This window comes from Bradyrhizobium sp. 186, assembly GCF_023101685.1.
GTDB lineage: Bacteria > Pseudomonadota > Alphaproteobacteria > Rhizobiales > Xanthobacteraceae > Bradyrhizobium.
Genome location: NZ_CP082164.1, coordinates 5243003 through 5356305, shown reverse-complemented (window position 1 = coordinate 5356305; position 113303 = coordinate 5243003). Strand labels below are relative to the sequence as shown.

Sequence of the window (113303 nt, the reverse complement as noted above, 5' to 3'; positions counted from 1 at the left end):
GTGCTCGAAACAGGAGGCACGTTCGGTCGCAAGCAGGGCTGCAAGCGGCACGCCGCCGCCGATGCCCTTGCCGAGCGTCATGATGTCGGGCGCGATGCCGGCGTGCTCGTAGTGGAACAGCTTTCCGGTCCGGCCCATGCCGGTCTGGATCTCGTCGAAGATCAGCAACAGGCCATGCGCATCGGTAAGCGCGCGCAGCTCCGTCAGGAACTGATCGGTCGCGGGCCACACGCCGGACTCGCCCTGGATCGGCTCCAGCATCACAGCGACGGTGTTGCCGTTGATCAGCTTCTCCACGGAGGCGATGTCGTTGAGCTTCGCCTTCTTGAAGCCGGCAATTTTCGGCTCGAACAGCGGCTCGAACGCCTTCTTGCCCGAGGCCGACATCGTCGCCAGCGTGCGGCCGTGAAAGCCGCCTTCGAAGGTGATGATCTCGAACGCGCCGTTCTTGTGCAGGTTGCCATATTTGCGCGCAAGCTTGATCGCGCCCTCGTTGGCCTCCGCGCCGGAATTGGCGAAGAACACCTGGTCGAAGGCGCTGTTGTCGACGAGCGCTTGCGCGAGCTTCAGGCTCGGCTCGTTGTAGAAGGCCGGGCTCGGCGTCAACAGCCGCTTGGCCTGCGTGGCGAGGGCGTCGGCGACCGCCGGCGGCGAATGGCCGAGACAGTTGACCGCCCAGCCCTGCACGAAATCGAGATAACGCTTGCGGCTGTCGTCCCAGAGGTAGGAGCCCGCGCCGCGGACGAACACGGCCTTGGGCCGTGCAGTGATGTCCATCAGCGCGTCATACGGATGGGTGGCGTTGGTCATGTCGAACTCCTCTGGGGGCGGGTGGAAAAGGGCGCGCGAAAAGCAGAAAGGCCGCACTTTGCGGGTGCGGCCTTCTCGAAAACTCTGCTGATGTCAGTGCTTCAGCGGTGTCGTCGGACATGGCGCAACCCATCATCGTCGCGGGAGCGACAACGCATGGCTTGGCGCAGGTGGGTCCGGGAGCTGATCATGGGGCGCGGCAATACAGGCGAATGGCAGGGCTTGTCAAGCGGGCGTTTTACAAACACCCGCCCAGCGTGCATGGGGCAGGTCAGATGTATGGCTTCCTCGGCGTATTCCGATTGTGACGTCGCGGGTGACGAAGAGGTGCAGCGGTTGTGCGCGGCGCGATGCGCCGGATGTCACTCGCACGGTTGAATTTCATCGATCGTCCGCCTAGAAACCATCAAGCCTCTGGCGCGTTTGTGAACGACGAGCGGAAATTGGTTCGAACCGGTCGTGTGACCGGTCAGACCAAGAGGGGCGGGACCAACCAGACAGTTTTCAGCCTTGTCCGACACGCCTTACCCAATCGACCTCGACAGCATTCGCGGCGCGTTTCCGCCGGGCATCGAGGCGCCATCCCTCCTGGTCGATTTCGCCGATTGGCTGAAGGGGCGTCCCTGGGGCAGTGTCGGCTGCTTCTCTCTTCAAGGCCAGTTCTCTGATCACGCGCCGATTATCGATGGCAGCCCGCTCCGCGACAGGTTTTCGCTGTTCATGCGGCTGCCGGACGGTTCAGCCGTCGGCGGCTGGTATGGCGCCGGTCTTGACCGGGACAACCCGCCGATCGTCGGGCTGGGGTCGGAAGGCGCCTACGAATTGCTGGCGCCGAGCCTCGACGGGTTGCTTGCAAAGCTGACGTCGCAGCAGTTCGACAAGGCCTGGAGTGATCTCCTGCCGCATGACGAGGTTGAATGTCAGACGGTCGAGCTTGCGCAGTGGCTCGCCGGCCGGCCGCCTGGCGAGCCGAATGCACCGCCCGAGGAGGCCGCGTCGGAGTTGCCCGACTTCCGCGGTTTCGTGGAAAAATGGAGCCGGGATCGCGAGGAGTTTTGGGCCAATCACCGGCTGATGGCCGAGCTTGGCTGGCGGCTCGCCGCTCATCTGCCCAAGGGCAAGAACGCCTGGGACAAGACGTGCTTCGAGGTTGCGATTGTCGGCAAGCAATACCAGGCGCGCGTTCTGACGCGCGGGCCGCAGCCGTTCGCGGAAGCCTCCTCGATCGAATCCCTGCTGCGCGATTTGCGCGATGAGATGCGGCGCGCCCAGCCCGAGCTCGGATTGTGGTACGCGATGAGTTTTGGACTCCATGCCGACGGCCGCGTCATGCCGAGCTTCGAATACGATGTGCGGCCGACCATCGATGGCGAGCCGGCAAAACTGCCCGAAGCGAAGGCCGATCTTGCCCGCGCACCGCGCCCCGAACGCTGGGTGCCGAAATGGCTAGCGTGAACTGACGCATTCGGCAGCCCCAGCGATGGTCTGCTCCCTCTCCCGCTTGCGGGGGAGGGCTGGGGTGGGGGTGCTTCCGCGATCGAGATACTCCCCGTATGGAGAGAGCCCCCCACCCGGCGCTTCGCGCCGACCTCCCCCGCAAGCGGGAGAGGTTGCAACGAGTTCGCGGCTAGACCAGTCGTGATAGCGGAGCGTTGAAGCCTCAGAACCCCGCGACGCTGCCGTGCAGGTCGTATTGGTCGGCGCGCTCGATCTTCGCGGTGACGATCTCGCCGACGCGCAAGGGGCGGCGGCTCGTGAGGTAGACGGCGCCGTCGATCTCGGGCGCATCGGCCTTGGAGCGGCCCTTTGCGACGGTCGGGCCGACCTCGTCGATGATGATCTGCTGGCGGGTGCCGACCTTGCGCTTCAGCCGTCGCGCTGAAATCTTCTGCTGGCGGGCCATCAGCGCGTTGTAGCGCTCCTGCTTCACCTCGGCCGGGACAGCGCCTGCGATCGCGTTCGACGTCGCGCCGGCGACCGGCTCGTATTTGAAGCAGCCGAGACGATCGATCTCGGCTTCATCGAGCCAGTCGAGCAGATAGGCGAAATCAGCATCGGTCTCGCCGGGGAAGCCGACGATGAAGGTCGAGCGCAAGGCGAGATCAGGGCATTGCTCACGCCAGCGCTTGATCCGCGCCAGCGTCTTGTCCTGCGCAGCCGGGCGCTTCATCGCTTTCAGCACCTCGGGGCTCGCGTGCTGGAATGGAATGTCGAGATAGGGCAGCACCTTGCCCTCGTTCATCAGTGCGATGACCTCGTCGACATGCGGATAGGGGTAGACATATTGCAGCCGGACCCAGGCGCCGAGTTCGCCGAGCTCGCGCGCGAGGTCGAGGAATTTGGCGCGGACCTGGCGATCCTTCCACGGGCTCTCGGCGTATTTGAGATCGACGCCGTAGGCCGAGGTGTCCTGCGAGATCACCAGCAACTCCTTGACGCCGGCATCGACGAGCCGCTCGGCCTCGCGCAGCACGTCGTTGGCCGGACGCGAGACGAGATCGCCGCGCAGTTTCGGGATGATGCAGAAGGTGCAGCGGTTGTTGCAGCCTTCCGAGATCTTCAAATAGGCGTAATGGCGCGGCGTCAGCTTGATGCCTTGCGGCGGCACCAGGTCGAGATGCGGATTGTGCGCGGGCGGCAGCGCGCGGTGCACGGCGTCCAGCACGCTCTCATATTGCTGCGGACCGGTGATCGAGAGCACGCCGGGATAGGCCTGCTCGATCTGCTCGGGTTCCGCGCCCATGCAGCCGGTCACGATCACCTTGCCGTTCTCGGCCATGGCCTCGCCGATCGCCGAGAGCGATTCCTGCTTGGCGCTGTCGAGGAAGCCACAGGTGTTAACAATGACGATGTCGGCCCCGTCATGCTTGCGGGCGAGCTCGTAGCCTTCGGCGCGCAAGCGCGTGATGATGCGCTCGGAATCCACCAATGCCTTGGGACACCCGAGCGACACGAAGCTGACCTTGGGCGCAGCCGTCTGTTGCATATATCTTGAATCTGCCTGATTGATCGGCTGGAGCTAGTCCTAATTGCGGTCAATTACAACCCTTTGCAGGGCGTTCCGGCGTGCTATGGATGAAACGCCGGTGGTGAGTGAGCTATGAGCGCCGAACAGTCCCCCAAAATCGTGATCGTCGACGAAAGCCCGATCCGGGCCGCGATCCTCGAGGAAGGGTTGCGGGAGGCCGGATTCACGCAGGTCGTCCATATCCGAGAGATGCAGAGCCTGTTGGCGCGCATTTACGCGGTCGATCCCGACATCATCCTGATCGATCTGGAAAACCCCAGCCGCGACGTGCTCGAAGCGATGTTCCAGGTCAGCCGCGCCGTCCGCCGGCCGATTGCGATGTTCGTCGACCAGAGCGACTCGGCGTCGATCCAGGCTTCGGTCGAGGCCGGAGTTTCCGCCTACATCGTCGACGGGTTGAGGAAGGAGCGCATCAAGCCGATCCTCGACCTCTGCGTGTCGCGCTTCAATGCCTTCGCCAAGCTCCAGGAGGAACTGGAGCGCACCAAGTCGCAGCTCGAGGACCGCAAGATCATCGAGCGGGCCAAGGGTATCTTGATGAAGGTGAAAGGCCTCACCGAGGACGAGGCCTATGTGCTGCTGCGCTCGACCGCGATGCGCGAGAAGAAGAAAATCGGCGAGATCGCCCAGTCGATCATCACCGCGTCGGAGATGTTGAAATGACCGCTACCCTCCGCATAGGGTTCATCCCGCTGGTCGATGCCGCAGCCCTGATCGTCGCCGTTGACAAAGGATTTGCCGCCGCCGAAGGGCTCGAGGTCGAGCTGGTGCGCGAGGTCTCGTGGTCCAACGTGCGCGACAAGCTCAATATCGGCCTGTTCGACGCCGCGCATCTGCTTGCGCCGGTTGCAATCGCGTCCTCGCTCGGGCTCGGCCATGTCAAGGTTCCGATCGCGGCGCCTTTCAACCTCGGCATCAACGGCAATGCAATCACGGTCTCGCCCGCTCTTCATGCCGCGCTGATGGAAGAGATCGACGGCGACCGCTTCGATCCGTTGGCGACGGCGAAAGCGCTGGCGCGGGTCGTCGCCAAGCGGCGCAAAGCGGGCGCCGAGCCCCTGACCTTCGGCATGACCTTCCCGTTCTCGACCCACAATTACCAGCTGCGGTTCTGGATGGCGGCGGCCGGCGTCGATCCGGACGAGGATGTGCGGCTGGTGGTGCTGCCGCCGCCTTACATGGTCGACAGCCTCGCCAACGGCCATGTCGATGCATTTTGCGTTGGCGCGCCCTGGAATTCTATCGCGGTCGACCTCGGCATCGGCCACATCCTGCATTTCGTTTCCGACATCCTCGACCGTGCGGCGGAGAAGGTTTTGGCGGTGCGCCAGGCCTGGGCCGATAAGAATCCGGATGTGGTCGCGGCCCTCGTGCGTGCAGCGGTGAAGGCCGCCGAGTTCATCGAGCAACCCTCGAACCTGGCCGAGGCAGCGCGGATCCTGGCGCAGCCCGAACGGATCGGCGTCGATGCCGAAGTGATCCAGCGCACGCTTGATGGGCGCCTGAAGATCTCGCCCGATGGCACGTTCCGCGAAAGCGCGCGCTACCTTCTGGTCGGGCGTGAAGGGGCAGGGCGGCCGGATCCGGTCCAGGCGGCCTGGCTCTACACGCAGATGGTGCGCTGGGGGCAGACCGCGCTGACGCCGGACGGCGTCAAGACAGCCATGGCCGTGTTCAGGCCCGATCTTTACGATGGGGCCCTCGGTCGCCGGTCGCCCACCGAAGCCCCCGCGGCCTTCGGTGCATTCGCCGGTCCCGTCTTCGATCCCGACAACATTCGAGGGCATCTCGAAGCCTTCGAGGTTGGCCGCTGGAAGGCCTGATTCGGACCTGCATCGTTTTTGGGCGCTCGACGTCATCGTCTAAATTTTGAGCTGACTGCTCGAATTTTGTGAGAGTTCCAGAACCGGGATCTCTCGGGACTCCTCCTAGCTGCCTGAAATTGCGGGAATTTTCATTTCCTCAAAGCTGGCACGCAACTTGAATGTTGCACTGCGGCCAGCCTGTCACAGATGCCTGCTGAGCCAGTCCCGCAGCAACGAAGCTGACCGGACCGTTGGGTGCAGAGCCGGCTTTCGAGCCAGGCCGAGTTCCTCGCGGGTCGTGCCCTTTTCCGTCGATGCCACCCCAGGTGCCGCAGGAGCTTCGTTACCGACCATGAAAATCGACACGCTCTCAGTCGACTTTACCGACGAGCAGAAACGCTATCTCGAAGGCTTCACGACCGGTCTGCAGATCAGCCGGGTCGGTCGCGGTTTCGGCGGCGCCGCCAAGGCGAACGCCGAGCCTACTGGTCCCGATGCCGTGCACATCAAGGCACAGGACAAGGTCATCGCCTCGGGCAAGAAGCTCGCCGACCAGGAGAAATTCAAGCGCGACGAGCATCCCTTCGATGCCTATCCGCGCTTGCGCCAGCAGGCGCTCGACAATGCGCCGCCGAGCCCTGCGGACAATTTCCGCTGGCGCTATTTCGGCATCTTCTATGTCGCGCCGACGCAGGACTCCTACATGAGCCGCCTGCGCATTCCGAACGGCATCATGAAGCATTGGCAGCTGTCCGGCCTTGCTGATCTCGCCGAAGAAACGAGCGGGCCTTACAGCCACGTCACGACGCGCGCCAATCTCCAGCTTCGCGAGATCCCGCCAAAGAACGCCGTGAATCTGATCGAGGGCATCCAGGACCTTGGCCTGTGCTCACGCGGTTCCGGCGCCGACAACATCCGCAACGTGACGGGAACTCCGACGGCCGGGATCGATCCTCAGGAACTGATCGATACGCGGCCTTATGCGCGCGAGTGGCACTATCACATCCTGAATGATCGCTCGCTCTACGGATTGCCGCGCAAGTTCAACGTCGCCTTCGACGGAGCCGGCAAGATCGCCGTGCTCGAGGAGACCAACGACATCGCATTCACGGCGGTGGAAGTGAAGGACGGTTTCGGCGTCGAGCCCGGGGTCTGGTTTCGCCTTGGCCTTGGCGGCATCACCGGACACAAGGATTTCGCAAAATATTCCGGCATCATCGTCAAGCCGGAAGAGGCCACCGCCGTCGCCGACGCCATCGTGCGCGTGTTCATCGAGCACGGCGATCGCACCAACCGCAACAAGGCGCGGTTGAAATATGTGCTCGACGCCATGGGCCATGACGGATTCCTCAAGCTCGTCGAAGAGCAGATCAAGAAGCCGTTCGTGCGCGTGCCGGAAGAGGCGTTTCAGCCGCGGCCTGCGTCGGACCGCATGGCGCATGTCGGCGTGCACAGGCAGAAGCAGGACGGCTTGAACTGGATCGGCGTGTCGCTGCCGCTCGGCAAGATCACCTGCGATCAGATGCGCGGCCTCGCCAAGGTCGCGCACGACCTCGGCGACGGCGATATTCGCCTGACTGTCTGGCAGAACCTGCTGATCCCCGGCGTGCGCGACGAGAACGTCGAGCTTGCAATTGCAGCGATCAAGCAGATCGGGCTTGCGGTCGAGGCTTCGCACATCCGCGCCGGCCTGATCGCCTGCACCGGCAATGCCGGCTGCCGCTTCGCCGCCTCGAATACCAAGCGCCACGCCGCCGAGATCGGCGACTGGTGCGAGCCGCGCGTCGAGATGGATAAGCCGGTCAACATTCACGTCACCGGCTGTCACCATTCCTGCGCGCAGCATTACATCAGCGATATCGGGCTGATCGGTGCGCGTGTGCCGGTCGGCGAAGAGGACACGGTCGAGGGCTATCACCTCTTCACCGGCGGCGGGTTCGGACCCGATGCCGATGTCGGGCAGGAGGTCTATCACGACCTCAAGGCCGAGGATGCGCCGAAGACGGTCGAAGGACTGCTCAAGGCCTACATCGCCCATCGCTCGTCTCCCGAAGAAACCTTCCTCTCCTTTGCGCGCCGCCACGACAGCGAGACGCTGCGCAAGCTTGCCGATGCAGAGGTGTCCTCATGAACCAGATCAGCCCTCCGCCCAGACTCGATATCATTCCCGGGAGCGCACCGTTCTCGGACGCCCAGCGCTCCTGGCTGAACGGCTTCTTTGCCGGCCTGCTGTCGCCTGATGCAGCGTCGCCTCTGTCGGCAGACCAAGGCGCCGCCGTCATGCAAGGCGCCGCCGGTGATGGCGACGACGGCGAAGCGCCATGGCACGACCAGACCATGCCGATTGCCGACCGGATGAAGCTCGCCGAAGGCCGCCCCGTGCGCCGCCGGATGATGGCGGCGATGGCGCAGCAGGATTGCGGCCAGTGCGGCTATAATTGCCAAGACTATTCGGAAGCGATCGCGGGCCGCAGCGAAGCGCGGCTCAACCTTTGCGTTCCCGGCGGCAAGGAAACCGCGCGGATGCTGAAGGCGCTGCACGAAGAGCTGGACAAGGCGCCGGCGGCCAAAGCTCCTGACAAGCAGGGCGCAGTGACAGCGCCAGCCGTGACGGTGACGATCGCCGAGCCCGGCCGCTCGCGCGACAATCCGGTTGCTGCAACCTTCCTGTCGCGTCGGCTTCTCAACAAGCGCGCCTCGGAGAAGGAAACCTATCACGTCGAGTTCGATCTCGCCGAGAGCAAGCTCGACTACGTCGTCGGCGACTCCTTCGGCGTGTTCGCGCGCAACGAGCTCGGGCTCGTCGACCAGATCATCGCGCTGCTCGGTGCCTCCCACACCACCAAGGTCAACGGCAAGACGCTACGCGAGGTGCTGATCGACGACGTCTCGCTGTCGCCGGCACCCGACACGCTGTTCGAATTGATCTCCTTCATCACCGGCGGCGCGCAGCGCGAGAAGGCGCGAGCGCTGGCGCAGGGCGAGGATCCCGATGGCGATGCCGCCACCCTCGATGTCATGGCGGCGCTCCAGAAATTTTCCGGCACGCGGCCACATCCCGAGGCCTTTGTCGAGGCGCTCGAGCCACTCCAGCCGCGGCTTTATTCGATCTCGTCGTCGCACAATGCGACACCCGGAAAGCTGTCGCTGACGATCGACTCGGTGCGCTACGTCGTCGGCAAGCGCAAGCGTCTCGGCGTCGCCTCGACCTTCCTTGGCGAACGCATCACCGAGGGCGAGAAGCTCAAGGTCTATGTGCAGAAGGCGCACGCGTTCGGCCTGCCGGAGGATCCGAAGACGCCGGTCATCATGATCGGCCCCGGCACCGGCATCGCGCCGTTCCGCGCCTTCCTGTTCGACCGCAAGGCGACCGGCGCGCCCGGCAAGAACTGGCTGTTCTTCGGCCACCAGCGCAGCGATTGCGACTTCTTCTACCAGGACGAGCTCAACGCGATGAAGACCTCGGGTCTTCTTACGCGGCTGTCGCTGGCCTGGTCGCGCGATGGCGAGAAGAAGTTTTATGTGCAGGACCGCATGCGTGAGGTCGGCCGCGAAGTGTGGACCTGGCTTGCCGAGGGCGCGCATCTCTACATCTGTGGCGATGCCAAGCGCATGGCAAAGGACGTCGAGCGTGCGCTGGTCGACATCGTCGCCCAGTTCGGCGCCCGCTCGACCGACGAAGCCGTGAGTTTTGTCGCCGAGCTCAAGAAGACGGGACGCTTCCAGGCTGACGTGTACTAAGGCGCGGTACGATCAGGACAAATCGTCCTCGCGCCGCAACTGCGAGGGGTCACACCGGCAGCCGTCGGCTACTTTGCATGGGGTTGTTTTCGCGTTTTTTATCCTGAGGTCGCAAGAGTTTCAGCCGAGCCCCAATCCCGTCAGGACCCGGGTCGGTTCCACTTGGCTCGGACTTTAACGAATAAGATTCTCGGAACCCCCGCGACTGGAGAGAATTTGCACCTGCGATGGGGGCTCCGAAGAGAACTCTTATCGCTATTTCCGCCGCCGTCTTGCCCGCGACCACGGTTGACCCTTCATATTCCCGCAAATGGGGCGTTGGAGATCGACCATGCGCGAACTGTCGGCGGAAGCCAGGCTGCACTTCTACGCGCGCTCGCTCTCGCGGCGGACCGGAGCGAGCGTTCATCACATTGGGCTTTACAGCGCCTTCGCGGTCATCGCCGCCATCGTGTTCGGCACGCTCTCGGTGCACCCGTTCTAAGTTGTCGTTCCGGGGCGGCGAAGCCGAACCCGGAACCTCGAGATTCCGGGTCTGATGCTTCGCATCATCCCGGAATGACCACAAACCTCACGCGCCCCGCTTGAACGGCGCCACTTCGATCCCGGCTGCCTTCAGCGCTTGACGCAAGCCGCGCGCGATCTCGACTGCGCCCGGCGTATCGCCGTGGATGCAGACCGTGTCCGTGCGCATCTTGATGATCTTGCCGGTGACCGAGACCACCGCACCGTCCTGCACCATGCGCACCACGCGGTCGGCGATCGCCTTGGCGTCGTGCAGCACCGCACCGGGCTTCTTGCGCGAGACCAGATTGCCGTCGTCCTCATAGGCGCGGTCGGCGAACACCTCGTGCACCATCGGCAGGTTGGCCGCTTCGCCGGCCTTCACCAGCTTTGAATTGGCGAGCACGACGAAGATCAGGCTGGGATCGACCGCCTTGATGCCGGCGGCGATGGCCTTTGCCGTCATGTCGTCCTCGCAGGCGACGTTGGAGAGCGCGCCATGCGCCTTCACGTGGGTCACCTTGTGGCCGGCCGCGGTTGCGATCGCCTGTAGCGCGCCGATCTGGTAGGCGACGAGGTTCTCGATCTGGGAGGCCTTCAGGCCCGCGATCGGATGCCGGCCAAAACCGTGCAGGTCGCGATAGCCAGGATGCGCGCCGACCGAGACGCCGCGCGCTTTCGCCAGCTCGACCGTCCGGCGCATGATGTCGGGATCGCCGGCATGGAAGCCGCAGGCGACGTTGACCGAGCTCGCAAGCTCGATCATCGCGGCGTCGTTGCCCATCTCCCACGCGCCAAACCCTTCGCCGAGATCGCAATTGAGATCGATCGTCTTCATGGTGCTCTCCGCCTCTGGTGTTCTCGCCGTTTACGGCTCCGCCGTGACCTGCCAGGTTCCGGCATCGACGGCGCTCACCGCATAGCCCGCAACGTTAGCATCGCTGAGCGCCTCGATGTTGAGCGCGACGGTATCGGAGGAGCGCAGGCGATCGGGGAGGGTGCGGATGAGTTGCGCGAATTTCTTCGCCTCGTCCTGCGCCTCGGCCACGCTGACGGCCTTGAAGCGGAACGCCGTGCCCGCCGAGGTCTGCGCGAGGCGGCCGACATCGGCCGTGATCACGGTTGCGATCTTCGGATAGCCGCCGGAGGTGCCGCGGTCCATCATCAGCGCGATCGGCGCGCCGTTGCCGGGCACCTGGATGCTGCCGTTGACGGTGCCGTCGGAGACGATGTTGTGGCCGTGCAGATGCTTGATCGCGGGGCCCTCGAGCCGGTAGCCCATGCGGTCGGAGGTCGCCGAGATCTTCCACTCGCTGTCGAGAAATAGCGCCCTGTTGGCGTCGTCGAACTCATCGTCCTGCGGTCCCAGCACGACGCGGATCGGACCGCTCGACGGCTTCGGCAGTTCGATCCGCAGTTCCGGCGCGCCGCTTGCGGCATCGACGCTGAACTCGTCGCCGGCCTGGAGCGGGCGCGGGTAGGGGCTGCCGAGGCCCGCGCGCGCGTTCACCGCGAGGCTGCCGAACACCGGCTCGCCTTTGATGCCGCCTTCGATCGCGAGATAGGTGAAGGCACCGCCGCGGGCGAAGCCCAGCGTCAGCGTCTCGCCGTCATTGAGCGTCACGGACGTATCCATGGCGGCCGGCCGCCCGGCAATGTCGGCGTTGCGCGGCGCGCCGGCAATCGCCACGCGCACGGCGCCGTCACGGGCGGTGAAGGTGGCACCGAACGGACCGATCTCGACAGCGGCCGCGAACGGCTCGTTGCCGACAAGGCAATTGGCAGCGGCCAGCGCGAGCCGGTCCATCGCGCCGCTCGGCGTCAGGCCATAGCGCTGCGAGCCCGGGCGGCCGCTATCCTGGACGGAGCTTGCGGGCCCGATACTGGCAACGACGAGCCGGCTCATGCAACCACCTGCTCGGCGATGATCTCGCCGGCTTCCGCGGCGCGGTCCTGCTCGGCGAAGGCCTTGTGGTCGATGGCGAAAAACGTCACGCGATCACCGGGTTCGGTGAGAAAGGTTGGATTCCGGTGCAGCTGATAGGTCCGCACCGGCGTGCGGCCGAGCAGGTGCCAGCCGCTCGGGGCAGCCAAGCATTGGATTCCGGCCTGGATGCCGCCGATCGAGATCGTGCCCGCGGGTGTCAGCAGCCGCGGATTCTGCCGCCGCGACATGTGTAGGGATTTGTCCAAGCCGCTGAGATAAGACCAGCCCGGCGTGAAGCCGATCATGGCGACGCGATAGTCGCCGGCGACGTGGCGGGCGATGATGTCATCGGGCGTGGTGTTCAGCGCTTTTGCGACATCCTCGAGATCGATGCCGTGCTCGCCGCCATAGGCGACGGGAATGCGCCAGCGGCGCGCCTTGGCGCTCGGCGGCATCGGCTGGCTGGCAAGTGCGAGCAGCTTTTCGCCAAGCGCGTCGAAGCCGATCTTGCCGGGATCGTAATGGACCAGCAGCGAGCGATAGGTGGGCACAGATTCGGTGATGCCATCGATGCCTGACGCCGCGAGCGCCTTGTCGAGCGCCAGCACGCGCTGGTTGGCGTCGTCGTCGATGGTGCGGCTGAACTCGACCGTGACGGCGCTGTCGCCACTGGGCAGAAGGCGGGGCGGGGGAAGCGTCGCGGCCATGGGCTGTCGAAATCGGGCTTCTGGAGAAACGCGGGCTCATCCTTGAGTTCCGCGCTGTCCTGCTTCGCGTAAATGCGCCCGCAAGTCCAATAAATTAATGCAAGGGCAGGCGATAAGGCCTTGTTATCGCGTCGCATAACAGCCCTGCGGACCGCGCTCATGGCCCTTGACGTGCGCCTTGCGCCTCGCAAGATGCGCGGCGTCCTTTCCCGCCCATCCGGAGCTCGTTGCCGTCCATGTCGCTGTCCCCCGAAGCCCGCAAGACCCTTGCCGGCATCACCACTGCCACCATCACCACGGTCCTGCTGAAAAAGGGCCTGCGCAATGTGTGGATGCGCGGCGCGCGGCCGCTGCGTCCGGGCCTGCCGCGGTTGGTTGGACCGGCCTTCACGCTGCGCTTCGTGCCGGCGCGCGAGGATCTGGCGACGCCGGAATCCTGGTCGTCGCCGATCTCGACCCGCACCGCGATCGAGGCGATGCCGGACGGTTGCATCGCCGTGGTCGACGCCATGGGCATTACCGATGCCGGCATCTTCGGCGACATCCTCTGCGCCCGCATGGTCAAACGCGGCGTCACCGCGCTGGTGACCGATGGCGTCGTGCGTGACCTCGAGGGCGTGCTCGGCACCAATCTGCCGGTGTGGTGCGACGGCTATGCCGCGCCGCCCTCCGTTGCGGGCCTCACTTTCGTCGGTTGGGGCGAGCCGATCGGGTGCGGCGGCGTCGCAGTGTTCCCGAACGACATCGTCGTTGCCGACCAGGACGGCTGCGTGCTGATCCCGCAGGCAATGCTCGATCACGTGCTTGCCGAGGGCGTCGAGCAGGAGCGGATGGAAGCCTGGATCGTCAACGAGGTGAACAACGGCGCCGCGCTGCCGGGCCTCTATCCCATGAACGCCGAGACCAAGGCGCGCTACGCCGCCAGCAAGAAGTAACTGACAACAAGCGAGGTTACCCCATGGAGATCACTGTCGCAGGCACGCGGCCGACCCGCCGCGCGCCCAAGGAAAACTTCACCGGCACCGTGTTGCAGGACCCCGTCATCATGGCGCCGGCGCCGGCACGGCTGAACTGCTCGCGCGTGTCGTTCGAACCGGGCGCGCGCACCAACTGGCATCATCATCCGCTCGGGCAGACGCTCTACGTGATTTCGGGCGTCGGCCGGGTTCAGGCCAAGGGTGGTCCTATCAGGGAAATCCGACCCGGTGACACCGTCTGGATTCCGCCGGGCGAGCTGCACTGGCACGGCGCCACGCCGAACAACAGCATGACCCACATTGCGATGCAGGAAGCGCTCGACGGCGTCTATTCGACGTGGCTGGAGCCGGTGACCAACGCGGAGTACGGCGCGGCACTAGGCTAGCTTTCATGCCCCGGACAAGACGCATCGCCGAAGGGCGATGCGTCGCCGATCCCGGACACGAGACCTTACATCCGCTCCGCCGTCCAGGTGCCGTTGCACAAGGGGCCGCGCCACGTGCCGGAGCCTGACGTTCCGCTGAGCCGGCCGAAGCCGACGGCGCGCTTGATGCCGGTGCTCAAGGTGACGTTGATGCTGCCGGCATCCGCCACGCGGCCGGACGCGGTCACCGCGGCGCTGCTCGAGGCGATCTGACCGTTGTTGATGCCGATCGCGACGGTCGCGCCGTTGCCGCAGGTCTCGCTCGAGGATGAGATACGGACATTCCATGCGCCGTCGAACGTGCTGGCGCTCGCCTGCGTGGCCGGCAACGCGATGGCGACGATCGTGGCGAAAAGACACTTGCGAAAACCGTTCATGACACGCCCCTGTGGGTTGACCATGCGGGGATCGTGGCATGGGCGCGGAACCGGCGATGTGAGAGGTATCACGCCCGGAGGGGCCTCTGTGAGGTGGCGCACCTCGCGATGACACGGCTCTCAACGCGAAAAGCAAAAGGGGCCCGGATCACGGGCCCCTTGCTTCCGTCACAACGTCGAACGCGAGCTCAGTTCACACGCGTCCAGGTCTGGCCGCCGCAGAACATGCCGCCGAAGGCACAGCCCTGTACGCGCAGGCGGTCCGTGCCCTTCAGCGCGATCGTGGAATCGTAGGTCGAGCCGGTGTTGGGATCGAGGATGCGGCCGGACCATTTCTGCTCCTTGCCGGGCTTCATGTTGATCAAGACCTGCTCGCCATTCTGGTTCGACTTGGTATCGACCGAATAGCCGCAGAGATTGTTGCCGCATTGCTCGATGCGGACTTTCCCTTCCTTCTCCTCGGTGAGCCAGATGCCGAGCGGTGAATTGAGATCGCGCGTGGGCGCGGCTGCGGGAGCAGGGGTGACCGCCGCAGACTGAACGGGGGCGGGAGGCGCCGCTGGGGGCACTGGCGGGGCCGCAGCTACTGTCGGGGCAGCTGGCGGAGGCGGTGCGGGCGGTACCGCGGCCACCGTCGGGGCAGCAGTTGGCGCCGGTTGAGGCGGCGGCACTAGCGCGTCGTCGGCTGGAGCACTGGTTGCCGTGGTGGCCGGAGGCGCCGGCGAGGCAGGAGGCGCCACGGCCACGGGAGCTTGTACGGGGACCTGCTCGGCCGCCTGAGGCGCGGCGGCAGGTGCGGGTGCCGGCGCGGGATTGGCCGGCTGCTGCGGATCAGCCTTGGCTTGTTGCGGTGCCTGCGGGTCCGCTTTCGGAGCCCCCTTGGCATCGTTCTTGGCCTTCTTCGCCTTGCCCTGGCCGGTGTTGTCATAGACACCGGGGATCGACACCGTGCCGCGGTCAGGATCGATGCGGATGGTGCGCCCGCCATAATCGAAAGTGTACTGCGCTTGAGCAGCAGTGCTCGCCAAAAGGAATGCAGCCGTGGCCAACAGCTTCCTCATTTCCGTCTCCTGAGCAGGTGGTTCCCGCACCGACGCTTACGGCCCGGTTCGATCGCAAAAAGTGATCTAGATCACTGTCCTCGGTATGAGTCGTCGTCCCAGCGGTCCGGGTTCAATAGACCCGGAGCCAGTCCAAAGTTTGGCCGGCCGTTGGACGATTCGGATGCGATGTCGGGCCTAATCGAACCAGGCGGCGTAGATCTTCTTGTAGCTGCCGTCCTCCATCGAGATATGCAGCCACTGGTCGACGAACGCCTTCAGCGCCATGTCGCGCTGGAGCCAATAGGCCTTCTCGGAGAAGTCGAACGGCTGGTCCGGATGCACCGCGCAGAGCACGCCAGTGTGCTGCTTCTGCTGGTAACGGGTCTCAGAGGCGTCCGTCATCATCAGATCGGCATTGCCCTTGGCGATCTCGTCGAAGATCACGGTATTGTCCGGAAAGACGTTGATCTCCGCGTCCTTGACGTTGGCGCGCGCGAAACGTTCATTGGTGCCGCCGGGATTGACGATCACGCGGGTACCCTTCTTGTCGATGTCGGCGAGAGTCTGGTATTTTCCGACGTCGGCGCAACGCGCGATCGGCGTCTTGCCTTCGCGCATGATCGGCGTGGTGAAGAAGCCCTTCCGCTGCCGGTCGAGCGTGACCGAGACGCCGCCCATGGCGATGTCGAACTGGTCGGCCTCAAAGTCCTTCATCAGCTTCGGCCAGGCCGTCGGCACGAATTCGATCTTGACGCCGAGGGCCTTGCCCAGCGCCTCCGCCATGTCGACGTCGAAGCCGCTGAACTGCTGCGTGGTCTTATCGAGATAGGTGAAAGGCTTGTAGTCGCCGGTCATGCCGACGCGCAAAGTGCCGCGCTTGACGATCTCGTCGAGGCGCGAGGGCGCTGCTTGCTGCGCAAGCGCCGAGAAGTTCGCCAGCAACGCCACGGCCAATGCCGCCAGGATTCGAACGAGCATATCTTTTCCACCTCCGCGCGAGCTGTCATTGTGTCTCTTGAGGTGGATTTAGACCAGATGCCAGTCGGTGGCGAGACGGAATTGAAAGGAATTTTGGGGTGACGATTTCGATGTACGAGGCCTCGGTCGGCCTCTTCGTGCCGTACCTGCGCAATTTGTCCGGCCTGCTCGACAAGGGCGTCGCGCATGCCGAGGCCCGCAGGTTCGATTCCGCCGTCCTGCTCGGCATGCGGCTGTCGCCGAACATGTACGATCTGGCGCAGCAGGTCGGCGAGGCCTGCCGCCATGCCGTGGTCGCTCCGGCCTTGCTGGCGCAGTGCGAGCCGGTGGCGCTGCCGGCGCTGGAGCACGACATGGCCGGGCTCCAGGCGCGCATCGCGACCTCGATCGAGTTCATCGAGCGCCTGCCGCGTGCCGCGATCGATGCCGCGGCGGAGCAGAATGTCTTCTTCAGGCTGAAGAACGGGACCGAGCTGCCCTTCACCGGGCGGACGCTGCTCTTGTCCTTCAGTGTTCCGCAATTCTTCTTTCACGTCACGACGGCCTACGACCTGCTGCGGCACGCAGGCGTCGAGCTCGTGAAGAAGGATTATCTCGGGCGGAAGTAGAGCATGATCCGGAAAAGTGTGAAGCGGTTTTCCCTCGCGACAAACGCGGAACGCGTTTGCGCGGAGATCATGCTCAAACAAAAATCTGGAGCGCGATGATCACGCTCTAAGCCTCGCCCTTGCGCTCGAACTCCGCGAGCGAGCTGCGGCCGGCGATCTCGCTGCGCAGCTCCTCGAAGCGCCGATGCGCTTCGTCCTCGTGCTCGTCGACGAAATGCACTGCGGCTTCGCTTGTCATCGGACCGCTGATCACGGGCGTGGACTGTTCGCCGATGGTCTCATGCACGTAGTACTGGCCGTCATCGCCGCGCTGAACCGTCCACTTGAGACGGATCGCCACCATCGGCCCGGGACCGACTTTGCTGTAGCCCTCGGCATCGGCCGGCTCCGGCGCCAGCGGCTGTTCGTCGACCACGGGATGCTCGTCGGCGACCGCGTGCTCTTCGACGACGGCCGTCTCGATCTCGGTTTCCCGGACGACGAGAACGGGTTCGGGGTGCTCCAGAATGCTGGCGATGGCCGCTAGCGTCTGGTCGGTCGGGTCGATTTCTGACAAGGCTCCATCCTCCAGCTCGACGCGGCCGGCAAATCTGTCCCACTGCCGGCGCGGCTGGGTTTATTACGCGGGTTTGATTAAGGCTGAGTTGGGGCTCGATCTGCACCAAAATGGGACGCATTCTGGCCTTCCGAAGGCGGGCTGATTGTTTGCCCGCCCGCTCGCCACGCTCAGCCGAGCACGTCCTGATTGATAATGTTCTGCCGGATCGGGTCGCCGTCCAGCACACTCAGGATGTTGCGTGCGGTCTGCTCGCTCATGCGGCTCACCGCCTCGACGGTGACGCCAGCCACGTGCGGGGCCATGATGACGTTCGGCAGCGCGAACAGCGCGTGGCTGACCGGCGGCGGCTCCTGCTCGAACACGTCGATGCCGGCGCCGGCGAGCCTGCCCGAGGTAAGCGCTTCGTACAGCGCCTTCTCGTTGACGATGCCGCCGCGCGCGGTGTTGACGAGATAGGATTTCGGCTTCATCAGACCGATCCGCGCCGCATTGAACAGGCCGACCGTTTCCGGCGTCTTCGGGCAGTGGACGGTGACGAAGTCGGCTTGAGGCAGCGCCGCGTCAAGATCGGCGACGGGCTCGCAGCCGGCGGCCTTGATCTCGGCGGCGGGCTTGTAGGGATCGTAGACCTGCACGTTCATTTCCATCGCCAGGCAGCGCTTGGCGGTGCGGGTGCCGATGCGGCCGAAGCCGATGATCAGCACGGTCTTGCCGTAGAGGTCGAACGGCAGCATGCCCAGCCGGTCGGCCCATTTGCCGTCCTTGACGCAGGCGTGCATCTCCTGCGCGCGCTTGGCCAGCGTCAGCATCATGAACAGCGCCTGTTCGGCAACCGAGGGCGAGTTCGCGCTGCCCGCCACCATCAGCGGCACCTTGCGGCGGGAGAGCGCGGGCACGTCGACAGCGTCATAGCCCACGCCGATTCGTGTCACCACCTTCATGTCGCGGGAAGCCTCGAGCTCGGTCTCGCCGAAGGCGGTGGCGCCGAGCGCGACGCCATGGACCGGCGCGTGGCTCTCCAGCAAGGCTTCGAAGTCCTTGGCAGAAATCAGGTTCGGAAACTCGACGAGCTCGATATCGTCCCGCCGGGTGAGAAGGGCCCGTGCTGCTTGCGACAAAGTTTGCGTGACAAAGATTTTCTTCTTGTTGGTCGCCATCGTCCCCTGCCTGCGCGAGTTTCTTGCCCGGCCGTCACAACACGGCGCCGGTCGCCTCGTTTAGCAGGTGCATGTTGTTGAGGTCCATTGCCAAACGCATGGGTGCCCCGTCCTTGGCGCCGGCATTGGGATCGACACGGCCGCAGATCGGCGTGCCTTCGAGCCCGAAATAGACCAGCGTCTCCATTCCCATCGGCTCGGTGACGTCGAGCACGGTATCGAAGCTCTCGACGCCGGGCTCGAGATGCGCATGGGACTCGGTGAGGTGCTCCGGCCGGAGGCCGAGCAGCAGGTTTTCGGTTCGGGGCAGCGCGTTGTAGCTGATAGCGCGAGCCTGCGGCAGCGGGAACGAGATGCGGTCGGTCAGGCGGATATTGAGCTTGCCGTCGACGTCCTCCAGCCGGCACGGAATAAAATTCATCGCCGGCGAGCCGATGAAACCCGCGACGAAGCGCGTCGCCGGCTTGTGGTAGAGCTCGTTCGGCGTGCCGATCTGCTCGATGCGCCCCTTGTTCATCACCACCACGCGATCGGCCAGCGTCATCGCCTCGACCTGGTCGTGGGTGACGTAGACCGTCGTGGTGCGCACCTTCTGATGCACCTTCTTGATCTCGATCCGCATCTGCACGCGCAGCTTGGCGTCGAGATTGGACAGCGGCTCGTCGAACAGGAAGACCTTTGGGTTGCGCACGATGGCGCGTCCCATGGCGACGCGCTGGCGCTGGCCGCCGGAGAGCTGCTTCGGTTTGCGGTCGATCAGGTCGGTGATGTCCAGAAGCCGGGCCGCCTCGGTCACGCGCGCCTTGATCTCGGCCTTCGGATAGTGCTTCAGGCGCAGCCCGAACGACATGTTCTCCGCGACCGTCATGTGCGGATAGAGCGCATAGTTCTGGAACACCATCGCGATGTCGCGGTCCTTCGGCGGAACGTCGTTGACGACGTCGCCGCCGATCATGATATCGCCGTCGCTGATGTCCTCGAGCCCTGCGATCATGCGCAGCGTCGTCGACTTGCCGCAGCCCGAAGGCCCCACCAGCACGATGAACTCATGGTCGGCGATATCGAGATCGATGCCGCGCACCGCCTCGACGTCATCGTAACGCTTGACCACCTTCCGCAATGCAACGTCAGCCATAAGACATCAACCCTTCGTCGAGCCGGCGGTCAGGCCGGCAATGTAGTAGTCCATCAAGAAGGCGTAGATGACCAGCGGTGGGGCTGCGCCGAGCAGCGCGCCGGTCATGATCTGACCCCAGTTGAAGACGTCGCCCTTGATCAGCGTGGTGGTGATGCCGACCGGCAGCACCAGCTGGTCCACAGAGGTCGTGAACACCAGGGGATAAAGGAACTGAGCCCAGGACACCGTGAAGGCGAAGATGGTTGCCGCGATCAGCCCGGGCAGCGCCACGGGGATGAAGATCCGCGTCAGGGTCTGGAGCCAGGAGGCGCCGTCGATGATCGCGGCCTCATCGAGCTCCTTCGGGATCGAGGCGAAATAGCCGATCATGATCCAGGTGCAGAACGGCACCGTCAGCGTCGGGTAGACGAACAGCAGCACGTACCACCGGTTCAGCAGCGTGATGCCGGTGATGTCCTGGACCGCAGCAAGCATCTTGAACAGCGGAATGAACAACAGGCTGTCCGGAACCAGGTAGGTGAGAAAAACGCCGGTGGCGAGTGTCGTCGAGCCCCAGAACTTCATTCGCGCCAGCGCGAATGCCGACGGGATGCTGATCAGCATGGTGATGAACACGACCACGATCGAAACCATCGCCGAATTCCAGAAGAAACGCAGGAACTGGTTCGAGGTCAAAAGCTCGACGTAGTTGGACAGCGTGGGGTGGAACACCCACCACGGATTGGTCGCGGCCGATATTTCCGCGCTGCTCTTGAGCGACGTGATCAGCATGTAGAGCGGCGGCGTCAGCGAGAAGATCGCGAACAACGCGAGGAAGAAGTAGGACCAGCGCAGTGCCCAAGTGCGGTCGCGGCTCATGCTGCCAAGCTTGACCTTGCGCGTCGGTCCTGCCTTGTCGATTGCGAGCGTGCTCATCAGGCTTCGTTCCCGCGTTTGGAGACATCGCGAAGGATGAAGATCGCCGCGACAGCGAGGATCGGCACCATGAACAGCGAGACGCTGGCGCCGAGCGGAATGTCGCTGCCCTCGATGCCGACCTTGAAGGCCCAGGTCGCAAAGATGTGGGTTCGATCCAGCGGGCCGCCCGACGTCAGGATCCGGACGATATCGAAATTGGCGAAGGTGACGATCAGCGAGAACAACGTGGTGATGGCGATGATATTGCGCATCATCGGCAGGGTGATGAACCAGATCTTCTGCCACCAATTGGCGCCGTCGATCGCGGCGGCCTCATAGAGCTGGTCCGGCACGGATTTCAGCGCCGCCAGATACATGATCATGAAGAACGGCGCGCCGTACCAGACGTTGACGAGAATGACGGAAAAGCGCGCCCACGAAGTGTCGCCGAGCCAGTTGATGGGGCCGATGCCGAAGAAAGAGAGCGTGTAGTTGAAGGCGCTGTAGGAGGGGTCGAACAGCCACAGCCAGGCCAGCGTGCTCATCGCGGGCGGGATGACCCAGGGCACCAGCAACATGCCGCGCCATTTGCGCTGGCCCTTGGCCGGAATGTTGTGCACGAAATGCGCGACGATGAAGCCCATCAGCGCCTTGAAGAACACCGCAGTGACCGCGAAGATGCAGGACTGCTGCACCACCATCCAGAACGTGTCACGCTTGAACAGGAAGGTGAAGTTACCGATCCCGACGAATTTTTGCATCGACTTGTTCAGCGTCGCGAGATGGACGGAATAGACGGCAGGATAGAGCACGAGCAGCGCAATCAGCAGGATCAGCGGCAGCGTCAGGAAGAACGCCACCGTCGATTTTCGTCCCATGGCATTGCGGAGGCTGTTGCGTTTGCTCGCCGTGCGGACTGCACGACCCTGCTCAACGACGATTTCGGCCATGAGTTAGGCTTTCATAAGAGGTGTCGAATGGCGAAGCCGGCCCGATCGGTCGGCTCCTGGCGGCGCGCGAAGGGAAGGCCGGAGCGCCTTGGCGGCTCACGCTTGACGGCGTGAACCGCCCGGCACACCCCCGGCTAGCTTCGCATGAAGCCTTCGCACTCGCCCTCGGCCCAGGCGAGCGTGGTCTCCAACTTTTCGCCTTGCGCGAACCGCAGCGCCATCTTGGTCAGCGTCGCCTGGAAGTAGATCTGCTGCGCGATCTTGGGCGGCGCCGGAGACGCCGCAATCGACAGCGTCTGATGATTATAAGGATTCGGATAGTGGTAGAGCGAACCCTTTGGTGGCCCTTCCTCCGCCCAGGTCTTCAGCGTCGTCATGTTGGCATAGGCGGGCAGATCGTAACCGCCGCTCGCCGCGACGAATTTTTCGATCGATGACGGCTGTGACAGATAGGTGAGCAAGCTCTTGGCCGCTTCCTTGTTCTTGCTGAAGTTCCAGAGGCCCCAGAAGTAGGGAAGGTACGGCGCAAAGCGGCCCTTTGGCCCCGCGGGGAAGCCGTGGGTCCAGCATTGCTCGGCGACCTGAGGTGCGTCGCGCTTGGCGACAGCCCAGGCGCTCGGCGGGTTCAGGATCATCGCGCCGCGGCCCGAGATCAGCCATTTGTTGTTCGAGGCGTCATCCCAGGACGGCGCGTCGGGCGGCAGGAAGGCGATCAGCTTCTTGTAGTATTCGAGGGCCTGGCGAACCGCGTCGGTCTTCACCGTGACTTCGCCCTTGGCGTTGACGAGCTCCGCCCCGAACGACTGGAAGATTGCACCCGCGGTGTCGACGCTGTCGGTGGTTTCGCCGAGCCCGATACCGAAGGGGAAGCCGCCCTTCTGGCAGGCCTCGGCCGCCTTCAGGAACGTGTCCAGGGTCCAGTTGTCGGCTTTTGGCGGCCCGCCTGCCGGATACATTTCCTGGACATCGATGCCGGCGAGCTTCTTCATCAGATCGATGCGGGAGCAGGGCCCCTTGATCTGGCTGCCCGGAGTCGCGGGGATGCCGAGCCATTTGCCGCCGGCCTGGCCGAGATATTTGACGGTGCCGTTGACGTCGCCATTCTGCTTGATGAGCGGTTCCATGACGTCGTTGAGCGGCTCGAGATTTTCGGAATAGGCATGCGGCCACCAGGTCGGCATCTGCAAGATGTCGTGGCCGGATTTGGCCTGGGCTTCCGCCGCAACGGTGAGCTGGATCTTGTTGTTGTTACTGGTGATGTAGTCGATCGAGACTTCGACCTTCTCCTTCGCCGCCCACTCGTTGACGAGGGCGGTGGAGGCATTGTTCGCGCCGGGTACCCAGTGGTCCCAGAAGCCGATCGAGACTTTACCGGCGGCGTAGGCCCCGCGGACATAGGGCGCCGTGATCAGCGCCGCGGAGGACATTGCAGTGGCAGCCACAAATTGACGTCGCGTCAGTGTCTTGCGTGACATCTCGTTTCCTCGCTTGGTGTTTTATTGTTTTGGCGCTTCCTCTGAACTTTCCGAATTTTGCTTTTCTTGTTGGAAGTTTCTTATTTGATGCCGTCGCCGCGGTGGCAAAACACGCGCGGCGCGGCAAATTGGTAGCGCGATCAGATCATGATTGGTCGCGTCTGTCGAGGAAGCCGAACTACTCGTCGTCTAGAACTAACGTCGGCCCGGACGTGTCAGCGCTGCTCAATGGCGCGCGTTCGATGTGAACCATCGCCGCGTATTTTGCGACGCACACTTTGCGTAATGCCGCTTCGGAGGTTGCGTGCGCAATTACGCCGCAGTTTCGAACAAACCTGCATAACCGCTTCGCGCGAAAGACTTTTCGGGCGTGGATAGCAATTGTCGGCGCCTAGACCTCGAAGCTGCGAAAACGATAGAGTTACAACCGGCGGGTGGCTCTCACCCCAACAGGCCAATCAGATCGACGATGGAGATGAGAATGATCAACCCGGCGCCGCCAGCGCGGCTTCACCTGCGACGATGGTTCGCGCTGGGGGCCGTGGTCTCGTTGCTGCTCGGCGCAGCCGCGGTCGCGAACGCGCAAGGCCTGGTCAAAGGCGTTCAGGAGGGGGCTGCGGCCGGCAACAAGGCGGCCGGTCCGGTCGGCGGCGTGCTGGGCGGTGCAATCGGCGGCGTGGTCGGCGTTTTCACCGGCGTGCTCGGGGTCGGTAACAACAATAACAACAACCAGGCGCCGGCCGCCAAGGATGGCACCAAGGACGGAACCAAGGACGCCAAGCAGCAAGGCGCCGGCAAGGACAAGGATGCCAAGAGCGCCAAGTTGGGCAAGGGCGCCAAGGGGACCAAGGAAGCCAAGAACGCGCCCCAGGACAAGGATGTTACGGTTTTGACCCAGAGCGGCACGCCGCAGCTCACAGCCGACCAGATCGTCACCAACAGCGATTCCTACATCGAGCGGATCAAGACCGAACTGAACCTCACGCCCGATCAGGAGAAGCATTGGTATGGCTTCTCGAGCGCCATGCACTACCTTGGGCATAATGGCGCAGAGCGACTCAATCTGCGGGTAGCGCGCGCCAAGCGGGATCCGCCGGACGACATCGTCGAACAGATGCGTAACGAGGCGCAGTTCCTGATCGATCGCGCAGCTGACCAGCGCAATGTCGCCGACGCTGCCGAGCCGCTCTATTCGAGTCTCGACGACAAACAGAAGCAGGTCTTCATCCAGGAGATGGTGCGCCTGAGCCACGAGCGCGGGTTGGATTGATCAACTTGAATCGGATCGAGCGCGTCTGGATTAACACCGCCTGCCACGAATTCGTGAATGCTCTCGCAGCCTCGGTTATGATTAGCTTCCTATAATGGCCGCGGGGTTGATATGGCAGGCGGACTCTCCGTTTTCCTGGTTGAAGACGAGGCGCTGATCCGGATGATGATGGCCGACATGGTGGAGGAGCTTGGCCACCGCGTCGTCGCCGAAGCGGATAATGTTCAGGACGCCAGCGCCTTTGCGATGACCGCGCAGTATGATCTCGCCATCCTCGACATCAATCTCATGGGTGTCTATGTCGATCCTGTCGCCGACCTGATCGAACGCCGAGGAAAGCCGTTCCTGTTCGCAACGGGCTACGGGCCGGAACTACTGCCGTCCTTGCTCCGGCGCAGACCGATCCTGCGCAAGCCGATCTCCCTCGACCAGCTCAAGGCGATGATCGATTCGATGTTTCCGGAGACGTCCGGCTCCGTTCCAAGCTGATCGGGCCAAAACGAAAATGGCCGCCTCGGAGGCGGCCATTTGACGAAAAAGATTGCCGCCGTCTCACATCAGGCCGGTGCTGAGGTCGATGCCACGCGCCATCAGGCTGAAAGAGGCGGCCAGGCCGGCGCAGCAGACCAGCAAGATGGTCTTGAACGAAGAATCGCCAAGACGCGTTTCGACAGCGGCCGGCATCGCGGTAAGTGAAATCATGCTCATGTTCATTCCCCCCTTTGTTGACCTGATTGCATCAGGTGAGGGAACACTTAGCCCGACTTCGCGGATTCGCGCTCGAAATCGCGGATTTTGAGATTTTTTGCTCGGCTAAGTGATTGATTTGCAAGGAGCGAGGTCGTCGGATTCGGCCGAAAATGGCTGTAGTGAAGACCTACCCGATTCCCAAGGGCGGGATGATGCGGATAGATTCTGCGCGTCATGTTCCTGCGACGCACCGAGCGAAAGAAGAACGGCAAGGCGCACCATTACTGGAACGTCGTCGAGAGCAAGCGGCTCGACGACGGACGCGTGGTACAGCGGCATGTGCTGTATCTCGGCGAGATCAACTCTTCGCAGGCGGCGGCCTGGCGCAAGGCGATCGAGGTGTTCGACGAGGATGCCGGCCGCCCGCGGACACTGGCGCTATTCCCGGAGGATCGATGCGATGCGGTCGCAGGCGATGCGTCTGTCGTTCAGCTTCGCCTGTCCGAGATGCAGCTTCGTCGCCCACGCCAATGGGGCGCGTGCTGGCTGGCCGGGCAGTTGTGGCAGGAACTTCAGCTTGATCGGTTCTGGGCCGATCGGTTGCCCCCGAGCCGCAAGAAGACGAGGTGGGATCAAATCCTGCAAGTGCTCGCGACCTATCGGCTGATCGCGCCGGGCAGCGAATGGCGGCTACATCGGCAATGGTTCGGCAACAGCGCGATGGCCGATCTCTTGGGGACTGACTTCGGCCTGGCTGAAGAGCACAAGCTCTATGCCTGCCATGACCTGTTGCTCGAGCATAAGGAGGCGCTGTTCTCGCATCTGGTCGGGCGTTGGCGCGATCTGTTCAACGCCGACTTCGACGTGCTGCTGTACGATCTGACCAGCACCTACTTCGAGGTCAACGCCTCGGACTTGCCGCAAGGCAGCAAGCGCCGCCACGGCTACAGCCGCGACAAGCGGCCGGACTGCCCGCAAGTCGTGATCGCGCTGGTGGTGACGCCGGACGGCTTGCCGCTGGCTTACGAGGTGCTGCCCGGCAACACCGCCGACAGCAAGACGCTGCGGATGTTCCTGGGCAAGATCGAACTGCAATATGGCAAGGCGCGGCGGGTCTGGGTGATGGATCGCGGCGTGCCGACCGAGGCGGTGCTGGCCGAGATGCGCAACAGCGATCCGCCGGTGCAGTATCTGGTGGGAACGCCGAAGGGACGCCTGAACCGGCTGGAGAAGCACCTGCTGCAAAAGCCATGGCAGGAGGCGCGGGAGGGCGTGAAGGTGAAGCTGTTGGCCGAGGACGGCGAGCTTTATGTCTTCGCGCAAAGCGCCGATCGGGTCACCAAGGAACGCGCGATGCGGCGGCGGCAGTTGAAGTGGCTGTGGAGGCGGCTCCGGCAAATCGACGCGATGGAGGTCACGCGCGAAGAGCTGCTGATGAAACTCGGCGGCGCGCGTTCGAAGGCGCCGGCCGCCTGGCGTCTGGTTGATATCGAGATCGACAAGGAGCGCCCGAGCTTCACCTTCGCGCTCAATCGCAAGAAGCTGCGAACGACACGGCGGCGCGAAGGCCGCTACCTGCTGCGCACCAATCTCAGCGACAACGATCCCGCCCAACTATGGCAATACTACACCCAGCTCGTCGCCGTCGAAGAGGCCTTCCGCAATCTCAAAGGCGACCTGGCGATCCGTCCGGTCTTCCATCAGGACGAGAAGCGGATCGAAGCCCACATCTTCATCGCCTTCCTGGCCTACTGCATGCAGATCACGCTGACCCGTCGCCTTCATGCGCTGGCGCCCGGGCTGACCGCGCGCAGCGCGCTCGAAAAGTTCGCCGCCGTCCAGATGATCGACGTCCATCTGCCGACCACCGACGGGCGCGAGATCCTGCTCACTCGCTATACCCACCCAGAACCCGAACTGCAGCTCTTGATCGACCGGCTGAAACTCCGCCTGCCACCGCAGCCGCCGCCCAGGATCACCACAGCCGCCGTCACCCAAGCCAACCGCCGTAGTGAAGACCTTTTGACATAAGCCTTTGATTTACAACGACCGGGTATCTTCAAAACCCGCCAATCCGCGAAGACGGGTTAGAGCAAAAAGTTTGACGCAGGATTGCGAGGGATCGTTAACCGAATCGCAATCGCTCGCGTGTTCGCGCGAGTAGCAAGCGGTCCCGCAAGTCTCAGTTGCGGCCGGCTTTCAGCACAGTGGCGATCGTATGGGCCGTCATGGCGGCGCGATCCGAAGCGCGTTGCGCGGCGAGCTGGTCCCTGGCCTTTTCCTCGATCAACAGTTCGATCAGGGCCAGCCGCTTGTCCTCGTCGTCCGCCTCGGTCAGCAGGCGGTGATAGCGGTGATAGTCGAACCCAAGATCCTGCTTACGCATGTCACGCCCCCGTACACATACGCCATATACGGGGCGGATTATTTCTCATCAGAAACGAACCGGCAAGCGCCATTCTGCTTGGAACCGCGCGTGCGCTGCAATCACCTGTGAATTACCGGAACCGGAGCACAAGAAGAGCGATCACGCATCAATCCGGGTTGTGCTTCGCAAACATCTTTAGCCCGACAAAGCTCGCATCCGGCTTCGTGACCAGCCTGGTCGGGATGTTGCGGAGATAGTCCTGGAAGCGTCCCTTGGCCTCGAAGCGCGCCCGGAACACGGAGCCTGCAAGGAATTCCGGGAAGCGCGGCACGATCCCGCCGGCGATATAGACGCCGCCCCGCGCGCCAAAGGTCACCGCGAGATTGCCTGCTACGGAGCCGAGGATGGCGCAGAACATCTCCAGCGTCGCGCGGCTGAGCTGGCAGCTGCCATCAAGGGCCGCCTTGGTGATGGCGGCAGCGTCGCGCTGCGGCGCCTGGATGCCGTCGACCTCGGCCAGCGCCTCATAGAGGCTTTGCAGGCCCGAACCGGACAGCGCGCCGCGCTCGATCGAGACATGGCCGAGGCGCCGGCGCAAGGAGGCGATCACGCGCTCCTCGCGCTCGTTCTCCGCCGGCAGTGTGGCATGGCCGGCCTCGGTCACGACCGCCAGCCGGGCGCCATGCCGCTCGACCAGGCAGGAGACGCCAAAACCGGTCCCGGGTCCGACCACCAGCAACGGCTCTCCGGCCAGGCCGTCTTGTCCACCGAGCGAGATCAGATCGGCAGGCTGCAAGGCGGGCAGGGACCATGCCACCACCTCGAAATCGTTGAGCACGTGTACGCTGTCGAATCCGAGGGCGGGCTGGAGCTCGTTACCGTCGATGACCCACGGACTGTTGGTCATGACGCAGCGGTTGTTGGTCACGGGGCCTGCGACGGCCAGCACGGCCCTTTTGGGCTGCTCGCCCGACCGTCGGAGCACATCGGTGATGGCTTCTCGGACTGTGGGGAAGTCGGCGACCTTGACATAGTCGATCGGCCCGATTTCGTCGCCGTTGCTCAGCTCGCCGTGACTCAGCGCAAAGCGCGCATTGGTACCGCCGATATCGGCGAGAAGAATTTTTGCTGTGTTGCCGACACTCATGACCATGTGGCTGCCGCGCCTTGCCGGCTGCGGGAACCCACTCCTCCCCTCCTTGAGTCCGATCCGCATCTCGCGGCCGGATTGAGAATCCGCTCTTGGGCGAGCCTAGTCAACACCGACGACGCCAAACCGTTGCATCCCGGGGACGGATCAACGGCAAGTCGCCGCACGCGGTCGGTGGTTGCGAAGCCGCGCGGGAAGATCGACACTGGCGAGAGCCTTCGGCGCCGGTCGCGCCGGCGTATCGAATGGGATCTGCGATGAAGATTTCCGACCGCGACGTGCTGCTGGTGATCGACGTGCAGAACGACTTCTGCACAGGCGGAGCGCTGGCCGTTCCCGGCGGCGAGAAAGTCGTTCCCGCCGTCAACCGCATCGCCCAAAAATTCACCAATGTGGTGCTGACCCAGGACTGGCATCCGCATGACCACGTCTCCTTTGCGTCGAACCATGCGGGCAGGCAGCCGTTTCAGACGATCGAGCTCGACTACGGCACCCAGGTGCTCTGGCCAGCGCACTGCGTACAAGGCACGAGCGGCGCCGAATTCCACCGGGAGCTGGATGTCACCCGGGCAAGCCTTGTGGTGCGCAAGGGATTCCGTCGCGGCATCGATTCCTATTCGGCGCTGTTCGAGAACGACCAGAGGACGCCGACCGGCCTGCTCGGATATTTGCGCGAACGCGAGCTGCAGACTGTCTTCGTCGCCGGTCTCGCGCTCGACTTCTGTGTCCGCTTTTCGGCGGAGGATGCCCGCAAGGCGGGATTCGAGGTCGCCGTTGTCGAGGACGCGTGCCGCGGCATCGACCTCGACGGCTCCGTAGCCGCGACGCACCAGAGTTTTCGGGAGCGGGGCATTTCGGTCGTCGGCCTCGAGGCATTCCTGTGAGGATCGTGAGATAGAAGTGGTGGAGAAAACCGGCAAGCAGCCAAGCGGACCGGGGCATGTCCCGGATGACCCGATGCTATGGCCGTTTGCGGCGGCGCGTCTGGCCATGGACGCCTGCTTCTGGTGGCTGGAACGCGGCCCGGCGGAGCAGAACCACAGCAGCCTGCCATGGACGACGCCCAATACCGTTGCACTCGAGCTTGCGACCATGCGCCTGCGCGATTGCTCGCGGACCCGGTCCGGACAGCCAGCCCTGGTCTGCGCGCCCTATGCGCTGCACCGTGCCCTGATCGCCGACTTCGCACCTGGCCACAGCGTGGTGCAGTCGCTGCAAAATGGCGGCATCGACCGGGTCTATCTCACCGATTGGCGCTCGGCCTCGCCGGACATGCGCTATCTCTCGATCGACAGCTATCTCGCTGATCTCAACGTTGCCGTCGACGAGATCGGCGCGCCGGTGGACCTCGTCGGCCTGTGCCAGGGTGGCTGGTTGTCGCTGCTCTACGCAGCGCGCTTTCCCACCAAGGTACGGCGCCTGGTCCTGGTCGGCGCGCCCGTCGATCTCTCGATCGACTCGTCGCTGTCGCGGCTCGCCAAAGGGGCGCCGGAACTGGTTTACGACCAGCTCGTCGCGCGTGGTGGCGGCAATGTCAGCGGCGAGGAGATGCTGCGCTTCTGGTCGAAGGCGCCGAGCCACGATGATATCGCGGCGGCCCTGCAAAAAGGCTTCTCCGGTGATGAGGGCGCGGCACTGCTCGAGCGCTTCGATCGCTGGAATGCGGAGACGCTCAATCTCCCCGGCAGCTATTATCTCCAGATCGTCAGCTGGATTTTTCGGGAGAACCGGATCGCCACCGGCCATTTCACAGCACTCGGCCGCGATATCCATCTGAAGGACGTCAAGGCCCCGGTTTTCCTACTGGCCGGGCTCGACGACGACGTCGTGCCGGCAGCGCAGGCGCTCGCCACCGCCAGTCTGCTCGGCACGCCGCCGGCCTTCGTTGCGGCGGCCACCGAGCCCAGCAATCATCTCGGCCTGTTCATGGGCGCGCGGACCCATGCGCATGCATGGCCTCGTATCGCCGAGTGGCTGCGCGACGATCTGACCGGCGTGCTGGCGCGCAGCGCCTGACACCGCCACGGGGTGGGGCAGGCGAAGGTGCAAATCCGTTATGCATGCCGTTGAATGGCCTGCACGGGGCGACGTCGATGGGTTAAATAGAGTCCAGAGCTGGCGGGGGCCGGATAACGGCGGCCGGTCGCGACGAGATTAAGGGTACTGCGCTCGATGAGTTTTCACTCGATCTATGCCCACGGATTTGCGCGCGTGGCGGCCTGCGTCACCACCTCCCATGTGGCCGATCCCTCGGCCAATGCGAAGGAGGTTCTGGTGGCCGCGAAGGACTGCCACAAGCAGTCGGCAGCGGTTGCCGTGTTTCCCGAGCTGTGCCTGTCCGGCTACGCGATCGAAGACCTCGTGAAGCAGGATCCGCTGCTCGACGCGGTCGAGCGCGGGCTTGCCGCGATCGTCGAGGCCTCCGCGACGCTGATGACCGTGCTCATCGTCGGCGCGCCGCTGCGCCATGGGGCCCGCATCTACAATTGCGCCGTCGTCATTCACCGCGGCAGCATCTTGGGCGTCGTGCCCAAGACCTACCTGCCGACCTATCGCGAGTTCTACGAGGGACGGCATTTCGCATCAGGCGCCGGGATCGTCGGAGAGGCCATCGCGATCGGTGCGTTGCGCGCACCATTCGGCGTCGATCTCCTGTTTGCGGCAGAGGACGTCCCGGGCCTGACCATCGGCGTCGAGATCTGCGAGGACATGTGGATCCCGGTGACGCCGGCCTCGGAGCTCGCGCTGGCGGGCGCGAGTGTGCTGATCAACCTCTCGGGCAGCCCGATCACGATCGGCCGGGCACGCTCGCGCGCGCTGCTGTGCCAATCGACGTCGACGCGCTGCCTCGCGGCTTACGTCTATTCCGCGGCTGGAGCAGGGGAATCGACCACCGATCTTGCCTGGGACGGCCAGACCTCGATCTACGAAAACGGTGTGCTGCTGGCCGAGGGCGAACGGTTCCGGCAGCGCGGCCAGATCACGCTCGCCGACGTCGATCTCGATCTGCTGCGGCAGGAACGCGCGCTGATGGGAACGTTCGACGACAACCGTCGCCAGCGAGAGGGCTTCTTCCGCAACGTCGCCTTCGCCGTGAAGCCGCCGGCCGCCGACATCGGGTTCCTGCGCAAGATCGAACGTTTTCCGTTCGTGCCGAGCGACGAAAGCCTGCTCGAGCAGGATTGCTACGAAGCCTACAATATCCAGGTCGCCGGCCTAGTGCAGCGCCTGCGTGCCACCGGCACCAAGCGCGTCGTGATCGGCGTATCGGGCGGGCTCGATTCCACCCATGCGCTGATCGTCGCCGCCAAGGCGGTCGACCTGCTCGGCCTGCCGCGCGAAAATATCCTTGCCTACACCATGCCGGGCTTTGCCACTGGCAGCGAGAGCAAGACCAATGCGTTCGCGCTGATGAAGTCGTTGCAGACGACCTGGCAGGAACTCGATATCCGCACCACGGCCACGCAGATGCTGAAGGACATCGGTCATCCCTTCGGCAAGGGCGATAAGGTCTACGACATTACCTTCGAGAACGTACAGGCGGGCCTCCGTACGGATTACCTGTTCCGGCTCGCCAATCATCATGGCGGCATCGTCATCGGAACCGGCGATCTCTCGGAGCTGGCGCTCGGCTGGTGCACGTATGGCGTCGGCGACCAGATGGCGCACTACAATGTCAACGCCGGCGTGCCGAAGACGCTGATCCAGCATCTGATCCGCTGGGTGATCGCCTCGAAGCAGTTCAGCGACGACGTCAACAGGACGCTTGCGTCGATCCTGTCGGCCGAAATCTCGCCCGAGTTGGTCCCGGTCAAGCCCGGTGAGAAGCCGCAGAGTACGGAAGCTTCGATCGGGCCCTACGAACTCCAGGATTTCAACCTGTTCTACACCCTGCGGTTCGGCATGCGACCATCGAAGATCGCCTTTATGGCGCTCCAGGCCTGGAAGGACGTCGCCAAGGGTGAATGGCCGCCAGCGTTTCCGAGCGACCGCCGCAAGGCCTACGATCTTCCTGAGATCCGCCGCTGGCTGGAGGTGTTCCTGCGCCGCTTCTTTGCTTTCAGCCAGTTCAAGCGCTCGGCGATGCCGAACGGGCCGAAGGTTTCGGCCGGCGGCTCGTTGTCGCCGCGCGGCGACTGGCGCGCGCCGTCCGATTCGAGCGCAGCGGCATGGCTCGAGGATCTGGAACGGAACGTGCCGGTTTGAGCGGGAGATGAGCTATGTCGGCCGGCGATGGCCCCGAGCAGGGCGGCGACCAGAACAAGGTCCTCAACGGCCTCTACATCTTTGAGATTGAGATGCGCGACGGCAAGCGCGGCCAGGCCAAAGGTGTCGTCGTGCTCTGCGAAGGCCGCATCATGGGCGGCGATAGTTATTTTTACTACACCGGCAGCTACACCTTCCGGAACGGCAAATGGCGCGGCGAGATGACCGTCAATCAGCACACCGAGGCCGTCGGCAAGACACTCGCGTTCGGCGGCAGGGAGGTGACCTGCGGTTTCTCGGGCGACTACTCCGCCGATAGCGCCGAGGTTGAAGGCATGGCGCTGGTCGGCAAGACCAGCGTGACATTCACGGCGCGGCTCACGCTGAAGGACGCGATGTGAGCACGACCTGATCTGGCGCGCCCGGTGAGGCGCACAGCCGCCGTTCCCCTCAGGAACCTTCACGCCAACGCGACGTTCGCGTCTGTTGGCAAATTATGAGGAGAGGGACATGCGCAAGCACTTAATGTTGTCGACTGCTGCCGTCGGGCTGATGCTCGCATCGGGCTTTGCCTACGCTCAGGCGCCCGGCGAGCGGAGAGACGAACCGAAACGAACCGAGGAACCGGCGAAAGGCGCCGCGCAGCAACACGATCGTGGATCGGCTCAGGAACGGGCTCAAGAACGCGGTCCGGAACGCGCGCAAGGCGGCCGGGATAGAATGCAGGGGCCCGGGCGGGAGGAGAAGGGCAGCCCCAATCGCCAGGCCAACGAAGAGAAGAACCGACCTGCGGCGGCTGCCGAGCGCAATCAACCAAACGCGAAAGAGCAGGCGCAAGAATCCCGCGAGCCGGCGCGAGATCGCAACCGTGAGGCGGAGAGCGCCAAGCAACGTCGCGAGAGTGGCAAGAGCAACGCAGAGACGAAGCAGGATAAGTCCGGCCCGCAGAAGTCAACGGCTGAGTCCGAAAAATCCAGGACCGGTCCGGCTGGCCAGCAGAATGACCGCGCCGGCACGGCGGCCAGCCAGAACGAGCGCAACCAGAACCAGCCACCGCGCAATGCGGCCGAGCAGCAAGCTCCTACGCAACAGGGCAACCGCCCGGCAACGGCAACCGACACGAGCCGGACGCCACCGTCCAACGCACAAAGCGCCCCGTCTCAAACCGGCACGCAGACCAATCAAGCCAATCAAACAACCCAAACCAAGACGCAGGTCAATCAGCAGACCCGCGTGACCTCCGAGAAGCAGGTGCGCATCTCCGAAACGCTGAGCCGCGCGCGCTTGGCGGAGCCGGAGCGCAATTTGAACATCTCGATCCGGGTTGGCGAGACGATTCCCCCACGTCTGCGCCTTCATCGTCTCCCGCCGGAAATCGTATCGATCGAGCCAGAATATCGGGACTACGAATATTTCGCGACGGATGAGGATGTCGTCATCGTGGAGCCGCGCACGCATCGCATCGTCAGCCAGGTGCCACGCGATCCTTCTCGAGCCCGCGCGCAAATGAGTGGCGGTACCTCATCGAGCATGGCCGCAGCCGGCGGCAGCGACGTGAATTGCCGGATCATGCGGCGCGATGCCTCCGGCAACGTCGCGGAAGCGGAACCGTCGACGGTCGGCTCAACCGCCCGCACGGATTCGTTGAGCGTGACTGTTCAGTTGCCCGGCGGCGGTTCCTCCGCGCCGATCGCGCTCGGGGCTGGTGCTGGCGATATCGTGGTCGCCACGCAGGGGCAGGGCGATTGCACCGTCACGATCGAGCCGCAGACGCGGTGAGCGCCCGAGCCAACAGGACAGCACACGAGAACGCGCCGCCAAGCTGGAGAGCCGGGCGGCGCGAAATCGCGTTCAATGTAGAAAGTGCGAGGTCCGGAGTGCCTAGGAGTCCGGACCTCTCACCTTGCCCCAGCCTTTGATCCCCCGCCCCATGTAGTCCCCCAACCCCATGTAGCGCGATCAGAGGATGATGCCCTTGGAAGGCCGCCGATCGATGCGCGCGATGTACGCGACATCAGGATAGGATTCCATTCCGGATCACTACGGACACGAGTGTGCTCAGCGCGCGTGCGCTCGTCTTCATCGAGAGCGTGATCGTCGCTGCCTGAAATCAATGCAGGCGCTCCTGGGATATCCACATCTCCTCGGCGTTCCGGAACCTGCATTTCACGGGCCTGTCATTGAAGTGGTTTAGCGCTGCCCTCGTCATCACCGACGGCCAAGGGAGCAAGCCATGTCGAAGCCAGTGCTGGGCGCCGCGTTATCAATCAAATCGATTCCCGCGCACCGCGACTGGCTTCTCGAGCGTCAGCGGGATCTCGAAATCCAGGACTTCTTTCGCGCGGACCTGCTCGACGGCGACTGGCGAAGCGCAGCCGGCGATATCAAGCAGATGCTTTCGGGCCATACCGGCCGGCTCGGCATTCACGGCCCGTTCTGGGGCTTCAAGATCGACAGCCATGATCCGATGATCCGCCAGGCGGTGACGAAGCGGCTGCTCCAGGGGTTAGATGCCGCCGAGTTCCTCGGCGCGACGCAGATGGTGATCCATTCGCCGTTCACGACCTGGGATCGCAACAATCTCGATCTCTACCCCGAGAATCGCGGCAATCTGGTCGAGCGGGTACGAGCGACGCTCGCCGAGGTGATTGCACGCGCAGAGACGATCGGCTGCGAAATCGTCATCGAGAACATCGAGGACAAGGATCCGCGCGACCGCGTGCATCTGGCCAAGGCGCTCGAGAGCGCCAGGGTGCGCGTCTCGCTCGATACGGGGCATGCCAATTACGCGCATATGTCGACCGGCGCGCCGCCCGTCGACTATTACGTCGATGCCGCCGGCAACATGTTGACGCATGTCCATCTCCAGGACTCCGACGGCTTTGCCGACCGGCACTGGGCGCCGGGCGAGGGCAACATCCGCTGGGCGGCCGTGTTCCGCGCGCTCGGGCGGCTGACCTCCAACCCGCGACTGATCCTCGAACTGCGCAACCACGACGACGTCCGCGCCGGCGCCGCACATCTCGTCGCGCTCGGGCTCGCCGAATAGCCGACATCACAGAGGGCAGGGATTATCGTCATGAGCAAACTCACCCGTCGTACCATCCTGAAATCCGGCGGCGCTGCCGCAAGCACGCTCCTCCTGCCGCGCCTTGCGATCGCGCAGGGCGACAATCGTCCGTCCGTGACGATCGCGGTGCAGAAAGTGACGAATTCGAACGTGCTCGACGTGCTGCGCGAGCAGTCCAATGTCGGCGAGCGCGTGTTCTTCTCCTCGATCTGGGAAGGCCTGATTTCCAAGAACTGGCGCGGCAGCCTCGAGGCCGTGCCGGGGCTCGCCACCGAATGGCGCCGCATCGACGACCAGACCGTCGAGGTGAAGCTGCGCCAGGGCGTGAAATTCCACAATGGCGACGAGCTGACGGCGGCGGACGTCGTCTTCACCTTCAGCCGGGAGCGCATGTTCGGCGAGACCGAGGCCAAGAGCCGCTCCACCATTCAGGCGTTCGAGAAGATCCCGACACCGCGCCCGGGCAAGGAGCTGCCGCCGGACGTGCCGGCCGTCGCGCGCCGCATCTGGCCGGATCTCGTGCGCGTCGACGCCGTCGACAAGTACACCGTGCGCTTCTACAACGCGACGCCAGACGTCACGATCGAAGGCCGGCTGTCGCGTTACGGCTCCGACATCGCAAATCGCCGGGCCTGGGACGAATCCGCGAACTATCTCGACTGGGCGCGCAAGCCGATCACGACCGGCCCGTACAAGGTCGTCGAGCTCAAGCCTGATGTGTCGTTGACGCTGGAGGCGCATGACGAATATTGGGGCGGCCGGCCGCCGCTCAAGCGCATCCGCTTCCTCGAAGTGCCGGAGGTCGCGAGCCGCATTAACGGCCTGCTCTCGGGCGAATACCAGTTCGCCTGCGACATCCCGCCGGACCAGATCGCCGGCATCGAGAAGAACGCTGCGTTCGAAGTGCAGGGCGGCACCATCCTCAATCACCGCCTGACCGTGTTCGACAAGAACCATGCCCAGCTTGCCAATCCGCTGGTGCGGCGCGCCTTCACCCACGCGATCGACCGCCAGGCGATCGTCGACAGCCTGTGGGCCGGCCGCACCCGCGTGCCGAAGGGCCTCCAGTGGGAATTTTATGGCGACATGTTCAACGCTGACTGGAGCGTGCCGGCATATGACCCGAAGCTCGCGCAGGATCTGTTGAAGCAGGCCAACTACAAGGGCGACCCGATTCCGTATCGCCTGCTCAACAATTACTACACCAACCAGGTCGCGACCGCGCAGGTGCTGGTCGAGATGTGGAAGTCGGTCGGTCTCAACGTCCAGATCGAGACCAAGGAGAACTGGTCGCAGATCATGGAGCGCGCGCCGACCCGCGCGGTGCGCGACTCGTCGAACTCGGCGGCCTTCAACGATCCCGTGTCGTCGCTGGTGGCCCAGCACGGCCCGAACGGCCAGCAGCAGCAGATCGGCGAATGGACCAATGTCGAGCTGAACACGCTCTCGGAATTCCTGGAAACCTCGACCGATCGCGCAGCGCGCAAGAAGGCGTTCCGCCGCATGCTGGAGATCGCCGAGCGCGAGGACCCCGCCTACACGGTGCTGCACCAGAACGCGACCTTCACGGCCAAGCCGAAGTCGATCAAGTGGAAGGCGTCCCCGGCCTTCGCAATGGATTTCCGTACCGGCAATTTCGAGGCCTGACGTGTCGCCGCTGGTCAGCATCCAGGGCCTAAGCGTCGCCTTCAACGGCGTGCAGGTGCTGCGCGGCGTCGATCTCAGCTTGCGCAGGGGCGAGGCCTTGGGCCTCGTCGGCGAGTCCGGCTCCGGCAAGTCGGTCACCTGGCTTGCGGCACTGGGCCTCTTGCCGCGGAATGCCCGCGTCTCGGGCTCGGTGCGGCTCGACGGGCGCGAGATCCTCGGCGCGCCTGCTGCGCTACTCGACCAGGTGCGGGGCGGGCGCGTCGCCATGATCTTCCAGGACCCCTCGAGCGCGCTCAATCCGGTGCTGACTATCCGCAAGCAGCTTTGCGAGGCCCTGGCGCTGCATCGCGGTCTCTCGGGTGAGGCGGTGAAGGCGGAAGCGCGGCGGCTGCTCGATCTCGTCGGCATTCCCGATGCGGCAAGGCGGCTATCGGCCTATCCGCACGAATTTTCCGGCGGACAGGTCCAGCGCATCATGATCGCGATGGCGCTGGCCGGAAATCCCGATCTGCTGGTGGCAGACGAGCCGACCACGGCGCTGGACGCGACCATTCAGGCGCAGATCCTGGAGCTGCTCTCCTCAGTCCGGCGCGAGATGGGCATGGCGATGGTGCTGATCAGCCACGATCTCGGCGTCGTCGCCGAAAACTGCGACCGCGTCGCGGTGATGTATGCCGGCCGCATCGTCGAGCAGGCGCCGGCCAGCCAGCTCTTCGCCGATCCCGTCCATCCCTACGCACAGGGCCTGATCGGCGCGTTGCCGCCGCTCGACGGACCGCGCCGGCGCCTCACCGCTATTCCGGGGACGGTGCCCGATCCCGCGATGATGCCGACCGGCTGCGCCTTCGCGCCGCGCTGTGTGTTGGCGACCGAGCCGTGCGGTCTAGCTGCACCGAGCCTCGCGCCGATCGCGGACGATCGCGCGGTCGCCTGCATCCGTGCCGAGGCTTCGCGCCGCGCGCTGCTCGGGGTCGCCGCCGAATGAGCACGCCGCTCGTCGAGGTGTCCGCGATCGCGCGCAGCTACAGCATGCGTTCCGGAATGTTCGGCCGAAGCACGGCCGTCCGTGCGGTCGATAGCGTATCGCTTGCCATCCCCAAGGGCGAAACGCTGGGCCTCGTGGGCGAGTCCGGTTCAGGCAAATCCACCACGGGCCGTATCGTGCTCGGATTGGAGCCGCCCGATCGCGGCGATGTGCGGTTCGACGGCAGACCGATGGCGGTGCCGGGAACGGCAGAGTGGCGCAGGCAACGCGCGCGCATGCAGATGATCTTTCAGGACCCGCTGGGCGCGCTGGACCGGCGTTTGCCAGTTGCTGCACAGATCCGCGAGCCCCTGGACATTCACAGTCTCGGCACACCCAGCGAACGCGACGAGCGGGTGCGCGAATTGTTGCGCGCGGTCGAGCTGACGCCGGCGCATGGCGCGCGCTATCCGGGTGCGCTCTCGGGAGGACAGCGCCAGCGCGTCGTGCTGGCGCGGGCGCTGGCGACGAAGCCCGACTTCCTGGTGTGTGACGAGCCGGTCAGCGCGCTCGATGTCTCGATTCAGGCGCAGGTGGTGAATCTGCTCGCCGATCTCCAGGCCCAGCTCGCGCTGACGCTGCTGTTCATCAGCCACGATCTGCGTGTCGTCAGACAGATCAGCAATGTGGTCGCCGTGATGTACCTTGGCCGCATCGTCGAAGTCGGCAGTGCCGACGATCTGTTCGCGCGGCCGGAGCATCCCTATACGCAGGCACTGGTCTCGGCATCGCCGGCGCCGGGCCGCCGCAGCGCGGGCCGCATCGTGCTATCAGGTGATCCGCCGAACCCGGCTGCGCGCCCGCAAGGCTGCGCCTTCCATCCGCGCTGCCCGCGCGCGATCGCGCGTTGCGCGACCGAGACACCAGTCCTCTCAGCCGTCGGTGGGGACCGGCAGGTCGCCTGCCATCTCGTGTCGGGCCCTCGGGCCGAGACGCAGGACGCAGCCTGATGGGACGCTATTTCGCCATCCGGATCGGGCGCGCGACGCTGACGATCGTTCTCGTCGTCACCTTCGCTTTTGTCGTGCTGCGTCTGTCAGGCGATCCCGCGCTGATGATCCTGGGACCGGAGGCTCCGCCCGAGGTCCTCGCGGCGTTCCGCAAGGCCTGGGGCCTCGATGATCCTATCTGGATGCAATATCTCGATTACTTCGGCGCCATCGCCAAGGGCGAGCTCGGCCGCTCCATGCGTGATGGAAGGCCCGCGATCGAGCTCGTGCTGGAGCGGATCCCGGCGACGCTGGCGCTGACGCTGCCGGCCTTCGCATTCAAGATCGCTCTCGGCATTCCAGCCGGCATCTACGCCGCGCTGCATCGGGGATCGGCGATCGACCGCGCCGTGATGATGACGGCGGTCGCCGGCTTTACCGTGCCGAGCTTCGTGCTGGCGCTGCTGCTCGTGCTCGTCTTCGCCGTGCAGCTCGGCTGGCTGCCCTCGGGCGGGCAGGACAGTTGGCGCCACGCCATCCTGCCGATCGCGACGCTGAGCCTCGGCGGTGCGGCCGTGCTGGCGCGCTTCACGCGCAGTGCGATGTTGGAAGTGCTGGGCCAGCCCTATATCCGCACGGCGTCGGCGAAAGGCGTGCCCTGGCACAGGGTCGTGACGTCCCACGCGCTGCCGAACGCGGCGATCCCGACCGTCACGATCCTGGGCTTCATGGTGGGCACGCTGATCGCAGGCGCGGTCGTGGTCGAGAGCGTGTTTTCGTGGCCCGGGGTAGGGCGCCTGCTCGTCGTTGCCGTCGCCAACCGCGACCTCGCCGTCGTGCAGTGCATCCTCCTACTGGTCGCGCTGACCATGGTCACGTCCAATTTGATCGTCGACTTCCTCTATGGCTTCCTCGACCCGCGGCTGCGCGCCAAAGGAGCGCATGCATGACCGACGCGACGCTGAAGGATACCGCCGTCCGCCGCCGCATCGGCCTTCCGGCGATCCCGGTGTCGGTCGCGCTCGCGGCCGGCTGGATTGTCGTGATGCTGGTGATCGCGGCCTTCGCGGACAAGCTTGCGCCCTATGGCTACACCCAGCTCGACCTGCGCAACCGCCTCGCTGCGCCCGGCAATGTCGCGCACTGGCTCGGCACCGACGAGCTCGGCCGCGACGTGCTGTCGCGGCTGCTCGTCTCGATCCGCATCTCGCTCCTGATCGCCTTCGGCGCGACGGCGATATCGGCGATCGTCGGCACCACGCTCGGCTTCCTCGCCGCGCATTTTCGCGGGGCCGTCGAGCAATTCGTGCTGATGCTGACCGATTTTCAGGCCAGCATGCCGTTCCTGATCATGGCGCTCGCGGTGCTCGCATTCTTCGGCAATTCGCTGCCGCTCCTGATCGGCCTGATGGGATTTTTTGGCTGGGAGCGCTACGCCCGCATCGCGCGCGGTCTTGCCGTCTCCGCCAATGCGCAAGGCTACGCGGCCGCGGTTCGCCAGCTCGGCGCAGGGCCGGCGCGGATTTATCTGCGGCACATCCTGCCCAACATCGCTTCGACCCTGATTGTATCGACGACGCTGGTCTTCCCCGAGGTGATCCTGATGGAGTCCGGCCTGTCCTTCCTCGGTCTCGGCGTGCAGCCGCCGATGACCAGCCTCGGCAACATGGTCGGCTACGGCCGCGAGTACCTGACCCGGGCGCCCTGGATCATGCTGGCGCCGGCGGCCACGATCGTCGTGACCACGCTGGCCGTCTCCGTGATCGGCGACTGGCTGCGCGACCGGCTCGATCCGACTCTCCAATAGAGCATGATCCGGAAAAGTGTGGAGCGGTTTTCCGGAAAGATCATGCTCGAACAATAACCTAAAGCGCTTCGCGCTTTAGCCCGCGCCGGGAGCAGGGGAGGCCTGCGAAAGGCTTATCCGGTCCCGTCAGCGCCAAGTTCCCGTTGCGCGCGCCCACCCCGTGCGCTATCCGGCCGGAAAGGCCTGAGGCGGCTCCACATTTCCCGCCCGGCTGACCCAACCAGGACGGAAACCGCCATGCCAGCCTATCGCTCCCGCACCACCACCCACGGCCGCAACATGGCGGGCGCCCGCGGCCTCTGGCGCGCGACGGGCATGAAGGATGCCGATTTCGGCAAGCCGATCATCGCGGTCGTCAACTCCTTCACCCAGTTCGTGCCCGGCCACGTCCATCTGAAGGACCTCGGCCAGCTTGTGGCCCGCGAGATCGAGCAGGCCGGCGGCGTGGCGAAAGAGTTCAACACCATCGCGGTCGACGACGGCATCGCCATGGGCCATGACGGCATGCTCTACAGCCTGCCGTCGCGCGAGCTGATCGCCGACAGCGTCGAATACATGGCCAACGCCCATTGCGCCGACGGTCTCGTCTGCATCTCCAATTGCGACAAGATCACGCCCGGCATGCTGATGGCGGCGCTGCGGCTCAACATCCCCGCCGTGTTCATCTCGGGCGGGCCGATGGAGGCCGGCAAGGTCAAGCTCCAGGGCAAGACCAAGGCCGTCGACCTCATCGATGCCATGGTTGCAGCCGCCGACTCCAAGGTCAGCGACGAGGACGTCAAGGTGATCGAGCGCTCGGCGTGCCCGACCTGCGGCTCCTGTTCGGGCATGTTCACGGCGAATTCGATGAACTGCCTGACCGAAGCACTCGGCCTCGCGCTGCCCGGCAACGGCACGGTGGTGGCAACGCATGCCGACCGCAAGCGATTGTTCGTCGAGGCCGGCCACACCATCGTCGATCTGGTGCGGCGCTATTACGAGCAGGACGACGCCTCCGTGCTGCCGCGTAATGTCGCCAACTTCAAGGCGTTCGAGAACGCGATGACGCTGGACATCGCGATGGGCGGCTCGACCAACACCGTGCTGCATCTGCTCGCGGCGGCCCATGAAGGGCAGATCGAGTTTACCATGCGCGACATCGACCGGCTGTCGCGCCGCGTGCCCGTGCTGTGCAAGGTCGCGCCGTCGGTCGCCGACGTGCACGTCGAGGACGTGCATCGCGCCGGCGGCATCATGGGCATTCTGGGCGAGCTCGATCGCGCCGGGCTGATCGACACCTCGGTCTCGACGGTGCATGCGCCGACGATGAGCGACGCGCTGGAGCGCTGGGACGTCAAGCGTTCGAAGAGCGAAGCGGTGCGTACCTTTTTCCGCGCCTCGCCGGGCGGCATCCCGACGCAGGTCGCCTTCAGCCAGGAGCGCCGTTACGACGAGCTCGATACCGATCGCGAGAAGGGTGTCGTCCGCAACCTCGAGCACGCCTTCAGCAAGGACGGCGGCCTCGCCGTGCTCTACGGCAACCTGGCGCAGGACGGCTGCATCGTGAAGACCGCCGGCGTCGACGCCTCGATCCTGAAATTCGCAGGCCCAGCCCGCGTGTTCGAGAGCCAGGACGCGGCCGTGGAAGGCATTTTGGACGGCAAGGTCGTCGCCGGCGAAATCGTAGTCATCATTTACGAAGGTCCGCGCGGTGGCCCCGGCATGCAGGAGATGCTCTATCCGACGAGCTATCTGAAATCGATGGGCCTGGGTAAGGCCTGCGCGCTCGTCACCGACGGACGTTTCTCCGGCGGCTCGTCAGGCCTCTCGATCGGGCATCTGTCGCCGGAAGCGGCCGAGGGCGGCAACATCGGTCTCGTGCGCGACGGCGATCGCATCGCGATCGACATCCCGAGCCGCAGTATCAGCCTGGAGGTCTCCGACGACGAGCTTGCCAAGCGCCGCGCGGCGGAAGAGGCGAAGGGCGATGCGGCCTGGCAGGCGCAGAACCGCAAGCGCAACGTCTCGACCGCGCTTCAGGCCTATGCTGCGCTCACCACCAGCGCCGCGCGTGGTGCGGTGCGCGAGGTCAAGCGGCGCACGAACTGAGCGCGTTGCGTGCAGGCGTGATCGCGACTGTCGCGGTCACGCCTCGTGGATGGTCAACGAGTCCTTACCGATCGGCAAAAATCGGCCGTTCGCATTAAGGATGCCCCAACGAAGTTCGGCAGCCCTGGATTTCGCGGCGTACACTGCCGCGACCTTCTGATCCAAATCCATTTCGGGCAACTGGGGCGCCACCACAATGTCTCGTACTCTTGCTGTCGTTTTCTCAACGGTCGTCGCCGCGATTTCGATGACGGGCGCGGCTTCCGCCGGCTGCTACAATTGCTACACGCCGCCGCCGTGCACGACCTGCTATCAGCAGCAATACGTGCAGCCGCAATACCGCGCCGTCGACGAGACCGTGATGGTTTCGCCCGGCGCTACGGTCGCGCACCGCACGCCGGCGCAGTACCGCACCGTGATGGTCCCGCAGACCGTGATGGTCGCGCCGCCGGGCGTCCAATACGAGCGCATCCCGCCGCAATACGCCACGCGCCAGCGCGTCGAGATGGTCTCGCCCGGCTATTCCTATTACGCCCCGGTGGCGACAGGCTGCGCGTCCTGCGGCCACGGAGCCGGCGCAGTGACGAGAGAATTCACGCGGCGCTCCTCACGGGCGCCGCGTTTTCTTTTTGCTTGACGCAAACGAGGCCCGGACATGGAGGGGGACTCCAACCGGGCCTCGCAACCGGCGACGCCCTGGGAGGTGTCGACGGTCCTGCCGAAGCTAGAGGACCACCCTGACGCTCGCCTGACAGACCGTTTCCCCGGAAAGAGTGCAGGCCGCGCGAGTCCGCCAACTTCGCGTTGCCTTGGGCGGTCGTCTGCGTTAAGCGACAGCAATTCTCTGCTTGGAAGGGTGGCCGAGTGGTTTAAGGCACCGGTCTTGAAAACCGGCGTGCCCGCAAGGGTACCGTGGGTTCGAATCCCACCCCTTCCGCCACCTGCTAATCCATCAGTGTCTATACACGTCTATCCAAGATACCTAAACCGTTGAGACATAACGCGAATTTGCACTTTTGTGTCGTTCAATGTGTTCGCGTGTCAACCGGCATCTACGGTGCCGGCGTGGGTTGGGGCGTGGGTTTAGGCGGACATTTTTGGAGAATGGCAGATGGGGAATCTAACAGCGGTGCGGGTGAAACATGCGAAACCCGGAGACAAGCTCGCCGATGGCGATGGGCTGACACTCGACGTTGACAAGAACGGCAATGCGAGCTGGGTCTTCCAATTCAAATCGCCCGTAATCGGCAAAGAGAGGTTCATGGGCCTCGGTCCCCTCCGGGACATCGGGTTGGCGGAGGCGCGGGAGGCGGCCAGTGCTGCGCGCGCTCTGGTGCGCAATATGTCGATCCGATCGAACATTGCATCAGTGAGCGGGCCAAGGTTTTCGGAGCGTGTCCCTGACGTGGCGTAATCGGACAACTCCTAGCCGGTTCTCGGTCTTCGAACGACGCGAGAAAAAAAGCCCGCGCGGGGGACCAGCGGGCTTTCAGGGTCTACCACTTCTGACGACCAAACCAGTCGTTGAGTTCTTTTCTGGCTTGATCCTTTTGGTAGCCGTAGCGCTGCTGGAGCTTTCCTTCAAGCTGGTCTTGCTTTCCGTCGATGGCGTCTAAGTCATCGTCTGTCAGCTTGCCCCACTGCTCCTTCACTTTGCCCTTTACCTGCTTCCAGTTCCCTTCGATGCGGTTCCAATCCATAGCCTTCTCCTCCGGTTGGGAGGACAATCTAACGCGTCAGCACAAGCAGAGTTCGAACGTGAAGCCGATTGTGTCACACTGCACGGACGACCTCGTCGGCCAAGGTAACGCCGACGAGATTAGGAAACGGCCAAGCTCTCGGGGGAACGTCAGGAGCGATCTCGGAATGGCTGTCGCCGAGAGACTCGCTCGGCCTCCGACGTGAGCTCGGCAAAGTGCTCAGCAAGTTTCGCGAACAGCTCCCGCTTTTTCAGGTCCGCCGCCTCGTTTCCCCACCAAGCACTGAACTTTGTAGGCAGAGGCGGGTAATGGCTTTCCTAGCACCGCTTCGATTTCTGAGAATGTGAACCGAACCGTTTGGCCGCCGCACGCTCTCCAGAGTCCTTCGTAGTGGATCGTAAACGGACATAACGCTCCTCGTCACGTTGGTACGTCGACACGACTTATGGAGGTGTTAAAATCGCGCGCGGCAAGCTCGAGCTCGAGATCGGTAATACGTTCAAAGGTACGCGCAGCGATTTTCTCTGACTCTTCGGCACTTAGCGACCGGATGCCTCGCAGAGCGAGCTCGTCTCTGAGAACCTTCGCCACAATGAATTTGATAGCCATTGGATCTATAATCCTAAACCATGATCCAATCGCAACCAGAGGGCGAGCGCAAGGGCCTTCAGTTGTTCGGTCTAGCTCTCCAGCCGTATTCCTGATGCGCAATCGTTGCGGTGATATCGACGTCGTTGCCGGCCGACAGGCGCCAGGCTGCCACCCCAAAGCACAAGGTCAGGGTCAAGGCGAGAGCAAGCAGAAGCATAGAGACGAAATGGCTCACGCGCGTGTATACCCGCAAATTCTGAAATTGGCAGCGAGAGCGAGCAACAGAGGCGCGATTCGAAAAATGCAGACGATCTGACCTACTGGCCGTTTTCCCCATCCTTATACGGGGCCAAAAGCGCTCACGATCCCGACCGTGATTGGGACGAGCGCAACGACTGTCCACAAAGCGGGCGAGCTGGAGGACAGGCCAATGACTAGTATCACGATACCCATAGCCACGAGCGCCGCTGAGATGGCGTAGGCGACTGCTTTTTCCATCTGTCGATCCACAAACAACAAAGGATCGATTGCGCAAGCAGGATTCGGGGCGGACCGAAACGTTCCTATGCTGAAGGTACCGCGGAGTTTTTGCCGAGATGCAGGTAGCTGGGTAAAACCGCCTGATCGCTCATGCCGACCGAAGCGAAGGCTGTTGTCGATTTGCTGTGTACCCGGAGAAAAACTTCAGTGTGCTGCCGCATGAGGTCACCCACGGCGCCGGCACGATCCAATCCCTGGCGTTCAACCTATTGCAGACCGTGCGGCTCTCACTCCGAGAAATAGCGAAGTACGCCAAATACGGACCGATGTCATGAAGCGGCGCCGTAGGCCGGAGGCTGTGGCCCTGACGTTCCGGCCTCCCAAGAGTCTGAGCGCAGCATCCGCACGATGTCGACGAGCTCGCGCGCATGGAGCGCATCTGCCTGGATCTGGCGGAGGAGAGCAGGTTGCCCGGCGAGGCCGCCGCACTGCGCGAGATGGCCGCAAACTACGGTCGCGAGCCCGCAAAACGCGCCGTGGCTGGGACCGTGGATTGCTCGCGATGCGTCCGGAAAAACGAAGCCAATACAGCAAGGTTGACAGGATACCCCTTCCGCCAGAGAATCGTTCTGTTTCGAAATTGTCGTAGATTCAGAGAGTTGCGCGGGGTCTGGATTTTGCGGTTTATTAGTGTCCCGACAAGCGCGCCAATAGACGCTAGGCCGTAGCGGCTCCGCCTTCGGGATCCCGCGACGGAGGCCCTCCCAACGTTCGCGACGGATGTTCTCCGAACATCGCGAAATAGTATTGTGAGAAGCGGCCGGGCTCGTAGAAGCCTTGCTGCATGGCTACTGAGGCCACCGTCGTCGAACCAGGCATGCTGTCGCGCAGAATCGAATGGATCGTGCACAGGCGCTTGTGCCGCAGGAAAGTGACGGGCCCCAGGCCGAACACCTCCTGAAAGGCCCGATGCAGCGTGCGTCGCGATACTCCGAGCCCGGCGCAGATCTCGGATACGTGCACCGGGCGCGTGCCGGCCTCGTCCAGAAAATCCTCGACCCTGTGGATGAGCCGCCTTGCGGAGGGAAGCCAGCCTGTGTCGTCGGGTGGCAGCGACGACATCACATTGGCGGCCATGCATTCGACGATCGAACGTCTCCAGAAATCGGCAGTCGATGGCGTCAGGCCCTGCCTGTGCGGGCGCAGATGAGACATGATCCGGACCAGCCGGCGCGAGGCGGCCGCGCCGGTCGCACCATCTGCCTGGAAATGGCCGCGGCTGCGCCACGTGTCTGGATCGCTCAGCCTGGCTTCCCCGCCGAACAGCGACGCCACCTCGTCGAGATCGAAGCGCATGGCGGCGTAAGCCGATGCGCCGTGAAACACTCCGTCATGCTCGAGCAGCGGCGGAATCACGAGCACGTCGTTGAGCTGCATGTCGAACGACCAATGGGTGACACGCTGCTCGGCCGCCAGCAGCATCCCGACGATCAGCTTGTCATCGCTGGAGACGCGCTGCGTACGCATGCCGACGCTGAAACTGCCGATGCTGAGCGAGAAATCGCCGATGCCGATATGGGACAAGCTGCCGCGCAGTCGCCCGCGTCCGAGCTGCATGACGTCGACGTGAGAGCCGTGAACGGCCCGGTGAAGGCCCTCGAAACCATCAAGCTTCTGCGAATCGACCAGAAGAAAATGTCCCATGATCGTACTCTCTTACTGAAGCGCGACAATTCTGCGGCAGGCAGCAACAAAACACCACCACAACGCGAAGTGGGTGCGATAAACGGACTTCGCGTTTTGAGACAAATCATCACTGAATTCGCCGCGATAGATTCGCCGCTCAACGCTCTGGCTTGAGGGATTTGCGACATGGGTCATTAAGCCTCACTGGTCGCTTTGACGAACTGGCACAAACTGCACATCACAGTCATCCAATCTTCGGATACCATTTGCAACCTAAGCGATATTCGCGAGATGTTGACGCAATACGACATCTGCATCTCCAGCCTTCAGCGCCAAGAGGAGGGGACCAGACAATGTGTCCAGCGCATAGGGCGATCTGCCGCAATCGACGTCTGCTGATTTCCGCAGCGTAGCACCAGGTGGGATGCGCGTATCGGAGTCTCCACCATGCTGCGGGCCGATGTGGATCACTGCGAATGGTTGCCGGATGACGTGAAGACCGGCGAGTTGATCTTCATTCCCGGCGGGACCTTCCGTATGGGATCTGATCATCATTATCCCGAGGAGGCGCCGAGCCATCGCGTCTCCGTCGACGATTTCTGGATTGACCGCACATCCGTCACCAACAGGCAGTTCAAGCAGTTCGTCAACGCCACCGGCCACGTCACCGAGGCGCAGATCGTTCCCGATCCCAGAGATTATCCCGGCGCGCTCAAGGAAATGCTCTGCGCCGGCTCGCTGGTGTTCTCGCCGCTGCCGCGCATCACCGATCTCACCGACTGGAGCCAGTGGTGGAGCTTCATGCGCGGCGCCAACTGGCGCCATCCCCTCATGGGCCCGGCAGCAACATCAGGGGTCTCGACGATCATCCCGTGGTCCACGTCTCCTATAGCGACGCGAACGCCTATGCGCGCTGGGCCGGCAAAAATCTGCCGACCGAGGCGGAGTGGGAGTTTGCCGCGCGCGGTGGTCTGGACGGCGAGGAGTTCGCCTGGGGCGATGCGCTGACGCCCGGCGGCAAGCACATGGCCAACCTCTGGCAGGGAAACTTCCCTGTCCAGAATCTCGGCGAGGATGGGTTCGAGCGTACCTCGCCGGTCATGGCCTTCCCGCCGAACGGCTATGGCCTCTACGACATGATCGGCAATGTCTGGGAGTGGACCTCGGACTGGTGGTCGGCGCGGCACACCATGGAGGCGGCGAAGCCGTGCTGCATTCCGAACAATCCGCGTGGTGGCCGCGAGGACGCAAGTTATGACCCCTGTCAGCCGAGCATCAGGATCCCGCGAAAAGTCCTGAAGGGCGGCTCGCATCTCTGCGCGCCGAACTATTGCCGCCGCTATCGTCCGGCCGCGCGGCACGCGGAGCCGGTCGATACCTCGGCCAGCCATGTCGGCTTCCGCTGCGTGATGCGCGAACCATTGCCGCTCGTGGCGAACAGGAAGGACGCGCCGACGTCGGAGTATTAGTTGAGGGGCGAGTTGGAGATGGCAAGAACCGGTCGCGGGCCTCATCGAAGCGACAGCGTGTCCTTGCGGCCCGTCTTCCCGGCGCAGCGAATCTTTGATCGATGTCGTCTGCCTGCTGTCGATCTCAGGATCGTCCGCCCCACAAGCGGCGCACCCGTGACATTTTCGACGGATTTTCCGAAGTTACTAGGATGCCCCTGTTTTGCCCGACAGGTCAAACGGCATCGTCACACGCGTAAGTCATTGATCCCGCAGGTCCCGGTTACTTTGCATGGGTTGTTTTCCACTTTTTGGTGCCGCGCTGGATCCAAATGCACGTTCGGGTGTATCGTGCGGAACTTATCGGTTGCGGCCTGCGTTAGGTACGCATGAGTGAAGACCTTTCCTTCCGACGCAAACCCCTGACACCCGAGCAGCGCCAGGCGCGCGATGCGACACGCCGGATCGAGGCGGAAAAGGCCATGCGCGACCATGAGGAGGCGCAGAAGGCGTTTTACGCCAATCGCGAGCGGTTGAGAGCCGAACGGTTGGCGCGCGAAGCGCGCGGCACGGGCTGATCGGTCAGGCAGCCGCCTCCAGCCGGCAGCCGCGGACTAGTGCCAACTCGCCACGCGAGTGGCAGTCAAGGCGAGCTTGAGCGCCTGCACCGCGCCGGCAAAGGCGCCCCGTGGCGGCGATTGCGCTTCGATTGCTTCAGCCGCGACGCGGCAATCGTCGGCCACTTTCAACAGGCCGGTTCGCGCAAGGTCCATGGTGGAGAGCGCAGCCTGCTCCAGGCAGAGGCGCTCAAGCCGTCGAAATTCCCGCAGCTCTCTGTTCATGCATCGGCCTCGATATCCCCAAGGCCATGCGACCGTGAGTCCGCTTAACAAACAGTAAACAAGCCCGCTTAATCGTTGAGGCTGGTCCGGACCTGACGTTCGCTATCGGCCCGCGACGGGGCTCGCCCGGCGCAGGTCGTATCACACGCAGGCTTGACGGCGTCAGCCTTCCGCCGGAAGCTTCAAATGATCCTCAATTGACGAGAACCACGGAGACGTTCGCTCCCAGCCAGTCCAATTCCCATCGAAGACACATTGGAGCTGACCATGACCACGTTCGACAAGCGCGAGCAGGGCTTTGAAGCCAAATTCGCCCACGACGAGGAGCTCATATTCAAGGCCACGGCCCGATCCAACAAGCTGCTCGGGCTCTGGGCCGCAGGCCAGCTCGGGCTCAGCGGCGATGCCGCGGCGGGCTATGCGACGGCGCTGGTGACGGACTCTCTGGAGAGCCAGACGATCGACAATATCCTGGGCAGGGTTGCAGGCGATCTTGCCGGCAAGGGCGTATCGCGTGAGCAGGTCGCGCGGAAGCTCCAGGAGTGCCTGCACCAGGCCCTTCAGCAGCTCGAGGCAAACAAGTAGGACGGCTGCCTTCTTATTCGGCGTGCTTGCGCATACCGGATTCGCTGAGCTTGTCGATGAATGCGATGCCGATCGCCGAGACCACGAAGGTGAGGTGGATCAGGACCTGCCACATCACGCCCTACTCGGTAAAGCCGGCGCGGCCCGAACCGAGATTGCCGGCCTCGATGAAGGTGCGCAGCAGCGCAATTGAAGAGATGCCGATGATCGCCATTGCGAGCTTGATCTTCAAGACGCTCGCATTGACGTGGCCGAGCCATTCCGGCTCGTCGGGATGGCCCCGGAGATCGAGCCGGGAGACGAAGGTCTCGTAGCCGCCGACGATGACCGTGACGAGCAAATTGGAGATCATCACGACATCGATCAGCGCCAGCACGCTCATCATGATCTGCTGCACGGTGAGGTCGATCGCGTGCCAGGAGAAGGTGCCAATGTTCCTTGAGGAACAGCACGATGTAGACGCATTGCGCCGCGTGGGCGGGCGGAGTTCGGTCCTGGTTTCAGGCTCAACCGACATTCAGGCAGCATCGTCGCATCGAGATGACCTCGCTTTCGTGTAACCTGACAAGATGGCTGCCGGAAGATGTGACGCTGCCTATCGCCGTCTGCGGATGGCCGGTGCTGTCGTGGCCAACGAGCGCCGCACGATGGCGCGGATCAGGAGGCCGGCAGTGTCTTGCAGCAGTCCTGGCAGATGGCTCCGCAAGGCCGCACTCGGCGCGGTCATGGTCTTTGGCGCAGGCATGGCGGAGGTATCGGCGCTGCCGCTGACGCCGTTTCGCGACGAGGCACAGGCGCGGCGATATTGCCCTGGCGACAAGGTGGTGTGGCTGGATTTCAGGAAGGGCGTCTACTACGCCAAGGGTCAGAAGCGCTATGGCCAGGGCTTCGACGGCAGCTTCGTCTGCCTGAATGAAGCCCGCGACAGTCTTTATCGCCGCTCGCTGCTGGGCTTGCGCTGAACGGCGTGTGATCGGAGCTTGGAAAGGTCTCGCTATTTCTGGTCCGGCAGCTTCATCGGTACGTGCGGGGAGGTGCTGATGACCCGGGGACTTCCATCCGGATAGGTGCGTCCGCCACGGATCAGCGATTCCAGGACCAGGAAAAATTTCTCGGCAAGCATGTGAGTCACCCTCGTTGGTGATGGCCTCTTGAAATGAGTCGAGGCGCCGACGCGGAAATTCAATCAACTGAACGGGAGCAGGGCAATCCCGGACAAACACACGCCTGTTGCGTCGCGGTATGGCTGCGGTCTGAAAGTGGGAAAGTGTCGTCGGTGCTCAGCCGAAGGCCAGTGCCACGAGGCTGGAGCAGAGCAGAACCAGGCCGCCGGCAGTCAATGCCAGAAAGCCATCGGATACGAGGTCATGGTTGCGCATGGGACACCTGCCACTCTCGTCTTCGATGCTCGATCGGATCGATTAAAATTGTCCGAACGCGCCGTCTTGAAAGGAGGTGATGCAATGTTGTTCGCGCGAGTGCCTCAAGCCCTCGTGCGGTAACCTTCAAACGCATGGGCCAGGAAGATCCCCGCGCTTACCAGACCCATCAGTGCCGAAACCGTCTCGATCATCGTAAATTTCCATTCCGCCCCTGCACGCGAGAAAACGCGTGCGGCCTTGCACAGTCAAAAGAATTCCAGTGAAAGTCGCGACAATGGGGTTGGAGTGATGCTTCGGCGCAACAGCCTGTCCAGCGGTGGCACAGAGAATGCCGCCGCGACCTGCCCGCGCTCCGCAGATCAATGGGGAAGGACGAACGTCCTGTTTACCATCCCGGCTCGAACGCCGCACAGACCCCATTTCCGCCGTGTTCCGGTTGCGATATCGTGTGCGCATCTGAAGCGGTGGTGGGCCGCGTCGGGCAAAGGACCGGAAGGCGCTCCTCGCTGACAAGGCGGGTTGGGCACGTCTCCGGCGAAATGGTATTTGGGGCGAATGGGGATCCGAAGGTCAGATTCGGTTTTGCGGGCCGCGCGTGGTGTTGCAGCGGCCGCGACATGCCTTGTGCTCGCCAATTGTGCCTCGTCGGGCAAGTTCGCCAGCCGCGTCGATCCGAAATATGGCGTGTCCTCGAGCCCCCGGGTCGTGGCCCTGGGTGATCCGGTCCCGAAGGGCGGCGGCACCTACCGCATCGGCAAGCCCTATATGGTGGCGGGCCGGACCTATGTGCCCGAGGAGGACGTCAACTACCGTGCCGAGGGCATGGCGTCCTGGTACGGCGACGATTTCCACGGCCGCCTGACCGCCAATGGCGAAGTGTTCGACATGGGTTCGCTGACGGCGGCGCATCCGACCCTGCCGATGCCGTCCTATGCGCGGGTGACCAATGTCTCGAACGGCAAGTCGCTGATCGTCCGCGTCAATGACCGCGGCCCCTATCACGGCAACCGGCTCATCGACGTTTCGAACAAAGCCGCCGAACTCCTTGAATTCAAAGGCAATGGCGTCGCCAAGGTCCGCGTTGAATATGTCGGCCGGGCGCCCCTCGAAGGCTCCGACGACCGCCAGCTGATGGCGACCTTACGCACCGGCGTTCCGGCGCCGACCCCCTCCATGGTTCGCGTCGCCTCGGCCAGACCGTTCGTGCCGGAGCTCACGTCCCCGGGACGGGGAGCAATCCGCGGCGAAGTTCCGATGCCGGAGGGGCGGCCCTACAGTCTCGGCAACACCTCAGCCGATGTCGCCTCGATCAACGCGACCTCGGAAATGTCGGCCTCGAGCCGCAGCCGAGGCCGGGCGCTCCAGAACACGCGCGCCGTGTCCTATGACGAGGATGGCCGCTACGCGGCCGAGGGCGCTCCATCCTCCGCCTATGTCTCCGACGGCGCCGCCGAGGCCCGCGGCATCCTGAGCGGCCGCGGCCTCTACTAAGCACAAACGACTTTCAGCCGGCGGCGTCGCGTCGCCGGCGTGACTGGTCAGAACGGCACGCGGGCACGTCCGCTGCAACAGCTCGATTGAAGTTGGCCTAGGTAGCTGCAGCAATCCGGCCGCGCGCCGATTCTAGCTGCGGCAAGGATTTGTCGAGATCGAACCGGCGGGCGCCGCGCACGTCGCGATGAAAATGAATGTTGTCGCCTAACGGTTGATCTGGAAAGTGTGTAGCCGCTTTCCGTCGCGACAAACGCCGAGCGCGTTTGCGCGCAAATCATGCTCAAGCAAAAATCTAAAGCGCGACGACGATTCATCCCAATCTCATCGCGCTTTAGCGCGCGGCAGCCTCGCGCAAGAACCTGATCAGTGCATCGTTCACCTCGTCGGCCCGCTCCTGCTGCACCCAATGGCCGGCGCCCTCGATGATCAGCTTCCGCGTAAGGTTGGACAGCACGCGCTCGAGCTCGTTGACGCGCTTGGCGCCGATCAGGCCGGTGATGACGGCGTCTCTCGAACCGGCAATGAACAACGAAGGCTGGTGGATCTGCGCATCCTGCCAAGGCGCCGTCAGCTCCCAATTGCGGTCGATGTTGCGATACCAGTTCAACCCGCCGCGAAAGCCAGACTTGCGGAAGGTTTCGGTGAAATAGGCCAAATCGGTCTCGCTCAGCCAGTCCGGCAGCGGCTCATCAGAGGTCGCATGGCCGAGAAAGCCCTTGCCCTCCTGCACGAACATGGCGGCGCTCGGATCGGCGAGCCCGCGTCCGCCGAGTACGATGCGCATGGTGCGGGCGACGTCACGCTCGAGCTCGGCTTCGGCGACACCGGGCGTCTGGAAATACTGCCAATAGAAGTTGGTGACGCCACCCTGGCGCAGCAGGTCGAGCGGCTTGCCGCGGGCGCGGAACGGCGGCGGCACGCTCAGGCCCGCGACCGCTGTGAAGACATCGGGGCGGAACAACGCCGCATGCCAGGCCACCGGCGCGCCCCAGTCGTGGCCGACCACCACCGCCTTGGTCTCGCCGAGCGCCTGCACCAGGCCGACGATATCGCCGACCGTATCGAAGATCGAATAAGCGCTCACATCAGACGGCGCTGCACTCCGGCCATAGCCGCGCATGTCCGGTGCTACGACGTGAAAGCCGGCGTCCGCGAGCGCCGGGATCTGGTGGCGCCAGGAATAGGACAATTCCGGCCAGCCATGACACAGCACGACCAGCGGTCCCTGGCCGGCTTCGCGAATGAAGAGGTCGATCCCGTTGGCCTTGATCACGCGGGTGGAAGACATCGCTTTTCCGCCTTGTTTCAGGGGTTTGGTCGAGAAACATGAGGTGTCACGATAGGGGCGCGACGAGAATCGTGCAATCTCACGGACAAGCGGTCAACCTCGTGTTGTTCGCACCGGTTCCAACTGTTAAAACGCCGCTCTCAGGGCTTGGCCATGGCAATTCGTCTTTTTTCGCTCCGTCGCACCCGGCTGACTGCCGGAGCACTGGCGCGCGGGCTGATCGCGGCGGTTCTGGTGGCGAGCGTCGGCTGGGGCGGGGCGCTTTATGCCGCCAACCAGAGCGTCCAGGGCGCCAAGAAAGCGGAAGATGCCGGCTTTGACGGCGATGCCCCCACCGCGATCCTGATCGAGGCCTCCAGCGGCAGCGTGCTGTTCGAGAAGAACGCCGACGAGCTCCGGGCGCCCTCCAGCATGATGAAGCTGATGACCGCGGAAGTCGTCTTCAACGCGATCAAGAAGGGCGACATCAAGCCGACCGACGAGTACCGGATCAGCGAGAACGCCTGGCGCAAGGGCGGGGCGCCCTCGGGCGGCTCGACCATGTTCGCCGCCATCAACAGCAAGGTCTCTGTCGACGATCTCCTGCATGGCGCGATCATCCAGAGCGGCAACGACGCCTGCATTGCGCTTGCCGAAGGCATCGCCGGCAACGAGCGGATCTTTGCCGCCGATTTCATGACCAAGCGCGCCCGCGAGCTCGGCCTGACCAAGTCGACCTTCGGCAACTCCAACGGCTTGCCCGACCCCGGCAACAAGATGACGGTGCGCGAGCTCGGTATCCTCGCCCGGCACATCATCCTGGACTTCCCCGAATTCTACAAACTGTTCGGCGAGAAGGAATTCACCTGGAACAAGATCCGCCAGCCCAACCGCAATCCGCTGCTCAATGCGCTCGAAGGCGCCGACGGCCTCAAGACCGGCTTTACCAAGGAGGGCGGCTACGGCATGGTCGGCTCGGCTGTGCAGAACGGCACGCGGCTGATCGTCGTCGTCAACGGTCTGGAAGATCCCGAGGACCGTGCTACCGAAGCCAAGAAGATGCTGGAATGGGGCTTTCGCAATTTCGAGACCCGCGCCCTGATCGCCGCCGACCAGCCCGTCGGTTACGCCAAAGTCTTTGGCGGCGAGAGCCGGTCGGTGAAACTCGTGGCCAAGACGCCCGTGAAGGTGATGGTGCACAAGAACGGCAGCGACAAGCTGATCGCTCGCGTCGTCTATAGCGGCCCGGTGCGCGCGCCGATCGAGGCCGGCCAGAAGGTAGGCGTGGTGCGTGTCTGGCGCAGCGGCAATATCGCGGTGGAGACGCCGGTCTATGCGGCTGAAGCGATCGGCACCGGCTCGACCGTGCGCCGTGCAATCGATGGCGCCAGCGAGCTTGTGATCGGCATGTTCCGCGCAGGCGCCGAGAAGCTCTGATCATGAGTGAGCGCGCGGTACAGCGGCCGTCCGGGCGCGGACGCTTCATCACCTTTGAAGGCGGCGAAGGGACGGGCAAGTCGACCCAGATCAAGAAGCTCGCCGACCGGCTCAATGCGGCGAAGCTCCGCACCCTCGTCACGCGCGAGCCGGGCGGCTCCCCGGGCGCCGAGATCATGCGCCATCTCGTGCTCTCCGGCATGGGCAAGCTGCTCGGCCCCGATGCCGAGACGCTGCTGTTTGCCGCTGCGCGCGACGACCATGTCCGCACAGTGATCGAACCTGCGCTCAATCAGGGTACGTGGGTGCTATGTGACCGTTTCGCCGATTCGACGCGCGCCTATCAGGGCAGCCTCGGCAGCGTGCCGGCAGCTCTCATCAATGCGATGCAGCGGGTCACGATCGGCGATCTCAAGCCGGATCTCACCATCATCCTCGATCTGCCGGTCGAGATCGGCTTGCAGCGCGCCGCCGCACGGCGCGGCAGCGGCACGCCTGATAGGTTCGAGGGCGAGAACCTCAAGTTCCATCAGGGACTGCGCGATGCCTATCGCACGATCGCTGCGGACGATCCCGCGCGCTGCGTGCTGATCGACGCCAATTCCGATCCCGACACGGTCGCCGGGCGGGTCTGGACGGCGCTGTGCGAGCGCCTCCTTCCCACGCCGGCATCGGTGGTTTCAGCATGAGCCCGCGGCAGGCCGAGCGCGAAACCGCCATTCCGCATCCGCGCGAGACGAGCCGGCTGTTCGGACATCGCGAGGCCGAGACGGCGCTGCTCGCGGCCTATCGCAGCGGGCGCATCCCGCACGCCTGGTTGATCGGAGGGCCGCAGGGGATCGGCAAGGCGACGTTGGCCTATCGGATGGCGCGCTTCGTGCTCGCCCACGGGCAACCGTTGGCGCCAACCGTGCAACGCGCCGAAAACCTCGCGATCGATCCGAACGACGCCGCGGCGCGGCAGGTTGCGGTTAGTTCGCATGGCGGCCTATTGACGCTGGAGCGCACCGCCAACGATCGCGGCGTGATGCGCACCGTGATCACGGTGGACGAGACGCGCGAAACGATCTCGTTCTTCGGCTCGACCGCGGCAGCCGAAGGCTGGCGCGTCTGCATCGTCGACACCGTCGACGAGCTCAATCCGAATGCGGCGAACGCGCTTCTCAAGATCCTCGAGGAACCGCCGCAGCAATCGCTTTTCCTGCTGGTGAGCCACGCGCCGGCGCGCGCGCTCGCCACAATTCAGTCACGCTGCCGCAAGCTGCGCCTGCGCCCGCTCGCGACCGACGATGTGATCGGCGCAGCAGCCGCAACCGCGGACCTCGATCCGAACGATCCGGCGCTACGCGAGGCCGCGGAGGCCTCCGAGGGCAGCGTTGCGCGGGCGCTGACGCTGCTTGGCGGCGACGCCCTGAAACTCCAGCAGCGGACGGCGGCGCTGCTGGCACGCCTGCCGCAGGTCGATCCGCGCGAGTTGCACACGCTCGGCGAGTCGCTCGGCACCAGCGACCGCGTCGCACTCGCGGCCTTCATCGACGGCATCGACCGCTGGATCGCGGAGCGTCTGCATGCCGACGAGGCCAATGCCAACCAGAACCTGCCGCGCCTTGCGCGCCTTGCGGAGGTATGGGAAAAGATCGTCCGCGCCGCGCGCGACACCGAAACCTACAATCTGGAGCGCAAGCCCTTGGTTTTCTCGGTGTTCGGCTGGCTGGCGGACGCAACGCGCTAGGCGCAGGTTCGTTTCCAAATTTTAAGAAGCCGATAAAGGAATTCGTGGTGGCAACGCGAGCTGAGAAAACTGTCAAACGCAAGAGCGGCAAGAAGGCCGCTACGAAAGCCACGAAGAAGGTCGCCAAGGCGCGCGCCCGCAAAGCTGCGAAAAAGACCAAGAAGGCGGCCGCCAAAACGCGCGTAAAAAAGAGCGCAGCGAAGACGGCAAAAGAGGCTGGCAGGAAGGCTGCAAAGAAGCAGGTCGCCGCAAAGAGGGTCGTGAAGAAAACGGTTGCCAAAAAGGTTGCCGGGAAGCCAGCAAGGGCACCGGCGAAGAAGGTGGCCAAGAAGGCGAAGGTGACCGCTCCGGTGGCGCCGGCTCCCGTCGCTCCACCCAAGGCAGCGAAACCGAAGGCGCCGCGCGCGCTGAAGGCGGTCGTCGCGCCGAAAGCCGCGACGCCCGTTGCAACGCCTGCACGCGAAAACGTCTTCTACATCACGACCGCGATCGCCTATCCCAATGGCCATCCGCATATCGGGCACGCCTACGAGGCGATCGCGACCGACGTGCTGGCGCGTTTTGCGCGGCTCGACGGCAAGGACGTGTTCTTCCTGACCGGCACCGACGAGCACGGTCTGAAGATGATCCAGACCGCGCAGAACGAAAGCCTGACCCCGTCCGCGCTCGCCACCCGCAATGCCGGCCGTTTCAAGGAAATGGACGAGCGGCTGAACGTCTCGTTCGACCGCTTCATCCGCACCACTGAAGAGCAGCACCATCGCTCCAGCCAGGAGATCTGGCGGCGCATGGCCGCCAACGGCGACATCTATGCCGACACCTATGCCGGCTGGTACTCGGTGCGCGACGAAGCCTATTACGCCGAGGATGAGACGCGCGTAAACGACGACGGGGTGCGGCTTGGGCCGCAGGGTACGCCGGTCGAGTGGGTCGAGGAGAAGAGCTATTTCTTCCGCCTGTCGTCCTACCAGGACAAGCTCCTGAAGCTCTACGAAGACCATCCTGAATTCATCGGCCCGGACTCGCGCAAGAACGAGGTCGTGAGCTTCGTACGAGGCGGCCTGCGCGATCTCTCGATCTCGCGCACCACCTTCGACTGGGGCGTCAAGGTGCCCGGCGACGAAGAGCACGTGATGTATGTGTGGGTCGACGCGCTCACCAACTACATCACCGGCGTCGGCTTCCCCGACGAGGGTGACAAGAACTGGCGCTACTGGCCGGCGGACGTGCACGTCATCGGCAAGGACATCATCCGCTTCCACGCGGTCTACTGGCCGGCGTTCCTGATGTCGGCGGGCATCCCGTTGCCAAAGCGGGTCTATGCCCACGGCTTCCTGTTCAGCAGGGGCGAGAAGATGTCGAAGTCGGTCGGTAACGTCGTCGACCCCTTCAACCTCGCCGACCAGTACGGCGTCGATCAGATGCGCTATTTCTTCCTGCGCGAGGTGCCGTTCGGCCAGGACGGTAACTACAACCACGAAGCCATCGTCGCGCGCATCAATGCCGATCTCGCCAACGATCTCGGCAACCTCGCGCAACGTTCGCTGTCGATGATCGCAAAACAGCTCGGCGGCGTGCTGCCGGAGCCCGGCGAGTTCAGCGACAACGACAAGGCGATCCTGTCACAAGCTGACGGCATGCTCGCGGTGTCTCGCCAGGCAATGGCGACGCAGCAGATCCACCACTGGCTCAACGCTGTGTGGGCCGTGGTGGCGGAAGCCAACCGCTACTTTGCGGGCGAGGCGCCCTGGGCGCTGGCCAAGACCGATCCTGTCAGGCAGAAGACGGTGCTCTATGTCACCGCCGAAGTCGTGCGCCAGATCGCGATCCTGGCCCGGCCGGCGATGCCAACCGCCTCGGCATTGCTGCTCGACAGCCTCGGTATCGCCGAAGCAGAGCGCAACTTTGCAGCGCTCGGCGGCGCCAAGCGTATTGCGCCCGGTTCGACGCTGCCGGCGCCGACGCCGGCTTTCCCGCGCTACATCGAACCGGCGGCGTAAGGCGTTCGCGAGATGTTGGTCGACAGCCACTGCCATCTGGATTTTCCAGATTTCGCGGAAGATCTCGACGGGATCGTGTCGCGTGCGCGTGCGGCCGGAATCGGCCGCATGGTCACGATCTCGACCCGGGTGCGACGGCTGAAGGACCTGCTCGCCATCGCCGAGCGCTATGACGACGTCTACTGCTCGGTCGGCACCCATCCGCACAACGCGGACGAGGAGGACGGCATCTCGCCGGACGAGCTGATCGCGCTGACGCGGCATCCCAAGGTCGTCGCGCTCGGCGAAGCCGGGCTCGACTATTTCTACGACAACGGCGCGCCGGAGGCGCAGGCGAGGGGCTTTCGCGCCCACATCGCGGCGGCACGCGCGACCGACCTGCCGCTCGTGATCCACACCCGCGAGGCCGACGAGGATTGCGGCCGCATCCTGGAAGAGGAGGCGGCAAAGGGATCGTTTCGCGCCGTGCTGCATTGTTACACGGGCGGGCGCGAGCTGGCGCTGAAGGCGGTGTCGCTGGGGCTGTATATCGGCTTCACGGGCATTCTGACCTTCAAGAAGTCGGAGGCCCTGCGCGCGCTCGCAGCCGAACTGCCGTCCGATCGTATTGTGGTTGAAACAGACTCCCCCTATCTTGCGCCCGGCAAGTTCCGGGGCAAACGCAACGAGCCGGCCTATGTTGTCGAGGTCGCAAAGGTGCTCGCCGAAACGCGCGGCGTGTCCTTTGAGGAGATCTCACGCCAGACCAGCGAAAACTTCTTCCGCCTGTTCTCCAAGGTGAAAGCTTGAATCTGGGAGCCGCATGACACTGACGCTGACGATCCTGGGCTGCGGCTCCTCCGCCGGCGTGCCGCGCCCGGCGCTCGGCTGGGGTGCCTGCGATCCCAACAATTCCAAAAACCGCCGCCGCCGCTGCTCGCTGCTGGTCGAGCAGACATCAAGTCACGGCACCACGCGCATCGTGATCGACACCTCGCCCGATCTGCGCGAGCAGTTGCTCTCCACCGACGTCGATCACATCGACGCGGTGTTCCTGACGCATGAGCATGCCGACCAGACCCACGGCATGGACGATTTACGCTCGGTCGTGCTCCACATGCGCAAGCGCATTCCGGTCTATTTCAACCTGTCGACCGCGAAGGACATCATGGCGCGGTTCTCTTATTGCTTCATCGCGCCGGAGGGCAGCGACTATCCGCCGATCCTCACCCGGCATTCGATCGAGGCAGGCGAGAGCCAGACCATCCTGGCGAAGGGCGGCGCGGTGACGCTGACCGCCTTCCTGGTGCAGCACGGCCAGATTCCGGCGCTCGGCTACCGCATCGGCAACGCGGCCTATACGCCCGACCTCAACGACATCCCGCGCGAGAGCTGGGGCGCGCTGGAAAATCTCGATCTCTGGATCGTCGACGGCTTGCGCTACACCGGCCATTCCAGCCATTTCAGCATCAACGACGCGCTGTCCTGGATCGAACGCTTCAAGCCCAAGCGCGCCGTCATCACCAACATGACCGCCGACGTCGATTACGAGGTGATCCGGCAGTCGCTGCCCGCCGGCGTGGTGCCGGCTTATGACGGCATGCAGTTGGAGACGCACTGAACGTCTCCAACGGGAATTTTGCCGAAGGTCGGCATGCTCCTTGCTTTCGCGAGCCCCATCGTGTTGGTCTAACGTCTCAAAGACGGACGTTGGATGGTGGCGATAATCAAGCAAAACCTGCGATAATCGCCGGGTTCGATTGAGCCGCAAAGCGAGAGGATGGGACCGCGTTGGCAGGGCACCGCAACGATGTAACGGCGGTTGGATTGGTCCGACGCGCTCTGGACTTGCTCTATCTTGCTGCGGGCTACGCGGCCGGCGTCTTCCTGGTCGCGATCTTCGCGATCATGATGATCATGTCGATCGGGCGGCAATTTGCCCTCAATATTCCTGCCGGCGATGATTTCGCATCGTGGTGCATGGCCGCGATGGCTTTTCTCGGCCTCGCCCACACCTTCAAGCGCGGCGAGATGATCCGCGTCGGTCTCTTGCTGGAACGTTTGCACGGGCGGAAGAAACAGGTCGCGGAGATCGTCGCGCTCGGGATTGCCACGATCTTCATTCTCTACTTCACGCGGCATGCGGTGCAGATGGCTTATGACTCATGGCGCTTCAACGACGTGGCGCAGGGCGTGGTCGCGCTTCCGCTCTGGATTCCGCAGCTCGGTTTTGCCGCCGGTCTCGTGATCCTCTCGATCGCCCTCATCGACGAACTGGTCAATGTCGTCAGCGGAAACCGGCCGAGCTACGAGAAGGGCTCGCCGGACGAGACGCCGGATGAATTCATCGAGCGCATCTCGCAGGGCGGCGGAGGTTGACGATGGCCAATCTCGGCATGATCGAACTGTCGTTCATTCTGCTCGGCGTCATGATCCTGTTCCTGGCGAGCGGTGTCTGGATCGCAGTTTCGCTGGGGCTGGTCGGTTTCGTGGCGATGGCGCTGACCACGAGCCTGCCACTCGGCACGGTGCTTGCGACAACCACCTGGAGCGCGAGCGCGTCCTGGACTTTGGCCGCATTGCCGCTGTTTATCTGGATGGGAGAAATTCTCTTCCGCACCAAATTATCGGAGGAAATGTTCCGCGGTCTTTCGCCCTGGGTTCAATGGCTGCCGGGACGCCTGACGCATGTCAACGTGATCGGCTGCGGTATCTTTGCAGCGGTGTCGGGTTCTTCGGCTGCGACCTGTGCGACCATCGGCAAGATTGCGTTGCCGGAGCTCGACAAGCGCGGCTATGACAAGGGCCTCAGCCTTGGCTCGCTGGCAGGCTCCGGCACCCTCGGCCTGTTGATTCCGCCGTCGATTCCGATGGTCGTGTACGCGGTCACGGCGAACGTTTCCGTGCTTCAGGTGTTCCTCGGCGGTTTCCTGCCGGGAGTGCTCGTGATGGTGCTCTATTCCGGCTACATCGTCATCTGGTCGCTGCTCAATCCCAAAAAGATTCCGCCGCGCGATCCTCCGATACCGTTCCGGCAGAAGCTGCGCGAGTCGGCGCGGCTCGCTCCCTGCCTGCTCCTGATCCTCGCCGTCTTCCTCTCGCTCGTGCTCGGCTTTGCGACCGCAACCGAATGCGCCGCCTGGGGCGTTGCCGGCGCGTTGTTGCTGGCGTGGTGGAGCGGCACGCTCACGCGCAAGAATTTTTTCGAGAGCATCATGAGCGCGACGCGCCTGACCTGCATGATCATGCTGATCCTGGCAGGTGCGGCCTACACCACGGCGGCAATGGCTTATACCGGCATCCCGGCCGCGCTTGCCACCTGGGTCCAGGGCCAGGAGCTGACACCCGGCATGCTCGCGCTCTATCTGAGCATCATGTACATCATTCTCGGATGCCTGATCGACGGCATCTCGATGATCGTGCTGACCGCCGTTATCGTGCTGCCCATGGTCAGGCAGGCCGGGCTCGACCTCGTCTGGTTCGGAGTCTACCTCATCATTCACGTTGAGATGGCGCAGATCACGCCGCCGGTTGGCTTCAACCTGTTCGTGCTGCAGAACATGAGCGGTCGTGATACCTTCACCGTCGCACGGGCGGCGTTCCCGTTCTTCGTCCTGCTGCTCGCCGCGGTGTTTATCATCACGGAATATCCGCAGATCGTGCTGTTTCTGCCCAAGCTCGCTTTTCCCGACTGATCGCGCCAGACTTTCAATTTGACCATGAGGAGAAGTCCGATGAAGTCTCGTTTCGTCCGTGCAGGCCTGATTGCCGGCGCCATGCTGGCCGCCACACCGGCCTTGGCCCAGACCAAATGGAATCTGCCGGCGGCATACCCGGCCGACAATCCGCACTCGGAGAATCTGGTCGCCTTCGCCAAGGATGTCGAAGCCGCCACCTCGGGAAAGCTCCTGATCACCGTCCATCCCGGCGCCTCGCTGTTCAAGGCGCCCGACATCAAGCGCGCGGTGATGACCGGACAGACGCAGATGGGTGAAGTGCTGCTGTCGATCCACGAGAACGAGGATCCGGTGTTCGGGATCGACGTCGTGCCGTTCCTTGCGACGAGCTTCCCGGAGGCGATGAAGCTGTATCAGGCCTCCAAGCCCGCGATCGCAAAGAAGCTCGACGCGCAGGGCGTGAAACTCCTGTTCGCCGTGCCGTGGGCGCCGCAGGGCGTCTATGTCAACAAGCCGCTCGCCACGATCGAAGACATGAAGGGCTTGAAATGGCGCGCCTACAATGTCGGGACCGCGCGCATCGGCGAATTGGTTGGTGCCCAGGCGGTGACGATCCAGGCCGCCGAGCTGCCGCAGGCGCTTGCGACCGGCGTGGTGAATTCCTTCATGTCATCGGGCGGCACGGGCTACGATTCAAAGGCCTGGGAGTCCTTGAAATACTTCTATGACGTGCAGGCCTGGATTCCGAAGGACTACACCTTCGTCAACAAGGCCGCCTTTGAGGCGCTCGACAAGCCGACCCAGGAGGCCATCCTCAAGGCCGCCGCAACCGCGGAAACGCGCGGCTGGAAGGCCTGGGAAGAGAAGGCCAATTGGTACATCGATCAGCTCAAGGCCAAGGGCATGACGGTCGAGCCGCCGAGCCCGGCGCTGAAGGCTGGCTTCCAGAAGCTTGGTCAGCAGCTCACCGTCGACTGGCTCAAGAAGGCCGGTGCCGACGGCCAGTCATTGATTGACGCCTACAAGAAGATGTGAGGGCGGGGATAACTTCCGCTCGCTCTCGCGACGTGAGCGGAAGGTCTCTTCCGTACCCGCGCCATTGATCACCAGACAAGATCACCAGGCGTAGCGCAGCACGGCCTTGCCGGTGTAGGAGCGCATCTGGCTCGACACTTCGCTGTCGAAATTCGCCGCGGCGGACCAGCCGTTCAGGGCGCGCAGCTCGAACGAAGCGCCTGTCAGCGCTGCGTTCGGCGCCAATGCCGTACCGCCGACGATAAATCCTCGACCGGGCAGGGACTGGAACGCCGCCGGGATCGATTGCCCCGCGCTGAAATCATGCGCCCAGGCGAGCCGCCCGCGCAGGGTCGTCACGCAGCTCAACAGGGCAAAGGACGCGCTCGTGCGCAGGCCGAGCTCGGTACGGCTGTCGGTGAAGCTGTCGCCGCCGGGTGCGGCCGAAAACGCATCGGCCGCGTAGGCCCGCTGCGGCGCATTTGAGGGCAGGCGGAAGGTGGTGATCTGCGCGGCCGCATAGGGCGCGAGGCCGAGCCAGGGCGTCGCAAACCGATAGCCGCTCTCGATACGGCCGGCATAGGCGTTGGCGTTGACGGCGGCATTGAGTTGGTCCGTGCCGGCCGGCGTCACCTGATGATCGTTGGTGATGGCCTGCCAGCCATAGGCTAGCGCGGTCGCGACATAGGCCGATCCGACCGTATGCCTGACCAAGGCGCCTGCCTGGAATAGATCGGAGCGGCCGCTCGAAAAATTATTGGCAAAGCCGGTGCCGCCGCCCGCGAGAGCAAAGCCCAAGCGTGTCTGCGGCGAGAGCGAATAGTCGGCGCCGACCACCGTGCTAAAGCTCCGGCTGGCTGAACCAGTGCCGCCGGTCGAGACCTGCGAACCGCCGAAGCCGGCTGCCCAGACGTTCCAGTGCGGGGCCGCGAGCGAGGGCTTGCCGTAGATCGCCTCGTAGGCCTCACGGCCCATTCCGCCATGCGTGCGGTCGTTGCCCAGGGAGACATAGGCGGCGAGTTCTGCGTCGTATTCGGCAGGGCCGATGCCGCGGCCGTCGATGGCGGGATCGAGCAGGGTTTGCGTGAACTGCGTCATCGCGAGGAACGTGACCTGCGCCGTCTCGGTCTGCGAGATACCGTCGGAGCCGCCGCCAAAGGCCTGCCGGATGCCGCCAAACCTTGCCCCGCTTGCGAATCCCTGCGGATCGGCGTTCCAGCCGTAAGTCGGCTGCATGCCGGCACCGCCGCCATTGCCGGACCAGGGCCCGGCTAAACCTGCTGCCTGCGGGCCGCCGAGCATTGTCGGGCCGCCAAAATTGTTGAAGCCGTAGTCGGGCGCATTTGGGCCGCCGGGCCCGAAATTCTGTACCCCCGCAAACGCGCCGAACTCGCGTATGACCTGCGCGCGTGCCGCGTTCGGCAGCAGCAGTCCGGACGTCAATAGCAGCAGCGCCAGACGCGCACGCACGTCCCTGCTCACGACACCAGTCGCATGAAGCGCCCCAACCGCGCCGGCCGCCGGCCGCGCAGCCTGCGCGGCGAATCATCGGGAATCAGCGAATCCGGTAAGCGGAAAGGTAAATGCGTCTCTGACGATTTCCAATCTTTTCCGGTCGTGTCGCGATGTCGTCAAACATGCACGATCGGTTTCAGAACGAATCGCGGCGGCATGAGGAAGCACGGCGTCCATCCGCGTTCGGGAAACCGGCTTGCTGGCAGGGCAGGCGAGTTCGCGCCGCCGCTCGGCTCCTTGACCGTGATCGCCGGGGGATCAGCCTTTGCGAGCCAATCGCCAGCGTCCGGGAGTGGCGCCCGCCGCCGCCGAGAATGCTCTGGTAAAGTGGCTCTGATCCGAGAAGCCGCATTTGATCGCGATTTCCGTGAGCGACAACGTCGAGTCCACCAACAAGGCTTTACTTTGCTCGATGCGTTGATTCACCAACCATCGGTGCGGCGGTGCCCCCGTGCTGATCCTGAAAGCGCGGGCAAAGTGGGCAGCGGACAAGCCGCATTCGCTGGCGATCCGTGCCAACGAGATTTCGCCATTGAGATTCGCACGCATTAGTGCCTTCGCTGTCCGAAGTTGCCATGGCGCCAATCCGCTGCGGTAAGAACGATTGCGAGGTCGGCCAATCGCGTATTGCCGGAGAAAGTGAGTATTGAGCGCCATCGCGACATGGCCCACGAACAGTTCGTTCGCCTCATGAGGTCTTTCCAGTATCGGCAGAAGGCAACCGCCCAGATGAGCCACGATGGGATCGCGAAAGTTCGCATCTGCGACAACGTCATATTGAACGCGACCGACATCAAGCTCGTTCGCCAGCTCACTTAACGCGCTGTGCGGCAGATACAGATAGAGAAAGTCGAACGGATCGTGGAAGTGAACGATCGTTTCGCATCGCAGATCGTAGATGCTCGTCTCGTCCTTCAAGGCGCCCTTGGGGGCGTGACGGCCATCCACCCATGTTTCAGCTCTCTGATGCCGCAGCCGAAGGCAAAGCGCGAAGGCCTCGTCGGGAGGTGATGGCAACGTCGGATCGCCGACCGGACCGGAATATGCCATCCGCACCGCGGCAAACGTTCCCTTCTGTAGCGACTTGACGAGGCCCGAGTTCGGCTCCCGGATCATTGGAAAGAGATTCGCAAGCCGATCGCCGTAGAGGCCATCATCGGTCATGATGTGCGCCCAATGCACGACCAAAGACGATTGGCCCTGTTTGCGTTCCGTCTTATTGCCGTTGCTACGTTTCCTTGCAGGCTCGTTTTGATCAATCGTGGCTCAGGACGTTCAAGCGCCACCGGTCGCGCGCCCTTAGATTTCGGCAACACTTCAATTGTCACGTCGGTTGCCTCCGGAGCATTGATGTACTTCACAACGATCAAACCGCACGTCATGTCGGCGTCGGCGCAGACCAATCTGACTTTTTGGATGATCTCGTTCGCGCTGCCCGCTCTCGGTTCGCGGCACTGCTGGACAGACTTACGGAATTGCAAGCCAGGCCGTCGCCGCGGACCCCGAGCGAGCGTTTCCATGACAGCAATCCGGGCAGTTGTGCACACGGGCTTGCCGGCGCGACAGAGGATATGATCGCGATCGTCTCGGTGTTGGATCGGATGGCCGGCGAGCTTCTGCTGGAATCGAAGGAATTGTGGGCGTCCATCGGATATGTCTCCGGTAACGTCCACAAGATCACCTTTGGACGATGGCGATTGCTGGGTAGCCGGAAGCGGGACGATCTGTTCGCCGTCGCGGTCGACGAGAAGCTCAGGCGGATGCCGCGCTTGGTGATCTCGCTGCTGGAGGTAGCCACCATATTGGAGGGAGCGGTTGCAGACTTGCAACCAGCAAAGACCGGTGAGGGGGCTCGCCGGTAGCAGCGTCTCCGGCGAACACCGCGACGCCGCACCGGGCTTGCGTGCGCGTTCGACCGAACGCGCACGCTCAGAGCGTTGCGGGAGCGCCGCCCACATGGCGGTCGACCCGCAACTTCGGAGGTCATTCGCCCGCTGCGACGACGATGGAAACTGGCCTTTGCTCCTTCGAGAGGGCTCGGTAGATCAATCCACCAACGCTGGCACCTATGAGCCATCCCCAGTCGCCGACATTGAAGATCAGTCCGTAGGCACCCAACAGGGACAATCCGATGGACAGGGTGCCGGATAGGGCGAGCGCGATCAGCGCCCTGTGATTCCAGCCCCCGTCGTAGTTGAATGCGCCGCTCGACGACATCGTGTAGAGGTCCTCGACCATCACAATCTGCTTTTTCACGAGATAGTAGTCGGCGATCATGATGCCGAACATCGGTCCGAGCGTTGAGCCGAAGACGCTGACAAACAGCGTGATGGCCGATGGGCTCGCTACGAACAGCCACGGACAGACCAGAACTGACAGGATGGACGTGATGAGGCCGCCCATCCTGAAATTGATGCGCTCCGGATTGAGGTTCGAGATATCGTAGGCGGGCGAGACGAAGTTGGCGACGATGTTGATGCCCATCGTCGCGACGATGAACGTAATCGAGCCGACGATGACCACGATCGGATTGCCGATTTTCTCGACGATCAGAACCGGATCCATGATCGCCTCCCCGAAAACCTTCAGCGTACCGGCTGTCACGATCACCGTAATGATTGAAAATACCAGGAAGTTGACGGGCAGGCCGAGCAGATTGCCCATCCTCATGGCGTCCTCGTCCTTGGCGAACCGGGCGAAGTCGCCGAAGTTGAGCAGGAGGGCCGAGAAGTAGGCGACGATCAGCATCGCGGCATTGGCCATCACTCCAATCGTTGCCGCGTTCGAAGCCGCGGGCGGACTGAGCTGAAGCGATAGGCTCGAAAAGCCGCTCTGCCACAGCATCCAGATCGCGAGGGCGAGCATGACGACGTAAACCACCGGCCCGCAGAAATCGATGAAGCGGCGGATGCGCTCCATGCCGCTTAGGAAGATGATAAGCTGGAACAGCCACATGAACAGAAAGCTGAACCAGGCCAGGGTGGACAGGCCGATGATGCTGTTATGTGTCAGATCGGCGGCCGAAGGAACCAAGGTGACGACGAGGACCTGAACCGCCTTCGAGGCCAAGTAGGTCTGCACGCCGTACCAGACGATGCCGACGACGCCGCGCACCATAGCGGCGAGATTGGCGCCCATAACGCCGAACGACACGCGCGCCATGACCGGGAAAGGGATGCCGTAGCGCTGGGACGGGCGGCCGATGAGGTTCATCAGGAAGTAGACCGCCGTGATGCCGACCGCCATCGAGATGAGAACCTGCCATCCGGTCAAGCCGAGAAAAAAGAGGCTTGCGGCGAACGTATAGCCGCCGACGGAGTGGACGTCCGACATCCACATCGCAAACAGGCTGAATACACCCCAGGTTCGTCCCTCGGGCGCGGTCGGAGCAAGGTCGTGGTTATAGAGCTTGGGATGGGCGCCTGTGATGATCAGCGTGGGAACGTCGCCGCTCTTGGATGACATGTCCTCTACCTCGAATGTTGCTGGCGCAGGAACAACTGCCTCGTTGAAAACCGCAGCCCCTGCTGTTGATGTCCCGCACCGTGCCGGACGCTCGGATCGAAGCAAGTGACATGCCACTCCTATAACGATCGATAAAATAGTTTAACGATCGATAAAAGTTTTTTACAAACAAGAATTTGCGATTTGGCATGGGTGCTGGGGCAATTGTCGCGCCACAACCAGGGATCGAAATCGCGGAATGAGCGACGATCGCCCGCGCTAGGTGTGAAGTGGGCTGGGTGGGGTGAAAGCCGTTTCGCGTCCAAAAACGGCCGACCGAACAATCGGCTAGGTACCGAGCCTGGCCTTCGTCCGCTTCACGGGAGCCGCCCGGTCCGCCGATCTGTCGTGGCCCTGAAGGCCGAGTCCGCCGAGGACGAGCTGGACGATCGTCGCCTTCGCCGCCGCGTAGTCAGCTTCTTCGAGCTGTCTCTTGCGCTTCATGATGATCATCTGACTCGAATAATCGGCATAGGCCTGGGTCATCGCCCAGATGCAGAAGAAAAGATCGACGGTGCTGATTGGGCGAATGGCCCCGCTCGCAGCCCAATGGTCCAGCGTTTTGACTTTGTCGAGCAGCAACGGGGTCGAGACCTTCTCGATGAAGCTGCCGATGAATTGCGCGCCGCTGATGATTTCATTGGCATAGATGCGTGACAGATGAGGGTGGTCTCGTGAAAAATCGATCTTTTTGTGAATGTAGCGAACGAGGATGGTCTCGACCTCGGACGTCATATCGAGACTGTCCATGTCTCGTGCCCACATGTTCATCGCGCGTTCGAGCACCGCGCGATACAGATCCTCCTTGTCCTCGAAATAGTAGTAGATGTGGGGTTTTGCGATCGACGCTTTCTTGGCGATCAGTGCCGTCGTCGCTCCACGAAACCCGAAATGCCCAAAGACGAACTCCGCCGCATCGAGGATTTTTCCTTCGATGTCAGGGCCCGGCGCCGCCTTGCGGCCGCCTTTTGGCGCGCGGCGGATGCGAAAAAGCTTGACCTTGTCGGCGGACGTGGCAGCCATAGGGCCTCAATGAGAAGCTTTGCCTTCGCGCGCAAAGGCTGAGCGGGATGCTCCGGTCCGCCGGAATGATATCGGCGATCCCGGCCGGAAATTGCCCTGCCTGTCCAGCTTTATCAAGCAATTAGGACAGGCAGGGACACGCCCAATGCGGCGCCGGGTCCAAGCACCAGCTCAGGCCGAAATCGCCTTCACTGATCCCACCTCGTTGCGCAGCAGGAATTTCTGGATCTTTCCGGTCGAGGTCTTCGGGATCGGCCCGAACACGATTGCCTTCGGTGTCTTGAAGCCCGACATGTGGGTGCGGCAGAAGGCGATGATGTCGGCTTCGGTCGCGCTGGCGCCGTCCTTCAGCTCGACGAAGGCGCAGGGCACTTCACCCCATTTCGGATCGGGTTTTGCCACCACGGCTGCGAACAGCACGGCCGGGTGCTTGTAGAGGACGTCCTCGACCTCGACCGAGGAGATGTTCTCGCCGCCGGAGATGATGATGTCCTTGGAGCGGTCCTTGATGATGACGTAGCCGTGCTCGTCGAGCACGCCGAGATCACCGGTGTGAAACCAGCCACCCTCAAACGCTTCCTTCGTGGCCTTCTCGTTCTTGAGATAGCCCTTCATCACGATGTTGCCGCGGAACATGACCTCGCCGATGGTCTCGCCGTCGCGCGGTACCTCCTGCATGGTCTGCGTGTTGATGACGGTGACACCTTCCTCGAGCGGGTAGGGCACGCCCTGCCGCCGCTTCATGCGCGCGCGCTCGGCGGCGGGCAGGTCGTCCCAGCCGGGCTGCTCGGCGCAGACGGAGGCGGGGCCGTAGACCTCGGTCAGGCCGTAGACGTGCGTAAGCTTGATGCCGATGTTCTCCGCGCCTTCGAGCACCGCGACCGGCGGTGCGGCACCAGCGATCAGACCGACGACGCGGCGGGCCGCACTACCTTTAGGCGCATCGGGCGCGTTGATCAGGGTGTTGTAGACGATCGGCGCGCCGCACATGTGGGTGACGTCGTGCGTCTTGATCAGCTCGAAGATTTTCGTGGGCTCGACCTTGCGCAGGCAGACATTGATGCCGGCGGCCGCCGCGATGGTCCAGGGGAAGCACCAGCCGTTGCAATGGAACATCGGCAGCGTCCAGAGATAGACCGGATGCTGGCCGAGTTGGCCTGCGAGGATGTTGCTGACGGCGTTCAGATAGGCGCCGCGATGATGGGTGACGACGCCCTTGGGATTGCCCGTCGTGCCCGAGGTGTAGCTGAGCGCGATGGCGTCCCATTCGTCCTTTGGCGGAATCGCGGTGAAGCTCGGATCGCCCTGCGCAACGGCCTCCTCATACTCGATCTCGCCGATACGCTTGCCGCCCTTGAAGGCGGCATCGTCGACGTCGACCACGAACGGCTTCTGGCCGCTCATTTGCGACAGCGCATCGGTGATGACCGCGGAAAATTCGGGATCGACCAGGATGATCTTCGCGCCGCCATGGTCGAGCTGGAACGCGATCGAGGCCGCATCGAGACGGATGTTGAGCGCATTCAATACGCCGCCCGTCATCGGCACCGCGAAATGCGCCTCGTTCATCGCCGGGATGTTCGGCAGCATTGCCGCCACCGTATCGCCGACGCCGATGCCCTTGCCCGCGAGATAAGAGGCAAAGCGCCGGCAGCGCGCGTAGGTCTGCGCCCAGGTGAAGCTGCGGCCTTCATAGACGGTGCTGACGTGATCGGGATAGACGGCGGCGCTGCGCGCGAGAAAGCTGAGCGGCGTCAGCGGCACGTAATTGGCGAGAGTCTTGTCGAGGCCGATATTGTACTGGTTCTGCCGCTCACTCATCGACACCCTCCTCAAAAGCGTCTCAAAGGAATCCGATCGATATCCAGGGGAAGATCGCGACGATGATCAATCCCACCAGCAGCGCCATCAGATAGCCCCAGATCGGCCTGATGCCTTCGGCCGGATCGACGCGTCCGATGGCGCAGGCCGCATAATAGCCGACGCCGAAGGGCGGGGCGAATAGCCCGATACCCATCGCCAGAATGATCACCATGGCATAGTGCACCTCGTGCACGCCGACAGCACGCGCGATCGGAAACAGCAGCGGCCCGAACAACACGATTGCCGGGATGCCCTCCAGCACGCTGCCGAGGATGGTGAAGGCCAGGATCGAGACGGCGATGAAGGTCGCCGATCCGCCCGGCAATCCGGTCATGGCTGAGGCCAGCGAGCGCGAGAAGCCGGACTGGGTCAGGCCCCAGGCCATGCCGGTCGCCGTGCCGATGATCAGGAGGATCGCGCCCGACAGCGCGGCGGTCTCGACCAGCATCGGAAACAGCCGCCGCCAGTCGAAGCGGCGGTAGACCAGGAGCCCGACCAGGGCGCCGTAGACGATGCCGATGGTGGAGACCTCGGTGGCGGTGGCAACGCCTTCGACCACGGCGTAGCGGATCACGAAGGGCAGCGCGAGCGCGGGCAGGGCGATGATGAAGGTCTTGCCGATCTCGGAAGCCTTGGCGCGGCGGACATGGCTCATGTCCTCGTGGCGGTAGCGCCACCACACCAGCATGCAGAGCGTGATCGCGAGCACGACGCCGGGCAAGAGGCCGCCGGTGAAGAGCGCTGCGATCGAGACACCCGTCACCGAACCGATGGTGATCAGCACCAGGCTCGGCGGAATGGTCTCGGTCTGGGCGCCGGTAGCCGCAAGAAGCGCGACAAGATCGCCGGGGCGGGCGCCGCGCTGCTTCATCTCAGGGAATAGCACGGGCGCAACCGCCGCCATGTCGGCGGCCTTGGCTCCGGAGATGCCGGAGACCAGGTACATGGCGCCGACCAGAACATAATGCAGGCCGCCACGGACGTGGCCGAGCAGGCTGGCCAGGAACGCCACCATGGCCCGCGCCATGCCGGTCATCTCGATCAGCAGGCCCAGGAACACGAACAGCGGCACCGAGAGCAGGATGAGGTGGCTCATGCCCTCGTCCATCCGTCCGACCAGCACCATCACCGGCGTGCGCGTGGTCAGCGCGAGATAGCCGAAGATCGCGAGGCCAAAGCCGAACGCAATGGGAACGCCGGCAAAGACGCAGAAGCCGGCAACGCCGACGAAGAAGATCACGAGGTTGAGATTGCCGAGCGGCCGCAACGACGGCTCCGCCAGCCAGAACAGGCCGATCACGACCGCAACCGACAGCACGGCGGCGGCGACCATCCGGTAATCGGCCGCGCGCACCAGCCGCAGCAGCGCAAACGCCGCCATCAGGCAGATGCCGACCGGGAGCGCTGCGGCGCGCCACATATTCGAGATCTGGAGCGCGGGCGTGGTGATGAAGCTCTCTTCGTAAGCGTAGTCGTAGGACGGCCAGACGATCAGCGCCAGGAACGCCAGCGCGGCGGAGGTCGCGACCAGATCGAGCCAAGCCCGCATCGCGGGCTTTGCGCTTGCGACGATCGCGGTCATCCGCATGTGCTCGGAGCGGCGGAACGCCACGGCGGCGCCCAACATCGCCAGCCACAGGAACAGGATCGAGGCGAGCTCGTCCGACCAGATCAACGGTCGGTGCAGGCCGTAGCGCGCGACCACGCCGGCAAACAGGATCACGATCTCGGCAACCACCAGGATCGCCGCCGGGATTTCGACGATGAGGCCGAGAGCGCGTTCCAGCGAAGCCAGCAGCGAAGGTCGGCGAGGGGACTGAACAGCCACCTCGCCCACCACTGCGGTCACCTCAACCTCGATATGAGCCATGACGGCCCCAACGCGTTACGACAGCTTGCCGACGGCCTTTTCCAGCAGGTCCCAGGCCTGCTCGCCATACTTGCCTTTCCACTCGGCATAGAAGCCGGCCGTGCGCAGCTTGTCGCGGAATGGCGCGACCGTGGGCTGGTTGAATGTCAGGCCCTTGCCGGCGAGCTCCTGCTGGAGATTGGCGTTCAGCTTGGCGGTATCAGTGCGCTCGTTGACGGCGGCGGCGTTGATGTGCTTGGCGACGATCGCGCGCACGTCCTGTGGGAGCTTTTCCCAGGCGCGGCGGTTGGCCAGGAACCAGAAGCCGTCCCACATGTGGTTGGTCAGCGAGCAGTACTTCTGCACCTCGTAGAGCTTTGCGGTCGAGATGATCGCCAGCGGGTTCTCCTGGCCCTCGACGATCCTGGTCTGGAGCGCGGAATAGACCTCGCTGAAATTGATCGAGGCGGGCGCTGCGTCGAACGCCTTGAACATCGAGGTCCACAGCGGCGACACCGGCACGCGGATCTTGAAGCCCTTGAGATCGTCCGGGCCCGTGATCGGCTTGGTCGAGGACGTGGTCTGGCGGAAGCCGTTGTCCCAGATCTTGTCCATCACCTCGAGGCCGGCTTTCTTGATCTCGCCGCGGACATAGGCGCCGAGATCGCCGTCCATGGCCTTCCAGACCGTGTCATAGTCCGGGAACGCGAAGCCGATGCCGTTGATCGACGCCGCCGGCACCAGGGTCGCCAGAATCAGGCCCGACAGCGTGAAGAACTCGACGCCGCCGGAGCGGATCTGGCTCAGCATGTCGGTGTCGGAACCGAGCTGGTTGTTCGGGAAGATCTGGAGGTCGAACTTGCCGTTGGTCTCGCTCTTGATCGCCGCCGCCATCTCCTTGGCGCGCACGTTCAGCGGATGGGTGTCTGGCAGGTTGTTGGCGTATTTGTAGGTGAACTCGGCGCTCTGGGCGCGCGCCACGTGGGGCGCGCTGATGCCGCCCAGGACCGCGGTCGCGGCAGAGGCCTTGAGAAGCGTGCGTCGGGAAAAGCTCATGGGTCGGCTTCCTCGGAAAGTTTGTTTTTGTTGTGAGACGCAAACCTATACGGACGTCAGGTCAGAAGGTCATCTGCGATCTCGCGAGGCTTCGCTTATTGCAGCCGGACAACGTCACGGCAATATCGGCTTTCGGCGCGATGGGCTCGCTACAAAAAACGCGAAAACGACCCCATGCACAGTAGCCGTCAAGGGCTGCGAGGCGGCTCGATGGCCGGGACGAAGGCGGCGTGAGACCGAATGCGCCGTGGAAGGAATTCCACCTAAATATTTGATCCAATTATGTATAAATATATTCCATAATATACCTTATGCGAATTACGGATATGGGCGTGCAGGTCAGGCCCGCCAAATCCGCAGCTACCCAGAACCCCGCTCCCGGCCGACAATCGCAGCCACGAACACAAGCGGTCCAAGCCGCAAGTCATGGGAGGTCTATCATGCAGGAGCACGTCACCCGCGGAGCCGAGTCGCGCGGCATTCCGTTCGACGCCGCCAAGCTCGACCGCCTGATGGAGGCAGCCAACCTCGACGTCCTGATCGCGACGTCCAAGCACAATGTGCAGTACCTGCTCGGCGCCGACCGCGCGATCTTCTTCGACTACATGGATGCCATGGGCATCAGCCGCTATCTGCCCGTCCTGGTCTATCCCAAGGGCGCGCCCGGAAAAGCCGTCTATGTCGGCCACCGCCTGGAGACCCACCAGCGCGCCGTGGCGCCGCCCTGGGTGCCGCGGGTCCGGACCGAGTCCAACGGCTCGGTCGATGCCGTCACGCGCGCCGTGAGCATCCTGAAGGATGCCGGGGTGCCGATGAAGCGGATCGGCGTCGAGATGGCGTTCCTGCCGATGGACGCGGGCCGGGCGCTTGCCGACGCCCTGCCCGGCGCCGAGCTCAAGGATGCGGTGCTGGTGCTGGAGCGGCTGCGCGCGGTCAAGTCGGCGGACGAGCTGGCCAAGCTCAAGACGGCGTCGGAATTGGTGATCGCCGCGATGCTGGAGGTGATCGCCGGGCACGGCCCCGGCACGACCAAGCAGCAATTGTCGGACGGCTTGCGCGTCGCCGAGGTCAACCGCGGGCTCACCTTCGAATATTGCCTGCTCGCCTGCGGCAACAGCCACAACCGAGCGCCGTCGGCGCAGCGCTGGGAGCAAGGCGACGTGCTGTCGCTGGACTCTGGCGGCAACTATCACGGCTATATCGGCGATCTCGCGCGGATGGCCGTGCTGGGCGAGCCGGATGCCGAGCTGAAGGACTGTCTGGCCGAGATCGAGGCGGTGCAGCGCGCCGCCTTCGCCGCAGTCCGGCCGGGCGTCATGGGCGGCGACATCTACGTCGCGGCCGAGCGGCAGCTCGCCCAGATCACCCAGCGCGGCTGCACGGATTTTCTGGCCCACGGCATGGGCCTCGTCAGCCACGAGGCCCCTCGCCTGACCGCCAAGGGTCCGGTTCCCTACGACGATGTCGACGCCCGGCTGCCGCTCGAGCCCGGCATGGTGGTGTCGATCGAGACCACGATGAAGCATCCCAGCCGCGGCTTCATCAAGCTCGAGGACACGGTTGCGGTGACGCCGACGGGGCACGAGATCTTTGGCGAAGGCGGGCGCGGGTGGAATCGCGGTGGGAGTGCGCGCTGACCTTTGCGCGCGCCGCAACGAAGTGCTTCGGCGTCGCCAGACCGGTGAACCATGTTGTTCTTCTGCGCGGCCATGTTCGCGCAGTGGCGATGGACCGGATACGACACCCAGCGACGTCGGAAGGGAGTGTGGAAAACGAATCCTTTACCATGCCCTCCGGGCTCGATTGAGCCCGAGGAATCCCGGAGGTAAAATACGCTGCGATATTCACCGTTGATTTTGCGGATCGGCCGCAAGCGTTCCGTATCGGCGTTAATGCCGGACATCTAGGGTTCGACGTTCATGGACGAATTGCGTGCTGCGACCAGGCAACCGACGGCGAGGACCGGGCTCATCGAATTTGATGGCACCCGGAACACCGTCAGCATCCCCTGCACGATCTCGGACGTTTCCGGCACGGGAGCCAGACTGAAGCTCAACTGGTCGCTCTCGGTTCCGAAAGAGGTCACGCTGATCTTTGGTGACGGACTGCGAAAGGCCTGCCGTGTCGCATGGCAGAAGCGGAGGCTGATCGGCGTCGCGTTCGCGGACGGAGTTGCGAGCCTGGACGAACAGTCCCTCATGATGACCGAGGAAGAGCAGGTTCTGCACAGAAAGCAGATTGGCGCACAGGTCAGAAGCGTGCGCGAGGCGCGTGGCTACACCGAGGTCCAGATCGCCAACCTCCTTGGCGTCTCGCGCGAGTTTGTGTCACTTGCTGAGAACGGTGAGATGACGATCGCTCTCCACGAACTGACACGCATTGCCGATCTGTTGCTGGTCGACCTCGACAGGCTCGTTGCTGGCCCGGCGTTGAGCGGATCACCAGCCGTCGGGTCGCGCGCGAGCGCTGGCTAACTGGCAGCCGTCTTCTGCGCGTTCAGTGTCACGGCGGCACGAATGAGCGCCTTCGCCATTCCTTTCGACGCCGCCGAGACTTGTGACGCAGCGGAACTAGCGCAGCGGCAGCAGATCCAACTGGCTCTGCGCCTTCTTGACGACTGTCGCGAACCAGCTCTGGCTCGGCGCCGCCTTGGCGAAGCACTGGGTGAAGGCCGTCATTGCGTTGTCTTCGCGGGTCATGTCGCCGCGCGGGTCGTTCTGGTCGATCGGCTTTGCCATCATCTGCTTCCAGACCTTCTCGCAGGCTGCGATCGGAGCCGTCTTCACGGCGTCGCGTGCTGCGATGAAGAAGACCTTCTCGCCCTGGATCGCGACGACATCGATTTCGCTTGGCGGTCCCTTCAGATCGCCATTGCCGCGCAGGCCCAGCACGGCGACCGCGACGCTTGCCGCCGCAGGCTTGGCGATCGGTAGCTCCGCATATTTGGCGAAGGCGGCGTCCTGGATCGCGGCGTAGTAGAAGCGGTCCGACTTGAAGGCGGCGCCGATCTCCTGCGGCATGCCGTCCTCGCGGTGCTCGCGAAGCCAGTGCTTGAGCAGCGCAATGGTCGTCACCACGGCTTGCGTCTTGTCGGCTTCGGACGCGAAAGCGAGCCCGTCGAGATGGCCGAAGCCTGAGTCGCCCCTGTATAGCGTGTCCGCGTTGGACTTCGCATCCGCCGGAAGCCCCTTGATCGTGACCGGCCCGATCAGGCCACGCAGCACGCTTGCCAGCTCCTTCAGCGCGGCGTCGTGCTGCTTGTAGGTCTCGTCGTTTTCCGCCGCCTTCGAGAACTTTGCGATGTAGCGATCGCGCAGGTCGAAATAGTGCTGCTCGGGAGCGGCCGCATTTGCGTTGGTAGCGAACACGAGCAGGCAGAGCAAGGCAAGCCACTTCATAGCGATCCCAGGAGGCAAGAGCTGTCTCCAGCCTTTGTGCCTTTGTTTCGCGTGAAGGTTCATCCGCGCAGGCCGGGCGGACCCGGGTGCCCTACTCCGCCGGTGTGAGCTGCCGGCTCAGGCGAGTCGCAGAGGTCTCACGGACGCGGACACGGGCGCGGCGCTTGCGCCACCAGATCACGACCCCTGTGACCGAAAGGGCCGCCACCACCAGCCCCATGATCGAGATCAGGATGCGGCCGAAGAGCCCGACGATGCGCCCCGAGTGCAGCGGGAACTGCGCCTGCACAAAGATATCAGCGGCGGTGCCGACCCATGGCAGCCTTTCGCCGATCGGATGTCCATCCTCGCTGTCGTAGTAGAGCTGCGCCGGGCCGACACCGCCGGCGCCGTGGTCGTCGCCAGGATGGAAGAAGGCGGCGGCATAGACGCCATGGGCAGGGCCGTAATTGATCGAGCCGACCGGGGTGGTCCACCCTCGCCCCTTGCCGTCGGCCGCCGCGCGCGCCGCGATGTCGGCAAAGCTGACCTTGGGCTCGATGGGATCGTCGAGATCCCGGTACGCCCTCTGCTCATAGGGCGTCGGCGTATAGTTCGACACCATCTTCATCAGCGGCGAAAACACCTCGAAATAGAGGTTCAGCGAGAACGCCGTGAAGGCGATGACGAACAGCAGCGCCCAGGTCCAGAGACTGAAAGCGCGGTGGATGTCGAAATTGATCCGGTAGGCGCTGCCGCTTGTCTTGACGGTCCAGGCCGGCGCCCAGCGCGCCCAGAAGCCGCGATCGAGCTGGCGCGTGACTTGAGGCGCCCGCGCGGCCCTGGCGCTGCGTCGTGCGGGCAGCGTGAGATAGAAGCCGACAAAGCAATCGATGGTCCAGATGATGGCGATCACGCCGAGCACGCGCATGCCCCAGCGGTCGCTGCCCCAGAACTCCGGAATGTGCATCGTGTAGTGCAGCTTGTAGAGGAACGAGACGAAGTTCTCCCGCGTCACCGGCCACACCGCGCCCCAGTAGCGCCGGCCGAGCTCGACGCCCGTGTTGGGATCGAGGAAGATCTGATTGTAGTCGAGCGCGTAGCGCTTGCCGGTCGCCGGATCGATCCGCGGCATCACGAAGAACCACAGCGACCGGCCCTGCTCCGGCGTCATGAAGAGGTAGACCAGCGTGCCCGCGGATCGCGCTGCTCGATCTGCCTGGCGAGCTCGATGGAGGGAATTGCCGACCCTTTGCTCGTGACATCGAACAGGTGCCGGTTCAGGACGTCGTCGATCTCATGATCCCAGGAGATGATCGCCCCGGTGATGCCGGAAAAGAACAGGAATCCTGCCGTAAGCAGTCCCGCCCAGCGATGCAGCCGACCAAATATCGCTCTCATCGTCTAAATCTCACCAAGCAGGTCCCGCTTCCCTGTTGCCAAGGCAATCGCAGGTGACGTGAGAGCTTGGGGCGCTGACACCTCCACAGCGTCACGGCCGGGCACAGCCGTCCAAAAGACGCCGCCGCTTCCGCTCGTCTATGTCCCGCCGTCCACGCCACGCGTTGGAAGTCTGTCACGTCTTGCGAGGCCCCACAGTCGCCGGCTTTGCCGGTACGATTTTTGATGCCTCGCCCTAACGCAGGCGTTTTCGGAGTGCGATAGGCGCAGCGTTAGAATCTCTCCAGACGTGTGCGCAGCACGTGCGGCCAATGCGCCCATTCCCTGCGGTTCCACGACTTTGGATTCGAAATATTTCCAGGCAGACAAAATTCTGCCTGTCGGCGGCGCTTGCCGTTCTTGAAAAAGAACACCGGAGCGAGGCAGCTCAATCCAACAGGTCGAGTCTCATGAACTGGTTGTGTGGGCTGGCCCGATAGTCGGCAAACGGCTCACAGGGTACGAAGCCGGCGTTGCGGTAGAGCGAGATAGCAGGAGCGTGCAACGCTGCCGTACCAGTCTCCAAGCTGAGGCGCGCATACCCCCGTTTACGTGCTTCAGCGATGATGTGGCACAGAATAGTCCGCCCTACCCCAGTGCGCCGTGCAGCGGGGGCGGCGCGCATCGACTTCACTTCTCCATGCGTGTCATCCAGCTGCTTCAGAGCGCCGAATCCAACCAGCATATCGTCCTGCCAGGCCGTCCAGAAAGTCACGGCCGCAGCCGAAAGACCGGTCGCATCCAGTGCGAATGCGTGCTCGGCCATGACGCTACGCAGCTCCTCCAGATGATATGCCAACAAGTCGGCGACATGGGGCGCCGTCGGATCGTCTTGTCTGATGTCCACCTCATGCCCCTGTCGTTGTATTCGCATTGCCATTTAAGCATATTCCGCTGGCATATGCTCGCAGTGCGGCCCCCACCCGGATTGCACTGGACGATGCTTCGCATCGCCAGGCGCAATCCGACGACCTTTCCGCGCTGGGGAGAGAGGTGAATACCCCACGCAGCGGATAGACTGTACCTCGCGCGGCAATCTGAAGTGCGGACGTGGGACGTTCACCAGGCCGGCAGATACGTTCCCTTGAAGCGCGTCTCCAAGAACGCCTTCACGGGATCGGAGCGATAGGCCTCGATCAGCGGCTTGACCCAGGGCTTGTCCTTGTCCTCCTCGCGGACGGCGAGGATGTTGACCCAGGGACCATCGGGGTTCTCGCGGGCGATCGCATCGACCGCCGGATTGAGCCCGGCCTGCACGGCATAATTGTTGTTGATCGAGACGACGTCGACGTCCTGGAGCGCGCGCGGGAGCTGGGCGGCGTCGAGCTCGACGAAGCGCAGCTTCTTCGGGTTGTCGGTGATGTCGGCGATGGTCGAGGCGACGTTGTCGGGATCCCTGAGCTTGATCACGCCGTGCAGCGCCAGGATCATCAGGCCGCGGGCGCCGTTGGAGGGATCGTTGGCGATGGCGACGCGGGCGCCTTCGGGAAGCTCAGTGAGCTTCTTGTACTTTTGCGAATAGACACCCTGCGGCGAGCCGATCGTGGTCGCGACCTTGACGATCTTCCAGCCGGTCTTGGAGATCTGGTTCTTCAAATACGGCTCGTGCTGGAACGAGTTCGCTTCGAGGTCCTTCAGCGCCAGCGCCTGGTTCGGGATCACGTAGTCGGTGAATTCCACCACCTTGATGTCGAGGCCGCGCTCGGCCCCGACCTTCTTCACGACGTCCATGATCTCGGCATGCGGACCTGCGGTGACGCCGACCCGGATGGTTTCGGCGCTGGCGTGGTTCGCCAGCATGAGCGCGGCAGCCGTCATCGTTACGAGAAAACGCATTGATGTCTCCAATGTCAGAAAGTCTGTGTCAGCGATGCCGCAGCCGGCGATTGACCCGGCGCGCCAGATAGTCGCCGGCGCTCTGAACGAGCTGCACCAGCGCGATCAGCACGACGACGACGGCCAGCATCATCTCCGGCATGAAGCGCTGGTAGCCATAGCGGATTCCGAGATCACCGAGGCCGCCGCCACCGACCGCGCCGACCATGGCGGAGTAGCCGAGCAGGCTGACCACCGCGAGCGTCAGCGCCAGCAGAAGACCCGGCAGCGCCTCTGGGATCAGTACCTTGAACACGATCTGGAGCGGCGATGCGCCGAACGACGATGCAGTCTCGATCAGGCCGCCGTCGACCTCGCGGATCGCAGCTTCCACCAGCCGCGCAATGAACGGCGTCGACGCGATGGTGAGCGGCACGATCGCCGCCGTCGATCCGATCGACGTGCCGGCCACGAGACGCGTGAACGGGATGATCGCGACCACCAGGATGATGAACGGCGTGGAGCGCGTGGCGTTGACAACGATGCCGAGTGCGGCATTGACGGTCGGGGCCGCGAACAGCTCCCCCTTCCGGCTGGTCGCGAGAAAGACGCCGATCGGCAGGCCGAAGGCGGTGCCGAGCAGCGCCGCGACCCCAACCATGAACAGGCTTTCGCCGGTGGCCTGGATGATCAAATTGATGAGTTCAGGCGACATAGCCGAGACGCTCCGCCGAGAATTGATATTGAGAGAGCCAGGCAACAACCCGCGTCGCCGCGCCCTCGCCGCCGGGAATGCCGAGAACCAGCGATCCCACATGCTGGCCGCCGATCTCGTCGATGCGGGCCGCCAGCAGCGAGACGTCGAGGCCGAGCTCGCGCGCGAGCCGCGCAACCAGCGTATCGCCGGCCCCTGCGCCGCGGACCTGAACGCGGATGACAGCCTGCCCGCCGGCAGCCGGCTGCGGCACGATCCGGCTCGCCAGCGACACCGGCAGGCTGTCGCCGATCGCCTCGGCCAGAAAGGATTGCGTGATCGGATGCTTGGGATGGGTGAAGATGTCGGCGACATGACCGCTTTCGACGACATGGCCGGCGTCGAGCACCACCACTTCCTTCGCGAGCTGGCGGACAACGGACATTTCGTGGGTGATCAGCACGATGGTCACGCCGAGCTCGCGGTTGATGTTGGCGAGCAGATCGAGGATCGCGCGGGTGGTCTGCGGATCGAGCGCCGAGGTCGCTTCGTCCGACAGCAGCACGCTGGGACGGGTCGCGAGCGCCCGGGCGATGCCGACGCGCTGTTTCTGGCCGCCGGAGAGTTCCGAAGGATAACGGTCGTGCTTGTCGGCGATCCCGACCAGCGCAAGCAGCTCGGCAACGCGTTCCCGGATGTCAGCTTTCGCCCAGCCGGCAATCTCGAGCGGCAGCGCAATGTTGCTCGCCGCGGTCCGCGACGACAGCAGGTTGAAGTGCTGGAAGATCATACCGATCGAACGCTGCGCCAGGCGCAACTCGTGGCCGGCTAGCGCGGAGATATCGCGGCCGTCGACGACGACACGACCCGTGGTCGGCTTCTCCAGCCCGTTGATCAGCCGCACCAGGCTCGACTTGCCCGCGCCCGAGCGGCCGATCACGCCGGTGATCGAGCCGCGCGGGATCGCGAAGTCGATACCTTGCAGCGCATTGACGCCGGGCTTGCCGCGATAGGCCGGATAGGTCTTCGAAATACCAGCGAGCCGGACCATCGTGTCGGGCTGGGCGGCGGGTGAAATCGCTTCAAGCGTTTCGACCGGCTGTCCGATCGCGAGCGATTGGTGGGCGTTCATGGAAACGGCCTTCATGCACAATAGTTCGTCTGCTCGCCCACCGGGAGGCGCACGCGAGAGCAAGGTCGCATCAAGCGACGGGGAACAGCGACCGCGCGGTGAACTGCGCTGCACTGCAGCACGCACCATCGCCCGATCCGGTCTTTGTTGCAATTTCAGATATTTGCGAGGAGATGGATGAAGTTTCCCCAATCCCTCCCCGGAGAAGAAAATTCCTCCGCCGGGGCATCAGCCTGCGGCCCGGCCTACCGGACCATCTGCAACCACGGCAGCACGATCAAGAGCAGCCCGCTGAAATAGAGAAGCCCGAAGATCAGGCCGAAGCCCCAGAACTGGCCCTTCCCGATATAGCCGCTGCCGAAATACATCGGCGCCGGCCCCGTCGCGTAGGGCGAGATCACGCCCATCAGGCCGAGCGAATACATGCAGAGCATGGCGAGGGTCGTGACCGGCAGATCGGGGATGCCCGATCCGACCGCGAGCACCACCGGCAGCACCGCTGCAGCGTGCGAGGTGATGCTCGAGAAGAAATAATGGATCCAGAAGAACAGCGCGACCAGCAGGATCATCGCTGTCGATGGCGACAGCCCGGCGAGCGGCTTGGCGTATTCATTCGCGAACCATTTGATGAAGCCGATCTCGTTGAGGCCTGAGGCCAGCGTCAGCAAGGAGGTGAAATAGAAGAACACCTCCCAGGCGCTCTTCTCGCTGACGATGTCGGCAAACTCGATCACGCCGGTGACCAGCATCAGCGAGATCACGATGAACACGACGGTGGTGGCGTTGACGAAGTTCGAACCCAGCACCGGCACGTGGATGTCCGGGCTCGAGCCCGCGATCCACAGGAACATCGCGAGCACGATCAGGCCCAGCATGATCCACTCGTTGCGCGACATCGGGCCCATCACCCCGAGCTCCTTCCCCGCCCATTCGGAGATTTCGGGGCTGCGCTTCACTTCCGGCCGGCACACCGCGTAGCTCAGCAGCGGGACCAGCACCATCAGGAGGAGGCCGAACGGCGCGAAGCCGATGAACCATTGGCCCCAGCTCACGTCGACCCCGACCGTCTTCTTGGCGATCGCAAGCGCGGCGGCGTTGGGCGCGAGCGCAGTGAAGAACAGCGAGCTCGTGACGGCGGTCGACGCGAACGCGGTCCACATCACGTAGGTGCCGATCTTGCCGGCGGTCGGTCCCGGCTCGGAGCCATAGATGCGCGGGATGTTACTGATGATGGGATAGACGATGCCGCCGCTACGCGCGGTGTTGGACGGCGTCGCCGGCGCCAGCAGGAAGTCCGACATTGCCACCGCGTAGCCGAGACCGAGCGTGTTGCCGCCGAGCTTTTGCACCAGCACAAGGGCAATGCGCCGGCCAAGCTGGCTCTTGCGATAGCCGATCGAGAACACGAAGGCGCCGACGATCAGCCACACCGTGCTTTCGGCAAAGCCCGCCAGCATCCAGCGCAGCGACTTGGTCGGATCGGGATCGATATAGCCGCCGACGCCGGCGACCGTCAGCCCGATCAGGCCGACCGCGCCGACCGGCATCGATTCCAGAATGAGCCCGGTGATGACGGCGGCAAAGACTGCAAAATAGTGCCACTGGTTGACGTTGAGCCCGGCCGGCACCGGCCACAGATAGATCACGAGCCACACCACGAGCGGCGCGATCAGCTTCCAGCGAAACCCTTTCGCCTCAGGCACGTTTGAACTGGCCGTCATGAGCCTCCCCCTCAATTTCAATGGCATTCTACGACCTCGTTGACCGAGCCGCTTTTGTCCCAGCGCGGCGTATACGGACTGTCCGCGGCGCGATCAATGCCCGGCTTGAATTCTACCGGCCCTTGAAACGCGGCTTGCGGCATCCGACCCTCGGCCCATGGCCTTTCTCGACCTTCACATGGTCGGCCAAGGCAGCCTCCCTATTCCTATTGTTCTTGCCGTTACAGATGGCCAGTGCGCCGATGCTCCGGTTGGGTGGTACCGGGCGCCGGGAAGCGGATCGTGGTGCCGAGCGTGATCCAGTTGGAATTCTCGCCGGTGATGTTCCGGCCATAGATCAGATCGACAGAGAATATTTCATTAGGCCGGTAGCGCACGCCGGTCTGAAACCGCGGCTGCACCACGCTTGCGATCTCCGAGGCTCCGGCCTGCCCGTACGCCTCGATCGTCCACTGCAACGTGTCGGTGAACTTCCAGTCGAAGCCGATGCCGTAGGTCAGATAGTGGCGATCGACCGTGCGATCCCAGAGCCAGCCGCCGTTGAGGTTGATGCGCATGGTCTCGGAGAGGCGAAAGGTCGCGGGAATGACGGCAAACGCGGACAGGTTTTCGCCGGTCGCCGCATCTAAGGACCCGCCGACATAGGCCGAGAATCCCCATCTCCCGACGCCTGTCGGAACAAAATTCGTCTTGGCCTTGGGCGCAACCGTCGTGCTCCAGTCATCGTCGCTGCGGGCGCGGTTGGTATTGACGCTCAGCTCGATCGGCCTGAAGGGATCGACGACGCAGGACGGGTTGGCGACCGCGGAGAAGTCGGTGTTGGTGGCCGCCGACATCCAGCTTTCGACCTTGCAGGAGCCGACCTCGGAAATGTCGGCTGCATCCACCGCATAGGCGCCATTCGCAGCATGCGCCGCTTGCGCGGCAAGCCACGTCATTGCCGCGATTGCGGCTGCCATTCCAGCTCTTCCAGCCTCGAAGCCCATGTGACCATGCTAGCAGAGTCTTCGCCTCGACAACGCCCGGATTCTGGGACTATGTTCGCCCCCATGAGTGACCACCATCATCATGACGATCACGACCATTCGGAGTTGTCCGAGACCGAGTTGCGCGTGCGCGCGCTCGAGACGATCCTGACCGAAAAAGGCTATGTCGAGCCGGCCGCGCTCGACGCCATCATCCAGGCCTACGAGACCAAGATCGGCCCGCACAACGGCGCCCGCGTCGTCGCCAAGGCATGGACCGATCCGGCCTTCAAGACAGCGCTGCTGGAGGACGGCTCCAAGGCCATCGGCACGCTCGGCCATGTCAGCCGCGTCGGCGACCATCTCGTCGTGATCGAGAATACGCCGCAGCGTCACAACATGGTCGTTTGCACGCTGTGCTCCTGCTACCCCTGGGAAATGCTCGGGTTGCCGCCGGTCTGGTACAAGGCCTCGCCGTATCGCTCGCGCGCGGTCAAGGACCCGCGGGGCGTGCTCGCCGATTTCGATGTCACGCTGCCGAAGGGCATGGAAATCCGGGTGTGGGATTCGACCGCGGAGACGCGCTTCCTGGTGCTGCCGATGCGGCCCGAAGGCACGGAAGGCTGGAGCGAGGAGCAGCTCGCCGAGCTCGTCACCCGCGACTCCATGATCGGGACCGGCTTCCCCAAAAAGCCCGGAGCGCCGTCGTGAACGGCGTGCACGACATGGGCGGCATGGACGGCTTCGGCAAGGTCGAGCCCGAGCCCAACGAGCCGACGTTCCATGCCGACTGGGAAGCGCGTGTCCTTGCGATGGTGCGCGCGATGGGGGCCGCCGGGGCCTTCAACATTGACACTTCGCGTTTCTATCGCGAGACGCTGCCGCCGCATGTCTATCTGTCGAGCTCCTATTACCAGAAATGGTTCCTCGGGCTCGAGGAGATGCTGATCGAGAAGGGCTACCTCACCCGGGAGGACGTCGCGGCCGGCCACGCGGTGCAGCCTGCGAAAGTACTCAAGCATGGCAAGCTCGCTCGCGACGATGTCGACCGCACCATGGTGCGCGGCAAGTTCGCCCGCCCTGCTCGGGCGCCGGCCAGGTTCAAGATCGGTGACCGCGTACGCGCGAAGAACATTCATCCCACGACCCACACGCGGCTGCCGCGCTATGCGCGCGGCCACGTCGGTGTCGTCGAGCTGAACCACGGCTGTCAGGTTTTCCCGGATTCCGCGGCGATGGAGCTCGGCGAAAATCCGCAATGGCTCTACACGGTCGTGTTCGAAGGCCGCGATCTCTGGGGCGCGGATGGTGATCCGACCTCAAAAGTCTCGATCGACGCGTTCGAGCCCTATCTGGACCCGGCGTGATGAGCGGCACGGCTGCGGCCGCTGCGACGGCGGCTATACCGAGCATTCCCCGCGATGACGACGGCCCGGTTTTCCGCGCGCCCTGGGAGGCCCATGCCTTCGCAATGGCGCTGACGCTGCACGAGCGCGGCGTGTTCACTTGGCCGGAATGGGCCGCAGCCCTCGCCGTCGAGATCAAGCGCGCGCAGGCCGCCGGCGATCCCGACACCGGCGAAACCTACTATCTGCACTGGCTCGCCACGCTGGAACGGCTCGTTGCAAGCAAGGGCGTCACCTCCACGGAGACGCTGCATCGCTACCGCGACGCCTGGGACCGGGCCGCCGATCGCACGCCGCATGGCAAGCCGATCGAGTTGATGGCAGAGGATTTTCGGTAGGTCTCGCCCCACTCGTCATTGCGAGTTGGCTTCGTCGCAAGGGCTCCTCGCAATGGCGGTGAGTTTGAGGCGTTAGCTCGCCGCCACATACTCCCGCCACCCCTTCGCCCGCAGGCTGCACGCAGGACACGCCCCGCAGCCATATCCCCACGCATGCTGCGCGCCGCGTTCGCCGAGATAGCAGGTGTGCGACTGCTCGCGGATGAGGTCGACGAGCCCGTCACCACCGAGGTCATGCGCGAGCTTCCAGGTCGCGGCCTTGTCGATCCACATCAGCGGCGTATGCAGTTCGATCTTGCGGGCCATGCCGAGCGAGAGCGCGGCCTGCATGGCGCGGATGGTGTCGTCGCGGCAATCGGGATAGCCGGAATAATCAGTCTCGCACATGCCGCCGACGATGTGGGTGATGCCGCGCCGGTAGGCCAGCGCCGCGGCGAAGGTCAGGAATACTAAGTTGCGGCCGGGCACGAAGGTGTTGGGCAGGCCGTCGGCGCCCATCGCGATCGCGACATCGCGTGTTAACGCTGTGTCCGAGATCGCAGCCAGCGTCGGGATCGACAGCGTGTGGCTCTCGCCGAGCTTGTCCGCCCAATCTGCACGCATCGCCTTGAGGCCACCGATCAGTCGGTCGCGGCAGGCAAGCTCGATCGCATGGCGCTGGCCGTAGTCGAACCCCAGCGTCTCGACGCGCGCGAAGCGGCTGAGCGCCCAGGCGAGGCAGGTGGTGGAATCCTGGCCGCCGGAAAACAGCACCAGCGCGGTTTCGGATGAAAATGCGTCACTCATGGCCGCGCTTTAGCACTGCGGGAGCTACCCGCCAATCGGTGGAAATCGGCCCGTTCCGCACGCCGGCGCTGGGAACGGCGGGCCGCTTTTGGCATAAGGCTTGAGAGCAAGGAGAATGGCCTGCAATGACCCCTTCCCGCGACATTTCCCGCCTGATCGAGATCATGGCCGCGCTGCGCACGCCGGTGACCGGCTGCCCCTGGGACCTCGAGCAGAACTTTGCGACGATCGCACCCTACACGATCGAGGAAGCCCATGAGGTGGTTGACGCGATCGACCGCGGCGATCTCGATGATTTGCGCGAAGAGCTCGGCGATCTGCTGTTGCAGGTGGTGTTCCATGCCCAGATGGCCGAGGAACAGAATGCCTTTGCCTTCGGCGACGTCGTCGAGGCCATCACCCGCAAGATGATCCGGCGCCATCCTCACGTCTTCGCCGACAAGGACGGCAACCTCGCCTCGTCCCACGTCAAGGAAGTCTGGGACCGCATCAAGGCCGAGGAAAAGGCCGAGCGTGCCGCGCGCCGGCCGCCGGAGCAGACGTCGCACAAATCGCTGCTATCGGGCGTGAAGGCCGGCCAACCGGCGCTGACCCGCGCCATGGAGCTCCAGCGCAAGGCCTCCACCGTCGGCTTCGACTGGAACGACCCGCGCGCGGTGCTGCAAAAGATCCGCGAGGAAGCCGACGAGATCGAGGCCGCTCTCGACCGCAACGACAAGCAGGAACTTGAGGAAGAGACCGGCGATCTCCTGTTCGCCGTGGTCAACCTCGCACGCCACATCGATGCCGATCCGGAAAGCGCGCTGCGCGCGACCAATGCGAAATTCGAGCGTCGTTTTGCCTTTATCGAGCGTGCGCTGGAGGCGCAGGGACGGACGCTGGAACAGGCGTCGCTGGCGGAGATGGATGCGCTGTGGAATGCGGCGAAGGGTGAAGAGCAGAAGCCTCCAACTGTTGAGAAAAGCAATCAAGCCCGCCGCTAACGCCGCCGACGTCCCGGCGAAGGCCGGGAGCCATAACCCAGGGCGTAGTTAAGTGAAGACTCGGAGTCACGCGCTCGTCGGTACGAGGACCGCCTTACCTCGATAGATCACGCGGTATGGGTCCCGGCCTTCGCCGGGGCGACGGCGGTTTATGTGGAGAGACGCAGCACGGCGTCGAACCGGTTCACCACGATATCCCTCTTGGTCTCATCGACCCGGACCGTCATGTCGAATCGGCCGTCGTGCAGCTCCTTCGCCAGCACCTCGGCATTGCGATGCAGCCAGGAGATGCCGGCGCCATCGGCCGCGTCGATCGACAGATCGAGCGTGGTGCGTTTGGCGGCGAGCCGCTCTTCGATCGCGGCAAGCAGCACATCAATCCCCTCGCCCGACACGGCGGACACCAGCATCGCCGGATGATCCTCCGGCCTGCGAGCGGCGATGTTGAGCAGCTCCTCGCGTTGCTCCACGTCGAAGCGATCGATCTTGTTCCAGACCTCGATGATGCGACCGGAGTCGTCGGGGTTGATGCCGAGCTGGCGCAGCACTGCGTCGACGTCGCTCTGCTGCGCCTCGGCGTCGTCATGGGCGATGTCGCGGACATGCAGGATGACGTCAGCCTCCAGCACCTCCTCGAGCGTGGCGCGGAAGGCGGCCACGAGCTGCGTCGGCAAATTGGAGATGAAGCCGACGGTGTCCGACAGCATCGCCTTGCCGCCATGCGGCAGGCTGAGCGCGCGCAGGGTCGGATCGAGCGTGGCGAACAGCATGTCGGCGGCCTGCACGTCGGCGCGCGTCAGGCGGTTGAACAGCGTCGACTTGCCGGCATTGGTGTAGCCGACCAGCGCCACGACGCGATACGGCACACGCTGGCGACCGGCGCGGTGCAGGCGCCGCGTCGCCTGTACCTTCTTCAGTTCGCCCTCGAGTTTGGAGATGCGCTCCTGGATCAGGCGGCGGTCCGCTTCGATCTGCGTCTCGCCGGGACCGCCCATGAATCCAAAGCCGCCGCGCTGGCGTTCGAGATGGGTCCAGGAACGCACCAGGCGCGAGCGCTGGTAGTTCAGATGCGCGAGCTCGACCTGGAGCGAGCCTTCCTTGGTCTTGGCGCGTCGGCCGAAGATTTCGAGGATCAAGCCGGTGCGGTCGAGCACCTTTGCATGCAACTCCTTCTCGAGATTGCGTTGCTGGATCGGCGCAAGCGCGCAATCCATCACCACGAGCTCGACATCGAGGCTCTTGGCGAGCCCGGCGATCTCCTCGACCTTACCCTTGCCGATATAGGTCGCGGGGCGGATCTGGCTGATCGGCGCGATAATGGCATCCGCGACGACGAGATCGATCGCGCGCGCGAGGCCGGCGGCTTCGTCGAGCCGGGCCTCGACGTCTCGCAGAACATAGCTCTCCGACTGCGCGTCGGCACCGCCCGCGCGCACTCGCAAGTAGGGGCCGATGACAAGCACCCGCCCCGTCTGCTTAGCCCCTGCCGACCGCGGACGGTCGGCATCCCCGTCGAAATTCCGGGGTTCCAATCAGATCACTCTCAAGCCGGCTGGTCCTCGCCGCCTTCGAACAGCTGGATCGGAGCGCCCGGCATGATGGTTGAGATCGCATGCTTGTAGACGAGCTGCGAGTGACCGTCGCGCCGAAGCAGCAAACAGAAATTGTCAAACCAGGTCACGATGCCCTGGAGCTTCACTCCGTTGACCAGAAAGATCGTCAGTGGCGTTTTGGTTTTGCGAACGTGATTAAGGAAGGTGTCCTGTAGGTTTTGTGCGCGGTCTGCCGCCATTGTTTTTTTCTCGCTTTGAGTTTCTTTTTATTGCGCCGGTTGCGGCCCTCTTTTGAAAATTCGGGGTCCTCTTCCGGTTGCCGTCCCTCATGAGATCCCCCTCGGAGGCACAGCGGTGCGATTAGAGGACAGGTCGGGTTATTAGGCAAGCCGCTTCACGCGGCAGAGCACGCCCTATTGCCCCGAAAAACTACGGAAATCGATGATTTTCCTCGCCTATCGTTGACCGTCAGGCGGCGTCAACCGACGCCGAGCGCCTTCAACTTGCGATGCAGCGCCGAGCGTTCCATGCCGACGAACTCCGCGGTGCGCGAAATATTGCCAGAAAAACGGCTGATCTGAGCAATCAGGTAGTCGCGCTCGAACACTTCCCGCGCTTCGCGCAGCGGCAGCCCCATGATGTGCTCGCCATTGTTGCTGGTCGGCATCGCCGGAACCATGGAGCCGACGTCCTGCGGCAACATGTCGGCGGTGATGATCACCTCGGGTCCGCCCGCGGCGAGAATCATGACTCTCTCAACGTTATTCCGCAGCTGGCGCACATTGCCCGGCCAGACATGCGATTGCAGCACGGCCATCGCGTCCTGGCCGATCTGGCGCCTGGGCAGGCCGCTTCCGGCGGAAATCTGCTCCATGAAGTAGTCGATCAACTCCGGAATGTCCTCGCGCCGCTCCGACAGCGCGGGCACGCGGATCGGCACCACCGAGAGGCGATGATAGAGGTCCTCGCGGAAATGGCCGGCCGCGATCTCCTCCTCCAGGTTGCGCGCGGTCGAAGAGATGATGCGCACGTCGACCTGCACCTTGGCGGTACCGCTGACGCGCTGGAACGACTGCTCGACCAGCACGCGCAAGATCTTGTTCTGGGTCTCGCGCGGCATGTCCGCGATCTCGTCGATGAACAGCGTGCCGCCATGCGCTTCCTCGAGCGCGCCGGGCTTGCGCGCCTGCTCGCCATTGGACTGCTCGACGCCGAACAGCTCGTGCTCCATACGCTCGGGCGTGATCGCGGCGGCGTTGATCACGACGAAGGGACCGTCGGCGCGGCCCGAGGCCGTATGCAACGTGCGGGCGGTCAATTCCTTGCCGGCGCCGGCGGGGCCGACGATCAGGATGCGGCTGTTGGCCTTCGCCGCGCGCTCGATGGTCTGGCGCAGTTGGTTCATGCTGGGCGAGCGGCCGACGAGAGAGCTTGCGCTTGGCGCGAGCTGCTTCAGTTCCTTGACCTCGCGCTTGAGACGCGAGTTCTCAAGCGCCCGCGTTGCCACCAGGATCAGCCGGTCGGCCTTGAACGGTTTTTCGATGAAATCGTAGGCGCCACGCTTGATCGCGGCGACCGCGGTCTCGATGTTGCCGTGGCCGGAGATCATCACCACCGGCAAATCGGCATTATCTTTCTTGACCTGCTCCAGCAGCTGCAAGCCGTCGAGCTTGGAGCCTTGGAGCCAGATGTCGAGGAACACCAGATGCGGCCTGCGGTTGGCGATCTCGGCCAGCGCCGTATCGCTGTCGCGTGCGGTCCGGGTGACGAACCCCTCGTCTTCGAGAATGCCCGCGACGAGATCCCGAATATCGGCCTCATCATCGACAATCAGAATTTCACTTGCCATGGGTCGCGCCTGTCTTGTCAGATGCCTGTCGAGGCTTCGATTTTCGTTGAATCATTGGTCTTGTCTTCCGGCTCTTTGGTTCCGGCGGCCGGCTCTTTTGTTTGCTGGTCCTTGGAGGCCGATTCCGTGGCGGCCGGTGCCTGCTCGGCCAGTTCGGCCTTCGCGGGATGGCCGGACATCGCAAAGCGCATCCGCATCCAGGCGCCGCGCTGGCCCTCCCGGAAGTCGGCGGCGTCCTTCAGCTCGATGCGGCCGCCGTGGTCTTCCAGCACGCGGCCGACGATCGCAAGCCCAAGGCCGGTGCCCTTGGCGCGCGTGGTCACGTACGGCTCGAGCAGACGCGAGCGCGCGACCTTGGGCAGACCGATCCCGTTGTCGATGACGTCGATCAGGACGTCCTCACCCTGGCGCGAGACCACGACGTCGATGCGGCCCTTTCCGTAGTCCTTGCCGAGCTCCTCGGGCGGGACCTGCTCGATCGCCTCGGTGGCGTTCTTGACGATGTTGGTGACCGCCTGCGAGATCAGGCGCCGGTCGAACTGAGCGCGCAGCGGATCCTCTTTGAATTCGACTTCGATGTCGATTTCGGGATGGGCGACCTTCATCAGGAACACCGCCTGCCGCACGGTGTCGGCGACGTCCTCGCCCTCCATCACCGGCTTCGGCATGCGCGCAAAGCGCGAGAACTCGTCGACCATCCGGCGGATGTCGTCGACCTGGCGCACGATGGTGTCGGTGCACTGCTCGAAGATCTGCTTGTCCTTGTCCTCGGTGATGGTCTTGCCGAACTTGCGGCGGATGCGCTCGGCAGAGAGCTGGATCGGCGTCAGCGGGTTCTTGATCTCGTGTGCGATACGACGCGCCACGTCGCCCCAGGCCGAGGTGCGCTGCGCCGAGACGAGCTCGGTGATGTCGTCGAGCGTGATGATGTAGCTGTCGCGCGACTGACCGGTCTTCTCGGCGCTGACGCGGACCGACAAATTGCGTTCCTGCGCGTCGCGGGTGATCGTGATCTGGCCTTGCACCAGGCGCTGGGTTCCTTCCCGCGCCGTCTTCATCATCTCGTCGAGCTCGGGCAGAACGTCGGAGAGCGGATGGCCGAGCGTCTCGGACTCGGCATGGCCGATCAGCTTCTCGGCGGAGCGGTTCATAATACCGACGCTGCCCGACGTATCGACGCCGATGATGCCGGCGCTCGCTGAAGACAGCACGGCCTCGATGAAGCGGCGGCGGCTGTCGATGAGATCGCTGGCGTTGACGAGCTCGTCGCGCTGGCTGCGCAATTCCTGCGTCATCTTGTTGAAGGTCTCACCTAGCTGGGCGAGGTCGCCTTCCGACTGGTGCACGGGCACCTTGACGTGGAGATCGCCGGTCGAGACCGTATGCGCCGCGTTCATCAGGCGCCGGATCGGTGCCACCAGCGAATTGGCGAAGTTCAGGCCGATCAGCACCGAGGCCATCAGGATGGTCAGTGCGATCACCGCGAACATCAGCGCGAAGGCGACCTGGATGCCGAGCCGGCGCGACTCGATCTGGGCGTATTCGGCGACGCTGACCTCGGTCTGCTTGAGTTGATTAACGACATTCGGATCAAGAGGCCGCGCGACATAGAGGAAGGTGTCGCTGAACGCCCGCAGCCGGATCACCGCGGCGACGAAGCTCGCGTCCGGCAGGATCGCGATCTCTGGCTCGGACTCGTTGACGTTGCTGAGGAAATCCGGCGCGGGCGGCGAATAGGCCAGCCGCATGCCGGTGTCGGCGGATTCCAGGATGTTGGTGTTCTTGTCGATGATCATCGCCCCCGGCAGGTTGCGGGAGCCGGCGCTGGCCGTCAGCAACTCGCGGAACGACCGGCGATCCTGGTCGTAGAGCGGCCGGGCGTGGGCGATGTCGTTGGCCATGCCGAGAATGTCGCCGCGGATCAGCTGCGCATGGTCCTGCATATAGGCCCGCGCAATCGTCAGCGAATTCTGGATCACCTCCTTGGTCGGGCCGGAGAACAACCGGTCAAGGCCGCGTTCGAGGGTGACATTGGCGACGACGGCGACGAGCACCGCCGGCAGCACCGCCACGATCGAGAACAGGCTGACGATCTGGACATGGAGGCGTGCGGCCGCCCGGCCCCGCCGTCGCGCCAGGATCAGCTGCCAGAGCTCGCGGATGATGATCGCGACCAGCAGCAGGATCGTGCCCGCATTGATCAGATAGAAGGTCCGAACAACCTCCGGCGTGGGTTCGATCCTCGTCAGTCCAGTCAGGACCAGGAAGGTCAGGAAGGCCGACAGCAACGCCAGCGCCACGGCAAAAGGCGCCAGCCAGCGCCGCAGCGACCAGCGCCGGGGCTCTTCGGCTGGGGCCGTGTCAAAGGATGCGGCCGAGGTATCTGCGCTGATCATTCCGGCAATGAGGTGCTGAAAACGGGAGATCCGCGGATGGCGGATACTGATGTATTCCTACCACAATGTTGCCGAATTGCGACAATTCCGCGGCGCCTCCGTCGCGAGGGACCCGCGCATCCACAGGGCATCGCCGGAACGGCGCCAGCCGCCGGAACGGATTCCGGTCCTGCCGGCTTGACCCGGCATGGACAGATTGTTCCTTGCAATGATGGTCTCGGCCGTTCTGCTGCTGATCGTGGCCGCCGACCTCCTGGTCAACGGTCCCGGCATGCAACAGCCCGCAGACATGGCCAACGCGCCGCCCGTCTCAAGCCGGCTCATCAGATGAGTGCGGCGCCACGACCTGCGGTCGAATGACCAATTCCAACGCGACCGCGGAACATTTCGGCCCGATCCGGACTTCTGTTCACCGCGTCGGCCACAACGGCAAACGCGGTTCGGACAGGCTCAGCTCCGCTTTGGTAGGGGGAGCTGAGCCACCGTCCCGGGAGAACTAGAGCGTTTTCCAGCGAAGTGGACGCCGGTCCGCGTGAAAACGCGTCAAAACAAGAATCTAGACCCGTTCCGATTCAATCGGAACGGAAAAGGCTCTAGCCCCCGCTCCGATACACCTGGATATCCAGATCCCGGATCTTCTTCCGCAGCGTGTTGCGGTTGAGGCCGAGCAGGTCGGCGGCGCGGATCTGGTTGCCGCGGGTGGCCGCGAGCGCGGCCGTGAGCAGCGGCACCTCGATCTCCTTGAGGATGCGGTGATAGAGCCCGGGCGGCGGCACGCCATTCGGAAAGCCCTGGAAGTGCGAGGAGAGATACGCCTCCACTGCGCCGCCGAGATTGTCGACGCCCTGCTGAATCGCAGCCCCCGGACTGACCGTGGGCGGCGCCAGCTCGCCGTCGATGACGGAGCCCGTGATTACGTCCTGCGGATAGAGTGCCGCGAGGCGCCGGGCGAGGTTCTCGAGCTCGCGCACGTTGCCTGGCCAGCGATGCTGTTTCATCCGCTCCAGCGCCAGCGTGTCGAGCTTCTTCGGCGGCAGCCCGTCCTTCTCGGCAAGTGCGAAGAAGTGACGGATGAGATCGGGCAGATCCTCGATGCGCTCGCGCAAGGGGGGCAGCCGCAGCGGCACGACGTTGAGGCGGAAGAACAAATCTTCGCGGAACAGACCCTGCTGGATCAGGACGCGCAGATCCTTGTTGGAGGCTGCCACGATTCGCACGTCGGTCTTGATCGGCGTGCGGCCGCCGACGGTGGTGTATTCGCCCTGCTGGAGCACGCGCAGCAGCCGCGTCTGCGCCTCCATCGGCATGTCGCCGATCTCGTCGAGGAACAACGTGCCGCCCTCGGCCTGCTCGAACCGGCCGGAGGCACGGGTGTTGGCGCCGGTGAAGGCGCCACGCTCATGCCCGAACAGTTCGGACTCGATCAGGTCGCGCGGGATCGCCGCCATGTTGACGGCGACGAACGGGCCGTTGCGGCGCTTGCCGTAATCATGCAGCGCGCGCGCCACCAGCTCCTTGCCGGTGCCGGACTCGCCCGTGATCATCACGGTGAGGTCGGTCTGCATCAACCGCGCCAGCACACGGTAGATTTCCTGCATCGCCGGCGAGCGGCCGACCAGCGGGATCGCCTCCATCTCGGCGTCTTCGTCCGGCGTCGAGGTCCGCTCCTTCGGCTCGGCCAGCGCGCGGCCGACGATGGCGATCAGCTCCTTCAGGTCGAAGGGCTTTGGCAGATATTCGTACGCCCCGCGCTCGGAGGCGCGGATCGCGGTCATGAAGGTGTTTTGCGCGCTCATGACGATGACCGGCAAATTCGGCCGCATCTTCTTGATCCGCGGCAACAGGTCGAAGGCGTTTTCGTCCGGCATCACCACGTCGGTGATGACCAGATCGCCCTCGCCCTGGCTGACCCAGCGCCATAGCGTCGCGGCATTGCCGGTGAGCCTGACTTCGTATCCGGCCCGGGACAGAGCCTGATTGAGTACCGTGCGGATGGCGGTGTCGTCATCTGCAACGAGAATGCTACCTGCGGGCATTGTTAATCCTCATTTTGCCCCCTGTGATTCAGACGACGACTTCCCGGCAGAGCCGTCGCGACTGCTGTGATCGGCGTGTTTGACCGATGTCGAGTACATCGGCATCAGCACGCGGAAGGTGGTCTTCCGCGGCTGAGATTCGCATTCGATGATGCCCCCGTGATCGCCGATGATCTTTGCGACCAGCGCCAGGCCGAGACCGCTGCCGGTCTGCTTGGTGGTCACGAAGGGATCGAACAGGTTGGGCAGAAGATCGTCCGGCACGCCTGGTCCGTTGTCCTTGACGCAGAATTCGAGCGGCAGGGATACCCGGGATTTTTGACCGGGGACTGACAGGCGCACGCCGGGGCGGAACGCGGTGGTGAGCTGGATCTCGGCGTCGGAAACGTCGATCACGGCTTCGGCGGCGTTCTTCACGAGATTGAGGAACACCTGGATCAGCTGATCCTGGTTCGCGAGCACCGGCGGCAGCGAGGGATCGTAGTCCTCGACGAAGCGGATGTTGCGGGCAAAGCCCGACTGCGCCAGCCGCTTCACGTGATCGAGCACCGAATGGATGTTGACGGGACCGCGCACTACGGGACGTTCGTCGCCGAACACCTCCATACGGTCGACCAGCGTCACGATGCGGTCGGCCTCGTCGCAGATCAGCCGCGTCAGCATGCGGTCCTCCGAGGAGGCCTGCTGTTCAAGAAGCTGGGCCGCGCCGCGGATGCCGGAGAGCGGATTCTTGATCTCGTGCGCCAGCATCGCGGCGAGCGCGATCACCGAGCGCGCGGCGCTGCGATGGGTGAGCTGGCGGTCCATCTTGTCGGCGATGGTGCGCTCCTGGAGCATCACCACGATGTGCCCCGGCCGCTCCGTGAGCGGCGCGACATGGAGATCGACCTGACGGTCGCCGCCCATGCGCGGCGTGCCGAGATCGACCTTGTATTCGTTGACCGGCGAGTTCGACGAGCGCACCTGGTCGATCAGTGCCAGCAAGGGGCTACCGAACGGCACCAGCTCCTTGAGCGACTGCCGCTTCAGGAATTGCGTCGAGATTTCGAAAAAGGCTTCGGTCGCGATGTTGGCGGCAACGATCTTGCCGTCCGGCCCGATCATGAGCACGGGATTGGGAAGTGCGTCCAGGATCGCATCGCTGTCGGACGGAAGCGGCCGACGATGTTCAGCAGCTGAGCTCATGCAGCAGCGCTCCATGCGAAGTCGTCGAAGGCATCTTGCAGTGAACGGTGAACGAGGCGCGGATCCTCCGAAGTGAGGACCTTCTGACGCCAGGCTTTCAGCTTCTCGGCCGGCGCGCGGCTCGCATCGGCCGCGACATCGAGCGCCCAGCCGAGATGCTTGCGTGCGTGCCTGAGCCCGATGCGCAGGCCGTAGAGCGCGCAGACGCCCTCATAGAGCGTGCGGACATAATCAAGTTGCGTATCGAGTGACGGCACAGCCTCCGCCGCCCCGCCCTTCAGGCGGCGGCCGATCTGGCCGGGCAGCCAGGGCTGGCCTTGCGCGCCGCGGCCGATCATCACGGCATCGGCGCCGGAGGCATCGAGCGCCGCGCGTGCTTTGTCATAGGACGTGATGTCACCGTTGACGACGAGCGGAACGGAGATCGCCTGGCGCACCGCGCGGATCGCGTCCCAATCGGCCTCGCCCTTGTAGAACTGACAGCGGGTGCGGCCATGCACGGTGACGAGCTTGATGCCGGCAGCTTCGGCGCGCTGCGCCAGCTCCGGCGCGTTGCGGGTGCGGTCGTCCCAGCCGAGCCGCATCTTCAGCGTCACCGGGACTTTCACCGCTGCAATGGTCGCCTCGATCAGGCCGACGGCATGGTCGAGATCGCGCATCAGCGCCGAGCCGGACTGGCCGCCGGTGACGTGACGGGCCGGACAGCCCATGTTGATATCGATGATGTCGGCGCCTTCGGCTTCCGCGATCCGCGCGCCTTCGGCCATCCAGTGCCCCTCACAGCCGGCGAGCTGCACCACATGGGGACCGATGCCGGTTGCTTCGCAGCGCAACCGCGACATCGCATGGCCGTTGACGAGATCGTCGCTGGCAGTCATCTCGGAGACGACCAGACCGGCCCCAAGCTCGGCGGTCAGCCGCCGGACGGGCGAGTCAGTCACCCCCGACATCGGCGCCAGGAAGACCGGGGTGGCGACGTCAATATCGCCTATTTTCAACGGCTTGGAGCCTGTTTCTGCCGTGCCGGTCACAGTGGTCTCGTTGACTATGCAGGGGCTTCATCGCACCTGCCAGAACCCATCTTGCGCACAATTCTTGTGCAGTCAAGCGTCATGCCTACAGTTTAGACAGTTCTGCAAATCTTTCAAGTGCGGTGCAGCAATGCTGTTTCCCACAATCCGGGGAAATCCCCTTTTTTTGCGGGCCTGCCGTGCTAGAGGCATGCCGGCAATCACCCCACTCCCCGACTCCTCATCAGCAACTGAGTATTCGAGTCCTATGGCGAAATCACAGCGCACCGCAGTTGTTCTCGTCGCAGCCGGACGCGGATTGCGCGCAGGCGCCGGCGGGCCGAAGCAATATCGCTCGATCGGCGGCCAGCCCGTGATCTTTCGCGCCATGGAAGCCTTCAGCCGCCACCCCGACGTGTTTGCGGTGCAGCCGGTGGTGAATCCCGACGACAGCGCGATGTTCACGGCAGCAGTCGCAGGCCTGAGTCACGAGCCGCCGACCAGTGGCGGCGCGACGCGGCAGGCTTCGGTGCTCGCAGGTCTCGAGGCGCTGGCCAGGCACAAGCCCGACATCGTCCTGATCCACGACGCCGCGCGGCCCTTCGTCTCGCAAGGCCTGATATCGCGTGCGATCGAGGCCGCCAGCCGTACCGGCGCCGCGATCCCCGTCATTCCCGTCACCGACACCATCAAGCTCACGGGCGAAAGCGGCAACGTCGAGGACACACCGGACCGCGCGCGGTTGCGAATTGCGCAGACGCCGCAATCCTTTCGTTTCGACGTCATCCTCGAGGCGCATCGTCGCGCGGCGAAGGACGGGCGCAGCGATTTCACCGACGATGCGGCGATTGCCGAATGGGCGGGATTGACGGTTGCAACCTTTGAAGGCGATGTTGCCAATATGAAGCTCACCAATCCCGAGGATTTCGTGCGCGAGGAAGCGCGCCTGGCCAGCCTGCTCGGCGACATCAGGACCGGCACGGGCTATGACGTTCACGCCTTCGGCGAAGGCGACCACGTCATGATCTGCGGCGTGCGCGTGCCGCACACCAAGGGTTTTCTGGCCCATTCCGACGGTGATGTCGGCCTGCATGCGCTGGTCGATGCGATCCTCGGTGCGCTGGCCGACGGCGACATCGGCTCGCACTTTCCGCCCAGCGATGCGAAGTGGAAGGGCGCCTCCTCCGACCAGTTTCTGAAATACGCCATCGATCGCGTCTCGCAACGCGGCGGCCGCGTCGCCAATCTCGAGGTGACCCTGATCTGCGAGCGGCCGAAGATCGGCCCGTTGCGCGATACCATGCGTGCACGCATCGCCGAGATTTCCGGCGTCGACATCTCCCGCGTCGCGGTGAAGGCGACGACCAGCGAGCGGCTCGGCTTCACCGGCCGCGAGGAAGGCATTGCGGCCACCGCGAGCGCCACCATCCGCCTTCCGTTTAACGAAAAGATCTGGAGCGTCTAGGTCATGGGCGGCAGCGACGCACGCGCCCTCTCCCGCTCGCTGCTCGATCTGTGCCGGATGCGCAAGCTGACAATCGCGACGGCTGAGTCCTGCACCGGCGGCCTCGTTGCCGGCGCGCTGACCGACATCCCCGGCTCCTCCGACGTGATCGACCGCGGCTTCGTCACCTATTCCAACGACGCCAAGCGCGCGATGCTCGGCGTCGAGGCAAGCACGCTGACAAATTTCGGTGCCGTCAGCAAGGAGACTGCGACGGCGATGGCGGTCGGCGCGCTGGAGCGCGCCGGCGTCGACCTCGCGGTCGCCATCACCGGCATCGCCGGTCCCGGCGGCGCCACGCGCGGCAAGCCGGTCGGGCTGGTGCACTTCGCCGTCGCCGCGCGCGACGGCCGCATCGCCCACCGCGAGCACCGTTTTGGCGCGATCGGCCGCACGGCCGTGCGCCAGCGCTCGGTGGTCGAAGCCTTGCGCATGCTGATGGATCTCGCCCGCAGCCCGCAAGTCTCAGCCAAGCCGCGCCGCGAAGCCGCAAGCCGCCTGCGTCCGCGCGTCACCCGCTCGCCAAGAAGGCACGCCGTGAAGCGAAGACCGCCGCGGTCGCCGAGGGGCTGAGGCGCCTCACGCTGCCGCCAGCAGCGCGCTGGCGTGATCGAGCACGCGCTGCCTGACGGCATCGGCATCTAACGGCTTCACCTTTGCACTAACCGTCAATTCCACGACGGGCGCTGCGGGATTGGCGGCATCGATGACCTTGGAGACGCGGACTGCCGGCTCGGTCCGGTCGTCAATCCTGGGATCCTCACGCAGCTCTTTCAATATATGATCAGCCAGCGCGTTGGCCTCGCCTGCCCTGGCCGGAAACGTCACCTTGACCTCGCCCGTGCTGGGATAGGTGCTGTGGTTGATGATGGGGGCGCCCCATACCTGTCCATTCGGCAGCAGGATCTGCGTGTTGTCGGGTGCGACCAGCTCGGTCATGAACAGCGTCAGGGATCTCACCTTCCCCGCCTTGCCGGCGACCTCGACGTCATCGCCGATGTGGAAGGGACGAAACAACAGCAGCATCACGCCGGCGGCGAGATTGGAGAGCGTGCCCTGCAACGCCAGACCAATGGCGAGCGATGTTGCGCCCAGCACCGCGACGAGGCTCGCGGTCTGGATACCGAAGAGCTGAAGCACGGCGATGCCAACGATCGCCAGCACGCCGTAGCGCGTAACACTGGCGACGAACAAGGTCACGAGCGGATCGACCCGGTGCGTGACGTTGAGTGCGCGCGTGACGAAACGCTGCATCGCGCCGGACAGATACCAGCCGACGGCGAGCAGCAGAATGGCGTAGAGCGCATTCAGCCCATACAGCACGAGAGAAGCTTGCAGCGTGTCGAAATTGATGGTCATGGAGGCTCCAACCCGGACGGTCGGTTGAGAACTCGCAAGCGCGGAAAATGATCCCCTTTCCGCCAACAATCGTCAAACGCCTGCTGGCGGATCGCACAGTGGCAGAAACAATGAAACCCTGATTGGACCCGGCGGGAACTGACGCAGCCCCATCATTGCGTCGTTCGCTCGGTCCGATACATGACAGGGAGTTTTTTGCTCGATCGCCTTCGCAAGCACAGTGCCTGTGGTCCGGCCGAGTTCTTTCGCGATCATCGTAATCGGCTTGGTGCCTGCGAGTGTTCTGAGCCTCCTGAGGTCTTCTTCGCCCAGACGCTGTGATGTCGCCGTTTGTCGTCAAACTGCCGAAACCCAACATGTCATCTATGGCGCGCCGATGCGGGGGATCGCGCCGTGCGACGCCTGCCGCCTGTTACGCCTCGCAGCCGGCGGACGTCCAGCTAGATGACTTCATCATCCGGCACGCGTCCGATCGAGACTGCGGGGTTGCCTGCGACGATGGTGCGGTCGGGCACATCGCGAGTCACAACGGAGCCGGCGCCGACAAGTGCATTTTCGCCGATCGTTATGCCGGGACATAGCACGCTGCCGCCGCCGACCCGTGCGGCACGCAGGATGCGCGGCGCAGCACGCGTGAATCTCATCGATGGCCGCCGGTGGGTGATGCGCCTGTCGTTCATGGTGAGCACGCCAGGCCCGCAAAACACCTCGTCCTCGATGATCACGCCGCGCGTGATGTAGCAGCGGCTCTGAAGCGATACATAGTCGCCGATACGTACCTCACCCTCGATGTCGAGATAGGACCCGATCACGCAGCCCCGTCCGATGATCGTCTTGTCGCGGATAAGAACGAAATTGCCGACGCGGGTTCCCTCACCGATCTGCGCATCGTCGGCAATAACGCAATGCTGCCCCTGCATCGACGACATTTTGATCCTTTCTGACCTTTCGGCCTGCGCAGTTGAGCGGTCTATTTACGGCTGAACAGGCGCTGGCGCCAAGCCGCAGTTTGATCGCGTAGCGCGGCAAGTGGGGATCGAAGGATTTCGGCAAGCGTGCCTTTCCGGCGAATCGTCGCGAGTTCGACCTCCATTGCGGCCACCCGTGCGGCCGAACCGTCCAGATCACGCTGGAGTGCAGTCCTCTGTTCGCGAAGGGAGGCATTTTCGTCGACGACAACGCGGTGCTCGGCCGCGAACTTGTTCGCCGCCAGGAGCGTATCGAAATTTTCGGGGATCGTACCTTCGCCGAGGCGCCGCAGCCATTGCGCCATGAAGATGCCGGTGGCGCGGAGATCCTCCGCGGGGTCGACGAGACGCCGCGCACCGGCAACCTCCCGGTGCAAGGCCTCGACGCGATCGAGATAGGCTGGCAACGTTGCGACCTCGCGGATCCGTTGCGACACCCTCGTCGCGTCAGCTGCGTCGTAAGCTGCGATTTCGGCGGCGATCCCTTCCGCGCTCAGAGGCCGCGTCAACAGGCTCACGCCAAAATTCCTGTTCCGCCACTCGTCCACGGTGGCCGCGGTCGCGAGCCCCGCAAGGCCTCGGCCATCCACGACCACGACCGCGCAACCAACGGCCATCGCCTCGAGCGCCATGCGCGCCGTCGCGAAGACCAGGTCGTAATTCCTGAGCTGCACGTGCAGATCATCGACCTCTCGTCCGAAGGCGGTGCCGATCTCGTCCAGCGCAAGGCCCGATTGTCGCGCGGCCTCGCGAACTGCCGCGACATGCGCGGTATTCTTGGCCAGCAGCAGGGCCCGCGCGGGTTGGGCGGGAAGCGGGCCGCGCGGCCCGAACAGCTCGGTGTCGACCGCATTGGTCAGCAGCGCGATCTCGTCACTCGGACATCCGGTCTCCGCAACCACGCGGGCACGGCAGGCTTCGTCGACCGCGCATATCCGTTTCACACGTGGCAGGCGCGGCGGGCCGTCGAACCAATAAGCCGCGGAATGGCACACGAACAGGCCGGGGCTGTCTCTGAAATGGGCCAAGGCGCTAGCGAGAACATGATTATGGTGGCCGTGGATCACATCCGGCGTCCACGGGACATCTTCGGGCCGATCGGTCACGGTGATGCCGCGAAGACGTAGGAACTCGGCACTCGGGCCGAGCAGCGGGGCGAAGACCGCAACCTCGTGGCCACGCTGTCGAAGACCCGAGGCCAGATCGATGGTCACGATCTCGGAGCCGGACCGGCCGCGAAGAGCGCAGTTCGTCGTCAACACGCGCATTGCGAGAACTGCTCCTCCAACCGGCTCGGTCGGCCATGATAGCGTCCGGGCGACGACACGAAAACGCCAGAAGACCTGGATCCTTCATCTGCTCGACAGGCTGGGCGTGCTGACATTGCTCGACGCCGGTGCCCTCTCGCTGGCTCAACACTATGTCGGGTGGGACATCGTGCCCCGTAAGTCAGTCAGGACGACATAAGCTTCGGCCGGCCGTAGACCGCATCCGCGCGTTTTTCGAACGCGATTGAGAAACGTGCAAACGCGGCGTCGAACATCGATCCCATCAGCAGCGCCAGCATGCGGCTCTTGAACTCATAGGCGAGGAAGAAGCCGACGTCGCAGACATCATCGCCCTTGGGCTCGAAGGTCCAGCGGTTTTCAAGATTGCTGAACGGGCCTTGCAGATATTCGACCAGGATCTTCAGATTGGCGCGATCGAGCGTCACCCGGCTGGTGAAGGATTCCTTGACCAGCTTGAACGACACCGTCATGTCGGCGACGAGCACCTCGGTGCCGTCGGGTTTCGCCACCCGCTGACGGACCTTCAGCGCGCTGCACAGCGGCACGAATTCCGGGTAGCGCTCGACGTCGGCGACCAGATCAAACATCTCGGACGCGCTATGATTGACACGGCGCTTGCTCGAAAATTTGGGCATAGCGGTTCAGCGGGCGTGCGCGGCCCGCGCGGCCTTTAGTCTCGCAAAGTCCTCGCCGGCATGATGCGACGAACGGGTGAGCGGGCTCGCCGACACCATCAGGAAACCCTTGGTGTAGGCGACCTTCTCGTAGGACGCGAACTCGTCCGGCGGCACATAGCGCATCACGGCGTGGTGCTTGCGCGTCGGCTGGAGATACTGGCCGATGGTCAGGAAGTCGACGTCTCCCGAGCGCAGATCGTCCATCACCTGCTGCACCTCGTGACGTTCCTCGCCGAGGCCGACCATGATGCCGGACTTGGTGAAGATGGCGGGATCGAGCTCCTTGACCCGCTGCAACAGGCGGATCGAATGGAAGTAGCGCGCGCCGGGCCGCACGGTGAGATAGCGCGACGGCACGGTCTCGAGATTGTGGTTGAAGACGTCGGGCTTCGCCGCGACGACGACCTCCAGCGCTCCGTCCTTGCGCAGGAAGTCGGGCGTCAGGATCTCGATCGTGGTCGTGGGGCACGCGGCCCGGATCGCACGGATGGTCTGGGCAAAATGTTCGGCGCCGCCATCGGCAAGATCATCGCGGTCGACGGACGTGATGACCACATGCGCCAGCCCCAGCTTGGCCACGGCCTCGGCGACGTTCTGCGGCTCAGCCGCGTCCAGCGCATTGGGCATGCCGGTCTTGACGTTGCAGAACGCGCAGGCGCGGGTGCAGGTGTCCCCCATGATCATGAAGGTCGCGTGTTTCTTGTCCCAGCACTCGCCAATGTTCGGGCAGCCCGCCTCCTCGCACACCGTGTGCAGGCCGTTGGCGCGCACGATGTTGCGGGTGTCGGCATAGCCGCGGGTGTTGGGCGCCCGCACGCGGATCCAGTCCGGCTTCGGCGGCGAAGCGGAATCGGGCCGGTTCACCTTTTCGGGGTGGCGCGGGCGCAACGGGTTCGAGATGGTATCGACAATAACGACCATGGGGTGTCCGGTCCGTTCAGGTCCTACCTAGTCGGTCTCGCCGGGCATCGCAACCCGGCTCGCCCTGCTTCAGGGGACATGGCAGATATGGGGAATATCCTGCTCCGTTCTCCGGCGATTCTCACCTCGAATGGCTCCAAGAAAAGCATCAAGATTGAACGTCTCCACACCGCGCCTCGGCAAGGTGCTCAAACGTGCCTTTTTCGCGCGCAGCGTCCATGAGGTCGCTCCCGACCTGATCGGCGCGACCATGCTGGTCGACGATGTCGGTGGGATCATCGTCGAGGTCGAGGCCTATCATCATACCGAGCCGGCGGCGCACTCCTATCGCGGGTCGACGCCGCGGAACCAGGTGATGTTCGGCCCGCCCGGGTTCGCCTATGTCTACCGCTCCTACGGCATCCACTGGTGCGTGAACTTCGTCTGCGAGGAGGAAGGCTCGGCCAGCGCCGTCCTGATCCGCGCGCTGCAGCCGACCCATGGCATCGCCGCGATGCGCCGCCGCCGCCATGCGGTCGACGTGCACGCGCTGTGCTCGGGCCCGGGCAAGCTGACAGAAGCGCTCGGCATCACCATCGCGCATAACGCCCTGCCGCTGGACCGGCCCCCGATCGCGCTTCATGCGCGGACCGACGACGTGGAGGTGGCAACCGGCATCCGGATCGGCCTCACCAAGGCGGTGGAGCTGCCCTGGCGCTATGGCGTCCAGGGCTCGAAGTTTTTGAGCAAACCGTTTCCGAAGTGAGCGTCATTTCGGGGCGGCTCGTAGAGCCGAACTACGGTGCACCATTGCGCACCTGAAAATCTCGAGATTCCGGGCTCGCGTCTTCGACGCGCCCCGGAATGACAGTCACCTCAAGACGCCTGCTTCAACCGCTCGATCGCTTCCAGCAGCTTTGCCTTGCGCGCCAGCGCCGCCTCGCGCTTTTCGCGTTCCTCCTCGACGACCTCTTCGGCCGCATTGGCGACGAATTTCTCGTTCGCCAGCTTGGATTCGGCGCGCTTGATGTCGGCGTCGGCCTTCGCGATCTCCTTGTCGAGGCGCGCGCGCTCGGCGGCGACATCGATCACGCCCTTCAGCGGCAGCGCGGCGACCTCGCCGCGCACCAGGAGCTGAACCGCCCCGTCAGGCGCGCGCTCGACGAAGGAGATGTCCGACAGCCGCGCCATGCGCTTGATGATTTCGGTCCAGCGCGGCGCGCGCTCCTTCGTCTCGGCCGAGGCGCCCGCGAGCACCAGTGCCGTCAGCGTCGCCGGCGGGATGTTCATCTCGGCGCGGATCGAGCGGATCTGCGTGACGAGGTCGATCACCCAGCCGATCTCGGCTTCAGCCTTGGGATCCGTGAAGTCGGAATGGTCGAAGATCGGGAGCACCCACGCCGGAGAGACGAGCGGGTCGGTCGGTCCCGTCGTCGCCGCAAGCATCGCAAGCTGCTCCGGCGTCGGCCCGGCCGGCTTCAGCGGCCATGGCGCCAGCGCGAGCAGGCCGTCGCGCTTGGCCGTCACCTCCCACAGCTCCTCGGTGAGGAAGGGCATGAAGGGGTGCAAAAGTTTCAAAATCTCGTCGCGGGCCCAGGCGACCATGGCACGGGTTTCGGCCTTGGCTGGTCCGTCCGGGCCGAGCAGCACGGGCTTTGCGAGCTCGACATACCAGTCGCAATAGACGTTCCAGACGAAGCGGTAGATCGCACCGGCGGCGTCATTGAAACGGTAGGCTTCGATCGCCTCCGTCACCTCGCGCGTGGTGTGCGCGCTCTCATGCGCGATCCAGCGGTTCAGCGTCTCCTTTGCCTTCGCCGGCTCGAAGCCATCGGGCACCGCGCAGTGGTTCATCTCGGCGAACCGGCAGGCGTTCCAGAGTTTCGTCGCGAAATTGCGATAGCCCTCGACGCGGCTGGTGGCGAGCTTGATGTCGCGCCCCTGCGCCGCCATCGCGGCCAGCGTGAAACGCAGCGCGTCCGCGCCGTATTCGTCGATCAGGTGCAGGGGATCGATGACGTTGCCCTTCGACTTCGACATTTTGGCGCCCTTCTCGTCGCGGACGAGGGCGTGGATGTAGATCGTCGAGAACGGGACTTCCTTCATGAAGTGCAGGCCCATCATCATCATCCGGGCAACCCAGAAGAAAATGATGTCGAAGCCGGTGACCAGCGCATTGGTCGGATAGTAGCGCTGCACCTCCGGCGTATCGTCAGGCCAGCCCAGTGTCGAGAACGGCCACAGTGCCGAGGAGAACCAGGTGTCGAGCACGTCCTCGTCGCGGGTGATGAAGCCTTCACGCTTGTTGCGGTCGAGCGCCATCTCGCGGCCCTGCTCGACCGTGATCACCTCCTGCTCGACATAATAGCCGAGTGCGTGGCTGACGGCCTCCTCCTCGGTCTCGGCGACGAAGACCTTGCCGTCCGGACCGTACCAGGCCGGGATCTGGTGGCCCCACCAGAGCTGGCGCGAGATGCACCAGGGTTGGATGTTCTCCATCCACTCGAAATAGGTCTTTTCCCAGTTCTTCGGCACGAAGGTGGTCTCGCCGGAGCGCACCGCCGCGATCGCCGGCTTGGCCAGCGTCCTGGCGTCGACATACCATTGGTCGGTGAGATAGGGCTCGATCACGGTGCCGGAGCGGTCGCCATGCGGCACCATGTGGGTGTGCGGTTCGATCCGCTCGACGAAGCCAAACGTCTCCAGCCGCTCGACGATGCGCTTGCGCGCGGCGAAGCGATCGACCTTGTGAAATTCTTCGGCAAACTGCGAGGCGCCTTCCGGCAGCTCGCGCAGATAATCCTCGTTATCGAGGAGATCCAGACAACCTTCCTTGTCGAGCACACTGATCTGGCGCAGGCCGCGGCGCTTGCCGACCTCGAAATCGTTGAAGTCATGCGCCGGGGTCACCTTGACTGCACCCGAGCCCTTTTCCGGATCGGAATAGTCATCGGCGACGATCTGCACCTTGCGGCCGACCAGCGGCAGGATCACGTGCTTGCCGACGAGCTTCTGATAGCGCTCGTCGTCGGGATGCACCGCCACGCCGGTATCGCCGAGCATGGTCTCCGGGCGCGTGGTGGCGACGACGATGAAGCTCGAGGGATCGTCCGGGCTGAACGTCTTGCCCTCGATCGGATAGCGCAGATACCAGAGGCTGCCCTTGACCTCGGTCTGCTGCACCTCGAGATCGGAGATCGCGGTAAGCAGCTTGGTGTCCCAGTTCACCAGCCGCTTGTCCTTGTAGATCAGGCCGTCGCGGTGCAGCTCGACGAACACCTTGACGACGGCCTTGGACAGGCCCTCGTCCATGGTGAAGCGCTCGCGCGACCAGTCGCAGGAGGCGCCGAGCCGCTTGAGCTGGTTGATGATGGTGTCGCCGCTCTCGGCCTTCCACTGCCAGACCCGCTCCAGAAACTTCTCGCGGCCCATCTCGCGGCGGCCGGGCTGCTGGCGTTCCATCAACTGCCGCTCGACCACCATCTGGGTGGCGATGCCGGCATGGTCGGTGCCGGGCTGCCACAGCACGTCGCGGCCACGCATCCGCTCGAACCGGCACAGGATGTCCTGGAGCGTGTTGTTGAGGGCGTGCCCCATATGCAGCGATCCCGTCACGTTCGGCGGCGGGATCACGATGGTGAAAGGCACGGCGTCGCGGCGGTCAGGGCGGCCGGCCTTGAAGGCAAGGCTGTCCTCCCAGACGACGGACATGCGGGATTCGATATCGGCGGGCTGGTAATTTTTCTCGATCATGGGGCTGGTAGAAAGCCGCGCGCGGGGTCCAAGTCAACGAAAACGTCAACGGAAAGCTCGGCGACGAAACGGGCTTTCCGGCTCGGTCAGCCGGTCGAACAGAGCGCGAAAGCGGGGCGTTATCGGGGCCGTGCGGCCCGCCTCAGCGGCCGCCGCGCGAGACCCGCTCGATTTCGGCCTTCACGATGCGTTCAACGAGCCCCGGCAGGTTGTCGTCGAGCCAGGACTTGAGCATCGGGCGCAGCATCTCCTTGACCAGGTCCTCCAGTGTCCGCGCATTGCTGCTGAGCACCGTGTGGGCCAGGGAGTTGAAGGCGGATTCGACCGCCGAGACCGTCGTTTGCGCCAGGATCGGCTGCTGCGGTGGCAACGGCGGGGCATCGAAGTCCACCGGGACGTATGACGGCGGCGGCGCGGGACGGGGTGGAGGCGCAGATTCGGCGAATTCGAGATCGTCGCGCGGCTCGACCCGGCGAAAGCTCGGCGGCGGCGGAGCCGGCGTCGGCTCGGGAACCTCGACCGCCATCTCGTCGGTCAGCTCGAGAACATCTGCTTCGGGTTCCGGCTCCGGTTCGGGCCCCCGCATCTCGGGTGCGGCGGTGGCCCCATCGAGGCCGGCCAGCAGCGCGTCGATATCGTCCTGGTTGTTGGACTCGACGGCCGCAGGGGCCGGAGGCGGCGCCGGCTTGGGAGCTGGCGGTGGCGCAGGTTTCTCGGCAGCGGGCTTCGCAGGCGGCGAAACCTTCGATGGCGGGATGTCGTTCATCGCCTGCGCCTGCTGCTTTGGTGCAGGCGCTGCGGGCGCAGGCGCTGGCTTCGCGGCATCGGCCGGCGGTGGCTTGGCCTCGTCGTCGGCAATGATGCGCCGGATCGAGGCCAGAATCTCCTCCATCGAGGGTTCTGTGACCTTTGCAGGCTGCGTCATCTCCGACTCCACATCCTCAACGCCCTCGCATGCGTTATTTTACACCAAGCACGCCGGGATTGGCCGGTTCCGGACCGGCGGCCCGACATTTTCGTCGTGACAGCCAGACTTGTCCCCAGATCACGGCTCAACGTACGGCCGTGCGCCCTACCTCCGGCACCCAAGCTTTACGCAAACGACATCGGATGCGGGCGAATCGACCCGCAACTTCTTGGCAAGGCTATGTCAGGGAATTTGACGATTGCAAGCAAACCGCCGGTCGGCCTGAGCTATTCGCGAGGCCGACCTGATTGCAGCGATCAGCGTCCGTCAGGCGCACGCACGCCGGCCCAGCTATCGCGAACCTGCTGGTAGTGCACGCTGGGATCATAGACCGTGGTCGAAAGGCCGAGCACCTGCGGCGCGAGACGGCCGACCGCACTGAGCACGGAATAGGATGCAACCACGCGGTCGTGCTGCGCGGTGACCAGCGCGACGCGCGCGTTGACCAGCGCCTGCTGCGCGTTGAGCACGTCGAGAGTGGTGCGCTGTCCGGCCTTGGCCTCTTCGCGCACGCCGTTCAGTGCGATCTCGGAGGCCGTGACCTGCGCCTGCGCGGACTGCACCTGCGCCTTGCCGGCCTGCAACTGTCCCCACGCCTGCACAACGGTGGCGCGGGCCTGGTCGCGCGTCGTCTCGAGGTTGAGGCGCTGCTGCGCGAGGTTTTCCTTGGACTGCCGGATCAGCGAGTATTCAGCACCGCCCTGATAAAGCGGCACCGAGGCCTGAGCGACAGCGGACGCACCGAACGAGCGGGCCTGAATCAAAGATTGTTCGTAGGATTGGGTGACGGCCGCCTGCAGGGAGATCGTCGGCAGCAGAGCGCCCTCGTTGACCTTGACCTGAAGGTAGTTGACGTCGATGCCGAACATGCCGGCCGTAACGTTGGGGTTCTCGACCAGCGCGAGATCGACGGCGGATGGCAGCGTCGGCGGAAGGAAGCGATCGACTGGCGAGCCCGGCGCGAGATTGACCGGGTCATTGCCGATGATGCGGCGGAAGTTCGCGCGAGTGGTGGTCAGGTTCGATTCGGCGGTCAGCGCCTGCGTCCTGCCGGCCGCCAACTGTGCTTCGGACTGGGCGACGTCCGTACGCGTCACTTCGCCGACGTTGAAGCGATCACGCGTCTGCTTCAGCGTCTGCTCGAGCACGCGCACGTTGCTGCGCTGGACTTCGAGCGTCGCGGAGTCGCGCAGATAATCCATGTAGGCCGTGGCGGCCTGGAGCAGCAGGCTCTGGTCAAGCACGCGCAGCGCCTCGCGGGCGCCCGAGACCTGGCTCTCGGCGGCACGCGTCCGGTTGGCGGTCTGGTTGCCGTTGAACAACGTCTGGGAAATCGTCATGCCCGCACTGCGCGGCACGCCCGTGCCGTGAACCGGTGAGCTGCCCGGGCCGCTTTGGAAATCCGTGTATTGGTAGCCGGCGCTCGCCGTTACCGCGACCCTGGGGCGATAGCCCGACAACGCCTGCGGTACGTTTTCGTCAGTCGAGCGCACTTGGGCGCGCTGCGCGTTGAGCTGCGGATTGTTCTGATAGGCGCGCACCAACGCAGCCTCGATGGTGTCCGCCAAGGCAGGCGTCGGCCCGGCAAGCGCCAGCAGCAGGACCGAAACCGCCGCTCCGGTGAAGAGCTTCACCCCATGCATCCCAAAAATTCCGTTCATTCTCACGCCAGACTCGTGCCCGCGAGCCTGGTTACCGTATCCGAGTGGAGTCGTTGCCCC

Annotated in this window: 102 protein-coding genes, 1 tRNA gene and 3 pseudogenes (1 of these 106 cut by a window edge); 51 read left to right on the top strand and 55 right to left on the bottom strand. The window is 64.0% G+C overall.

Features of this window, described 5'->3' with window-relative positions:
• On the bottom strand, positions 1 to 810 hold the 5' portion of the coding sequence (locus IVB18_RS25665) for an acetylornithine transaminase (protein ID WP_247983218.1). It extends 387 nt beyond the left edge of the window; only the first 810 of its 1197 coding nucleotides appear in the window; its start codon is at positions 808 to 810; its stop codon lies off the left edge, out of view.
• Between the two features lie 510 nt (positions 811 to 1320).
• On the opposite strand from IVB18_RS25665, the gene IVB18_RS25660 reads away from it, so the two are divergent.
• Positions 1321 to 2265: a hypothetical protein gene (locus IVB18_RS25660; protein WP_247983217.1), complete on the top strand. Its 945-nt coding sequence runs from the start codon at positions 1321 to 1323 to the stop codon at positions 2263 to 2265.
• A gap of 205 nt (positions 2266 to 2470) precedes the next feature.
• Here the strand turns inward: IVB18_RS25660 and rimO are convergent, their stop codons facing one another.
• Complete coding sequence (gene rimO, locus IVB18_RS25655; RefSeq protein WP_247983216.1) at positions 2471 to 3796, bottom strand: 30S ribosomal protein S12 methylthiotransferase RimO; 1326 nt, start codon at positions 3794 to 3796, stop codon at positions 2471 to 2473.
• 114 nt (positions 3797 to 3910) lie between these two features.
• Between rimO and IVB18_RS25650 the strand changes: the two genes are divergently transcribed.
• From IVB18_RS25650 to IVB18_RS25630, 5 genes are all read left to right on the top strand, one after another.
• Entirely contained in the window at positions 3911 to 4501 is a 591-nt protein-coding gene (locus IVB18_RS25650; RefSeq protein ID WP_247983215.1) for an ANTAR domain-containing protein, read from the top strand.
• A complete protein-coding gene (locus tag IVB18_RS25645; protein ID WP_247983214.1) occupies positions 4498 to 5661 on the top strand; it encodes a CmpA/NrtA family ABC transporter substrate-binding protein in 1164 nt (387 codons plus the stop codon). The genes IVB18_RS25650 and IVB18_RS25645 overlap by 4 nt, the downstream gene beginning before the upstream one ends.
• Before the next feature lie 334 nt (positions 5662 to 5995).
• A complete protein-coding gene (locus IVB18_RS25640) occupies positions 5996 to 7774 on the top strand; it encodes a NirA family protein (protein ID WP_247983213.1) in 1779 nt (592 codons plus the stop codon).
• Positions 7771 to 9384 (top strand): sulfite reductase subunit alpha, encoded by a 1614-nt coding sequence (locus tag IVB18_RS25635; RefSeq protein WP_247983212.1) that lies wholly within the window; start codon positions 7771 to 7773, stop codon positions 9382 to 9384. Before IVB18_RS25640 ends, IVB18_RS25635 begins: the two co-directional genes overlap by 4 nt.
• Before the next feature lie 331 nt (positions 9385 to 9715).
• Entirely contained in the window at positions 9716 to 9868 is a 153-nt protein-coding gene (locus tag IVB18_RS25630; RefSeq protein WP_247983211.1) for a hypothetical protein, read from the top strand.
• An 87-nt stretch (positions 9869 to 9955) separates the two neighbouring features.
• On the opposite strand, the gene IVB18_RS25625 is transcribed toward IVB18_RS25630, so the two are convergent.
• From IVB18_RS25625 to pxpB, 3 genes are read right to left on the bottom strand one after another with little or no spacing between them, the layout of a single operon-like run.
• Positions 9956 to 10726, bottom strand: a complete 771-nt coding sequence (locus IVB18_RS25625) for a 5-oxoprolinase subunit PxpA (protein ID WP_247983210.1) — start codon at positions 10724 to 10726, stop codon at positions 9956 to 9958.
• A gap of 30 nt (positions 10727 to 10756) precedes the next feature.
• A complete protein-coding gene (locus IVB18_RS25620; protein ID WP_247983209.1) occupies positions 10757 to 11794 on the bottom strand; it encodes a biotin-dependent carboxyltransferase family protein in 1038 nt (345 codons plus the stop codon).
• The gene (gene pxpB / locus IVB18_RS25615; RefSeq protein ID WP_247983208.1) at positions 11791 to 12522 is read right to left on the bottom strand and encodes a 5-oxoprolinase subunit PxpB; all 732 of its coding nucleotides are present in this window, start codon (positions 12520 to 12522) and stop codon (positions 11791 to 11793) included. The genes IVB18_RS25620 and pxpB overlap by 4 nt, the downstream gene beginning before the upstream one ends.
• 236 nt (positions 12523 to 12758) lie before the next feature.
• Here pxpB and IVB18_RS25610 point away from each other — a divergent pair, with 236 nt between their 5' ends.
• Positions 12759 to 13457, top strand: coding sequence for a ribonuclease activity regulator RraA (locus IVB18_RS25610; protein WP_247983207.1), 699 nt, complete (start codon positions 12759 to 12761; stop codon positions 13455 to 13457).
• A gap of 23 nt (positions 13458 to 13480) precedes the next feature.
• Positions 13481 to 13885 (top strand): cupin domain-containing protein, encoded by a 405-nt coding sequence (locus IVB18_RS25605; RefSeq protein ID WP_247983206.1) that lies wholly within the window; start codon positions 13481 to 13483, stop codon positions 13883 to 13885.
• A 65-nt stretch (positions 13886 to 13950) separates the two neighbouring features.
• Here IVB18_RS25605 and IVB18_RS25600 read toward each other — a convergent pair whose 3' ends face one another.
• The 3 genes from IVB18_RS25600 to IVB18_RS25590 all read right to left on the bottom strand — a co-directional run bounded on the left by IVB18_RS25600 (position 13951) and on the right by IVB18_RS25590 (position 16322).
• Positions 13951 to 14301, bottom strand: a complete 351-nt coding sequence (locus IVB18_RS25600) for a hypothetical protein (protein WP_247983205.1) — start codon at positions 14299 to 14301, stop codon at positions 13951 to 13953.
• A 188-nt stretch (positions 14302 to 14489) separates the two neighbouring features.
• Positions 14490 to 15362 (bottom strand): DUF2147 domain-containing protein, encoded by an 873-nt coding sequence (locus IVB18_RS25595; RefSeq protein WP_247983204.1) that lies wholly within the window; start codon positions 15360 to 15362, stop codon positions 14490 to 14492.
• Positions 15363 to 15539: 177 nt separating this feature from the next.
• Entirely contained in the window at positions 15540 to 16322 is a 783-nt protein-coding gene (locus IVB18_RS25590) for a transporter substrate-binding domain-containing protein (protein WP_247983203.1), read from the bottom strand.
• Between the two features lie 110 nt (positions 16323 to 16432).
• Between IVB18_RS25590 and IVB18_RS25585 the strand changes: the two genes are divergently transcribed.
• Positions 16433 to 16930: a DUF1993 domain-containing protein gene (locus tag IVB18_RS25585; RefSeq protein ID WP_247991732.1), complete on the top strand. Its 498-nt coding sequence runs from the start codon at positions 16433 to 16435 to the stop codon at positions 16928 to 16930.
• Positions 16931 to 17036: 106 nt separating this feature from the next.
• Here IVB18_RS25585 and IVB18_RS25580 read toward each other — a convergent pair whose 3' ends face one another.
• The 6 genes from IVB18_RS25580 to IVB18_RS25555 all read right to left on the bottom strand — a co-directional run bounded on the left by IVB18_RS25580 (position 17037) and on the right by IVB18_RS25555 (position 23106).
• Entirely contained in the window at positions 17037 to 17486 is a 450-nt protein-coding gene (locus IVB18_RS25580; RefSeq protein ID WP_247983202.1) for a hypothetical protein, read from the bottom strand.
• A 170-nt stretch (positions 17487 to 17656) separates the two neighbouring features.
• Entirely contained in the window at positions 17657 to 18646 is a 990-nt protein-coding gene (locus IVB18_RS25575; protein ID WP_247983201.1) for a hydroxyacid dehydrogenase, read from the bottom strand.
• Between the two features lie 34 nt (positions 18647 to 18680).
• Positions 18681 to 19781 carry a sn-glycerol-3-phosphate ABC transporter ATP-binding protein UgpC gene (ugpC, locus tag IVB18_RS25570; protein WP_247983200.1) on the bottom strand — a complete coding sequence of 367 codons (1101 nt, stop codon included), beginning with the start codon at positions 19779 to 19781 and terminating at the stop codon, positions 18681 to 18683.
• A 6-nt stretch (positions 19782 to 19787) separates the two neighbouring features.
• A complete protein-coding gene (locus IVB18_RS25565; protein ID WP_247983199.1) occupies positions 19788 to 20699 on the bottom strand; it encodes a carbohydrate ABC transporter permease in 912 nt (303 codons plus the stop codon).
• Positions 20699 to 21631, bottom strand: a complete 933-nt coding sequence (locus tag IVB18_RS25560) for a sugar ABC transporter permease (protein WP_247983198.1) — start codon at positions 21629 to 21631, stop codon at positions 20699 to 20701. Before IVB18_RS25560 ends, IVB18_RS25565 begins: the two co-directional genes overlap by 1 nt.
• Positions 21632 to 21765: 134 nt before the next feature.
• On the bottom strand, positions 21766 to 23106 hold the full coding sequence (locus IVB18_RS25555) for an extracellular solute-binding protein (RefSeq protein WP_247983197.1): 1341 nt from the start codon (positions 23104 to 23106) through the stop codon (positions 21766 to 21768).
• A gap of 481 nt (positions 23107 to 23587) precedes the next feature.
• Here IVB18_RS25555 and IVB18_RS25550 point away from each other — a divergent pair, with 481 nt between their 5' ends.
• Positions 23588 to 24376: a Spy/CpxP family protein refolding chaperone gene (locus IVB18_RS25550; protein WP_247983196.1), complete on the top strand. Its 789-nt coding sequence runs from the start codon at positions 23588 to 23590 to the stop codon at positions 24374 to 24376.
• Positions 24377 to 24487: 111 nt separating this feature from the next.
• Positions 24488 to 24865 carry a response regulator gene (locus tag IVB18_RS25545; RefSeq protein ID WP_247983195.1) on the top strand — a complete coding sequence of 126 codons (378 nt, stop codon included), beginning with the start codon at positions 24488 to 24490 and terminating at the stop codon, positions 24863 to 24865.
• Between the two features lie 63 nt (positions 24866 to 24928).
• Here IVB18_RS25545 and IVB18_RS25540 read toward each other — a convergent pair whose 3' ends face one another.
• Positions 24929 to 25084, bottom strand: coding sequence for a hypothetical protein (locus tag IVB18_RS25540; protein WP_247983194.1), 156 nt, complete (start codon positions 25082 to 25084; stop codon positions 24929 to 24931).
• A gap of 216 nt (positions 25085 to 25300) precedes the next feature.
• Here IVB18_RS25540 and IVB18_RS25535 point away from each other — a divergent pair, with 216 nt between their 5' ends.
• Positions 25301 to 27097 carry an IS1634 family transposase gene (locus tag IVB18_RS25535; protein ID WP_247983193.1) on the top strand — a complete coding sequence of 599 codons (1797 nt, stop codon included), beginning with the start codon at positions 25301 to 25303 and terminating at the stop codon, positions 27095 to 27097.
• 151 nt (positions 27098 to 27248) lie between these two features.
• Here IVB18_RS25535 and IVB18_RS25530 read toward each other — a convergent pair whose 3' ends face one another.
• Together IVB18_RS25530 and glk are read right to left on the bottom strand one after the other, a co-directional pair.
• Complete coding sequence (locus IVB18_RS25530) at positions 27249 to 27452, bottom strand: hypothetical protein (RefSeq protein WP_247983192.1); 204 nt, start codon at positions 27450 to 27452, stop codon at positions 27249 to 27251.
• A gap of 148 nt (positions 27453 to 27600) precedes the next feature.
• Entirely contained in the window at positions 27601 to 28581 is a 981-nt protein-coding gene (glk, locus tag IVB18_RS25525; protein WP_247983191.1) for a glucokinase, read from the bottom strand.
• A gap of 248 nt (positions 28582 to 28829) precedes the next feature.
• On the opposite strand from glk, the gene pncA reads away from it, so the two are divergent.
• The 14 genes from pncA (at position 28830) to IVB18_RS25455 (ending at position 44295) form a co-directional block, all read left to right on the top strand.
• Positions 28830 to 29468, top strand: coding sequence for a bifunctional nicotinamidase/pyrazinamidase (gene pncA / locus IVB18_RS25520; protein WP_247983190.1), 639 nt, complete (start codon positions 28830 to 28832; stop codon positions 29466 to 29468).
• 16 nt (positions 29469 to 29484) lie between these two features.
• Positions 29485 to 30600 (top strand): alpha/beta fold hydrolase, encoded by a 1116-nt coding sequence (locus tag IVB18_RS25515; RefSeq protein ID WP_247983189.1) that lies wholly within the window; start codon positions 29485 to 29487, stop codon positions 30598 to 30600.
• A gap of 156 nt (positions 30601 to 30756) precedes the next feature.
• Positions 30757 to 32790 (top strand): NAD(+) synthase, encoded by a 2034-nt coding sequence (locus IVB18_RS25510; protein WP_247983188.1) that lies wholly within the window; start codon positions 30757 to 30759, stop codon positions 32788 to 32790.
• Between the two features lie 14 nt (positions 32791 to 32804).
• Complete coding sequence (locus IVB18_RS25505; RefSeq protein ID WP_247983187.1) at positions 32805 to 33191, top strand: GrlR family regulatory protein; 387 nt, start codon at positions 32805 to 32807, stop codon at positions 33189 to 33191.
• Positions 33192 to 33300: 109 nt separating this feature from the next.
• A complete protein-coding gene (locus IVB18_RS25500) occupies positions 33301 to 34569 on the top strand; it encodes a DUF1236 domain-containing protein (RefSeq protein WP_247983186.1) in 1269 nt (422 codons plus the stop codon).
• A gap of 454 nt (positions 34570 to 35023) precedes the next feature.
• Positions 35024 to 35839: a sugar phosphate isomerase/epimerase family protein gene (locus IVB18_RS25495; protein WP_247983185.1), complete on the top strand. Its 816-nt coding sequence runs from the start codon at positions 35024 to 35026 to the stop codon at positions 35837 to 35839.
• A 30-nt stretch (positions 35840 to 35869) separates the two neighbouring features.
• The gene (locus IVB18_RS25490; RefSeq protein WP_247983184.1) at positions 35870 to 37507 is read left to right on the top strand and encodes an ABC transporter substrate-binding protein; all 1638 of its coding nucleotides are present in this window, start codon (positions 35870 to 35872) and stop codon (positions 37505 to 37507) included.
• Position 37508: 1 nt separating this feature from the next.
• The gene (locus tag IVB18_RS25485) at positions 37509 to 38492 is read left to right on the top strand and encodes an ABC transporter ATP-binding protein (protein WP_247983183.1); all 984 of its coding nucleotides are present in this window, start codon (positions 37509 to 37511) and stop codon (positions 38490 to 38492) included.
• Positions 38489 to 39481: an oligopeptide/dipeptide ABC transporter ATP-binding protein gene (locus tag IVB18_RS25480; protein ID WP_247983182.1), complete on the top strand. Its 993-nt coding sequence runs from the start codon at positions 38489 to 38491 to the stop codon at positions 39479 to 39481. The genes IVB18_RS25485 and IVB18_RS25480 overlap by 4 nt, the downstream gene beginning before the upstream one ends.
• On the top strand, positions 39481 to 40410 hold the full coding sequence (locus IVB18_RS25475) for an ABC transporter permease (protein WP_247983181.1): 930 nt from the start codon (positions 39481 to 39483) through the stop codon (positions 40408 to 40410). Before IVB18_RS25480 ends, IVB18_RS25475 begins: the two co-directional genes overlap by 1 nt.
• Positions 40407 to 41267, top strand: a complete 861-nt coding sequence (locus tag IVB18_RS25470) for an ABC transporter permease (protein ID WP_247983180.1) — start codon at positions 40407 to 40409, stop codon at positions 41265 to 41267. The genes IVB18_RS25475 and IVB18_RS25470 overlap by 4 nt, the downstream gene beginning before the upstream one ends.
• A 237-nt stretch (positions 41268 to 41504) precedes the next feature.
• Positions 41505 to 43355, top strand: coding sequence for a dihydroxy-acid dehydratase (ilvD, locus tag IVB18_RS25465; protein WP_247983179.1), 1851 nt, complete (start codon positions 41505 to 41507; stop codon positions 43353 to 43355).
• A 247-nt stretch (positions 43356 to 43602) separates the two neighbouring features.
• Positions 43603 to 43992: a hypothetical protein gene (locus tag IVB18_RS25460; protein WP_247991731.1), complete on the top strand. Its 390-nt coding sequence runs from the start codon at positions 43603 to 43605 to the stop codon at positions 43990 to 43992.
• Positions 43993 to 44205: 213 nt separating this feature from the next.
• Positions 44206 to 44295: transfer RNA gene (locus IVB18_RS25455), tRNA-Ser, on the top strand.
• Positions 44296 to 44851: 556 nt separating this feature from the next.
• Here IVB18_RS25455 and IVB18_RS25450 read toward each other — a convergent pair.
• From IVB18_RS25450 to IVB18_RS25440, 3 genes are all read right to left on the bottom strand, one after another.
• A complete protein-coding gene (locus tag IVB18_RS25450; protein WP_247983178.1) occupies positions 44852 to 45055 on the bottom strand; it encodes a CsbD family protein in 204 nt (67 codons plus the stop codon).
• A 420-nt stretch (positions 45056 to 45475) separates the two neighbouring features.
• Positions 45476 to 45664, bottom strand: coding sequence for a hypothetical protein (locus tag IVB18_RS25445; RefSeq protein ID WP_247983177.1), 189 nt, complete (start codon positions 45662 to 45664; stop codon positions 45476 to 45478).
• A 1179-nt stretch (positions 45665 to 46843) separates the two neighbouring features.
• Entirely contained in the window at positions 46844 to 47830 is a 987-nt protein-coding gene (locus IVB18_RS25440; RefSeq protein WP_247983176.1) for a helix-turn-helix domain-containing protein, read from the bottom strand.
• A 429-nt stretch (positions 47831 to 48259) separates the two neighbouring features.
• On the opposite strand from IVB18_RS25440, the pseudogene IVB18_RS25435 reads away from it, so the two are divergent.
• Both IVB18_RS25435 and IVB18_RS25430 read left to right on the top strand, forming a co-directional pair.
• Positions 48260 to 49281, top strand: a pseudogene (locus tag IVB18_RS25435) (formylglycine-generating enzyme family protein).
• Positions 49282 to 49649: 368 nt separating this feature from the next.
• Positions 49650 to 49838: a hypothetical protein gene (locus IVB18_RS25430; protein WP_247983175.1), complete on the top strand. Its 189-nt coding sequence runs from the start codon at positions 49650 to 49652 to the stop codon at positions 49836 to 49838.
• 36 nt (positions 49839 to 49874) lie between these two features.
• On the opposite strand, the gene IVB18_RS25425 is transcribed toward IVB18_RS25430, so the two are convergent.
• Positions 49875 to 50102, bottom strand: a complete 228-nt coding sequence (locus IVB18_RS25425; RefSeq protein ID WP_247983174.1) for a hypothetical protein — start codon at positions 50100 to 50102, stop codon at positions 49875 to 49877.
• A gap of 267 nt (positions 50103 to 50369) precedes the next feature.
• Between IVB18_RS25425 and IVB18_RS25420 the strand changes: the two genes are divergently transcribed.
• Positions 50370 to 50687: a DUF1476 domain-containing protein gene (locus IVB18_RS25420; protein ID WP_247983173.1), complete on the top strand. Its 318-nt coding sequence runs from the start codon at positions 50370 to 50372 to the stop codon at positions 50685 to 50687.
• 13 nt (positions 50688 to 50700) lie between these two features.
• Here IVB18_RS25420 and IVB18_RS25415 read toward each other — a convergent pair.
• Positions 50701 to 51204: pseudogene (locus IVB18_RS25415) on the bottom strand (TIGR00645 family protein).
• A gap of 208 nt (positions 51205 to 51412) precedes the next feature.
• Between IVB18_RS25415 and IVB18_RS25410 the strand changes: the two are divergent.
• Complete coding sequence (locus IVB18_RS25410; protein ID WP_247991730.1) at positions 51413 to 51649, top strand: hypothetical protein; 237 nt, start codon at positions 51413 to 51415, stop codon at positions 51647 to 51649.
• A 32-nt stretch (positions 51650 to 51681) separates the two neighbouring features.
• On the opposite strand, the gene IVB18_RS51675 is transcribed toward IVB18_RS25410, so the two are convergent.
• Positions 51682 to 51810 (bottom strand): hypothetical protein, encoded by a 129-nt coding sequence (locus tag IVB18_RS51675; protein WP_256476331.1) that lies wholly within the window; start codon positions 51808 to 51810, stop codon positions 51682 to 51684.
• 814 nt (positions 51811 to 52624) lie between these two features.
• Between IVB18_RS51675 and IVB18_RS25405 the strand changes: the two genes are divergently transcribed.
• Entirely contained in the window at positions 52625 to 53560 is a 936-nt protein-coding gene (locus tag IVB18_RS25405; protein ID WP_247983172.1) for a septal ring lytic transglycosylase RlpA family protein, read from the top strand.
• Between the two features lie 334 nt (positions 53561 to 53894).
• Here IVB18_RS25405 and IVB18_RS25400 read toward each other — a convergent pair whose 3' ends face one another.
• Positions 53895 to 54851 (bottom strand): alpha/beta hydrolase, encoded by a 957-nt coding sequence (locus tag IVB18_RS25400; RefSeq protein ID WP_247983171.1) that lies wholly within the window; start codon positions 54849 to 54851, stop codon positions 53895 to 53897.
• Between the two features lie 153 nt (positions 54852 to 55004).
• On the opposite strand from IVB18_RS25400, the gene IVB18_RS25395 reads away from it, so the two are divergent.
• The 9 genes from IVB18_RS25395 (at position 55005) to IVB18_RS25355 (ending at position 64690) form a co-directional block, all read left to right on the top strand.
• Entirely contained in the window at positions 55005 to 56267 is a 1263-nt protein-coding gene (locus IVB18_RS25395; protein WP_247983170.1) for a D-alanyl-D-alanine carboxypeptidase family protein, read from the top strand.
• A 2-nt stretch (positions 56268 to 56269) separates the two neighbouring features.
• Positions 56270 to 56956 carry a dTMP kinase gene (tmk, locus tag IVB18_RS25390; protein ID WP_247983169.1) on the top strand — a complete coding sequence of 229 codons (687 nt, stop codon included), beginning with the start codon at positions 56270 to 56272 and terminating at the stop codon, positions 56954 to 56956.
• Complete coding sequence (locus tag IVB18_RS25385; RefSeq protein WP_247983168.1) at positions 56953 to 57999, top strand: DNA polymerase III subunit delta'; 1047 nt, start codon at positions 56953 to 56955, stop codon at positions 57997 to 57999. Before tmk ends, IVB18_RS25385 begins: the two co-directional genes overlap by 4 nt.
• A gap of 47 nt (positions 58000 to 58046) precedes the next feature.
• Positions 58047 to 59999 carry a methionine--tRNA ligase gene (gene metG, locus IVB18_RS25380; protein WP_247983167.1) on the top strand — a complete coding sequence of 651 codons (1953 nt, stop codon included), beginning with the start codon at positions 58047 to 58049 and terminating at the stop codon, positions 59997 to 59999.
• Positions 60000 to 60011: 12 nt separating this feature from the next.
• Positions 60012 to 60788 carry a TatD family hydrolase gene (locus IVB18_RS25375; protein ID WP_247983166.1) on the top strand — a complete coding sequence of 259 codons (777 nt, stop codon included), beginning with the start codon at positions 60012 to 60014 and terminating at the stop codon, positions 60786 to 60788.
• 13 nt (positions 60789 to 60801) lie between these two features.
• Positions 60802 to 61599, top strand: a complete 798-nt coding sequence (locus tag IVB18_RS25370) for an MBL fold metallo-hydrolase (RefSeq protein WP_247983165.1) — start codon at positions 60802 to 60804, stop codon at positions 61597 to 61599.
• Positions 61600 to 61805: 206 nt separating this feature from the next.
• Positions 61806 to 62357 (top strand): TRAP transporter small permease, encoded by a 552-nt coding sequence (locus tag IVB18_RS25365; RefSeq protein WP_247983164.1) that lies wholly within the window; start codon positions 61806 to 61808, stop codon positions 62355 to 62357.
• Between the two features lie 2 nt (positions 62358 to 62359).
• Positions 62360 to 63673 carry a TRAP transporter large permease subunit gene (locus IVB18_RS25360; RefSeq protein WP_247983163.1) on the top strand — a complete coding sequence of 438 codons (1314 nt, stop codon included), beginning with the start codon at positions 62360 to 62362 and terminating at the stop codon, positions 63671 to 63673.
• Positions 63674 to 63712: 39 nt separating this feature from the next.
• Entirely contained in the window at positions 63713 to 64690 is a 978-nt protein-coding gene (locus IVB18_RS25355; RefSeq protein ID WP_247983162.1) for a TRAP transporter substrate-binding protein, read from the top strand.
• Between the two features lie 81 nt (positions 64691 to 64771).
• Here the strand turns inward: IVB18_RS25355 and IVB18_RS25350 are convergent, their stop codons facing one another.
• Together IVB18_RS25350 and IVB18_RS25345 are read right to left on the bottom strand one after the other, a co-directional pair.
• Positions 64772 to 66139, bottom strand: a complete 1368-nt coding sequence (locus tag IVB18_RS25350) for an autotransporter outer membrane beta-barrel domain-containing protein (protein ID WP_247983161.1) — start codon at positions 66137 to 66139, stop codon at positions 64772 to 64774.
• A 303-nt stretch (positions 66140 to 66442) separates the two neighbouring features.
• Positions 66443 to 67348 (bottom strand): AraC family transcriptional regulator, encoded by a 906-nt coding sequence (locus IVB18_RS25345; RefSeq protein WP_247983160.1) that lies wholly within the window; start codon positions 67346 to 67348, stop codon positions 66443 to 66445.
• A gap of 407 nt (positions 67349 to 67755) precedes the next feature.
• Between IVB18_RS25345 and IVB18_RS25340 the strand changes: the two genes are divergently transcribed.
• Positions 67756 to 68046: a hypothetical protein gene (locus IVB18_RS25340; RefSeq protein ID WP_247983159.1), complete on the top strand. Its 291-nt coding sequence runs from the start codon at positions 67756 to 67758 to the stop codon at positions 68044 to 68046.
• A 121-nt stretch (positions 68047 to 68167) separates the two neighbouring features.
• Here IVB18_RS25340 and IVB18_RS25335 read toward each other — a convergent pair whose 3' ends face one another.
• The 5 genes from IVB18_RS25335 to IVB18_RS25315 all read right to left on the bottom strand — a co-directional run bounded on the left by IVB18_RS25335 (position 68168) and on the right by IVB18_RS25315 (position 75479).
• Positions 68168 to 69649 carry an NCS1 family nucleobase:cation symporter-1 gene (locus tag IVB18_RS25335; RefSeq protein ID WP_247983158.1) on the bottom strand — a complete coding sequence of 494 codons (1482 nt, stop codon included), beginning with the start codon at positions 69647 to 69649 and terminating at the stop codon, positions 68168 to 68170.
• Between the two features lie 327 nt (positions 69650 to 69976).
• Positions 69977 to 70711: a TetR/AcrR family transcriptional regulator gene (locus IVB18_RS25330; RefSeq protein WP_247983157.1), complete on the bottom strand. Its 735-nt coding sequence runs from the start codon at positions 70709 to 70711 to the stop codon at positions 69977 to 69979.
• A gap of 171 nt (positions 70712 to 70882) precedes the next feature.
• A complete protein-coding gene (locus IVB18_RS25325; RefSeq protein ID WP_247983156.1) occupies positions 70883 to 72532 on the bottom strand; it encodes an acyl-CoA synthetase in 1650 nt (549 codons plus the stop codon).
• A gap of 22 nt (positions 72533 to 72554) precedes the next feature.
• On the bottom strand, positions 72555 to 74444 hold the full coding sequence (locus IVB18_RS25320; RefSeq protein WP_247983155.1) for a TRAP transporter large permease subunit: 1890 nt from the start codon (positions 74442 to 74444) through the stop codon (positions 72555 to 72557).
• A gap of 15 nt (positions 74445 to 74459) precedes the next feature.
• Entirely contained in the window at positions 74460 to 75479 is a 1020-nt protein-coding gene (locus tag IVB18_RS25315) for a TRAP transporter substrate-binding protein (protein ID WP_247983154.1), read from the bottom strand.
• Positions 75480 to 75919: 440 nt separating this feature from the next.
• Here IVB18_RS25315 and IVB18_RS25310 point away from each other — a divergent pair, with 440 nt between their 5' ends.
• A complete protein-coding gene (locus IVB18_RS25310; RefSeq protein ID WP_247983153.1) occupies positions 75920 to 77116 on the top strand; it encodes a Xaa-Pro peptidase family protein in 1197 nt (398 codons plus the stop codon).
• A gap of 282 nt (positions 77117 to 77398) precedes the next feature.
• Positions 77399 to 77953, top strand: a complete 555-nt coding sequence (locus IVB18_RS25305) for a helix-turn-helix domain-containing protein (RefSeq protein ID WP_247983152.1) — start codon at positions 77399 to 77401, stop codon at positions 77951 to 77953.
• 96 nt (positions 77954 to 78049) lie between these two features.
• Here IVB18_RS25305 and IVB18_RS25300 read toward each other — a convergent pair whose 3' ends face one another.
• From IVB18_RS25300 to IVB18_RS25265, 8 genes and pseudogenes are all read right to left on the bottom strand, one after another.
• A complete protein-coding gene (locus tag IVB18_RS25300) occupies positions 78050 to 78877 on the bottom strand; it encodes a hypothetical protein (protein WP_247983151.1) in 828 nt (275 codons plus the stop codon).
• A 91-nt stretch (positions 78878 to 78968) separates the two neighbouring features.
• Positions 78969 to 80257, bottom strand: a pseudogene (fsrB, locus tag IVB18_RS25295) (siderophore utilization protein FsrB).
• A 427-nt stretch (positions 80258 to 80684) separates the two neighbouring features.
• Positions 80685 to 81143, bottom strand: a complete 459-nt coding sequence (locus tag IVB18_RS25290) for a GNAT family N-acetyltransferase (protein ID WP_247983150.1) — start codon at positions 81141 to 81143, stop codon at positions 80685 to 80687.
• A 212-nt stretch (positions 81144 to 81355) separates the two neighbouring features.
• Positions 81356 to 82132, bottom strand: coding sequence for a MetQ/NlpA family ABC transporter substrate-binding protein (locus IVB18_RS25285; RefSeq protein WP_247983149.1), 777 nt, complete (start codon positions 82130 to 82132; stop codon positions 81356 to 81358).
• A 28-nt stretch (positions 82133 to 82160) separates the two neighbouring features.
• Entirely contained in the window at positions 82161 to 82826 is a 666-nt protein-coding gene (locus IVB18_RS25280; RefSeq protein WP_247983148.1) for a methionine ABC transporter permease, read from the bottom strand.
• On the bottom strand, positions 82816 to 83952 hold the full coding sequence (locus IVB18_RS25275) for a methionine ABC transporter ATP-binding protein (protein ID WP_247983147.1): 1137 nt from the start codon (positions 83950 to 83952) through the stop codon (positions 82816 to 82818). Before IVB18_RS25275 ends, IVB18_RS25280 begins: the two co-directional genes overlap by 11 nt.
• Positions 83953 to 84182: 230 nt before the next feature.
• The gene (locus IVB18_RS25270; RefSeq protein WP_247983146.1) at positions 84183 to 85658 is read right to left on the bottom strand and encodes a DASS family sodium-coupled anion symporter; all 1476 of its coding nucleotides are present in this window, start codon (positions 85656 to 85658) and stop codon (positions 84183 to 84185) included.
• A gap of 221 nt (positions 85659 to 85879) precedes the next feature.
• Positions 85880 to 86644: a hypothetical protein gene (locus tag IVB18_RS25265; protein ID WP_346732555.1), complete on the bottom strand. Its 765-nt coding sequence runs from the start codon at positions 86642 to 86644 to the stop codon at positions 85880 to 85882.
• A 63-nt stretch (positions 86645 to 86707) separates the two neighbouring features.
• Here IVB18_RS25265 and nthA point away from each other — a divergent pair, with 63 nt between their 5' ends.
• The 3 genes from nthA to IVB18_RS25250 are packed head-to-tail and all read left to right on the top strand — an operon-like array spanning position 86708 to position 88367.
• Positions 86708 to 87334: a nitrile hydratase subunit alpha gene (gene nthA / locus IVB18_RS25260; RefSeq protein ID WP_247983144.1), complete on the top strand. Its 627-nt coding sequence runs from the start codon at positions 86708 to 86710 to the stop codon at positions 87332 to 87334.
• Positions 87331 to 87990, top strand: coding sequence for a nitrile hydratase subunit beta (gene nthB, locus IVB18_RS25255; protein WP_247983143.1), 660 nt, complete (start codon positions 87331 to 87333; stop codon positions 87988 to 87990). The genes nthA and nthB overlap by 4 nt, the downstream gene beginning before the upstream one ends.
• On the top strand, positions 87990 to 88367 hold the full coding sequence (locus tag IVB18_RS25250) for a nitrile hydratase accessory protein (RefSeq protein WP_247983142.1): 378 nt from the start codon (positions 87990 to 87992) through the stop codon (positions 88365 to 88367). The genes nthB and IVB18_RS25250 overlap by 1 nt, the downstream gene beginning before the upstream one ends.
• A gap of 72 nt (positions 88368 to 88439) precedes the next feature.
• Here the strand turns inward: IVB18_RS25250 and queC are convergent, their stop codons facing one another.
• A complete protein-coding gene (gene queC / locus IVB18_RS25245; RefSeq protein WP_247983141.1) occupies positions 88440 to 89153 on the bottom strand; it encodes a 7-cyano-7-deazaguanine synthase QueC in 714 nt (237 codons plus the stop codon).
• A gap of 125 nt (positions 89154 to 89278) precedes the next feature.
• Between queC and mazG the strand changes: the two genes are divergently transcribed.
• Positions 89279 to 90136, top strand: coding sequence for a nucleoside triphosphate pyrophosphohydrolase (gene mazG / locus IVB18_RS25240; RefSeq protein WP_247983140.1), 858 nt, complete (start codon positions 89279 to 89281; stop codon positions 90134 to 90136).
• 149 nt (positions 90137 to 90285) lie between these two features.
• Here mazG and hflX read toward each other — a convergent pair whose 3' ends face one another.
• From hflX to IVB18_RS25220, 4 genes are all read right to left on the bottom strand, one after another.
• Positions 90286 to 91668 carry a GTPase HflX gene (hflX, locus tag IVB18_RS25235; protein WP_247983139.1) on the bottom strand — a complete coding sequence of 461 codons (1383 nt, stop codon included), beginning with the start codon at positions 91666 to 91668 and terminating at the stop codon, positions 90286 to 90288.
• An 11-nt stretch (positions 91669 to 91679) separates the two neighbouring features.
• A complete protein-coding gene (gene hfq / locus IVB18_RS25230; RefSeq protein ID WP_007591126.1) occupies positions 91680 to 91928 on the bottom strand; it encodes an RNA chaperone Hfq in 249 nt (82 codons plus the stop codon).
• A gap of 239 nt (positions 91929 to 92167) precedes the next feature.
• Positions 92168 to 93538, bottom strand: a complete 1371-nt coding sequence (locus tag IVB18_RS25225) for a sigma-54 dependent transcriptional regulator (RefSeq protein WP_247983138.1) — start codon at positions 93536 to 93538, stop codon at positions 92168 to 92170.
• Positions 93539 to 93555: 17 nt separating this feature from the next.
• On the bottom strand, positions 93556 to 95934 hold the full coding sequence (locus IVB18_RS25220) for a PAS domain-containing sensor histidine kinase (RefSeq protein ID WP_247983137.1): 2379 nt from the start codon (positions 95932 to 95934) through the stop codon (positions 93556 to 93558).
• 187 nt (positions 95935 to 96121) lie between these two features.
• On the opposite strand from IVB18_RS25220, the gene IVB18_RS25215 reads away from it, so the two are divergent.
• Positions 96122 to 96265, top strand: coding sequence for a hypothetical protein (locus tag IVB18_RS25215; RefSeq protein WP_247983136.1), 144 nt, complete (start codon positions 96122 to 96124; stop codon positions 96263 to 96265).
• Between the two features lie 262 nt (positions 96266 to 96527).
• Here the strand turns inward: IVB18_RS25215 and ntrC are convergent, their stop codons facing one another.
• Genes ntrC through dusB form a run of 3 tightly spaced genes read right to left on the bottom strand, consistent with a single transcriptional unit; the run spans position 96528 to position 100153 of the window.
• Complete coding sequence (gene ntrC / locus IVB18_RS25210) at positions 96528 to 97970, bottom strand: nitrogen regulation protein NR(I) (RefSeq protein WP_247983135.1); 1443 nt, start codon at positions 97968 to 97970, stop codon at positions 96528 to 96530.
• 9 nt (positions 97971 to 97979) lie between these two features.
• Positions 97980 to 99155, bottom strand: coding sequence for a nitrogen regulation protein NR(II) (locus IVB18_RS25205; RefSeq protein ID WP_247983134.1), 1176 nt, complete (start codon positions 99153 to 99155; stop codon positions 97980 to 97982).
• Positions 99152 to 100153, bottom strand: a complete 1002-nt coding sequence (dusB, locus tag IVB18_RS25200; protein ID WP_247991729.1) for a tRNA dihydrouridine synthase DusB — start codon at positions 100151 to 100153, stop codon at positions 99152 to 99154. The genes IVB18_RS25205 and dusB overlap by 4 nt, the downstream gene beginning before the upstream one ends.
• Before the next feature lie 280 nt (positions 100154 to 100433).
• Here dusB and IVB18_RS25195 point away from each other — a divergent pair, with 280 nt between their 5' ends.
• Both IVB18_RS25195 and IVB18_RS25190 read left to right on the top strand, forming a co-directional pair.
• Entirely contained in the window at positions 100434 to 101630 is a 1197-nt protein-coding gene (locus IVB18_RS25195; RefSeq protein ID WP_247983133.1) for a bifunctional 2-C-methyl-D-erythritol 4-phosphate cytidylyltransferase/2-C-methyl-D-erythritol 2,4-cyclodiphosphate synthase, read from the top strand.
• A 3-nt stretch (positions 101631 to 101633) separates the two neighbouring features.
• Complete coding sequence (locus tag IVB18_RS25190; protein WP_247983132.1) at positions 101634 to 102242, top strand: CinA family protein; 609 nt, start codon at positions 101634 to 101636, stop codon at positions 102240 to 102242.
• Positions 102243 to 102248: 6 nt separating this feature from the next.
• On the opposite strand, the gene IVB18_RS25185 is transcribed toward IVB18_RS25190, so the two are convergent.
• From IVB18_RS25185 to lipA, 5 genes are all read right to left on the bottom strand, one after another.
• Positions 102249 to 103028 (bottom strand): mechanosensitive ion channel domain-containing protein, encoded by a 780-nt coding sequence (locus IVB18_RS25185; protein ID WP_247983131.1) that lies wholly within the window; start codon positions 103026 to 103028, stop codon positions 102249 to 102251.
• Between the two features lie 440 nt (positions 103029 to 103468).
• Complete coding sequence (locus IVB18_RS25180) at positions 103469 to 103957, bottom strand: acyltransferase (RefSeq protein ID WP_247983130.1); 489 nt, start codon at positions 103955 to 103957, stop codon at positions 103469 to 103471.
• A gap of 41 nt (positions 103958 to 103998) precedes the next feature.
• Positions 103999 to 105264: a glycosyltransferase gene (locus tag IVB18_RS25175; RefSeq protein ID WP_247983129.1), complete on the bottom strand. Its 1266-nt coding sequence runs from the start codon at positions 105262 to 105264 to the stop codon at positions 103999 to 104001.
• 185 nt (positions 105265 to 105449) lie between these two features.
• Positions 105450 to 105920: a type II toxin-antitoxin system RatA family toxin gene (locus tag IVB18_RS25170; protein ID WP_247983128.1), complete on the bottom strand. Its 471-nt coding sequence runs from the start codon at positions 105918 to 105920 to the stop codon at positions 105450 to 105452.
• Between the two features lie 6 nt (positions 105921 to 105926).
• Complete coding sequence (lipA, locus tag IVB18_RS25165) at positions 105927 to 106883, bottom strand: lipoyl synthase (RefSeq protein WP_247983127.1); 957 nt, start codon at positions 106881 to 106883, stop codon at positions 105927 to 105929.
• Between the two features lie 154 nt (positions 106884 to 107037).
• On the opposite strand from lipA, the gene IVB18_RS25160 reads away from it, so the two are divergent.
• Positions 107038 to 107628, top strand: coding sequence for a DNA-3-methyladenine glycosylase (locus IVB18_RS25160; RefSeq protein ID WP_247983126.1), 591 nt, complete (start codon positions 107038 to 107040; stop codon positions 107626 to 107628).
• A gap of 110 nt (positions 107629 to 107738) precedes the next feature.
• On the opposite strand, the gene IVB18_RS25155 is transcribed toward IVB18_RS25160, so the two are convergent.
• From IVB18_RS25155 to IVB18_RS25145, 3 genes are all read right to left on the bottom strand, one after another.
• Positions 107739 to 110615, bottom strand: coding sequence for a valine--tRNA ligase (locus IVB18_RS25155; protein WP_247983125.1), 2877 nt, complete (start codon positions 110613 to 110615; stop codon positions 107739 to 107741).
• A 142-nt stretch (positions 110616 to 110757) separates the two neighbouring features.
• Positions 110758 to 111540 carry a DUF2497 domain-containing protein gene (locus tag IVB18_RS25150; protein ID WP_247983124.1) on the bottom strand — a complete coding sequence of 261 codons (783 nt, stop codon included), beginning with the start codon at positions 111538 to 111540 and terminating at the stop codon, positions 110758 to 110760.
• A gap of 299 nt (positions 111541 to 111839) precedes the next feature.
• Entirely contained in the window at positions 111840 to 113225 is a 1386-nt protein-coding gene (locus tag IVB18_RS25145; protein ID WP_247991728.1) for a TolC family outer membrane protein, read from the bottom strand.
• Between the last annotated feature and the right edge of the window lie 78 nt (positions 113226 to 113303).

Excerpts from the sequence above, each read along its gene's own strand:
- IVB18_RS25640 (WP_247983213.1), top strand. The coding sequence starts at position 5,996 with ATGAAAATCGACACGCTCTCAGTCGACTTTACCGACGAGCAGAAACGC.
- IVB18_RS25425 (WP_247983174.1), bottom strand. The coding sequence starts at position 50,102 with ATGAACAGAGAGCTGCGGGAATTTCGACGGCTTGAGCGCCTCTGCCTG.
- IVB18_RS25275 (WP_247983147.1), bottom strand. The coding sequence starts at position 83,952 with ATGAAGGCCGTTTCCATGAACGCCCACCAATCGCTCGCGATCGGACAG.
- IVB18_RS25460 (WP_247991731.1), top strand. The coding sequence starts at position 43,603 with ATGACGGGCGCGGCTTCCGCCGGCTGCTACAATTGCTACACGCCGCCG.
- IVB18_RS25605 (WP_247983206.1), top strand. The coding sequence starts at position 13,481 with ATGGAGATCACTGTCGCAGGCACGCGGCCGACCCGCCGCGCGCCCAAG.
- IVB18_RS25320 (WP_247983155.1), bottom strand. The coding sequence starts at position 74,444 with ATGGCTCATATCGAGGTTGAGGTGACCGCAGTGGTGGGCGAGGTGGCT.
- lipA (WP_247983127.1), bottom strand. The coding sequence starts at position 106,883 with ATGGTCGTTATTGTCGATACCATCTCGAACCCGTTGCGCCCGCGCCAC.
- ilvD (WP_247983179.1), top strand. The coding sequence starts at position 41,505 with ATGCCAGCCTATCGCTCCCGCACCACCACCCACGGCCGCAACATGGCG.
- IVB18_RS25335 (WP_247983158.1), bottom strand. The coding sequence starts at position 69,649 with ATGTCATCCAAGAGCGGCGACGTTCCCACGCTGATCATCACAGGCGCC.
- IVB18_RS25590 (WP_247983203.1), bottom strand. The coding sequence starts at position 16,322 with ATGCTCGTTCGAATCCTGGCGGCATTGGCCGTGGCGTTGCTGGCGAAC.
- IVB18_RS25330 (WP_247983157.1), bottom strand. The coding sequence starts at position 70,711 with ATGGCTGCCACGTCCGCCGACAAGGTCAAGCTTTTTCGCATCCGCCGC.
- IVB18_RS25205 (WP_247983134.1), bottom strand. The coding sequence starts at position 99,155 with ATGAGCTCAGCTGCTGAACATCGTCGGCCGCTTCCGTCCGACAGCGAT.
- IVB18_RS25360 (WP_247983163.1), top strand. The coding sequence starts at position 62,360 with ATGGCCAATCTCGGCATGATCGAACTGTCGTTCATTCTGCTCGGCGTC.
- IVB18_RS25395 (WP_247983170.1), top strand. The coding sequence starts at position 55,005 with ATGGCAATTCGTCTTTTTTCGCTCCGTCGCACCCGGCTGACTGCCGGA.
- IVB18_RS25340 (WP_247983159.1), top strand. The coding sequence starts at position 67,756 with ATGATCGCGATCGTCTCGGTGTTGGATCGGATGGCCGGCGAGCTTCTG.
- IVB18_RS25550 (WP_247983196.1), top strand. The coding sequence starts at position 23,588 with ATGATCAACCCGGCGCCGCCAGCGCGGCTTCACCTGCGACGATGGTTC.
- IVB18_RS25430 (WP_247983175.1), top strand. The coding sequence starts at position 49,650 with ATGAGTGAAGACCTTTCCTTCCGACGCAAACCCCTGACACCCGAGCAG.
- IVB18_RS25540 (WP_247983194.1), bottom strand. The coding sequence starts at position 25,084 with ATGAGCATGATTTCACTTACCGCGATGCCGGCCGCTGTCGAAACGCGT.
- IVB18_RS25265 (WP_346732555.1), bottom strand. The coding sequence starts at position 86,644 with ATGGGCTTCGAGGCTGGAAGAGCTGGAATGGCAGCCGCAATCGCGGCA.
- IVB18_RS25495 (WP_247983185.1), top strand. The coding sequence starts at position 35,024 with ATGTCGAAGCCAGTGCTGGGCGCCGCGTTATCAATCAAATCGATTCCC.
- IVB18_RS25600 (WP_247983205.1), bottom strand. The coding sequence starts at position 14,301 with ATGAACGGTTTTCGCAAGTGTCTTTTCGCCACGATCGTCGCCATCGCG.
- IVB18_RS25510 (WP_247983188.1), top strand. The coding sequence starts at position 30,757 with ATGAGTTTTCACTCGATCTATGCCCACGGATTTGCGCGCGTGGCGGCC.
- ugpC (WP_247983200.1), bottom strand. The coding sequence starts at position 19,781 with ATGGCTGACGTTGCATTGCGGAAGGTGGTCAAGCGTTACGATGACGTC.
- IVB18_RS25180 (WP_247983130.1), bottom strand. The coding sequence starts at position 103,957 with ATGTCGTCGATGCAGGGGCAGCATTGCGTTATTGCCGACGATGCGCAG.
- IVB18_RS25215 (WP_247983136.1), top strand. The coding sequence starts at position 96,122 with ATGGACAGATTGTTCCTTGCAATGATGGTCTCGGCCGTTCTGCTGCTG.
- IVB18_RS25270 (WP_247983146.1), bottom strand. The coding sequence starts at position 85,658 with ATGACGGCCAGTTCAAACGTGCCTGAGGCGAAAGGGTTTCGCTGGAAG.
- IVB18_RS25610 (WP_247983207.1), top strand. The coding sequence starts at position 12,759 with ATGTCGCTGTCCCCCGAAGCCCGCAAGACCCTTGCCGGCATCACCACT.
- IVB18_RS25410 (WP_247991730.1), top strand. The coding sequence starts at position 51,413 with ATGGTCTTTGGCGCAGGCATGGCGGAGGTATCGGCGCTGCCGCTGACG.
- IVB18_RS25225 (WP_247983138.1), bottom strand. The coding sequence starts at position 93,538 with ATGGCAAGTGAAATTCTGATTGTCGATGATGAGGCCGATATTCGGGAT.
- pncA (WP_247983190.1), top strand. The coding sequence starts at position 28,830 with ATGGGATCTGCGATGAAGATTTCCGACCGCGACGTGCTGCTGGTGATC.
- IVB18_RS25150 (WP_247983124.1), bottom strand. The coding sequence starts at position 111,540 with ATGACGCAGCCTGCAAAGGTCACAGAACCCTCGATGGAGGAGATTCTG.
- IVB18_RS25155 (WP_247983125.1), bottom strand. The coding sequence starts at position 110,615 with ATGATCGAGAAAAATTACCAGCCCGCCGATATCGAATCCCGCATGTCC.
- IVB18_RS25400 (WP_247983171.1), bottom strand. The coding sequence starts at position 54,851 with ATGTCTTCCACCCGCGTGATCAAGGCCAACGGGATCGACCTCTTCATT.
- IVB18_RS25285 (WP_247983149.1), bottom strand. The coding sequence starts at position 82,132 with ATGCGTTTTCTCGTAACGATGACGGCTGCCGCGCTCATGCTGGCGAAC.
- rimO (WP_247983216.1), bottom strand. The coding sequence starts at position 3,796 with ATGCAACAGACGGCTGCGCCCAAGGTCAGCTTCGTGTCGCTCGGGTGT.
- IVB18_RS25450 (WP_247983178.1), bottom strand. The coding sequence starts at position 45,055 with ATGGATTGGAACCGCATCGAAGGGAACTGGAAGCAGGTAAAGGGCAAA.
- IVB18_RS25170 (WP_247983128.1), bottom strand. The coding sequence starts at position 105,920 with ATGCCCAAATTTTCGAGCAAGCGCCGTGTCAATCATAGCGCGTCCGAG.
- IVB18_RS25545 (WP_247983195.1), top strand. The coding sequence starts at position 24,488 with ATGGCAGGCGGACTCTCCGTTTTCCTGGTTGAAGACGAGGCGCTGATC.
- IVB18_RS25555 (WP_247983197.1), bottom strand. The coding sequence starts at position 23,106 with ATGTCACGCAAGACACTGACGCGACGTCAATTTGTGGCTGCCACTGCA.
- IVB18_RS25280 (WP_247983148.1), bottom strand. The coding sequence starts at position 82,826 with ATGTCGCCTGAACTCATCAATTTGATCATCCAGGCCACCGGCGAAAGC.
- IVB18_RS25470 (WP_247983180.1), top strand. The coding sequence starts at position 40,407 with ATGACCGACGCGACGCTGAAGGATACCGCCGTCCGCCGCCGCATCGGC.
- IVB18_RS25175 (WP_247983129.1), bottom strand. The coding sequence starts at position 105,264 with ATGCGCGTGTTGACGACGAACTGCGCTCTTCGCGGCCGGTCCGGCTCC.
- IVB18_RS25250 (WP_247983142.1), top strand. The coding sequence starts at position 87,990 with ATGAGCGGCACGGCTGCGGCCGCTGCGACGGCGGCTATACCGAGCATT.
- IVB18_RS25310 (WP_247983153.1), top strand. The coding sequence starts at position 75,920 with ATGCAGGAGCACGTCACCCGCGGAGCCGAGTCGCGCGGCATTCCGTTC.
- IVB18_RS25325 (WP_247983156.1), bottom strand. The coding sequence starts at position 72,532 with ATGAGTGAGCGGCAGAACCAGTACAATATCGGCCTCGACAAGACTCTC.
- IVB18_RS25370 (WP_247983165.1), top strand. The coding sequence starts at position 60,802 with ATGACACTGACGCTGACGATCCTGGGCTGCGGCTCCTCCGCCGGCGTG.
- IVB18_RS25195 (WP_247983133.1), top strand. The coding sequence starts at position 100,434 with ATGGCGAAATCACAGCGCACCGCAGTTGTTCTCGTCGCAGCCGGACGC.
- IVB18_RS25530 (WP_247983192.1), bottom strand. The coding sequence starts at position 27,452 with ATGCGTAAGCAGGATCTTGGGTTCGACTATCACCGCTATCACCGCCTG.
- IVB18_RS25635 (WP_247983212.1), top strand. The coding sequence starts at position 7,771 with ATGAACCAGATCAGCCCTCCGCCCAGACTCGATATCATTCCCGGGAGC.
- ntrC (WP_247983135.1), bottom strand. The coding sequence starts at position 97,970 with ATGCCCGCAGGTAGCATTCTCGTTGCAGATGACGACACCGCCATCCGC.
- IVB18_RS25565 (WP_247983199.1), bottom strand. The coding sequence starts at position 20,699 with ATGAGCACGCTCGCAATCGACAAGGCAGGACCGACGCGCAAGGTCAAG.
- hfq (WP_007591126.1), bottom strand. The coding sequence starts at position 91,928 with ATGGCGGCAGACCGCGCACAAAACCTACAGGACACCTTCCTTAATCAC.
- queC (WP_247983141.1), bottom strand. The coding sequence starts at position 89,153 with ATGAGTGACGCATTTTCATCCGAAACCGCGCTGGTGCTGTTTTCCGGC.
- IVB18_RS25505 (WP_247983187.1), top strand. The coding sequence starts at position 32,805 with ATGTCGGCCGGCGATGGCCCCGAGCAGGGCGGCGACCAGAACAAGGTC.
- IVB18_RS25190 (WP_247983132.1), top strand. The coding sequence starts at position 101,634 with ATGGGCGGCAGCGACGCACGCGCCCTCTCCCGCTCGCTGCTCGATCTG.
- IVB18_RS25575 (WP_247983201.1), bottom strand. The coding sequence starts at position 18,646 with ATGGCGACCAACAAGAAGAAAATCTTTGTCACGCAAACTTTGTCGCAA.
- mazG (WP_247983140.1), top strand. The coding sequence starts at position 89,279 with ATGACCCCTTCCCGCGACATTTCCCGCCTGATCGAGATCATGGCCGCG.
- IVB18_RS25220 (WP_247983137.1), bottom strand. The coding sequence starts at position 95,934 with ATGATCAGCGCAGATACCTCGGCCGCATCCTTTGACACGGCCCCAGCC.
- IVB18_RS25630 (WP_247983211.1), top strand. The coding sequence starts at position 9,716 with ATGCGCGAACTGTCGGCGGAAGCCAGGCTGCACTTCTACGCGCGCTCG.
- IVB18_RS51675 (WP_256476331.1), bottom strand. The coding sequence starts at position 51,810 with ATGCTTGCCGAGAAATTTTTCCTGGTCCTGGAATCGCTGATCCGTGGC.
- IVB18_RS25355 (WP_247983162.1), top strand. The coding sequence starts at position 63,713 with ATGAAGTCTCGTTTCGTCCGTGCAGGCCTGATTGCCGGCGCCATGCTG.
- IVB18_RS25385 (WP_247983168.1), top strand. The coding sequence starts at position 56,953 with ATGAGCCCGCGGCAGGCCGAGCGCGAAACCGCCATTCCGCATCCGCGC.
- IVB18_RS25595 (WP_247983204.1), bottom strand. The coding sequence starts at position 15,362 with ATGAGGAAGCTGTTGGCCACGGCTGCATTCCTTTTGGCGAGCACTGCT.
- IVB18_RS25375 (WP_247983166.1), top strand. The coding sequence starts at position 60,012 with ATGTTGGTCGACAGCCACTGCCATCTGGATTTTCCAGATTTCGCGGAA.
- IVB18_RS25620 (WP_247983209.1), bottom strand. The coding sequence starts at position 11,794 with ATGAGCCGGCTCGTCGTTGCCAGTATCGGGCCCGCAAGCTCCGTCCAG.
- IVB18_RS25145 (WP_247991728.1), bottom strand. The coding sequence starts at position 113,225 with ATGCATGGGGTGAAGCTCTTCACCGGAGCGGCGGTTTCGGTCCTGCTG.
- IVB18_RS25625 (WP_247983210.1), bottom strand. The coding sequence starts at position 10,726 with ATGAAGACGATCGATCTCAATTGCGATCTCGGCGAAGGGTTTGGCGCG.
- pxpB (WP_247983208.1), bottom strand. The coding sequence starts at position 12,522 with ATGGCCGCGACGCTTCCCCCGCCCCGCCTTCTGCCCAGTGGCGACAGC.
- IVB18_RS25560 (WP_247983198.1), bottom strand. The coding sequence starts at position 21,631 with ATGGCCGAAATCGTCGTTGAGCAGGGTCGTGCAGTCCGCACGGCGAGC.
- IVB18_RS25445 (WP_247983177.1), bottom strand. The coding sequence starts at position 45,664 with ATGGCTATCAAATTCATTGTGGCGAAGGTTCTCAGAGACGAGCTCGCT.
- IVB18_RS25440 (WP_247983176.1), bottom strand. The coding sequence starts at position 47,830 with ATGGGACATTTTCTTCTGGTCGATTCGCAGAAGCTTGATGGTTTCGAG.
- IVB18_RS25185 (WP_247983131.1), bottom strand. The coding sequence starts at position 103,028 with ATGACCATCAATTTCGACACGCTGCAAGCTTCTCTCGTGCTGTATGGG.
- tmk (WP_247983169.1), top strand. The coding sequence starts at position 56,270 with ATGAGTGAGCGCGCGGTACAGCGGCCGTCCGGGCGCGGACGCTTCATC.
- IVB18_RS25305 (WP_247983152.1), top strand. The coding sequence starts at position 77,399 with ATGGACGAATTGCGTGCTGCGACCAGGCAACCGACGGCGAGGACCGGG.
- IVB18_RS25345 (WP_247983160.1), bottom strand. The coding sequence starts at position 67,348 with ATGACCGATGATGGCCTCTACGGCGATCGGCTTGCGAATCTCTTTCCA.
- IVB18_RS25650 (WP_247983215.1), top strand. The coding sequence starts at position 3,911 with ATGAGCGCCGAACAGTCCCCCAAAATCGTGATCGTCGACGAAAGCCCG.
- IVB18_RS25420 (WP_247983173.1), top strand. The coding sequence starts at position 50,370 with ATGACCACGTTCGACAAGCGCGAGCAGGGCTTTGAAGCCAAATTCGCC.
- IVB18_RS25475 (WP_247983181.1), top strand. The coding sequence starts at position 39,481 with ATGGGACGCTATTTCGCCATCCGGATCGGGCGCGCGACGCTGACGATC.
- IVB18_RS25405 (WP_247983172.1), top strand. The coding sequence starts at position 52,625 with ATGGGGATCCGAAGGTCAGATTCGGTTTTGCGGGCCGCGCGTGGTGTT.
- IVB18_RS25480 (WP_247983182.1), top strand. The coding sequence starts at position 38,489 with ATGAGCACGCCGCTCGTCGAGGTGTCCGCGATCGCGCGCAGCTACAGC.
- nthA (WP_247983144.1), top strand. The coding sequence starts at position 86,708 with ATGAGTGACCACCATCATCATGACGATCACGACCATTCGGAGTTGTCC.
- IVB18_RS25585 (WP_247991732.1), top strand. The coding sequence starts at position 16,433 with ATGTACGAGGCCTCGGTCGGCCTCTTCGTGCCGTACCTGCGCAATTTG.
- IVB18_RS25645 (WP_247983214.1), top strand. The coding sequence starts at position 4,498 with ATGACCGCTACCCTCCGCATAGGGTTCATCCCGCTGGTCGATGCCGCA.
- IVB18_RS25535 (WP_247983193.1), top strand. The coding sequence starts at position 25,301 with ATGTTCCTGCGACGCACCGAGCGAAAGAAGAACGGCAAGGCGCACCAT.
- IVB18_RS25315 (WP_247983154.1), bottom strand. The coding sequence starts at position 75,479 with ATGAGCTTTTCCCGACGCACGCTTCTCAAGGCCTCTGCCGCGACCGCG.
- glk (WP_247983191.1), bottom strand. The coding sequence starts at position 28,581 with ATGAGTGTCGGCAACACAGCAAAAATTCTTCTCGCCGATATCGGCGGT.
- IVB18_RS25300 (WP_247983151.1), bottom strand. The coding sequence starts at position 78,877 with ATGAAGTGGCTTGCCTTGCTCTGCCTGCTCGTGTTCGCTACCAACGCA.
- IVB18_RS25490 (WP_247983184.1), top strand. The coding sequence starts at position 35,870 with ATGAGCAAACTCACCCGTCGTACCATCCTGAAATCCGGCGGCGCTGCC.
- IVB18_RS25500 (WP_247983186.1), top strand. The coding sequence starts at position 33,301 with ATGCGCAAGCACTTAATGTTGTCGACTGCTGCCGTCGGGCTGATGCTC.